80 protein-coding genes and 4 pseudogenes are annotated in these 114,246 nt (G+C 59.6%); 38 read left to right on the top strand and 46 right to left on the bottom strand.

Features of this window, described 5'->3' with window-relative positions:
- Both ACR0AO_RS18395 and ACR0AO_RS18390 read right to left on the bottom strand, forming a co-directional pair.
- On the bottom strand, positions 1-875 hold an 875-nt coding region (locus tag ACR0AO_RS18395; protein WP_480606705.1), incomplete at its 3' end, for a right-handed parallel beta-helix repeat-containing protein.
- On the bottom strand, positions 872-2,245 hold the full coding sequence (locus ACR0AO_RS18390; RefSeq protein WP_480606703.1) for a hypothetical protein: 1,374 nt from the start codon (positions 2,243-2,245) through the stop codon (positions 872-874). The genes ACR0AO_RS18395 and ACR0AO_RS18390, both read right to left, overlap by 4 nt.
- A 398-nt stretch (positions 2,246-2,643) precedes the next feature.
- Here ACR0AO_RS18390 and ACR0AO_RS18385 point away from each other — a divergent pair, with 398 nt between their 5' ends.
- The 6 genes from ACR0AO_RS18385 to ACR0AO_RS18360 all read left to right on the top strand — a co-directional run bounded on the left by ACR0AO_RS18385 (position 2,644) and on the right by ACR0AO_RS18360 (position 15,896).
- Complete coding sequence (locus tag ACR0AO_RS18385) at positions 2,644-3,771, top strand: Coenzyme F420 hydrogenase/dehydrogenase, beta subunit C-terminal domain (RefSeq protein ID WP_480606699.1); 1,128 nt, start codon at positions 2,644-2,646, stop codon at positions 3,769-3,771.
- A 256-nt stretch (positions 3,772-4,027) separates the two neighbouring features.
- Positions 4,028-10,060, top strand: coding sequence for an Ig-like domain-containing protein (locus ACR0AO_RS18380; protein WP_480606693.1), 6,033 nt, complete (start codon positions 4,028-4,030; stop codon positions 10,058-10,060).
- A gap of 105 nt (positions 10,061-10,165) precedes the next feature.
- Positions 10,166-11,128 carry a sulfotransferase gene (locus ACR0AO_RS18375; protein WP_480606686.1) on the top strand — a complete coding sequence of 321 codons (963 nt, stop codon included), beginning with the start codon at positions 10,166-10,168 and terminating at the stop codon, positions 11,126-11,128.
- The gene (locus tag ACR0AO_RS18370; RefSeq protein WP_480606681.1) at positions 11,121-13,061 is read left to right on the top strand and encodes an FG-GAP repeat domain-containing protein; all 1,941 of its coding nucleotides are present in this window, start codon (positions 11,121-11,123) and stop codon (positions 13,059-13,061) included. The genes ACR0AO_RS18375 and ACR0AO_RS18370 overlap by 8 nt, the downstream gene beginning before the upstream one ends.
- Before the next feature lie 33 nt (positions 13,062-13,094).
- The gene (locus ACR0AO_RS18365) at positions 13,095-14,537 is read left to right on the top strand and encodes a lipopolysaccharide biosynthesis protein (RefSeq protein ID WP_480606678.1); all 1,443 of its coding nucleotides are present in this window, start codon (positions 13,095-13,097) and stop codon (positions 14,535-14,537) included.
- A 165-nt stretch (positions 14,538-14,702) separates the two neighbouring features.
- Positions 14,703-15,896, top strand: a complete 1,194-nt coding sequence (locus ACR0AO_RS18360; RefSeq protein WP_480606675.1) for a polysaccharide pyruvyl transferase family protein — start codon at positions 14,703-14,705, stop codon at positions 15,894-15,896.
- A gap of 25 nt (positions 15,897-15,921) precedes the next feature.
- On the opposite strand, the gene ACR0AO_RS18355 is transcribed toward ACR0AO_RS18360, so the two are convergent.
- From ACR0AO_RS18355 to ACR0AO_RS18345, 3 genes are read right to left on the bottom strand one after another with little or no spacing between them, the layout of a single operon-like run.
- Entirely contained in the window at positions 15,922-16,731 is an 810-nt protein-coding gene (locus ACR0AO_RS18355) for a CpsD/CapB family tyrosine-protein kinase (protein ID WP_480606671.1), read from the bottom strand.
- A 36-nt stretch (positions 16,732-16,767) separates the two neighbouring features.
- Positions 16,768-18,300, bottom strand: coding sequence for a GumC family protein (locus ACR0AO_RS18350; RefSeq protein ID WP_480606668.1), 1,533 nt, complete (start codon positions 18,298-18,300; stop codon positions 16,768-16,770).
- Between the two features lie 40 nt (positions 18,301-18,340).
- A complete protein-coding gene (locus ACR0AO_RS18345) occupies positions 18,341-19,213 on the bottom strand; it encodes an ExeA family protein (protein ID WP_480606665.1) in 873 nt (290 codons plus the stop codon).
- Between the two features lie 618 nt (positions 19,214-19,831).
- Between ACR0AO_RS18345 and asnB the strand changes: the two genes are divergently transcribed.
- From asnB to ACR0AO_RS18330, 3 genes are all read left to right on the top strand, one after another.
- Positions 19,832-21,709: an asparagine synthase (glutamine-hydrolyzing) gene (gene asnB, locus ACR0AO_RS18340; RefSeq protein WP_480606662.1), complete on the top strand. Its 1,878-nt coding sequence runs from the start codon at positions 19,832-19,834 to the stop codon at positions 21,707-21,709.
- Positions 21,710-21,718: 9 nt separating this feature from the next.
- The gene (locus ACR0AO_RS18335) at positions 21,719-22,615 is read left to right on the top strand and encodes a glycosyltransferase family 2 protein (protein ID WP_480606659.1); all 897 of its coding nucleotides are present in this window, start codon (positions 21,719-21,721) and stop codon (positions 22,613-22,615) included.
- A gap of 311 nt (positions 22,616-22,926) precedes the next feature.
- Complete coding sequence (locus tag ACR0AO_RS18330; protein WP_480606656.1) at positions 22,927-23,979, top strand: glycosyltransferase; 1,053 nt, start codon at positions 22,927-22,929, stop codon at positions 23,977-23,979.
- Here the strand turns inward: ACR0AO_RS18330 and ACR0AO_RS18325 are convergent.
- Positions 23,909-24,730 (bottom strand): ABC transporter permease, encoded by an 822-nt coding sequence (locus tag ACR0AO_RS18325; protein WP_480606653.1) that lies wholly within the window; start codon positions 24,728-24,730, stop codon positions 23,909-23,911. The genes ACR0AO_RS18330 and ACR0AO_RS18325 overlap by 71 nt on opposite strands.
- Positions 24,731-24,821: 91 nt before the next feature.
- On the opposite strand from ACR0AO_RS18325, the gene ACR0AO_RS18320 reads away from it, so the two are divergent.
- The 3 genes from ACR0AO_RS18320 to ACR0AO_RS18310 are packed head-to-tail and all read left to right on the top strand — an operon-like array spanning position 24,822 to position 28,510.
- Positions 24,822-26,276 carry a sugar transporter gene (locus ACR0AO_RS18320; RefSeq protein WP_480606650.1) on the top strand — a complete coding sequence of 485 codons (1,455 nt, stop codon included), beginning with the start codon at positions 24,822-24,824 and terminating at the stop codon, positions 26,274-26,276.
- A 12-nt stretch (positions 26,277-26,288) separates the two neighbouring features.
- A complete protein-coding gene (locus ACR0AO_RS18315; protein WP_480606647.1) occupies positions 26,289-26,942 on the top strand; it encodes an ABC transporter ATP-binding protein in 654 nt (217 codons plus the stop codon).
- A 38-nt stretch (positions 26,943-26,980) separates the two neighbouring features.
- Positions 26,981-28,510: a glycosyltransferase gene (locus ACR0AO_RS18310; RefSeq protein ID WP_480606644.1), complete on the top strand. Its 1,530-nt coding sequence runs from the start codon at positions 26,981-26,983 to the stop codon at positions 28,508-28,510.
- Here ACR0AO_RS18310 and ACR0AO_RS18305 read toward each other — a convergent pair.
- The 10 genes from ACR0AO_RS18305 to glf all read right to left on the bottom strand — a co-directional run bounded on the left by ACR0AO_RS18305 (position 28,423) and on the right by glf (position 42,232).
- Positions 28,423-30,690, bottom strand: a complete 2,268-nt coding sequence (locus ACR0AO_RS18305; RefSeq protein WP_480606641.1) for a glycosyltransferase family 2 protein — start codon at positions 30,688-30,690, stop codon at positions 28,423-28,425. The genes ACR0AO_RS18310 and ACR0AO_RS18305 overlap by 88 nt on opposite strands.
- Positions 30,627-32,528, bottom strand: coding sequence for a glycosyltransferase family 2 protein (locus tag ACR0AO_RS18300; RefSeq protein ID WP_480606638.1), 1,902 nt, complete (start codon positions 32,526-32,528; stop codon positions 30,627-30,629). Before ACR0AO_RS18300 ends, ACR0AO_RS18305 begins: the two co-directional genes overlap by 64 nt.
- A 36-nt stretch (positions 32,529-32,564) precedes the next feature.
- A complete protein-coding gene (locus ACR0AO_RS18295) occupies positions 32,565-34,013 on the bottom strand; it encodes a mannose-1-phosphate guanylyltransferase/mannose-6-phosphate isomerase (RefSeq protein ID WP_480606635.1) in 1,449 nt (482 codons plus the stop codon).
- A gap of 48 nt (positions 34,014-34,061) precedes the next feature.
- Positions 34,062-35,030, bottom strand: a complete 969-nt coding sequence (fcl, locus tag ACR0AO_RS18290; protein ID WP_480606632.1) for a GDP-L-fucose synthase — start codon at positions 35,028-35,030, stop codon at positions 34,062-34,064.
- A 3-nt stretch (positions 35,031-35,033) separates the two neighbouring features.
- Positions 35,034-36,155 carry a GDP-mannose 4,6-dehydratase gene (gmd, locus tag ACR0AO_RS18285; protein WP_480606630.1) on the bottom strand — a complete coding sequence of 374 codons (1,122 nt, stop codon included), beginning with the start codon at positions 36,153-36,155 and terminating at the stop codon, positions 35,034-35,036.
- A gap of 123 nt (positions 36,156-36,278) precedes the next feature.
- Positions 36,279-36,956 (bottom strand): sulfotransferase, encoded by a 678-nt coding sequence (locus ACR0AO_RS18280; protein WP_480606627.1) that lies wholly within the window; start codon positions 36,954-36,956, stop codon positions 36,279-36,281.
- A gap of 92 nt (positions 36,957-37,048) precedes the next feature.
- Positions 37,049-37,873, bottom strand: coding sequence for an O-methyltransferase (locus ACR0AO_RS18275; RefSeq protein ID WP_480606624.1), 825 nt, complete (start codon positions 37,871-37,873; stop codon positions 37,049-37,051).
- 129 nt (positions 37,874-38,002) lie between these two features.
- Positions 38,003-39,073, bottom strand: coding sequence for a glycosyltransferase family 2 protein (locus tag ACR0AO_RS18270; RefSeq protein ID WP_480606621.1), 1,071 nt, complete (start codon positions 39,071-39,073; stop codon positions 38,003-38,005).
- 7 nt (positions 39,074-39,080) lie between these two features.
- Positions 39,081-41,051 (bottom strand): glycosyltransferase family 2 protein, encoded by a 1,971-nt coding sequence (locus tag ACR0AO_RS18265; RefSeq protein ID WP_480606619.1) that lies wholly within the window; start codon positions 41,049-41,051, stop codon positions 39,081-39,083.
- Between the two features lie 35 nt (positions 41,052-41,086).
- Positions 41,087-42,232 (bottom strand): UDP-galactopyranose mutase, encoded by a 1,146-nt coding sequence (gene glf / locus ACR0AO_RS18260; protein WP_480606616.1) that lies wholly within the window; start codon positions 42,230-42,232, stop codon positions 41,087-41,089.
- A 226-nt stretch (positions 42,233-42,458) separates the two neighbouring features.
- On the opposite strand from glf, the gene ACR0AO_RS18255 reads away from it, so the two are divergent.
- The 3 genes from ACR0AO_RS18255 (at position 42,459) to ACR0AO_RS18245 (ending at position 46,075) form a co-directional block, all read left to right on the top strand.
- The gene (locus ACR0AO_RS18255) at positions 42,459-44,183 is read left to right on the top strand and encodes a glycosyltransferase (RefSeq protein ID WP_480606613.1); all 1,725 of its coding nucleotides are present in this window, start codon (positions 42,459-42,461) and stop codon (positions 44,181-44,183) included.
- An 85-nt stretch (positions 44,184-44,268) separates the two neighbouring features.
- Entirely contained in the window at positions 44,269-45,042 is a 774-nt protein-coding gene (locus tag ACR0AO_RS18250; RefSeq protein ID WP_480606608.1) for a sulfotransferase domain-containing protein, read from the top strand.
- Between the two features lie 85 nt (positions 45,043-45,127).
- Positions 45,128-46,075, top strand: a complete 948-nt coding sequence (locus ACR0AO_RS18245) for a hypothetical protein (RefSeq protein WP_480606604.1) — start codon at positions 45,128-45,130, stop codon at positions 46,073-46,075.
- On the opposite strand, the gene ACR0AO_RS18240 is transcribed toward ACR0AO_RS18245, so the two are convergent.
- On the bottom strand, positions 46,072-47,382 hold the full coding sequence (locus tag ACR0AO_RS18240) for a DUF2793 domain-containing protein (RefSeq protein WP_480606600.1): 1,311 nt from the start codon (positions 47,380-47,382) through the stop codon (positions 46,072-46,074). The genes ACR0AO_RS18245 and ACR0AO_RS18240 overlap by 4 nt on opposite strands.
- Positions 47,383-47,640: 258 nt before the next feature.
- On the opposite strand from ACR0AO_RS18240, the gene ACR0AO_RS18235 reads away from it, so the two are divergent.
- The gene (locus ACR0AO_RS18235) at positions 47,641-50,259 is read left to right on the top strand and encodes a calcium-binding protein (RefSeq protein ID WP_480606595.1); all 2,619 of its coding nucleotides are present in this window, start codon (positions 47,641-47,643) and stop codon (positions 50,257-50,259) included.
- 57 nt (positions 50,260-50,316) lie between these two features.
- Here ACR0AO_RS18235 and ACR0AO_RS18230 read toward each other — a convergent pair whose 3' ends face one another.
- The 5 genes from ACR0AO_RS18230 to ACR0AO_RS18210 all read right to left on the bottom strand — a co-directional run bounded on the left by ACR0AO_RS18230 (position 50,317) and on the right by ACR0AO_RS18210 (position 60,076).
- A complete protein-coding gene (locus tag ACR0AO_RS18230) occupies positions 50,317-53,814 on the bottom strand; it encodes a hypothetical protein (RefSeq protein ID WP_480606589.1) in 3,498 nt (1,165 codons plus the stop codon).
- Between the two features lie 261 nt (positions 53,815-54,075).
- Positions 54,076-55,875, bottom strand: coding sequence for a calcium-binding protein (locus ACR0AO_RS18225; protein WP_480606585.1), 1,800 nt, complete (start codon positions 55,873-55,875; stop codon positions 54,076-54,078).
- A gap of 171 nt (positions 55,876-56,046) precedes the next feature.
- Positions 56,047-57,282, bottom strand: a complete 1,236-nt coding sequence (locus ACR0AO_RS18220) for a CAP domain-containing protein (protein ID WP_480606582.1) — start codon at positions 57,280-57,282, stop codon at positions 56,047-56,049.
- Positions 57,283-57,481: 199 nt separating this feature from the next.
- Positions 57,482-58,648: a nucleotide sugar dehydrogenase gene (locus tag ACR0AO_RS18215; RefSeq protein WP_480606712.1), complete on the bottom strand. Its 1,167-nt coding sequence runs from the start codon at positions 58,646-58,648 to the stop codon at positions 57,482-57,484.
- 144 nt (positions 58,649-58,792) lie between these two features.
- On the bottom strand, positions 58,793-60,076 hold the full coding sequence (locus ACR0AO_RS18210; protein ID WP_480606577.1) for a capsule assembly Wzi family protein: 1,284 nt from the start codon (positions 60,074-60,076) through the stop codon (positions 58,793-58,795).
- Positions 60,077-60,483: 407 nt separating this feature from the next.
- On the opposite strand from ACR0AO_RS18210, the gene ACR0AO_RS18205 reads away from it, so the two are divergent.
- The gene (locus ACR0AO_RS18205) at positions 60,484-61,479 is read left to right on the top strand and encodes a helix-turn-helix transcriptional regulator (protein ID WP_480606575.1); all 996 of its coding nucleotides are present in this window, start codon (positions 60,484-60,486) and stop codon (positions 61,477-61,479) included.
- Here the strand turns inward: ACR0AO_RS18205 and ACR0AO_RS18200 are convergent.
- Together ACR0AO_RS18200 and ACR0AO_RS18195 are read right to left on the bottom strand one after the other, a co-directional pair.
- Positions 61,468-64,137 carry a Mur ligase family protein gene (locus ACR0AO_RS18200; RefSeq protein WP_480606573.1) on the bottom strand — a complete coding sequence of 890 codons (2,670 nt, stop codon included), beginning with the start codon at positions 64,135-64,137 and terminating at the stop codon, positions 61,468-61,470. The genes ACR0AO_RS18205 and ACR0AO_RS18200 overlap by 12 nt on opposite strands.
- A gap of 180 nt (positions 64,138-64,317) precedes the next feature.
- Positions 64,318-66,411 carry a calcium-binding protein gene (locus ACR0AO_RS18195; protein WP_480606571.1) on the bottom strand — a complete coding sequence of 698 codons (2,094 nt, stop codon included), beginning with the start codon at positions 66,409-66,411 and terminating at the stop codon, positions 64,318-64,320.
- Positions 66,412-66,581: 170 nt separating this feature from the next.
- Here ACR0AO_RS18195 and ACR0AO_RS18190 point away from each other — a divergent pair.
- Positions 66,582-66,761 (top strand): annotated as a pseudogene (locus ACR0AO_RS18190) (transposase); the annotation flags it as partial.
- 38 nt (positions 66,762-66,799) lie between these two features.
- On the opposite strand, the gene ACR0AO_RS18185 reads toward ACR0AO_RS18190, so the two are convergent.
- The 7 genes from ACR0AO_RS18185 to ACR0AO_RS18155 form a co-directional block, all read right to left on the bottom strand.
- Positions 66,800-67,366 (bottom strand): hypothetical protein, encoded by a 567-nt coding sequence (locus ACR0AO_RS18185; RefSeq protein ID WP_480606715.1) that lies wholly within the window; start codon positions 67,364-67,366, stop codon positions 66,800-66,802.
- Positions 67,367-67,715: 349 nt separating this feature from the next.
- Entirely contained in the window at positions 67,716-69,026 is a 1,311-nt protein-coding gene (locus tag ACR0AO_RS18180; protein ID WP_480606568.1) for an HlyD family type I secretion periplasmic adaptor subunit, read from the bottom strand.
- Complete coding sequence (locus ACR0AO_RS18175) at positions 69,023-70,762, bottom strand: type I secretion system permease/ATPase (RefSeq protein WP_480606565.1); 1,740 nt, start codon at positions 70,760-70,762, stop codon at positions 69,023-69,025. The genes ACR0AO_RS18180 and ACR0AO_RS18175 overlap by 4 nt, the downstream gene beginning before the upstream one ends.
- Before the next feature lie 316 nt (positions 70,763-71,078).
- Positions 71,079-72,953: a polysaccharide biosynthesis protein gene (locus ACR0AO_RS18170; RefSeq protein ID WP_480606562.1), complete on the bottom strand. Its 1,875-nt coding sequence runs from the start codon at positions 72,951-72,953 to the stop codon at positions 71,079-71,081.
- 224 nt (positions 72,954-73,177) lie between these two features.
- Positions 73,178-74,071, bottom strand: coding sequence for a UTP--glucose-1-phosphate uridylyltransferase GalU (galU, locus tag ACR0AO_RS18165; RefSeq protein ID WP_480606559.1), 894 nt, complete (start codon positions 74,069-74,071; stop codon positions 73,178-73,180).
- A gap of 140 nt (positions 74,072-74,211) precedes the next feature.
- Positions 74,212-74,820, bottom strand: a complete 609-nt coding sequence (locus ACR0AO_RS18160) for a sugar transferase (protein ID WP_480606556.1) — start codon at positions 74,818-74,820, stop codon at positions 74,212-74,214.
- Entirely contained in the window at positions 74,817-75,662 is an 846-nt protein-coding gene (locus ACR0AO_RS18155; protein ID WP_480606554.1) for an NAD-dependent epimerase/dehydratase family protein, read from the bottom strand. Before ACR0AO_RS18155 ends, ACR0AO_RS18160 begins: the two co-directional genes overlap by 4 nt.
- A gap of 86 nt (positions 75,663-75,748) precedes the next feature.
- On the opposite strand from ACR0AO_RS18155, the gene ACR0AO_RS18150 reads away from it, so the two are divergent.
- Positions 75,749-76,876, top strand: coding sequence for a polysaccharide biosynthesis/export family protein (locus tag ACR0AO_RS18150; RefSeq protein WP_480606551.1), 1,128 nt, complete (start codon positions 75,749-75,751; stop codon positions 76,874-76,876).
- A gap of 23 nt (positions 76,877-76,899) precedes the next feature.
- Here the strand turns inward: ACR0AO_RS18150 and ACR0AO_RS18145 are convergent, their stop codons facing one another.
- The 4 genes from ACR0AO_RS18145 to ACR0AO_RS18130 form a co-directional block, all read right to left on the bottom strand.
- The gene (locus ACR0AO_RS18145) at positions 76,900-78,153 is read right to left on the bottom strand and encodes a glycosyltransferase family 4 protein (protein WP_480606549.1); all 1,254 of its coding nucleotides are present in this window, start codon (positions 78,151-78,153) and stop codon (positions 76,900-76,902) included.
- Entirely contained in the window at positions 78,150-79,022 is an 873-nt protein-coding gene (gene rfbA / locus ACR0AO_RS18140; RefSeq protein ID WP_480606547.1) for a glucose-1-phosphate thymidylyltransferase RfbA, read from the bottom strand. Before rfbA ends, ACR0AO_RS18145 begins: the two co-directional genes overlap by 4 nt.
- 345 nt (positions 79,023-79,367) lie before the next feature.
- Positions 79,368-80,381: a ParB/RepB/Spo0J family partition protein gene (locus ACR0AO_RS18135; protein ID WP_480606544.1), complete on the bottom strand. Its 1,014-nt coding sequence runs from the start codon at positions 80,379-80,381 to the stop codon at positions 79,368-79,370.
- Positions 80,382-80,409: 28 nt separating this feature from the next.
- On the bottom strand, positions 80,410-81,798 hold the full coding sequence (locus ACR0AO_RS18130; protein WP_480606541.1) for an AAA family ATPase: 1,389 nt from the start codon (positions 81,796-81,798) through the stop codon (positions 80,410-80,412).
- Between the two features lie 439 nt (positions 81,799-82,237).
- Here ACR0AO_RS18130 and ACR0AO_RS18125 point away from each other — a divergent pair, with 439 nt between their 5' ends.
- Positions 82,238-83,257: a replication initiator protein A gene (locus tag ACR0AO_RS18125; protein ID WP_480606539.1), complete on the top strand. Its 1,020-nt coding sequence runs from the start codon at positions 82,238-82,240 to the stop codon at positions 83,255-83,257.
- Between the two features lie 348 nt (positions 83,258-83,605).
- Complete coding sequence (locus ACR0AO_RS18120; protein WP_480606536.1) at positions 83,606-84,265, top strand: VPLPA-CTERM sorting domain-containing protein; 660 nt, start codon at positions 83,606-83,608, stop codon at positions 84,263-84,265.
- 350 nt (positions 84,266-84,615) lie between these two features.
- On the opposite strand, the pseudogene ACR0AO_RS18115 reads toward ACR0AO_RS18120, so the two are convergent.
- Positions 84,616-85,482: pseudogene (locus tag ACR0AO_RS18115) on the bottom strand (IS110 family RNA-guided transposase); the annotation flags it as partial.
- A 315-nt stretch (positions 85,483-85,797) separates the two neighbouring features.
- Here ACR0AO_RS18115 and ACR0AO_RS18110 point away from each other — a divergent pair.
- Together ACR0AO_RS18110 and ACR0AO_RS18105 are read left to right on the top strand one after the other, a co-directional pair.
- Positions 85,798-86,064 (top strand): hypothetical protein, encoded by a 267-nt coding sequence (locus tag ACR0AO_RS18110; protein ID WP_480606533.1) that lies wholly within the window; start codon positions 85,798-85,800, stop codon positions 86,062-86,064.
- Positions 86,065-86,140: 76 nt separating this feature from the next.
- Positions 86,141-86,383, top strand: a pseudogene (locus ACR0AO_RS18105) (IS21 family transposase); the annotation flags it as partial.
- Between the two features lie 617 nt (positions 86,384-87,000).
- On the opposite strand, the gene ACR0AO_RS18100 reads toward ACR0AO_RS18105, so the two are convergent.
- Genes ACR0AO_RS18100 through ACR0AO_RS18085 form a run of 4 tightly spaced genes read right to left on the bottom strand, consistent with a single transcriptional unit; the run spans position 87,001 to position 90,057 of the window.
- A complete protein-coding gene (locus tag ACR0AO_RS18100; protein ID WP_480606530.1) occupies positions 87,001-88,338 on the bottom strand; it encodes a nucleotide sugar dehydrogenase in 1,338 nt (445 codons plus the stop codon).
- A gap of 32 nt (positions 88,339-88,370) precedes the next feature.
- Entirely contained in the window at positions 88,371-88,925 is a 555-nt protein-coding gene (locus ACR0AO_RS18095) for a glycosyltransferase (protein ID WP_480606709.1), read from the bottom strand.
- Entirely contained in the window at positions 88,871-89,356 is a 486-nt protein-coding gene (locus tag ACR0AO_RS18090; protein WP_480606528.1) for a glycosyltransferase family protein, read from the bottom strand. Before ACR0AO_RS18090 ends, ACR0AO_RS18095 begins: the two co-directional genes overlap by 55 nt.
- Positions 89,353-90,057 carry a polysaccharide deacetylase family protein gene (locus ACR0AO_RS18085; protein ID WP_480606525.1) on the bottom strand — a complete coding sequence of 235 codons (705 nt, stop codon included), beginning with the start codon at positions 90,055-90,057 and terminating at the stop codon, positions 89,353-89,355. Before ACR0AO_RS18085 ends, ACR0AO_RS18090 begins: the two co-directional genes overlap by 4 nt.
- Positions 90,058-90,413: 356 nt before the next feature.
- Here ACR0AO_RS18085 and ACR0AO_RS18080 point away from each other — a divergent pair, with 356 nt between their 5' ends.
- The 8 genes from ACR0AO_RS18080 to ACR0AO_RS18045 all read left to right on the top strand — a co-directional run bounded on the left by ACR0AO_RS18080 (position 90,414) and on the right by ACR0AO_RS18045 (position 99,693).
- Positions 90,414-91,814: an arylsulfotransferase family protein gene (locus ACR0AO_RS18080; protein WP_480606522.1), complete on the top strand. Its 1,401-nt coding sequence runs from the start codon at positions 90,414-90,416 to the stop codon at positions 91,812-91,814.
- Positions 91,802-92,029, top strand: a complete 228-nt coding sequence (locus ACR0AO_RS18075) for a hypothetical protein (RefSeq protein WP_480606519.1) — start codon at positions 91,802-91,804, stop codon at positions 92,027-92,029. Before ACR0AO_RS18080 ends, ACR0AO_RS18075 begins: the two co-directional genes overlap by 13 nt.
- A 14-nt stretch (positions 92,030-92,043) precedes the next feature.
- Positions 92,044-92,400 (top strand): hypothetical protein, encoded by a 357-nt coding sequence (locus ACR0AO_RS18070; protein ID WP_480606516.1) that lies wholly within the window; start codon positions 92,044-92,046, stop codon positions 92,398-92,400.
- Positions 92,397-93,419: a sulfotransferase gene (locus ACR0AO_RS18065; RefSeq protein ID WP_480606512.1), complete on the top strand. Its 1,023-nt coding sequence runs from the start codon at positions 92,397-92,399 to the stop codon at positions 93,417-93,419. Before ACR0AO_RS18070 ends, ACR0AO_RS18065 begins: the two co-directional genes overlap by 4 nt.
- A gap of 237 nt (positions 93,420-93,656) precedes the next feature.
- On the top strand, positions 93,657-95,537 hold the full coding sequence (locus tag ACR0AO_RS18060; RefSeq protein WP_480606509.1) for an acyltransferase family protein: 1,881 nt from the start codon (positions 93,657-93,659) through the stop codon (positions 95,535-95,537).
- 346 nt (positions 95,538-95,883) lie between these two features.
- The gene (locus tag ACR0AO_RS18055; protein ID WP_480606506.1) at positions 95,884-96,486 is read left to right on the top strand and encodes a sugar transferase; all 603 of its coding nucleotides are present in this window, start codon (positions 95,884-95,886) and stop codon (positions 96,484-96,486) included.
- A gap of 69 nt (positions 96,487-96,555) precedes the next feature.
- Complete coding sequence (locus ACR0AO_RS18050) at positions 96,556-98,991, top strand: tetratricopeptide repeat protein (RefSeq protein ID WP_480606503.1); 2,436 nt, start codon at positions 96,556-96,558, stop codon at positions 98,989-98,991.
- 117 nt (positions 98,992-99,108) lie between these two features.
- Positions 99,109-99,693, top strand: a complete 585-nt coding sequence (locus tag ACR0AO_RS18045; RefSeq protein ID WP_480606500.1) for a polysaccharide biosynthesis/export family protein — start codon at positions 99,109-99,111, stop codon at positions 99,691-99,693.
- A 65-nt stretch (positions 99,694-99,758) separates the two neighbouring features.
- Here the strand turns inward: ACR0AO_RS18045 and rfbD are convergent, their stop codons facing one another.
- The 4 genes from rfbD to rfbC all read right to left on the bottom strand — a co-directional run bounded on the left by rfbD (position 99,759) and on the right by rfbC (position 103,130).
- A complete protein-coding gene (gene rfbD, locus ACR0AO_RS18040) occupies positions 99,759-100,607 on the bottom strand; it encodes a dTDP-4-dehydrorhamnose reductase (RefSeq protein ID WP_480606497.1) in 849 nt (282 codons plus the stop codon).
- Positions 100,604-101,470, bottom strand: a complete 867-nt coding sequence (locus ACR0AO_RS18035; protein ID WP_480606494.1) for a class I SAM-dependent methyltransferase — start codon at positions 101,468-101,470, stop codon at positions 100,604-100,606. The genes rfbD and ACR0AO_RS18035 overlap by 4 nt, the downstream gene beginning before the upstream one ends.
- Before the next feature lie 62 nt (positions 101,471-101,532).
- On the bottom strand, positions 101,533-102,573 hold the full coding sequence (gene rfbB / locus ACR0AO_RS18030; protein WP_480606491.1) for a dTDP-glucose 4,6-dehydratase: 1,041 nt from the start codon (positions 102,571-102,573) through the stop codon (positions 101,533-101,535).
- Positions 102,570-103,130, bottom strand: coding sequence for a dTDP-4-dehydrorhamnose 3,5-epimerase (rfbC, locus tag ACR0AO_RS18025; protein ID WP_480606487.1), 561 nt, complete (start codon positions 103,128-103,130; stop codon positions 102,570-102,572). The genes rfbB and rfbC overlap by 4 nt, the downstream gene beginning before the upstream one ends.
- Before the next feature lie 420 nt (positions 103,131-103,550).
- Here rfbC and ACR0AO_RS18020 point away from each other — a divergent pair.
- Positions 103,551-104,504: pseudogene (locus tag ACR0AO_RS18020) on the top strand (IS481 family transposase); the annotation flags it as partial.
- 204 nt (positions 104,505-104,708) lie between these two features.
- The gene (locus ACR0AO_RS18015) at positions 104,709-105,767 is read left to right on the top strand and encodes a glycosyltransferase (RefSeq protein ID WP_480606485.1); all 1,059 of its coding nucleotides are present in this window, start codon (positions 104,709-104,711) and stop codon (positions 105,765-105,767) included.
- A 12-nt stretch (positions 105,768-105,779) separates the two neighbouring features.
- Here ACR0AO_RS18015 and ACR0AO_RS18010 read toward each other — a convergent pair whose 3' ends face one another.
- Positions 105,780-106,685, bottom strand: a complete 906-nt coding sequence (locus ACR0AO_RS18010; protein WP_480606482.1) for a glycosyltransferase family 2 protein — start codon at positions 106,683-106,685, stop codon at positions 105,780-105,782.
- Positions 106,686-106,951: 266 nt separating this feature from the next.
- On the opposite strand from ACR0AO_RS18010, the gene ACR0AO_RS18005 reads away from it, so the two are divergent.
- The 5 genes from ACR0AO_RS18005 (at position 106,952) to ACR0AO_RS17985 (ending at position 112,271) form a co-directional block, all read left to right on the top strand.
- Positions 106,952-108,352, top strand: coding sequence for a hypothetical protein (locus tag ACR0AO_RS18005; RefSeq protein ID WP_480606480.1), 1,401 nt, complete (start codon positions 106,952-106,954; stop codon positions 108,350-108,352).
- Positions 108,353-108,465: 113 nt separating this feature from the next.
- Positions 108,466-110,064, top strand: a complete 1,599-nt coding sequence (gene xrtD, locus ACR0AO_RS18000; RefSeq protein ID WP_480606479.1) for a VPLPA-CTERM-specific exosortase XrtD — start codon at positions 108,466-108,468, stop codon at positions 110,062-110,064.
- Between the two features lie 86 nt (positions 110,065-110,150).
- Positions 110,151-110,825 (top strand): metallophosphoesterase, encoded by a 675-nt coding sequence (locus ACR0AO_RS17995; RefSeq protein WP_480606477.1) that lies wholly within the window; start codon positions 110,151-110,153, stop codon positions 110,823-110,825.
- A gap of 353 nt (positions 110,826-111,178) precedes the next feature.
- Entirely contained in the window at positions 111,179-111,883 is a 705-nt protein-coding gene (locus ACR0AO_RS17990; protein WP_480606474.1) for a VPLPA-CTERM sorting domain-containing protein, read from the top strand.
- A gap of 196 nt (positions 111,884-112,079) precedes the next feature.
- A complete protein-coding gene (locus tag ACR0AO_RS17985) occupies positions 112,080-112,271 on the top strand; it encodes a hypothetical protein (protein ID WP_480606471.1) in 192 nt (63 codons plus the stop codon).
- A 122-nt stretch (positions 112,272-112,393) separates the two neighbouring features.
- Here ACR0AO_RS17985 and ACR0AO_RS17980 read toward each other — a convergent pair.
- Positions 112,394-114,246 (bottom strand): cadherin-like domain-containing protein (locus ACR0AO_RS17980; protein ID WP_480606469.1); only part of this gene is annotated, 1,853 nt, incomplete at its 5' end.

The following is a 114,246-nucleotide window of genomic DNA, read 5'->3' as shown; positions in this document are numbered from 1 at the left end:
TTGCTGCCGGTGCCATCAAGGTGGATTAGGGTGTTGTCGCGCACGGTGATACCGGACGTGGTGGTGCCGTAGATAGCAACACCGTTGACCATACCGGTCGCGATGATGTTCTGTTCGATCAGGATGTTGTGGAACTCGGTGTCGTCGAGAAAAATCCCCTGCACATTTGCCTGGGTCACCGCGAGATAGACATTGCCGCGGATGACGCCGTCGCCGGACGGGGCACCGGTGAATTGCATGAAGTCAAGATGTGCGCCGTCTTCGGGATAGACATGACCGCCATGAGTGTTGTTCTCGATCAGGAAGTTGGTCAGGCCGCCAAACTTGAAGGCGTCATTGCCGATATAGTCGACATGGTTCTCGCTGAGTTCGATCCCACTGCTCTGGGTGACGATGAAGCCGTTTTTGACGTCATGCACGTTGTTGCCGCTGATCATCACGTTGGAGCTGTCGGTGACGTAGATCCCGTAATGTCCATCGTAGATGTTGTCGACCGGGCCGTGCACTTCGGAGTTCACGAATTCGACGTGATCGCTGTTGGTGATCCCGACGATCTTGGATGCGTATCCGCCGTTGCTGCCATTGGCGACCTTGACGCCGTCCACGCGCAGATGGCTGATATTGTCGAGCGATACTTCCGTGAAAACCGCCGGATTGTTCGGATCCGCGGACTGGATCGTGACCATGCTGGAATAGCTTATATTCCGGAGATCCAGCGACCCGTAATTCCCCGGCGCAAGCTCAATTGTATCGCCGCCATTTGCCCGCGCCATTGTTTTGTCAAGCTGACCGGTCCCGGCGTGAGCGGGGAGCGACAGGGTCAGAAGCGCGAACATGCCCGCAATGAAAGGCTTTCCGGGAACGAAGAAGGTCATGTGCCGTTTCCACGTATGTGAGTTGCGGCAAAGCGAGTATAGTGCGAGGCTCGGCCGGTGCGTTGAGATCCGTCGCGGGGGGGATTGGGCGGTCCCGTCTCGTCCCGGCCATCATCGTCGAGAATCCAGGCCCCGGATCCGAGCAGGAAAATGAAAAGGACATAGATGATCCACCAATAGTGGACAGTCCACCCCGTCAGATAAAACCCCATCATGCAAACCAGATACCCAGTGCGGTAATGGGCGGAGTGATCGCTCAGGCCAGATTTGAACGCGGTCGAGATGAACAGCGAAAAGAAGGCCAGTTGCAGCAGCAAGGCGGCCGGCAGCCCGTTAACGACAGCGGGGACCAGCCAGAACATATCTATGCTGCTGCTCATCCATTCAGGCCGCGCCCAATCGTTCAGCCCGACCCCGAAAAGGGGGTGTTCGGCCACGGAGGCGGTTCCGAAGCGCCAAATCCGGATCCTGTTATACGCGGTCTCCGCGTTGAAGGCGAAATATGATATGAAAACTTCAGGTGCGGATCTGTTTGCGGCAATCTCGAGCGCGACATACAGCGACAGAACACCACCGCTCAGGATGGCCCAACGATGTTTGATCTTGTGGAGCACGCGATCCCAGGAAATCAGGCCCAGCTGCGCGGCAATAGCGGTGAGCGGGCCGGACGACAGCGACAAAAATGCCGTTCCGGTCACCAGCAGGGTTTGCAGGCGGCGCTTCCAGGGTGGGGCCTGATATCCCAGCACGTAATATGTGAGGGCAACCCCCCCGCCGCAGAATACCCCGAACATGATCGGATGCGGCAGGACACCCTGAACCCGGTCCAGGCCCCAACGCGCTTCTTTTACCTGTTCCCGGCCGGAATAGGTGATCTGGTTTGCAAGCTCCAGCAGAATATTATGCGCGGTCAGTGTTTCGTAGATTGCGAAAGGAAGCATCAGCATGATGGTCCAGAACAGCATTCGGACAATCGCGTAAAAATCATCTGCGTTCCGGATATAGCATCGCGCCATGAGATATGCCCCCATGGTTTCGATGAAATAGATACCGGATGGTTCCACCGCGGCAACCGGGCCATGCAACACGAGATAGCTGGCCGAGACGCACAAGCACATCCCGAACAACGCCAGATCGGCAACGCGGACGGGACCCGCCCGGCCCTGCAGCCACATGATCAGACCCGGCACGACCCAAAGGGCGAGCAGGAGGCGGTTGGCCGTCATTTGCATGGGGCCGATGGTGAAAAAGAACGGCAGAACGAGGGATATGATGAACAGGCGGGGCGGCAAGGACAAACGGTGCGAGCGGTCACCGCCGGCAGCGGGTGCTGTTGTGCCAAGAGAGCGGCTCGCCGTCACTGTTCGCATATGCTGGGTCATTGTTCTGAATACTATATTGATCCGGTGAGGTATGCATCGTTTGACCGGTACATGATTGTTGAAGGATATTTGTGGCAATCTTGAGGGGTTGGTCAAAATTCCTAGAATAGAGACTTTATCATACCCGGTGAAGATGCCAATCTGATGGCGTTTTCTAAAGACTCCAAGGGTTTTAACAAGTGAGGCCGGTTTGTTGGTGATCGAGAGGCAGAAAAAGTTTGATTTGGCAACGGGGCGGGAGCGCAAGGGTGCCGGGCCCGGTTATCGCCCCTAGCGGAACGATGTCCGCCATGTTTCCATCATCTCCAACCTTGCAGAAGGTTGCGCGCGGGCGTTTGTGCACCGGCTGCGGTGGCTGTGCCGCAGTGTCCCGGGGGGGCATCGGAATGGAGTACTCGCGGAGCGGTTTCCTGCGGCCGGTGCAAAAGGCCGCAATATCGAAAGATGTCGAAGCCAAGATTTTCGCAATATGTCCGGGAACCGGGTTGGTACAGGAACCCGCAAAGCGCCGGGATCATCCGCTTTGGGGGCCTATGGTCAATCTATACACGGGATATGCGACAGATCCGCCGCTGCGCCATAACGGATCTTCGGGGGGCGCGCTGTCGGCTATTCTTGTGCATCTTCTGGAAAGCGGAACGGTCGACCGGGTGCTTCAGACCGCAACGGCGCCCGATCTGCCTTTGGGCAACGCCACGGTGACAAGCATCAACGCGGAACAGGTTTTTGCCGCGGCCGGGTCGCGCTATGCCCCTTCGGCACCGCTGGAGGCGCTGGAGGATTGGCTGGCGGAAGATCAGCGCACTGCTTTTGTTGGCAAGCCCTGCGACGTCGCGGCGATGCGATCGCTCGCCCGGATCGACCCGCGTGTTTCCCCGCGGTTTCCGGTAATGCTGTCCTTTTTCTGCGCGGGAGTGCCAAGCTTGGGTGGCGCCAGGCGGATTGTCGAAGAAATGGGAGCAGATCCCGACAAGGTCGTGGCCTTCCGGTATCGCGGGGATGGCTGGCCGGGATTTGCCCAGGCGACGATGGCAAACGGGGCGGTCCACAAGATGAGCTATGCGGATAGCTGGGGCGGCATCTTGTCGAAACATGTTCAATTCCGCTGCCGTATCTGTCCTGATGGCACTGGCGGATTTGCCGATATTGTTTGCGCCGATGCCTGGGAAACCGATGACAAGGGCTATCCCCTGTTCGCGGAGCGAGAAGGGGTCTCCCTGATCCTCAGCCGCACGGCAGAGGGAGAGCGGATCGTGCAGGACGCCATGGCAAAAGGCGCGATTGCCGCAAGTCCATTCGACGTGAGGGGTATTCTACCGATGCAGCCGGGGCAAAAGGAAAAGCGCCGCTTTACCTTGCCCAGACTTCTTGCATTGCAGCTGGCCGGGAAGCCGGTGCCCAGATACAGTGGGTTTCATCTTCTGAAAAACGCCCGCGATGCGGGGCCTTGGCTGTTTGTCCGGAATTTTCTGGGCACATTGCGGCGGGCGATATTGCGGCGGGTCACCGATTGATGCGCGGGGTTCGTGCCTGACGCCGGCGGCCGAAAACCGTGACCGGGGCATTCGAACGCAGGCAGTTTTCTTGCGTGTCAAACCCCACAATGATAGTTTTCGCAATAAGGATTTTTTGAACCTAATCGCCTTGCGTCCAGCTCTTAGGGTCCATTCAGTTTTAGAAGACCCATAGATATTCTGATCGGCTGCTGAGCTGCCAGGCACAAGTTCGAATTGTCAGGTTATTTGGTGTGATGTTGTGGGGTACTTAAACATGTCGTTGCCTATCGTAGATGGCCTAGTTCTTCATCTTGAAGTAAATTCTGGAATCGAAACGAAAGATGGTGTCATCACCAGCTGGAAGGATGCATCCTCATCCGGGATTGATCTGACGGCAAATGGTGATCCAACCTTCGGCGGCATGGTCACGCCTTCGGGGCTGCCGTCCATCACGTTCGATGGCACGGATGACAACCTCGAATCGGTATTAGGCCTGACCCCTCTGCCGGATGGGAATGAAGACCGAACGATCTTCTTTGTGGTTCGATATGGCGACAATCAGGGAATTTCAGCCGGATTGTCCTATGGCGACAACGCCTCGAATGAAGCCTTCGGGCTAGTTTCCGAGTGGGACAGCGACGAGCTTGGCATTCAGGGCTATGGTGGTGGCAATGACTTCGGCTCGGGCGTGGATGCTGAATCTCAAGGCTGGATCGTGCAATCTGTCACGTTGTCGGCCGGACAGTACGAACATTTCCTGAACGGATCTCTAATTGACAGCGGCAGCCACAATTTCAACACCGACCTGACCAGGCTTGTCCTCGGCTCAGAGCTGGGGGACCTGGGGGATGCCCAGTTGGACGTGGCTGCGGTACTGATCTATGACCGCGCGCTCGACACGACCGACCGCTTGGCGGTCGAAAACTATTTACAGCAGGAATACTTGACCAACGATGGGCTAAACAACGCGCCGATCGCCGTGGGGGATCTGCTGGATGCCGAAATCGGAGGGGCCACGGAACTTGATATTCTGGACAACGATTTCGATGACGGCGCCCTGAATGGCAGCAGTATCAACATCCTGTCCGGCCCGAGCCACGGCACGATAACCAATATCGATCCGACGACCGGCATCGTGACCTATGTGCATGACGGTTCTCCGGGTGACAGCGACAGCTTCACCTATGAGTTGGTCGATGCCGAAGGCGTACAGTCCGCGCCCGCGACAGTGACCCTGGATGTCGGATACCAGCCGCTGTCCCTGGAGGGGTTTGAAAACGAAACCGTCATCACCCGTGCCGACATGACGGGTGGCAGCCCGTTCTTCCTGCCGATTTCGATGACCTTCCTGCCGGACAACCGGATGCTTCTGCTGTCCAAGGATGGCGAAATCCGCATCGTCGATCCGGAAACCGGATCGAACGAAATCTACATGACCCTGAACAATATCGATTCCGGGCAGGAACGCGGACTTCTGGATATTACGCTGGATCCGGATTTTGCCAATAACGGCTATTTCTATCTGTATTATACACCCAACAACCCGGAAAATGCCCGTATCGCCCGCTTCCAGCATGAGGAAAACGCCGGCGGTTTGACCTCGACCGGGGATTTGACCAGCGAATTTGTGGTCTGGGAAGACACCGACGGCTATCTGGCCTGCTGCCACTATGGCGGCGGATTGGACTTCGGGCCCGATGACAAGCTCTGGCTGACGACTTCGGACAAATTCCAGGCCACCACGCCGGGCGAGGGGGCCGACGGTGGCGAAGACATCATGCTCGACCCGGAATCCTCGTCGGGCAAGATCATCCGAGTGAATTCCGACGGTACGGTGCCCGACGGTACCGACGGGCAACTAGCCAACCCCTGGGCCGATCCCAATGACGGCTATAACGACTATGTCTGGGCCTATGGCCTGCGCAATCCGTTCCGGGCTCGCTGGGACATGGAATATGGGCAGATGTATATCGGCGAGGTCGGCGGCAACCGTCAGAACCTGGCGCATGACGACATTCATACCACCTCTCTGGATCAGGCCGGGGCCTTCTATGGCTGGCCATTCTACGAAGGTACGCCCAACGTCTATACGAATGCCGGGGAAAGCCCGGAAGACCCCAATGACTATCCACTGCCGGACAGCGACATTGCCGATGCAGCCAGCGGAGATTTCTATTCGGCCCCCATCTTCTCGATTGCCCATGAAGGGCAGAGTACGTCCATTACCGGTGGCGAGGTCTATCGCGGCGACATGTTCCCCGAGGAATGGGACGGGGTCTATTTCTATGGCGATTACACCAATGACTTCATTCGTTATCTGCGACTGGACAGCACTGGCACGCAAGTTCTGGGCGATTTCGCCTTCAGACCCTCGGCCGAGATCCCGGGCACAACCAACGAGATCGTGGCGCTCACGGTCGGAGCGGACGGCGCGCTGTATTACGCGATGATCGCGTCCGGCGAGGTGCATCGCATCACCTTTGACGACAATTTTGCCCCCTCGATCGACAGTGCCACTCTGAGCCCGCAGTCGGGCGATCTGCCGCTGACGGTGACTTTCGACGCCACGGTCAGCGATGCCGAGGGCGATCCGCTGACATATGTGCTGAACTTTGGCGATGGTACAGTGGTCAATGACGTCGTCGGGCCGGGCGGCATCATCTCGGTGCAACATCAATATACGGTGGATGGGACTTACAGCGTATCGCTGTCCCTCTCCGATCCGACACATACCGTCCTGTCCAACGCTTTCCAGGTTCTGGCCGGTGATGTAAATTTCGCTCCGGAGATCAGCGACGAGGAATCGGATATCGCGGTTGGTGGCGCTGGTACGACCGAGATTACCTTCACTGCCAATGCCACGGATGCTGATGGCGATACGATGACCTATACTTGGCATTTCGGTGATGGCAACAGCGCCGCTGGTCAGGTTGATCCTTCGGGCGTGGTTACTGCTTCTCACACATATGCGACCGAAGGCAGCTACGATGCATTCCTGGAGGTTTCGGATGGAGAGGAAACCACCTTTTCGTCCAATATACCGATTCAGATCGGAACGGCGACGCAAGTGCCGGTAACGTCCGGGCTGGTCCTGCTGTTGCAATCCGACATTAAGATCGGACTTGGTGAAGGCAACACCGTAACAGCCTGGCTGGATGGTTCAGGCAACGGCAACAACCTGTTTGCACAGGGCGACCCGCAGCTGGTCGCCAACATGACTCCGACCGGGCAGGCAGCAATCGTCTTTGACGGCACCGGAGACTTGCTGGAACGGGTCAATGCCGATGATACGATTTTTGCACTTCCGACAGGCAGCGCGGACCGGACGATCTTTTTCGTGGTGGATTATATCGACATGAATGGCCGGTCTTCCGGGGTGACGTATGGTACGGCATCCGCCAATCAGACCTTCGGCGTGGTGGCCGAGGGCAGTTCGGGGGATTACGGGGTTCAGGGCTGGGTCGGGAAGAACGACTACGGCACTGGCGTGGATGGTGTCACGCCGGGTTGGGCGGTTCAGTCCGTGGTTCTAAGCAATGATGTTCTGTCGCAATATATCGACGGTGGGCTGATTGACACGGACACGCATACGTTCAACACAACACTAACCAAGCTAGTGCTGGGTGCTCATATCGGAGATGCCGCCGAAGGCGAGATGAATATCGCGGCGGTGCTGATCTACAATCGCGCGCTCAGCGAGAATGAACGTCAGCAGGTCGAGGATTTCCTGCAGACGAAATACATCACCGACCCCAACAACACCGCGCCTGTTGCCCAGGACGACAATGTTGCCTTCACCGAGGACACGCCGGTGTCCGGCGATGTTCTGGCCGACAATGGCAATGGCATTGACGACGATGTGGACGGTGACGGGCTGAGCGTGTCGCTGGTCGCCGATGTGTCGAACGGTACGCTTGTGCTGAATGCGAACGGCACGTTCGACTATACGCCGAATGCGGATTTCGATGGCGTGGACAGCTTCGTCTATGAACTGAGCGACGGGCGCGGCGGAACGGATCAGGCGACCATGACTTTGACCGGAACGCCGGTGGACGATCCGGCCCAGGCGGTGAATGACAGCTACGGCACGGATGTAGACACGGCGCTGGTGGCGGATGTGGCCACGGGTGTGCTGGCCAATGACAGCGATCCCGAAGGCGACCCGTTCACGGCATCCGTCCTGAGCGACGTGTCGAACGGCGTGCTGGCGCTGGCGGCGGATGGCAGCTTTACCTACACGCCGGATACCGGGTTCGAGGGCGAAGACAGCTTCACCTATCAGGTGACCGGCGGCGACAGCGCCACGGTGACGATCCAGGTTGGTGGCCCGCAGAACGTGCCGGTGACCGACGGGCTGGTGGCGGCCTACGAGTCGGGTGAGAATGTCAGCCTTGGCGCGGGCAATACTGTGACCGGCTGGCTGGACGGCTCGGGGCGTGGCAACGATCTGCTGGCACAGGGCGACCCGCAGCTGGTGGCCAATGCAACCCCGACCGGTGAGGCGGCGATCGCCTTTGACGGCACCGGTGATCTGCTGGAGCGAATCAATGCCACCGACACGCTGAACGGGCTGTCGGCAGGCAGCGCGGACCGGACGATCTTTTTCGTGGTGGATTATATCGACATGAATGGCCGGTCTTCCGGGGTGACGTATGGTACGGCATCCGCCAATCAGACCTTCGGCGTGGTGGCCGAGGGCAGCTCGGGGGATTACGGGGTTCAGGGCTGGGTCGGGAAGAACGACTACGGCACTGGCGTGGATGGTGTCACGCCGGGTTGGGCGGTTCAGTCCGTGGTTCTAAGCAATGATGTTCTGTCGCAATATATCGACGGTGGGCTGATTGACACGGACACGCATACGTTCAACACAACACTAACCAAGCTAGTGCTGGGTGCTCATATCGGAGATGCCGCCGAAGGCGAGATGAATATCGCGGCGGTGCTGATCTACAATCGCGCGCTCAGCGAGAATGAACGTCAGCAGGTCGAGGATTTCCTGCAGACGAAATACATCACCGACCCCAACAACACCGCGCCTGTTGCCCAGGACGACAATGTTGCCTTCACCGAGGACACGCCGGTGTCCGGCGATGTTCTGGCCGACAATGGCAATGGCATTGACGACGATGTGGACGGTGACGGGCTGAGCGTGTCGCTGGTCGCCGATGTGTCGAACGGTACGCTTGTGCTGAATGCGAACGGCACGTTCGACTATACGCCGAATGCGGATTTCGATGGCGTGGACAGCTTCGTCTATGAACTGAGCGACGGGCGCGGCGGAACGGATCAGGCGACCATGACTTTGACCGGAACGCCGGTGGACGATCCGGCCCAGGCGGTGAATGACAGCTACGGCACGGATGTAGACACGGCGCTGGTGGCGGATGTGGCCACGGGTGTGCTGGCCAATGACAGCGATCCCGAAGGCGACCCGTTCACGGCATCCGTCCTGAGCGACGTGTCGAACGGCGTGCTGGCGCTGGCGGCGGATGGCAGCTTTACCTACACGCCGGATACCGGGTTCGAGGGCGAAGACAGCTTCACCTATCAGGTGACCGGCGGCGACAGCGCCACGGTGACGATCCAGGTTGGTGGCCCGCAGAACGTGCCGGTGACCGACGGGCTGGTGGCGGCCTACGAGTCGGGTGAGAATGTCAGCCTTGGCGCGGGCAATACTGTGACCGGCTGGCTGGACGGCTCGGGGCGTGGCAACGATCTGCTGGCACAGGGCGACCCGCAGCTGGTGGCCAATGCAACCCCGACCGGTGAGGCGGCGATCGCCTTTGACGGCACCGGTGATCTGCTGGAGCGAATCAATGCCACCGACACGCTGAACGGGCTGTCGGCAGGCAGCGCGGACCGGACGATCTTTTTCGTGGTGGATTATATCGATAACGAAGGCGTTTCAGCGGGGGTCGCCTATGGTGACGGTGCACGGAACCAGACCTTTGGCCTCGTCTCCAGCTGGAATGACCAGGATCTGTCGGTGCAGGGCTATGCCGGTGCCAATGACTATGATTCCGATGTCGATGCGGTCACGCCCGGCTGGCTGGTGCAGTCGGTGACGCTCGAGAATGATCTGTTCAACCACTATCTGAACGGATCCCTGATCGACAGCGACACCCATACCTTCAACACCGATCTCGAGCGTCTGGTTCTGGGAGCGGAGATCAATGACAAGGGAGAAAGCCAACTCGAGATTGCGGCGGTGCTGATCTATGACCGGGCGCTTGACGAAAGCGAGCGCCAGCAGGTCGAGGAGTATCTTCAACTAACCTATGTCGATGATACTTTCGTATTCGTGTAAGTGGCGGGGTTCACCCGGACTTGTGGCCGGGCCGGATTGCGCGTTTCATCCTGGAATCGGGCAAATCCGGCTGTCCCTAATGTCAGACCCGCTGAGTTCTCCCTGATGCGGCACGTGAAGGCAAGCCTGAAAAGCCTGGTTGGCACCCGTGCGGCCCAGCAGGCCAGGACCGAAACCCGGCGCTTGTCGGGAATGCCGCTTCATGGTCTTGAGGCGCTTATCGACCGGGCCCCTCCGGTGCAGGCGGGTGTCAGCCCGATCTTCATATTTTCCGCTGGATGGCGGTCGGGTTCGACATTGTTGCAGCGCCTTATCTGTTCGGATCAGACGACCCTGATCTGGGGAGAGCCCTATGATCAATGCGGCATTGTTCAGTCTCTGGCGCGCCTGTCCCGGCCGGTAACACATAGCTGGCCACCTGAGAATTATTTTGTTGCCGGGCATGAGACGGACAATCTCACGACAAGCTGGATTGCCAACCTGTACCCCTCTCCAGAGGATCTCAGGGATGCGTTCAGGGCCATGCTCAGCCGGTTGTTTTCAGCCCCGGCAGACGCATTGGGTGCGACCCGCTGGGGGTTGAAGGAAGTGCGTTTCGGTCTTGAAGAAGCCGTCTTTCTGCACTGGCTGTTTCCGAATGCGAAATTTCTGCTGATCTACCGCGATGTCGAGGACGCGTTCCGATCCTATCAGCATTTTTCCCCGGCAATGCGATGGTATGCTTCCTGGCCGGACCGGTCGGCCTTCACCCCGTTTGCCTTCGCACGCCACCGGCAGCGTCTTTTGATCCAGTATCCAGAGATTGCCAAACGAACCGGAGGTATGATCATCTCCTACGAGGAACTGACGCAGGGGGGCACAGATCTAAACAAAATTGCGGAATATTGCGACGTGCGCATTGATCCGGACATATTGAACATCCGGGTGCAGGGGCAACACGAATCAAAAGCGATTTCGGGAGAACGCCTTGCCTGGCTGGACAGGGCTTTGTTGCGGGCCGGTACCGCCTATGAAAAGCGCGCGGGCATGCAGCCCGAAGCCAGCAAATTGTTCACCGCAGATGCGTAAGACGTTCGTATTCCTGCTTCTGTCCGTACCTTTGATCGCCCTCCTGGCGATTTTTCTAATCGACCCACGGCGAAATCTCCCGGATTCGAATGTATTTGAGATTATCGAGGATTTCCCCATCTACAATGTTTTCGATGCCGGCCTTGCCGACCTGAACGGAGACGGTCTTCCTGATCGTTGGACCGTGAACCACAGCGCCGCACAGTGGATCCGGTTTGGCGTCGATGGCCCGGCAGAGGCCGCCCATTCAACCGGCCTTGGCCGCTCCGGGCTGTTTCAGGATGCCGCCTTGCCCGGCTTCGAGGGCGGCCTGGGTCCGGCCCCCGCACTGCGACCGATCCGGATCTACATGCAAGAGGCCCATTTCATCGTTGACTCCAATGGGCTGATGCCAGAGGAACGCGTCAGGGGATATTTCGAAATTCCGTGGGACACCGAATATGCGGCTTTTGGCGGCGCGGCAGTCATGGCCGAGCACTGCGACACGCGGCCCAACTGCCATCGCATACGCTTTGAGATTCCTGACGGTGGGCGGATCGAACTTTTGCCGGTTCCGGCCCCCAGCGATGGGTTCCCGATCTCGGTGACTTTGGATCCCGGAACCGATCTGACCAAGGTGCAGCTGGGCGCGATGGCAATCGAGCCCAAAGCACATACATTTACATTTTCCTCGCGTGATAGGCACGGTCTGGCTATGGCCGATTTGCCGGGCAAGGCGGGGCCGGTGATTTTTGTCAGCCGCGGAGGCGCCCGTGGATGGATGCAAAAAGTTCATCCCGAAGCGCGCGATGAACTTTTTGAGTGGACGGGCGATGGCTTCAGGGATGTCATTTCGGATAGCGGAATAGAAAAAGACGGTTGTCCGGGGCGGCAAGCCGGGTGGCTGGACATCAACGGTGACGGGTATCTCGACCTATACCAGGTCTGTGGCCGCAGCGGGTTTGGCGCTGAAAGCGGCGCGGCAAAAAACCGGCTCTATCTTCAGGATTCCGATGGCGGCTTTGCCGAGAGCGCCGCGTCTTTTGGGCTGGACCTGCCTTATTCAGGGGTATTCAGGTTCCTGCCACATGCGGCAGGAAACGCGGTCCTGGCCATGCTATGGATCACCGAGGGCGAAATCGCACTGTTCAAGCGGGGGGCAGAGGGTGTTTTTGATCGGCAATGGCAACTGGAGGCCCCGGTTTCCGGAACCGAAAAGGTTATCCTGAACGATCTGGATGACGACGGAACCTGGGATGCGGTCATCTTCTCTCCCAAGGGAAATCTGGTTTTTCCGCTGTCGGATAAACGGCCCGTGCCGCGGGATCTGAACAGCCTTGGGCTCCCGGCGACCAGCAGCGATGGGGCGATTGCGGATTTCAATGGCGATGGCTTTCGCGACATTCTGACATTGCCTCAGGGGATTCATCTGCGTGAGGGCAACCGTTTTGTAGCGACCGACCTGATCGACTTGTCATGGACAAATGGCTTGCAGGCACGAGTCGTACCCTTTGACAGCGACCATGACAGAGATCTCGATATCTGGGTTCTAGGGCAGAGCGGAGCCGAGGTCTCGCGGGTCGTTCGGGCCATATACAACCGAAGCCCGCGGGTTCTACAAAACTGGATCGAGAAGATTTACGGGCGCGACCGGCTGGTCCCACGATACTGGCGTTCGGTACTTTACGAAAACGGGACCGATACCGGGCAAGCGATCGTTCTGCGTTCGGCGGATGTGTCCGGCAATGCCAATGTTTTCGGAGAAGCATATCTGGCAAAGATCCGGATGCTGGCACAGGATGATGAGCTGCAGACACGGTCGGTCTTCACCGGCATGGATGATCCCTCGCGCTATTCGCACAGCTTTCCCGATATCGTTCTGATTTTGCCCGACGGGGCCGAGCTTGTTTCCGTTGAGGCGTTTCCGGATGCCGCCGGCGCTGCGGAAGACTGAATTGAATCCGGGACTGACACATAAGGACGCGCGATGACGCAGCAATTGCCACGAGGCAAACGTCTGATGCGGGCAGGTCTCTGGGCTTCTTTGCAGAATGTCGCGCGCGAGGGGATCGCCTTTGTGGTGTTCTTGATTCTGGCGCGGTTTTTTCTCGATGACAGGGATTTCGGTGTTGTCGCGCTGGCAAACTCTTTTGTCATGCTGGCACAAACCGTCGGGCAGTTCGGTTTGGGGACCGCATTGATCCGCGAGCGCAATATTACCGACCGGCACAAGACAGCCTGCTTCTGGGCAATGCAGGGATTTGCGCTGATACTTGCGGCAGGGTTGATGATCCTAGCGGGAACCTTTGCGGACCGGGCAGGGGATCCGAGCATTGCCCCGGTTTTGCGGTTCCTGTCGCTCGGCATGATCCTGACCTTTGCCGGCTCGGTGCATCAGGCCCTGCTGCAGCGCAGTTTTGGGTTCCGGGCTCTGGCGATGAGGGCACTCATTGCTGGCTCATGCGGAGGGATCGCCGCAATTTCGGCAGCGGCCTACGGGGCAGGGGTCTGGAGTCTGGTCGCCCTGAATCTGGTGACGGCAGGTGTTTCCACCCTTCTTTTGTGGATTGCCTTGCCCTGGCGGCCGGAATTCAACTTCCCCGTTCAAGAATTGAGGGAGTTGCTGCCGACGGGGCTCCGGGTGACCGGGATCAGCGTTGTTCGCTACATCGGTGATACGGCTGACCGGTTCATCGTGGGCTTTTTCATCAGCGTGGCCGATCTGGGGCTTCTATACGTTTGCCAGCGTATTGTCCGGGCGCTTCAGACTGTTCTGACACAGAGTATCAACGCTGTGGCCTTGCCCGCGTTTTCCGAAATTCAAGAGGATTTGTCCCGGGTCCGAAACGCCTATCTTTCCGCGCTGCGGATCTGCCTCATCATAACGACTCCGCTCTTTGTGGGGCTCGCGCTGGTATCCGAACAGGCGATTGCCGTATTCCTGGGGTCACATTGGCAAAACTTGCCAGGCCTTCTATCCATCTTGGCGGTCGCGGCCGCCGTGAGCGCGCCCCTTCATTTCAATCAGCCCCTGCTCATTGCGATTGGGCGCTCACAGAAGGCTCTGCGAATTGCAACACTTGGCTCTACCGTGCAAATCCTGTGCGTTTCGTTTGGGGCATCTTTCGGACTCATCGGTGTTGGGTTGGGGCTTTTGGCGCGGCAACTGATCATGAACGGCGTCTGGATCTGGGTATTGAGGCACGAAATCGCGATTGAGCCGCAGGAGATTCTGACTGCTTGCAAAGAAACACTGTTTTCAACGGCATTCATGTCCACGATCCTGCTTTTCGCGCCTGAATTTTCAAACTGGCCAAACGGGGTTTACCTTCTGTTTCAGGTCACCTTGGGGGCCCTGACATATCTAACCGCGCTTTGGCTGCTTGACCGCAGCGCAGTGCTACAGATTTTGCATCTCATAAGGCGGTGACGACATCGGCGAAAAGAGATTTTCGGATCATGCAACAAAATGCGGCGGGAAGCGTTTACATCACACCAGCCTGCTGAACAGATTGCATAACGCAAATACTTGAGGACGAGATCAGGATTTCAACCGATCCTGCACATGGCACAATAACGAGAAGCTTTGACCAGTATGACGCATTCTTCCCCAACCGCCCGTATCGGCCTTGTCTGGCACTCGATGAACTCGGACAATCTCGGGGTCGGCGCCCTGACATTGGCCAACATCGTAATCGTTGAAAATGCGGCGCGGCGCGCGGGCGTCATTCCGAAGTTTCTGGTGCTCGGCTGGACCGATCCCAAGCCTCATTACATGATCCGCGACGACGTGGAAGTCATCGGGCTGCGCCTGAAGGATTTCGTCAAACCGTCGGGTGGGCTCTTCAGCCAGCTTCGCCGATGCGATCTGGTGCTGGATATCGGCGCCGGCGACAGTTTCACCGACATATACGGCTCCAAGCGCTATGGGACCGTTTTGGGCTCAAAGCTTCTGACTTTCATGGCCAGGCGACCGCTGATCCTGAGCCCGCAAACGATCGGACCATTCAATGGCACCCTGACCCGGCGGCTGGCCCTTGCCGTCATGCAGCGCGCCTATGCGGTCACCTCCCGGGATGATCTTTCAACAGCCTTCCTGACAGAGATCGGGTACAAAAAACCGATCATCCAGGCCAGCGACGTAGCACTGCGTCTCCCATATGATCCGCCCGCCATTCGGAACGACGGGATCACACGGATCGGGATCAATGTCTCGGGCCTGTTGTACCATGGTGGATATACCAAGAAGAACATGTTCGGTCTCAAGACCTCCTACGCAGATGCCATCCGCGAACTGGTCGGGCGCTACAGCACAAGGCCGGATTGCGAGCTTCACCTCGTGTCCCACGTCATATCGGACTTTTTGGAAGTCGAAGACGACTACCGTGCCAGTCAGCTCATAGCCACAGAGTTTCCGAACGTTATTCTTGCCCCCAAATTCATGACGCCGGTCGAAGCAAAATCCTATATTTCCGGTCTGGATTTCTTTGCCGGCGCCCGCATGCATGCCTGCATTGCTGCATTTTCAAGCGGCGTTCCGGTTCTGCCCATGTCCTATAGCCGGAAATTCGCCGGAATGTTCGGATCTTTGGGGTATGACGCGCTTGTTGACTGTCAGACCAGCTCTCAGGAGGAAATCCTGCAAGCCTTTGACGCGGCCTTCGAAAACCGCAAGGCCTTGCAAGCGCAGACAAAGGTTTCCCTTGCGCAGGGACTGGAACGGCTGAGCACCTATGAAGATACGATCGTGAACGCTTTGGAAGCCAGGAAAGGCCTGGTCCAACCGTAGGATATGTCAAATGATCCGCGCGGGCCTATTCATAGCCGTAGCCATACCCGGTATCCACGGCCGAGGCCTTGTTCAGAACCACTCCCATGACGTTTGTCAGTTCGTTGACCTGGCGCTCGGTCACATCGACCTGTTCGATCGTGGTTTGGCCGACCTCGGCGAGGATGAGCGCACAATCGACATTTTTTAGGAAACCGACACTGTCATCCGTCGCCAGAAGCGGTGGCATATCAAACAGCATGATATCCGGCTGATAGGCATTCTCGATCTTGTCTAGGATCTCATGCGCCTTGTGACTTTGCAGGATTTCTGACGGATTCTTTGCCGGCTTGCTGTTGAGTCCTAGGATCACATTGTCACCAAGCCGCATCCCGTGCTCGGAAAACGGTATCCGCCCGGACAGAACGTCCGCCATGTCGGATTTGGGCTTCAACCCCAACACGCTTGCCAGCCCGATCCGGCGCAGATCAAGATCCAGCACCATGGTCATGCGGTCCGTCTGCCGGCCAAAACTGAAAGCGAGATTTGCGGCAGTGGTTGTTTTCCCGCTGCCCTGATGGGCGGATACAAGCGCCACACGGCGCCAGCCCTTGCTCAGAGCGATCTGCAGGATTCGGGTGCGTAGCATGTCATGTGGTCCGGCTTCGTGACCGCCAATGTAGGACACCAGCCGGTTGTGCCGGACACGCCTGGGGTCGATCTCGGCCCAATCGAGCTGATCCAGAAGCCCGGCTTCAGGCTGCACTTCAATGGTTGCGGCCGGTTGCACGGGCACCGCATTGCGCCTGTTGCGCTGCTGACGGGCCTTGTCGATGGCGACCTGCAGTCTTTCCATATCAGGGTTCTCCTTCCCGACAGAACAGGATCAAACTCACCAGCGCACCCCCATCTTGTCCATGACCCGATCAGCAATCAGATCGAGCGGTTGGTAATAGATGTGAACGGTATAGACCAACGCCGGAACCCCGATGAGAATGATCAGTACCGCGATCAATTTCGCGCTGCGGCGGCGCCACGTTTCGCCTGGGGTCTGCACATAGGGCAGAACCGCCAGAGGCGTGATGCCCAGCCTGTTTTCCAGATCCTTCTGCCGCCGGATGGATCTGTCCATGAGTTCCAGAAGACCGATCAGCCCAAGCCCCGCCACGATACCCAATACCGCACCACCCAATGCAATCGCTTTGCGGTTTGGCTTCGTTGGTTTGTCGGGAACCGATGGGGGTTCGATGACGGAAATCCGCTGCCCGCGCGCCATGACCTCGATCCGTTCACCGGTACTGGCCTGCGACAGGCGTTGGACCGCCGTATTGTATTGCTGTTCGATGTTCTGATGTTCGAGCTTCAACTCATCCAGCCGGATTGCATTGCTGGGCGTGCGGGTGATGGAATCTACCAGCTTCTCCAGTTGTTGCTGGGTCGCTTCCTGCTGACGTTGCAAGGAGGTGATCCGCGAGTCCATTTCCGAAAGCTGGACATCCAGAATCGTGTTGCCCGAACTCACCCCAGTCTCTTCTTCGGGCTCCGGTTGCGGCTGGGCCGCTATCCGTTTGCTCAGCCTGTCGATCCGGGATTGCAACTGAACGATGCGCGGGTGGGTTTCGGAATAGACACTCAATGCCGTATCCAACTGGCTGCGCAGCTGTTCCAGCTCCTGCTGATCAGGAGAAAGCGGCTGGTTCCCGGTTCCTGTAACGGCTCCGGTGGTTTGAAAAATCTGCAACAGCCGGTCACGCTGATCTTTCAGGCTGGTCTGCTCCCGCTCTTGCAACGCCAGACGTTCCTGCAAAAGGGTTTGCTGGCTCAGCCGGTATTCCAGGCTTTCGGGCAGGGCATCCGAATTCTGGGTCTTGAACTCCAGAATCTTCGCGCTGCTGATTGCCAGGCGCTCGTTGAGACGCGCAACTTCCTGTTCGAAGAAATCCTGCGTCTGAGACGCGCGCACGGTTCGCGATTCCACGTCCTCCTGCTGGATCAGGGTCAGATATTCTCCCAGTACCGCCGCCGCTTTGGCCCCGGTGGGCGCTTCGAAAGAGATCGTCATCAAGGGCGTTCCGCGGTCTATGCCGATCTTGGTCCGGGCCTGCATGGATTGAACAACCCGGTCCGGACTCATCTCATCTTGCCCTTTGAGCACATTGATCTTTGCGGCAATCTCAAGCATATTCGCCCGGGTCAGCAATCGCTGCTCAATGATATGGAGCTGCTCATACGCTGGAATACGCCCGGTCGACGGGGCAAGATCATCGGGGATCTGCGGCGCCTCCACCAGCAGTTTCATTTGCGAGACATAGGCGGGCGGCAAGGTCCGGGCAGCCGTTACCGCCACTGCGCTCGCGATCATGACCACAATCAGGAAATACGGCAGCCGCCGACGAAAAACGAGCCAGTAATAGTTCCGGATCATACCGTTCTAACCTGTATCTGATGTCTTGATTGTTTCGGGGTCACTCGGTGTCTTCCTCTGATTCGACGCGCCCGAAGAAAACGTCGTCATCCAGGACATGCTGCACGGTCGCACCCGTTATGACGGCGTCCTCGACGCTCCAGGCGTAAAGCAATGCCAGTTCGCACAGCTGATTGACCAAGCGCGGCGTGCCGCCGGTCGCTCCGTGCACCAGGGTGCAGGCCTCGGGTGTGAACTCCTCTCCGGTTCCGCCGGCGACCTGCATGCGATGTGCGATATAGGCAGCGACCGTCGGCGCATCCATCGCCTTCAGGAAAAAGCTTGCCGTCACCCGCTGCGCCAACTGGCGCATCTGCGGGCTACGCACGATATCCTTCAGTTCAGGCTGACCGACGAGGATCAGTTGCAACAATTCGTCCTTGTTGGAGTTTATGTTGGTCAGCATACGCAGTTCTTCAAGACTTTCCGCCGTCAGATTCTGCGCCTCATCCACGATCAGCACCACCCGGCGGCCGGCGGCGTATTCAGCGATAATGAAGTTCTGCAATTTCTGAAACAGGGCCACATAGCTTTCCGACGGCCCCGTCTCGACCGACAGCGCGTTCAGAACCCAGTGCAACAGCTCTCCGCGCCCGCCCTGAGAATTGGAAATCAGCCCGATGGTCAGGCTTTCATCCACCTGGCTCAGCAATTTCTGCAACAGGGTTGTCTTACCCGATCCGATCTGACCCGTGATTAGGGTAATGGGCGCCCGCGAAATGATGCCGAATTCCAATACCGCATAAGCCCGCTTGTGCTGACCGGTCCAGAACAGAAAGCCCGGGTCCGGCACCAGCGTGAAGGGTCGCTCGGTCAGGTTGAAATGCCCGGTATACAATTCGTCCGGCGTCATCATGCCCGCATCGTGTTTCAATACCCGTACCCTCCAGATGCCACACAACCGGCACCCAAACCAACAAAATCCCTGACGGCCCGCCGTCTATCACAACCTTTGCGGAACGAATCGCTCCTCAAACCGCATCAGGAACCAAGCCAGATGGCAATTGCTTGGCACATTACCCCTAGGGGTTCATGGTTGCACAGTCCCTCCGTGTTCGCAACGCGGCGAAAGATGCCCAATCACGGCCATCCCGGCGCAACCCAGGCTGCCGCATGGCGAATTCCGCCACCTTGCCCCTGATGCGCGCGTTTTGCTCGGCGGCCCCGCAACCCGCTGCAAGTCCGGTACTTTTCCTGCCCACGTGAACCCATATCACCGCGATTGCATGTTGTGCCGGCTATACCCAGCGGCACTCGGGCACGAAAAAAGAGAGTATATCCGCCTTCGGGGACTCTAGTCGGGAATGGTGAATCGGTAGCGGTATTGCTGTTTTCTGACAACAATCTCCAGAATTTCCCGCTACTGTTCAGCGCCTGATTGCTGCTGCAACTCAAAAGCGATCCCTCTATTCTGTGGGCCTCTCTTTTTGTATCAAGCCAAATCACTTACACATAGCATTGTAAGGGTTTTAGGTTTGGTCTTCATAAGGGGATGGGTATGTGTGGTATTGCTGGTTGGATAAGCGCCCCCGCCGACGAGGACATTCTACAACAGATGACAGATGCGATCGCGCATCGCGGCCCGGACGAAGAAGGGGTGGTATTTCTGCCCCTGGATAACGGGACTGTTGCGGCTTTTGGCCATCGCCGGCTGTCGATCATCGATTTGTCGGGCGGCGACCAACCCATGCGCAGCCATGACGGGCGGTTCACCATCATCTTCAATGGAGAAATTTACAACTATCTGGAATTGCAGGCGGAACTTCGGGAAAAGGGGGCGGTGTTCCAGACCAGCTCTGATACCGAGGTCATCCTCGAAGCCTGGAGGCATTGGGGCGCGGAAAGCCTACCGCGGTTCCGGGGTATGTTCGCCTTTGCGCTTTATGATCAGGCGGATCGTTCGGTGGTTCTGGCGCGGGACCCTTTTGGGAAAAAGCCACTGTTTCTCTATCGGTTTCCGAGTCCGAACGGTGAAGGCCTGCTGTTCGCATCGGAGATATCGAGCCTCAGGCGCCATCCCCGGTTCGAAACAGTGCTGGATGTCGACTCGGTCTATGACTACCTGTGCCAGCGCTACGTTCCAGCCCCCAATACGTTCTTTCACGGGGTCAAAAAACTCCGCCCGGGCAGCATGCTGTTGTGGAAAGACGGTAAAATGCAGGAAAGCCGGTACTGGCTGCCCCCAGAAGAGCGCGGCGAGGCTGCCTTTCCCCGCCCGCAGAACCCGGTCGAGGATTTCCTGACCGTTTTCGACGAGGCCGTCCGGCTGCGGTTGCGTTCTGACGTGCCGGTCGGGGCCTTTCTGTCCAGCGGGCTGGATTCCTCGTCTATCGTGGCGACACTGGCTCATCTGGGCGTGTCCGAGATCAGAACCTTTTCCATCGGCTTCGAAGGGGACGAGAATACCGAACTGACCGCGGCCGCAGAAACCGCACGGCTTATCGGGACGATCCACACGCCAATTGAACTGAAGACCGAACAGATCATGGCAAAACTGACCGAGCTGAGCCTGCACCGCGGCGCGCCGATGGCCGAAACCGCCGATTTCCCGCTGCACATGATGTCACTGGAGGCAGCCAGACACGTCAAGGTGGTGCTGTCCGGCGAAGGTTCGGACGAACTGTTCGGCGGATATCCCAAGCATTTCGCCGAAGCGCATCTGAGCCGCGTCTTGCCCGCCTCTCTCTGGCCGCTTGCCTCGCGGTCTCTTCTGGCGGCCACGGCCGTGGCCCCCGTCCGGACCAAACGGCTGCGCATCGCCGCCCATGCCCTGAAGGAAGCCGATTTCGAAGACAGGATGATACGCTGGTTCGGGAACATGTCCGCCGAAGAGCGCGACAGTCTGTGGCGCGGCCCCGCAAGCACCCGGACAAAAGACCCAATACCGTTCTGCACCGCGCCGGGGGCTTCCGCCCTTCGTCGCATGCTGCAGTTCGATCAGACCTCCTGGTTGCCCGACAATCTGTTGGAGCGGATGGATTCCATGACCATGTCCGCCTCGATCGAGGGCCGGGCGCCGTTCATGGATGTCCGGCTGGCCGAATTCGCCACCTCTCTGCCGGACAACTGGCGCATTCAGGGGCGGGCGACGAAGCGCATTCTGCGCACCGCCATGCGGTCCCGGGTTCCCGAGGCCGTGCTCAACCGCCGCAAGATCGGCTTCCGGATGCCCGTGGACGCCTGGTTCCGCGGGGATCTGCACGACCAGTTAGCGGATCTCATGACCTCGCCACGTTGTGTCGCTTCGGATTATCTGGACACGTCGCAAATCCTGACCCTCGCCCGGGAGCACCGGACAGGGCAGTCGGATCATTCCAAAACGCTCTGGGCCGTCTATGCACTGGAAACCTTCCTGCAGGAATTCTTTTAGGAGGCGCCAATGCTGATTTCCGTCATCATTCCGCATTTCAATCAACCGGATTATCTGCGTATCTGCCTGGACACGCTGCACCGGCAGGCTAATGTCGGTTCAGAGTTGGAAATCATCGTGGTCGACAACGGATCCGAGGTATTTCCGCAGGAGATCTGCGGCGCATATCCCGGCGTGCAGCTTCACTTGCAGGAGATATCAGGTCCTGGTCCCGCCCGGAATCTTGGGGTTTCGAATGCCCGTGGCGATATTCTGGCCTTCATCGATTCGGATTGCCACGCGCATGAAGGCTGGATTTCGGCGATCGAGGCGGCCTTTCAGAACCCGGGCACCCAAGTCATCGGCGGGGACGTGCGGGTAAAATACGCCACACCAGGTCACCCTACTTTCCTGGAACCCTATGAGAGCATCTTTTCCTACCGCAACAACGAACACATCGCCGAAGGCTTCTCCGGCACCGGCAATCTGGCCATGCGGGCAGAGGTCTTTGGAAAGGTCGGGCCCTTCGCTGGATTGGGCGTTGCAGAAGACCGGGAATGGGGGCTGCGCGCAGGGGTGCTCGGCTATACCACGATCTATGCGGAGGATATGATCGTCTATCATCCGGCCCGTAAATCTTTTGCCGAGCTGACCCGTAAATGGGACAGGCACATCGTTCACGATTACACGGATTATGCCAGGAAACCCTTTGGCAGAATCCGCTGGCTGCTCAGGGCGGTCGCCGTCGGGGGATCGCCAGCCGGCGAATTGGGTACGGTGTTGTTCACCGGGAAAGTACAGGGCATCAGGGAAAGAGGGCTGGCTTTCCTGTGTCTGAGCCGGATTCGCCTTTATCGCGCGCGCAAAATGTTGCAGGTCGCGCTGACGCCAGCAGCCATGCAGACAGAAGGCGACTGGACCAGATAGGGAAAGACAACGGCGGCGCGAACCGATGATCACCACCGTTTCTCCCGACAAGGTTAGCGGCAGATTGACCCCGGCGCGGGACGAAAGCCGGGCTGCTGCACCCGAAATTTCCGAACCAAGGCTGAATTCCGGTTCCCTGTCTTTGTGAAACCATCCAAGATCGCGCAACATGCTGAACCCGGCAGCCGCGGGATGTCACACCCTCCGCAGGTGTACTACGCCCGCCAACAGTTGTATCTGGTCGACCAGACCGCGCGGCAATGGCGGTGGGAAACTACGGTGACGACCGGGTGATATCGAAAGGGGATAGCGTGACCGCAGACATGCAATCCGGTACCGGACGCCTGGTGGCGGTGGTTGTGACACACAACCGGCTGGAAAAGCTCCGGCCGACACTGGAGCGCCTGCTGGAGAGTGACCCGGAGGACTTGCAAGGCGTTGTCGTGATGAATAACGCCTCAACCGACGGTACGGGGGACTGGCTAGCAGCACAGAACGATCCGCGGATTGTCATGATCGACAGCGCCGACAATCTGGGCGGGGCCGGTGGGTTCGAGCGCGGCATGCGCCGGGCCATGGAACGGTTCGATCCGGACTGGCTGGTGGTGATGGACGATGATGCCCGCCCCGCCGCGGGGGCGCTGGCCGAATTTCACGCCCGCCCCCGTCCGGATGACACGGCCTGGGCCGCAGCCGTGTATTTCCCCGACGGGCGCATCTGCGAAATGAACCGGCCATCGGTCAATCCGTTCTGGCATCCCGGGCATTTCCTGCGCGCCCTGGTTCGGGGGCGGGATGGATATCACATTCCCCGCAGCGCCTATGAGGCCACGGCGCCCCATCCGATCGACCTGACCTCTTTTGTCGGGCTGTTCCTGTCCCGCCGGATCATCCGCGAGACGGGATATCCCGATCCGGGGCTGTTTCTTTATGGCGACGATGTGATCTATACGCTGACCCTGCGCCGTCGGGGGCTGAAGATTCTCTTCGATCCGGAGTTGCGCTTCGAACATGACTTCAGCAGCTTCGGCGGTGGCGATCATGGTGGCATGCGCCCCCTGTGGAAGGTCTATTATTTTTGCCGCAACCGGCTGCTTATGTATCGTGCGGCAGCCGGGGGGTTGTTCTGGCTTCTGTTGCCGTTGATGGTGGTCAAATGGGATCTTGCGGCGCGCCATTACGGAAGCGATCGCGCAGCTTATCTGCGTCTGAAGCGGCGCGCCGTGCGCGATGCCCTGCGCCGGAAAACCAGCCTTGGCCACACCGAGGTGCTGGGGCTGGCGGACTGCGCGGTCAGTCGTTCAGAATGTCCCGGTGATAGCGGCCCAGCAGGATCAGGCCCATCAGCAGGCTCGCCAGGCTGATCGCCAGAACGTAGATGTCGCTGATATAGAGCGGTTTGTAGCTGGGATAGATCCCGACCCGCATCAATCCGGTGATGTGAATCAGCGGATTGTACCACAGGATGTCCTGGATGTTCCGGGGCATGTCCTCGTAAATGTAGAAGATGCCCGAGATCAAAAACAGTGGCCGCGTGGCGATGGACCAGATGAGATCATAAGCCGGGTAAAGCCCGCCCAGGGCGCAGTTCAGCGTGCCGATTCCCAGCCCCAGCAGAGATGCCAGTGCCAATGCCCGCGTAATCGGCGCCATTTCCAGCACCGTCCGGCTGTCAATGGTGGCCAGAGCGGCGGCCAGCAACAGATAGGTGACCAGCAGCCCGGTCAGAGTATTGAGGATGAAGCGGGCGGCAATTGCGTCCAGCCAGGTGACCACGGGGTACATCAGCAATGGCCGCGAAAACGCAATCGCCCTGGAAACCGTCAGGGACAGAGACTGGTACAGGTTGAACGCCATGTAGCCCGAGGCGTAGAACAATATGAAACTGTTGCCCAGCGACGGGGCCCGCACCAGCAGGGAAAACCCGAAACTGAGAATCAGGATGGCGCCGAGCGGCTCAAGGATCGCCCAGACATAACCGCCGGGTGAACGGCCATAGCGGGTCGACATTTCCCGCAGGATCAAAGCCAGAACAGTGCGGGGCGTCGCCCAGCGGCGCGCGGTTCCCTCCCCGGGTTTCAGTGCGGCCGGGGGAAATCCTGAAGAAGTTGACATGTGCGGGCGGTCTCGTACTGGCCTCTGGCGCATAATTATGTAAGAAACCCGAATAGAATTCAAACACGTTCAGGGCGAGGCTGGTCCCTACATGACGCAAGATTCCGAGACGGGAAATCCCACTGCCAAGGCCGCTGGTGGCCCCGCTCAGACCCTCCCCGCGTCCGATGCACCCGTTTCGGAAAACAGACCGGGAAAACAGGCCGGTGGCCAAAAGCGCGGGAACCGGGCAGGTCAGCCACGGCTGGCCGCGGTTGCGGCGCCCGGGCAGGCCGGGCCGCAGGGCAAGGGCGAACGGGCGGGCCAGGGCGGAAAACCTGCGGGCGCAGGCAATCCCGGACAAGCGCCGAAACCGGCAGGCCCGCTGGCCCCGCAGAAGAATCTGCCGCCTCAGGGGCCGGTTCAGGTTTTGCCGCTGGCGCAACGGGCCAGCATGCGGCGGAGGCACTGGGGCCTGATGCTCAGCTTCGTGCTGATGGTGCTGCTGCCGCTGATCGCGCTGACACTCTATTTGTGGACCCGGGCCGAGGATCAATACGCCTCGACCGCCGCCTTCACCGTGCGTTCGGAAGAGGGCGGATCGGCGGCGGAACTGCTGGGTGGGCTGGCGCAGTTCGCCGGCACCGGCACCGGGTCGGACAGTGATATCCTTTATGAATTCATCCAGAGCCAGGAAATGGTCGAAGTGATCGACGCCCGGCTCGATCTTCGGGCTCATTACGCGGATCACTGGCCCGGTGACTGGATGTTCTCGATCTGGCCCGACGCCACTCTGGAAGACCTGCTTTGGTATTGGGACCGCATCGTGCGGATTTCCTATGATCAGTCCACGGGGCTGATCGAAGTGCGGGTGCTGGCCTTTGACCCGGAAACGGCGCAACAGGTCGCACAGGAGGTCGTGCGCGAAAGTCAGATCCGTATCAATGCGCTCAGCGATCAGGCCCGTGAGGATGCGATCCGTTATGCGCGGGAGAATCTGGATGAGACCGTCATCCAGCTCAAGGCCGCACGCGAAGCACTGACCCAGTTCCGCACCCGCACCCAGATCGTTGACCCCGAGGCCGATATCCAGAGCCGGTTGGGGGTGATGAGCAACCTGCAACAGGCGCTGGCCGAGGCGCTGATCGAGTTCGATCTGTTGGGCGACACGGTCTCAAGCGGTGACCCGCGCCTGTCCAGCGTGCAGCGTCGCATCACGGTGATCCGCGAACGGATCGCGGCGGAACGGCGCGATTTCGCCTCGGACAGCACCGAACTGGGGGCGGTGGGCGAGGACTATCCCACGCTGATCGCCGAATATGAAAGCCTGAGCGTCGACCGCGAATTTGCGGAAGAGTCCTATCGCCTGGCGCTGACGGCGCTGGAACTGGCCCGCGACAATGCCAACCGGCAGAGCCGCTATCTGGCCACCTATATCAGGCCGACCCTCGCGCAAAGTTCGGAATACCCCCGCCGCTTTACCCTGATGGGGCTGGCGGGGCTGTTCCTGCTGATGATCTGGTCGATCCTGGCGCTGGTCTATTACAGCATCCGGGACCGGGGATAGGGCGAAGCCGTCATGATCCGCTTCGAAAACCTGACCAAAAGCTTCCGGGTGCAGGGCGAACGCCGGGTGGTCATCGACAATCTGAACATGACCCTGCCCACCGGCAAGTCGCTGGCGCTGCTGGGGCGCAACGGCGCCGGCAAGAGTACCCTGCTCAAGATTCTCGCCGGCACCATGCGCCCGGATTCGGGGCAGATCGTGACCGATGGCCGAATCTCATGGCCGGTCGGCTATCGGGGGTCGTTTCATGGCGATCTGACCGGCGCACAGAACATCCGCTTCATCGCGCGGATCTATGGCGTGGATACCGACAGCCTGATGGCGTTCGTCGAGGATTTTGCCGAACTGGGCAAGTATTTCCATGAACCCGTGCGCAGCTATTCTTCGGGCATGCGGTCGCGGCTGACCTTCGGGGCATCGATGGGAATCCATTTCGACACCTATCTGGTGGACGAGGTGACGGCGGTGGGCGACGCATCCTTTCGCCGCAAGAGCCGGACGGTATTTGCCGAGCGCATGCGCACGTCCAGTGCAATTCTTGTCAGTCACGAGATGGGGCAGTTGCGGGAATTCTGTGATGCCGGGATCGTGCTGGCGCAGGGGCGGATGTCCTATTTCGACAATCTGGAAGACGCCATCGCGCTGCATCTGGAGCTGATGCAGTGACCTGCGGGCCGCTTTCCTGCACCGGATACGGGTAGGGCATGAGGATTCTGTTCTACAACTGGGTCGACTATCTGGATGATCGCGCCCGCGGGGGCGGGGTCACGGCCTATCTGCGCAATCTGATGGCCAAGCTGGAGCAGGACCGGGATATCGAGCCGGTCTTTCTGTCTGCGGGGATATCTCATGATCTGCGCCGGCGGGCGCCCCGCTGGGAACGGCTGCGACGCGGTGCGGGCACGGCCCGGACCGACCGCTACGAGATCGTCAATTCCGGGATACTGTCCCCCTCGCATCATTCCTTCGGTGATCCGGCGCAGCTGTCACACCCGGCGACCCGGGATGCGTTCTTCGATTTTATCGAACGGACCGGTCCCTATGACGTGATCCATTTCCACAATCTCGAAGGGTTGCCCGCCGATGTGCTGGAACTCAGGGCGCGCTGGCCGGGCACAAAAATCATCCTGACGCTGCACAACTACTATCCGTTCTGCCCCCAAGTGAACCTGTGGCGTCAGGAGAGTTCGGCCTGCCGCGATTTCCGGAACGGCGCTCGCTGTGACTCTTGTCTGACCCGGCGCTGGAATCCACGGCTGGTTCGCCTCGCTTATGCGGTCGAGCACTGGCTGGCGCGCGCGGGGTTGCCTGTTGCGAGGCAGGGCGGGCAGCAGCATATACGCTGGTTCGCCCAGGCCGGGCGTGGAGTCCTGCGCGCGCTGCGTAGGACTAACACGGATGACCCTGCAACTCGGGCCCAGTCCCGGGCCAAAGGCTTTGCCGCACGCCGGGCCGGGTTCGTCGATCAGATCAACCTTGGCTGCGATCTGGTCCTGTGCGTCTCGGACAGGGTACGCCAGATTGCGCAACACCATGGGATCGCGCCCGGTCTTCTGCGCACCAGCTATATCGGCAGCCGTGAAGCCGAAAAATTCGCGCAGACCCGGCCCGCGACGGCATCATTTGCGGAAAAAGAGACCCTGACATTAGGATTTCTGGGTTATATGCGCCCCGACAAGGGGGGGCATTTCCTGCTTGACGCCCTCGAGATGCTGCCTCCCGAGCTGGCGGCGCGGGTCCGTTTGCTGGTTGCCGCGCGAATCCGGGAACCAGCAGAACAGGAACGCCTGGACAGGTTGCGCCCCCGGCTGGCGGGATTGGTGCATCACGATGGTTATAGCCGGGACGGGCTGGACGACCTGCTGCGCGATGTGGATGTGGGTGTGGTTCCAGTCCTGTGGGAAGACAACCTGCCCCAGGTCGCCATCGAAATGCATGCCCGCCATATTCCGCTGCTGACAAGCGACCGGGGCGGCGCGCGGGAACTGGCCGGTTGTCCGGACATGGTTTTTGCCGCAGGCGATGCCGCCGCATTCGCCGAGCGGCTCGGGACGCTGCTGGCGGGCGGGATCGATCTGGAACGCTATTGGCGCGGGGCGCGGACGCCGCAGACCATGGCGACACATGTAGCGGAGCTGAAAAGGCTCTATTGTGGGGAAACCGGAACGGATTCCGTTAACCGCGCCGCGACAAACGGGCTGTCGCTCCAGGTCACCGAGACGTCGGGCGCATAGATCCGGTCGCGCCCCTTCGCGATCAGCGCCAGATATTTCCGATATTCTTCCGCCTGATTGAAATGCTGACCCCGGGCCGCTTCGGCCACAGCCTTGTCGTGAAACCGGGCATGATACTTGAAATGCCCGAAGAACAGCTCCCGCCCGGCGAGGCGCACGCCGCAGGCATAGTGCAGCCCCGCGGAAAGCCGCATGAACGGGGAATATTTCAGCAGGGCGATCTTTTGCGCCACGAACAGATCGGGGCGTGAGCCGGGAAACAGGCGGTGGCGCACTGCCGAGGTCCAGGTCGGGGCGTTCGAATAGGGTCCGCGGCCCAGCGAATTGCATAGAAACGGATCGCGGTCGGTGAAGCTGGCCTCGGCAAAGGGGTCGCCGGTGGTAAAATCGGCCTCTGCCAGAGGTCCGCAAGGATACATGTCCAGCATGAAGATACGGGCGGCATCCGCCGCCCCGAAATCCGGGGTCTGCAACAGGTCGGGCAGGGTGTTCTGCTGCGGCGTCTCCCAGGTCAGCAACTCGTCGGCATCGGCCACAAGCGACCATTTCCTAGTGCGGAAACGCGCCATCAGTTCTCGCTGCCAGAGCACCCCGTATTGCGACTGCCCGTAATCGGTGTCGGCGGCAAACAACGCCACATCGGGTTGCGCGACCAGATATTCGCGGGTGTCATCCTCTGATCCGTTGTCGGCAATCAGAAAACTTTCGACCCCCATGCGCCGGTAATGCGCCAGGAAATGCGGTAACATGAACATCTCGTTACGCATGCAGGCCACCACCGCCACGGGCGCTTCGCAGGCCAGATCCAGCCGGTCAGGGGCCGTCAGCATCCGCAGGGTGCCGTTCGATTGCCGATCGCTCCGGAACCGGATGACCTCCGAACAGCCCGCCCGGTCGAACCGGGCCAGCGCAGCCGGATCGGGTGGGCTGTCGCTGCGCAGGTGTTCGAATGCGCAGCGCGCCGTGACAAGACGGGTGGGCAGAGCGGTTTCCGCCGCAGCGATCCGTTCCCAGAAGTCCGGCATCAGGCCATAGGCCCGAAGGATCGTCACCTCGGTTTCGCTGCGCAGCCTGCGATCCAGCCGCGGCCCGGCGGCAATGAGTGTCACCGCCGTGTCAATCAGCGACAGGCAAGGGGTACGCTGCCAATAGTCCGGGGCGCGCCGGTCGAGAAAGGCGAGATAGGATCGGATGATGTCGTCGCGCGCTGCACCGGGCAGGGTGGTATCGTCCAGCGCGGTCCGGGCGGCCCAGGCCAGCGGTGCGGTCATCAGCCAGCGTTCGGCCTCGTTGGCCAAAAGACGCAGCTGCGCGCGCAGGAGGTCAATCTGCCCGGCACGCAGCAGGAAAGGCAGCAGGCCGGAATTGAACCAGACATCCCGGGTCGGGGTCAGCCAGTCCATTCGGGTACGGCTCCGGGCATGGTCACAAAGCTGTTCGAAAGCGTTGCGCTGGCAAAAGGGTTCGGCCAGCGTGACATAGAACAGGGGCAGCATCCGGGGCGGCGGCAGGGCAAGATTGTCCAGCAGGTCATCGGGTACATCCGGCCTGTCGTGCAATGCGCACGCCGCTTCGGACAAGGCGGTTTGCAATGCTGTTTCGGCCCCGGGGCGGCGCCAGATCTGCTTCAGGTACCTGGCAGGAACCGTCAGATGCCGGCGCAATGCGGCGCGTGAGGCGGCGGAAAGAGCATGCTTTCCCGGCTGCCTCATGTCGACCGATCCGGCAACGACACCTCCTCTGAAATCGGCATAGGCGATGGTTGCGAGATCGGGGAACCGGAGTGACTCCAGCACGGTTGCGCCATCCAGCAGAACCTGTACCCGGTTCGAATCAAATCGGATCTCGACCTGAGCTTCCGGCTGGGGCAAGACGACCGGCTGGCGGATCACGTTCGAACAGCCTCCGGCCCCGGCCCCGCGCTGCGCGCAAAAAGCGATGCCTTCGGCGCGCAAAGACAGATGAAACAGGAGGCGGCGGCATTCCGCATCAAAAAACGAGACATTGGCGAAAGAGTGCCGCTGGAACTCAACCCGACAGAGAAACCGGGCAGATGACCCGATGGAAAAGGCAAGCATGTCATGTCCGTTTCGATTTCCCCGGGCCAGATCGGGGATCAGTTCCGGTGTTGTGCCCGTCTGACCGGTGCGATGCAACCGCGGGCCCCGGCCATGATCCATCGGACTGTCAGGGACAGGAACGGATCCAGAGGGGTGCCACTCTGGTGCCAGCCGCGCTTGCGCACGGTTCGAGCGGCATGGCTAAGGAACCGGATACGGGCGCCGGGAAACCGGAGAAACGGAGTTCGAAACTCCCAAACAGCCCTTGCATAGAGCCTGATCAGGATGTCCTTGGGTAATTCCTGGGGCAGGGTGTCGGACCAAACGGCGACAAGGGCTTTCAGCGCAGGCAGCACTGCTGGTTCAGTGAGGATTGAGGCGCGAAAACGGCGCAGGCACAGAATTTCAACGCCGGGCCAGGCGCAATAGACCGCCTTGCGCGCGGCCAGGGCGGCCCCGATCCCGATTTGCCAGTCCGCCAGTGGGCCGGTCCCAAAGCGCAATCCCCGGGCCAACAGGAAGGACCGGCGATAGATCTTGGCGCCAGGCTGACATTGCAGGGCCAGAGCCCGGTCCACGTCGAACTGCAGCGGGCCGGTCTCGGTTGGAACCGGCGAATGGCCATGAAACCCCTGCCGCACCCGTCCGATCCGGTTCAGCCCGACGCGGAATTGCGAAAGGCCGAAATCCGCATCCTCGCGCAGCATCATGTCGACCCACCGGGTCAGGGCGGCAGGCCGCAGCCAGTCGCCGGGATCGGAGAACACCACCAACTCCCCCCGCGCCGCCGCAAGGCCGGCATCTCGCTTTGACCCGGCACCGGAATCCTTCGCGGTCAATCCGCGGGCACCCGGCAGGCCCATCCGATGCGCCAGATCCGCGCCATGCCGCGCGGTGCCGGCATCTCCGGCAACGATCAGGGTCTCGAATCCCCCCAAGGTCTGCCGCGTCAGCGATTTCAGCGTCGCCCGCAGCATGAACTCCCGCCCGTCCCATGGCACGATGACGCTGAGCGGGCAGCTTCCGGCCAGTTCCCGCGCCCAGCCCCGCGGCAGATCGGGTCCGGGCACAGCGGGCAGGCCGCGCCGGGCCAGCCAGTCGCGCGCGGTGGCAAGGAACCGTGCCCGGCGTTCGGGATCGCGCAGCGCGGTGCTGCGCTCGTGGACAAGCCGGTGCGCCAGACATTCCAGCGCGGCTGGTCCACCCGGCTTTTCCGGACCCGCCAGCAGATCCGCCAGCGTGTCGAGCACGGCGAATTGCTCGAACACCTGATCACCGTCGGTTGCAGTGATCTGTCCCGCGCGGCCCCGGGTTTGCAGATAAAGAGGTTCCGGCAGGTGCAACAATGCGTCGCTGCGTGCGGCAGCCCGCAAAAAAAAGGCATGATCCTCGAACCAGGTGCCCTCGTCAAAGCGAAGCCCCTCGATCAGGCGGCGGCGATAAAGCTTGTTCCAGGCCGAGGGAAAATGCGCGATTGCTTCGCCCCAGGTGGAAAGCGGCCAGAGCCGGGGCGCGCGGTTCGCCGGCAGTTCGGGAGCGTCGTGAATGGCGGAATGGGTATCGCTGCGGCGCAGGCCGGGGTGAACGTTGCGCAACCCGCAGGCGACCCAATCGGCGTCACTGTCACACAGTGCCCGGTACAGGCGTTCCAGAAATTCGGGTGCATAGCGGTCGTCACCGTCGAGAAACGCGATGAATGCACCTTTTGCCTTGTTTAGACCCACATTCCGGGCGGCTGACAGCCCCCGGTTTTCCTGTCGGATCACCTCGAAACGATGATCGTCCCCGATGGCGGCGCGCAGGCGATCCGGGCTGGCATCGGTCGAGCCGTCATCGATCACGATCGCTTCGAAATCGCAAAAACGCTGTTTGCGCAGGCTGGCGATGCAGGCGCCGATATGCGCCTGAACGTTGTGAACCGGTACGATGACCGAGATCTGCGGATCGGCCGGAATCATCGGTGGCGCTCCGTCACAAGCCAGATACCCGAAGCACTATCCTTTTGCCCCTTGTCCACGCGCATAGATATCCTCGTGGCGGATGATGTCGTCCTCGCCCAGATAGGACCCGGTCTGCACCTCGATCAGCACCATCGGCACCTTGCCCGGATTTTCCATCCGGTGCACCGCACCCAGAGGGATATAGACGGACTGGTTCTCGCTCACCAGTTTCACATCGTCATCCACGGTGACCTTTGCGGTGCCCTTGACGACAATCCAGTGTTCCGACCGGTGGTGGTGGCTTTGCAAACTCAATGCGGCGCCGGGGTGTACATGGATGCGTTTGACCTGAAAACGGTCATCCACCACCAGGCTTTCGAACCAGCCCCAGGGCCGGTAGTCGCGCGGCAGGGTCTCGGCCTGTGCCGCCCCCTTGGCTTTCAGCGCCGCCACCGCCTGCTTGACCTCCTGCGCGCGGTCCTTGTGGGCCACCAGCACCGCGTCGGGCATGGCTACGGCAATCACGTCCCGTACCCCGATGCCAACCAGCTGCTGCGCTTCGGATTCGGCTCTAAGCAGGGTGTTTTCGCAATCCAGCGCCGTGGCGGGGCCGGTGGTCACGACGCCATCCGCATCCGGTCCGCTTTCGCGCCAGACCGCGTCCCAGCCGCCCAGGTCGGACCAGCCGCCGCCGTAAGGCACCGCCGTCAGGTTGTCGGCCTTTTCCATTACCGCATAGTCGATCGAGATATCGTCCAGATTGCTCCACGGGCCGGGGTTCAGTCGGGTGAAACCCAGATCGGGCTCGGCCCCGTCCACGGCGGCACGGGTGCCCGCCAGCATTTCGGGCGCGTGGGTTTCGAAAGCGGCGATCAGGGTGGCGGTGGAGAACAGGAAGATGCCCGCGTTCCACAGATAGCTGCCGTCATCGAGCATCTTTTGCGCGGTGGCCGCGTCGGGTTTTTCGACAAAGCGTTTCAGCACCTGCGGGACGGGCGAAAATTCCGCATCCGGGGCGGTGGTCAGCTCCAACCAGCCATATCCGGTTTCGGCCCGGTCCGGGCGGATGCCGAAGGTGACGATCTGCCCGGCCTCGGCCGCGGGGGTGGCGGCCTGTACCGTGGCGCGGAAACGGTCGTCATCGGGGATCACGTGATCGGATGGTGCCACCAGCATCAGCGCACCGGGGCTTTGCGCCTCAAGCGCAAGTGCTGCGGCCAGGATCGCGGGGGCGGTGTTGCGGCCCTCGGGTTCGATCAGGGTCGCGGCGGGGGCGATTTCGATCGCGGCGAGCTGTTCCAGCACGATAAAGCGGAAATCCGACCCGGTGATCACCATCGGCGCGGCAAAACCATCGCCCGACAGCCGGCGGGCCGAGGCTTGAAACAGGCTCTCTTCCCCGGTCAGGCGGGCAAACTGCTTGGGATAACTCTTGCGCGACAGCGGCCAGAGGCGGGTGCCGGAGCCGCCGCAAAGCAGCAGAGGGTGAATGCTCGGGGCCATGTGCTCGAAATCCATAGTCTGTAACTCGAAAACCTTGTTCCAACCGGATTATCGCCGGAATACATCCTGATTGTCGAGGAACCACTGATAGGTTTCCGTAATCCCTTCGCTCAGCAGGACCCGCGCACGCCAACCCATACCGACCAGGCGGCTGACATCCATCAGCTTGCGCGGGGTGCCATCCGGTTTCGACGGATCGGTGGCAATGCGGCCCGCAAATCCGGTCGCTTCGGCCACCATCCGCGCCAGTTCCAGAATGCTGACTTCTGTCCCGCAGCCGACGTTGATATGGCTCAGCATAGGCTCTGTATTGGCTTCATAGGCAGGTTTTGGCAGATCCAGCACGAAAAGCGAGGCCTCGGCCATGTCGTCCACGTGCAGGAATTCGCGCCGGGGCGTGCCGGTGCCCCAGATCACCACCTCGCCGGCCCCGCTTTGCGCCGCCTCGTGAAAGCGCCGGATCAGGGCGGGCAGCACGTGGGAGTTCTCGGGGTGGAAATTGTCGCCCGGCCCATACAGGTTGGTGGGCATGACCGAACGGTAGTCGACCCCGTGCTGGCGGTTGTAGCTTTCACACAGCTTGATGCCGGCGATCTTGGCGATGGCGTAAGGTTCGTTGGTGGGCTCCAGCACGCCGGTCAGCAGCGCATCCTCGCGCATCGGCTGATCCGCCAGCTTGGGATAGATGCAGCTTGAGCCCAGTTGCAATAGCCGGGGGACCCCGGCGGCAAAGGCCTGATGGATCACATTGCATTCGATCATCAGGTTTTCATAGATGAACTCGGCAGGATAGCTGTTATTGGCCAGAATGCCGCCCACCTTGGCGGCGGCCAATATCACCGCATCCGGCTTTTCAGCCTGCATGAAGGCGCGCACGGCGTCCTGGTCGGTCAGGTCCAACTCGCCATGGGTGCGGGTGATCAGGGTCAGATCCTCGCCAGCCGCCTGACGCGCCTGCAACCGGCGCAGGATCGCGCCGCCCACCATGCCGCGATGGCCCGCCACATAGAGTTTCATCGCCTAACCCTCGACCGAGACCGGCACGTCCATGCCGTGTTCTTTCAGAAGCGCATGGCGGCGGGCGGTTTTCAGATCCTCGGCCACCATCTCGGCGCACATGTCCTGCACGGTGATCTCGGGTTCCCAACCCAGTTCGGCCTTGGCCTTGGCCGGATCGCCCAGCAGGGTCTCCACCTCGGCGGGGCGGAAATAGCGCGGATCGATGCGCAGGATCACGTCACCCACGTTCAGGGCCGGGGCCTTGTCGCCCTCGATCGCGGTCACGGTGGCGGTCTCGTTTATCCCTTCGCCGGAAAACTCCAGCGTCAGACCCAGTTCTGCCGCCGACCAGCGGATGAACTCGCGCACCGCATATTGCTTGCCGGTAGCGATGACGAAGTCCTGAGGGTTCTCCTGCTGCAGCATCAGCCACTGCATGCGCACGTAATCCTTGGCATGGCCCCAGTCGCGCAAAGCGTCGATATTGCCCATGTAGAGACAGTTTTCGAGCCCCTGCGCGATATTGGCGAGCCCGCGGGTGATCTTGCGGGTCACGAAGGTCTCACCCCGGCGCGGGCTTTCGTGGTTGAACAGGATGCCGTTGCAGGCATAGAGCCCATAGGCCTCGCGGTAGTTGACCGTGATCCAGTAGCTGTACAGCTTGGCCACCGCGTAAGGCGAGCGCGGATAGAATGGCGTGGTCTCGCGCTGCGGGGTTTCCTGCACGAGGCCATAAAGTTCCGAGGTCGAGGCCTGGTAGAAGCGGGTCTTCTTTTCCAGCCCCAGAAACCGGATCGCCTCGAGCAGACGCAGGGTGCCCATCGCATCCACATCCGCAGTATATTCGGGGGCCTCGAAACTGACCGCCACATGGGATTGCGCGCCCAGGTTATAGACCTCGTCGGGCTCCACCTCGCGCATGATGCGGGTCAGGTTCGAAGTGTCGGTCAGATCGCCATAGTGAAGATGGAAATTGGCGCCCTTGGTGTGGGGATCCTGATAGATGTGATCGACCCGGTCGGTATTGAACAGCGAAGCACGGCGCTTGATCCCGTGCACCTCATAGCCCTTTTCCAGCAGAAACTCCGCCAGATAGGACCCGTCCTGCCCGGTCACGCCGGTGATCAATGCCTTTTTGGTCATTCACGTCATCCTTTCCCGAGCCAAACCACGGTAATTCGGGCCGTGTCCGCACCTGCCCCGACATGACCTATCCGCCCGGCCCTGGCTATGCAACCGGCAGTGTCCGGCCGACATCTTCCGGCTTCATTTCGCGTGCTTCAGGGGTTTGGCGAACACCGCCTCGACCTTGTCGGCATCGTAATCGTGACCGAGAAAGGAGAAAAGCTGTGCAATACCAGAGCGATCCACCACGTAATCGTCATACCGCATCAGGATCGTCTGGTCGGATCTGGCGTCGAAACGAGCGAAACGTTCGTCGCATCGGGCCACCCAGGTCTTGATCCTGTCCGGGTCGGTGCGGGCATGCCAGGCGGACCGGGCCACGTCCTCGGCGTTGCGGGTGTTGAAGACGATTTTCGCATCGGGAAAAGTGTTCAGCAGAAAACGCATGTATCCGGAAAACTGTTCGTCGTTCATGAAGAACGGCGCATGTCGGATTTCCTTGAAACCCAGCACCGACTTCCCCTCATGCGGGCGCAGGACGTTGCTGACGAAAGCATTGAGCAAAGCATTGCGAAACACTACCGGCCGAAGCTCGCCAGCCCCGTACCAGGGTTCGTCCGGCTGAGATTCACGGCCATCCGCGCCGAATTTCCGGGCTTCCCGAATTCCCGCGAACGACCGATAGAGATGATAAAGCGCATTGTTGTTTTCACCCCGGATCTGGACCCCGTCCAGGGTGTTCAGCAGACTCTGCAACAGGGTCGATCCGGACCGGGCATAGGTCACGACGAAGATGTATGAATAGTCCTGGAATATCATGCGTGCTCACATAATTTGAAAGGGATGATGCGCCACTTGCAGGTTCCGCCTGGACTCTTCTGCATTGGCGCGGTCCGGATGGCGCCTCCCGATCAGCCTGAGGTTTTTTTCAAGGGATGGTTTTCCTCGATCCACGGTCGGGGATTTTTCGAACGGTCCGGTGTGAGATGTTGCGCAACCCTGGCATGTTCCTCGTGATAGCTCAGGTCAGGTTCCGACGGAGTTTCCACGACCTTTCTCATGATCGTCAATCCCGGAGGGCGTATGGTTTTGCGGGGCGAATTCAGATTCAGCGTTTCGAAACGTTGGGTTTCCATGACCTGTTTGACGCACATGCCAATGGCATCAAAAAGTACGGAATCGTGAAAACACAAGATCCCTCCGGTTCTCAGCATCGGCTCGAAACGGATCACTTCCTGCATGATCGTCCCATAGGTGTGGTCGCTGTCGAGCAGTATCATATCGAATGGGCCGTCGACGGCAACTTCGAGACTGGAGCCGTGACAAAATCTGACAAATTGCTCCAACTCCGTGTCACGATATATGAAGGTGTTGGCATTGACATCGATGGAAACGACCTCCTGCCCGGCATTGTCCTGTACCGCCAATGCCAGCATGGACGTTGAATACCCCTGGTTCGAGCCGGTTTCCAAAATACGCTTTGCGCCGGTGAGACGCGCAATCCAGTAAAGGCAGTTTGCAACTTCCACTTCCACCGAAGCGCCAAAAACGTGTTGCGGATCTTGTTTTAATACATCACGTGCCGCAGCAATCTGTTCGAGAGTCTTATTGAACACGTTTTGCGGATAGTAGAATCGTTCAGGAATGGTCCACATTCCTGTTTCTTCGACATAAAGCTCTTCAAATTTCGAAATCTTTTCCGGTTTTTTGCCGTTCCTGACCAGCTTTGATGTCATGAGGCGCTCCGTATTCTTTTCCATATGGGTCAAAATCCAAAATGCATTCCTTCTTCCCTCAAAACCAAAGTTCCGACGCAAGTTCCGGACGCAAACGTTTGTCTGACGACGGGGCAGAGACTGACATCTTCATCTCCTCAACAGCCGCCGCAGGATGCGGCGATGCAGTCGGGGGCGGGTCGTCGGGGGCGGTACCGGCGCTCTGAGGCCAGCAGCCGCGCGCGCATGTTCCAGGCTTGGCGCAACCCAGGGCGCGAATCCGGCGGCCTGCCGGCGGGTGGTGCGATCCAATTCGTCCAGCCAGCGCGAATCCAGGCCCGCTGCCAGATGGCGCAACGCCTGGCCAAAGCCATATTTACGGTCGTGGCTGACGCTTTCCCCACACCAGTTCAACAGCTTGAACGTGGACGCCAGTATCAATGTCCGCAGCAGCTTGTCCTCGAACCGGGGCGAATGTTCGAACAGGTGCAGCGTGCCGATCGCGGTCGAGATCGCGTCAAAGCGCCGGGTGCCGTGATCGCCTGTGATCTGCGGCCGGGCATAGCGGCGGAAATAGGTGAAGGTGGGCAACTCGGTGGTGGCATAGCTGCCAAGGCTGGCCAGCAGACCGATATGAAAGAACATGTCCTCGAAAAACAGCCCCGGCGGAAAGCGCAGCCGGTGCCGCTCCAGGAAATCGCGGCGCACCATCTTGTTGGCCGATTGCGGCTCGAGGCAGGCCAGGTGCGTCAAAGCGCGGCGCAGGGCTGACGGGTCTTCCGACACGCGGGTCAACCCCTCGGCCCGCAGGGCCTGGAAATGGCGCTGATCGTAAAAGGCCTGGGTTTCGTGACGCAATTCACTCAGCAGGCCCGGCGAGAAGACGCAATCGGGATCATCCTTTGCGGCCTCAGCCATGGCCGCAAAGGCCCAGGCCGGGCGGGAATCGTCGGCATCCAGGAAACAGACATAGTCACCGCGCGCTGCGGCCAGCCCGCGATTGCGCGCGGCGCTGAGACCGTCATTGGCCTGTCGGATATGCCGGATGCGCGGATCATCAATGCTGTGCAGCACGGCGCGGGTGCGATCGTCGGCACCATCGTCGACCACCAGGATTTCGAAATCGCCAAAGCTCTGGGCCAGCAGCGAACGGATCGAGACCGCAGCCAGATCACCCTCGTTGAATGCGGTGACGATGCAGGAGATGCGGGGAGAGGTCATCGGATCATCACGCCTTTTTCATGGCCTCTCGCATGCCGAGTGCGATCGGGTGATGAAGCTCGCCGCGAATCCGGCTCCAGAAGGCGTCGTCGGGAAGAGCGTCTGCGATTGATTGTTCCTTCTGGAAATGCGGAATGAAATCGGGGTGTTCGACCCGTGACACCAGATTTTGGATCACGCCGGGGCCATATGTCTTGGACATCGCCACGCAGAACCGGGCGCCGGCACGCAGGAAATTCTGGGTCAGATCGGGCCGCAGCAATCCCGCCGACCACGAGATACAGTCGATCACGGATTCCGCATAAGGCCGAAAATCCGGCCAGGCCTCATTGACCGAGCGTTCGAGCAGCATGTGGAACATGTAAATCATGTAGAAGTGGCGCTCGTCCCCCTGCTTGATGTCCTGCGCCGGATGCTGGCGGTAATGGTATTTGTGCTCGGGCAGCATCAGGATGTCCCGCGCCGCCGTCAGCGAAAACATCTGGAAGATATAGTCGTCAAAGGCACGGACATTTTCCGGAAAATAGATGTTGCGGGCATCCAGAAAGGCGCGACGATAAACCCTGCGCCAGATCGAGGGCTGGCTTTTGATGATATCCCGCGCCTGCAGCCGGATGACCGGGTGATCCCCGAACCGCTCGCGCGAAATGGTCCGGAACAGATCTTCCTCGTAACTGGGATAGTAGGGTGCGTCGCGGCTTTCATCATAGAAATCGAAACCGGACTGCACCATCTCACAGCCGGAATAGAGCGCCAGATCATAGAGATCGGCAAACATGTTCCGCGTCACGAAATCGTCGGCATCGACAAAAGCGATATGGGTGGCGTCCGAGACCAGCCGGCCATAGTTGCGGGCCGAGGCGCAGCCGCCATTGGGTTTGCGTTCCACCCGTACCCGGGGTTCAGCCGCGAAATGCGCGGCCGCCGTCTCGCCCGAGCCATCAGTGGAGCCGTCATCGACGATGATCACCCGCACGTCGTCGCGCCCGTCACAGAGCAGGCTTTCGGCACAGTCGATCATATAGTCCCCGGCATTATAGGCCGCAATCGCGATATCGAGCCCGGGGCGCCGCCCGGGCAGAGCCACGTCGGAGCTTCGGTTCAGCGTCCATCCGGAAGGTATCCGGACCCGGGCACTGGCGCAGGGCAGGATACGGTTGCCGGGGATGATCCCGTCCGCGGCAGTCCAGAGCGACAACTGCGCCCGGCGCCCGGCCGGCAGGGCATCGATCTCGGCACCCAGCAGATCAAAGGCCCGCTCCCCCTGCAGCAACACCGGGCCGCCGGGTCCGGCCAGTTCGGCGGCAAGCCCGGCATGGGGCAGAATGTCGAACCCGGGCAAACCGTTGTGCCCGATCAGCGCGGCCAGGAATGCGTCCGCCTCGGCGCCACGCGTCAGGCGGCATATCCGGATCCCCGGCAGCAGTACCGCAGCAGTGAGCGCGAAAAGCGGCGAGGGATCGATATCCAGCACCGTCAGGGTCTCGCCGGATCGCATTGGGGCAAGTGTCGCAAGAAAGTGCAGATACGTCCCGTCATCGGCCTGAACAGCCTCCAGCAGCGCGTCCCGCTCAGCCTGCGGGGCGCCAGCGGGCACCTGCAGCATCCGGCCACCAATCCGGACCTCCTGTCCGGTCTCATTGCCGGTCTGAACACGCCACTGCACGTTGTGGCCCGTCGCCGAGAGGGTCAGGCCGGGCTGTGCGTTTTCCATCCTGTGATCCAGAATCCGGCCGCCGACCCGAACCCGCACCACGGCACCCAAGACGTCGACGACCAGATCGCCAGGGATGGTCTGGTACTCGGACAAATCCAGCGGACGCTCACACCCTTTCGTGCCGGCCACCAGGCTGACCGCCCCCGTAGCGCGCCGCAGGACGACGCGGAACGGATGGTCATGGTTGTCGGCGCGCAGTTCGAAATACGCTTCGGCCCAGTCGTCTTGGTCAGGGGTCAGGATGTATCTGGTGGCAATCATGATCTTCGGGCAGAATGATTAAAGGAGAGGTGGCCTCAGAGCGGAGACCGGACAAATGCAGGCATCGGCGTTCCTGCGGTCTCATGGGTCTGGAAGGCCCGCGCGGTGTCCAGTGCCTCGCGAATGGTGACATCCATGTCGAGATAGCGATAAGTCCCCAGCCGTCCCACAAAGGTCACGCCCGAGGTCGCTTCCGCCAGCGCCACATAATCGGTCAGCAGCGATTTTTCCTCGACCAGCCGGATCGGATAATAGGGGATGTCATCCGCTCCGCAGGCGCGCGAATATTCCCGGTAGCACACGGTGCCCTCGTGGCTTTCCCACGGGCTGAAATGTTTGTGCTCGGTAATCCGCGTCCAGGGCACGTCCCGGTCGCCGTAGTTCATCACCGCGCAGCCCTGATAGTCGCCGGTATCGCTGAACCGCTCGAAATCCAGCGTGCGATAGCCCAGCCGACCCAGCCGATAGCCAAAATAGCCATCCAGCGGCCCGGAATAGAACACGTGATCGTGACCGGCGGCGCTGCCAGGGTCGAAGACGGTCTCGAGATGCACGGTGATGTTGCCGTGATCCAGAATGGCCTCGATCATCGCGGTATAGCCATGTTCGGGCATGCCCTGAAAGCGGTGGAAGAAATAGTTGTCGTCATAGTTGAACCGCACCGGAAGGCGCTTGAGGATGCTCGCCGGCAACTCGGACGGGTGGCAGCCCCACTGCTTTTCGGTATAGCCCTTGAAGAAGGCACCATAGAGATCGGGGCCGACAAACCGCAGCGCCTGTTCCTCGAAACTCTGAGGATCGTCGATCGAGGTGTCGGCCTGCTCCTCGATGAAGGTGCGCGCCTCGTCCGGGCGCAGGGTCTTGCCATAGAACTGGTTGATCGTGTGCAGATTGACCGGCAGCGAATAGACGGCGCCCTGCGAAGTGGTCTTGACCCGGTTCCTGTAGGGCAGGAACCGGGCAAAGGAATTGACGTAGTTCCAGACCTCTTCGTCATCGGTATGAAAGATATGCGGGCCATAGACATGCACCAACACACCGGTTTCCGCGTCCCGTTCCGTATGGCAGTTGCCACCGACATGAGACCGCCCGTCAACAATAGTGATCTCGTGCCCCTGCTCGGCCAGATGTCGCCCGATGACCGCACCGGAAAGCCCGGCGCCGACAAGAAGTATTTTCATGAATTTACACAGCCTGATGGTTGCGTCGAATGGATTTGTCCGATTTCTCGCAGACCGGCGGACGGAATACAATGCGATATTCCGGGCCGGTGAAATGGCCTGCCACAGGGGTTTTCCGCGGGTGATCGCTTTTCCGGGTGCATGTCCCGGGCCAATACGGTTAGGGTGTCCCTGAAAAGCACGGGCAAAAAACTGACAGGACCTTGATTTGTTGCAGGAAACCGTTGTGAACGACCCCTCCCCGCTCTGGGATTCCACTCTCGAACGTTATGTGCTGCAGGAGGTGATCTTCAACTCCCGTGCGGTGGCTTTGGCGCCCAAGCTGTATATGAGTGAGTTGCTCGGCCCCATCCATCGACAGGCGGGCAGGCTGGCGCTTCCCGCCGGGGCGAAGGTCGGTTTCAACACCTATGCCAACAGCTTCTTTGCCAGCTACTGGGAAAAATACACCGATCTGCGCGTCATCAGCCTGAGCGGGAAATTGCAGGGCCGGGGGCTGTTGCATCTGTTCCATTCGACACCGACAGGGCAGACGATCAAGGTCGGGGAATACCCGGTCGAGGATCTGTTCCACATCCATTTCGACCTGTTCAGCTACCTGCCGGATGACGGCGCTTCGGGGCGGTTCTTCTTCGATCTCGAAGCGGTGACGGACGTCGCAGTCGAGCGGATCGCCTTTTCGACATTTCCGCCGCCACACCGGGCGGTGTCGTTTTCGCTGGGGGTCTGCACCTACCGCAAGGAACAGCATGTCACCAACCTGGTGCTGGGTCTTGAGGACTATGTCAAACGGGGCGGCACCGCCCTGTCCGAAGTGATTGTCGTCAACAATTCCGGAGACAATGCCGATCTGCCGGTGCTACAGATCCTCGCTGAACGCATGCCGGGTTTCACCCTGATCGCGCAGGACAATATCGGCGGTGCCGGCGGTTTTGCCCGCACGCTGCACGAGAGCCTGAAATCCGAGACATCGACCCATCACATCTTCATGGATGACGACGTCTTTCTCGACACACACATGCTCGACCGGCTGCGGGCCTTTGTCTCCTATTGCCTGGGGCCGCATGTAGTGGGCGGGCAGATGATGAACATGTCAGCGCCCTGCATGCTCTATGAAGGTGGAGCCCGGCTCGACTATTGGGGGTTTCTGGAGCAGGTCGGCTCGGAGATCGACGGGACCCGTGGCGACGAGGTGTCGTTTTTCGATCAGGTGCGCGAGGTCGACTATAATGCCTGGTGGTTCGCCTGCGTACCCAAGGCCGAGGCGGCACGGGCGGGTCTGCCTCTCAACATCTTCATCCGGGGCGACGATTTTGAATACGGGTTGCGGCTGGGAAAGGCCGGAATATCGACGGTGTCGCTGCCGGGGCTGTTCATCTGGCACGAGGCTTTCGACAACAAATCCTCGGCCTGGCTGGAATATTACAACTGGCGCAACCGGCTGATCGTTGCGGCGATCCACAACGACCCCGAGCGGATGGACATCCCTCCGGCGGACGTATTGCGGGACGCTTTCGCAGAAGCGCTAAAAAATGAACGCGCCCAGTATGTCCTCGCGCGCGCGCTGGCGGTGTTCAGCTTCCTTCGGGGTCCCGAGGCCGTTCTGAGCACCCATGCAGGAGAATTTCACACCGAATTGCAGCAATCGATCGCGGGTGTGGGTGAAGATCCCGATGCAGTGGCTACGCGGATATCCGAGGAACTGACCGCCATGGGCAAACCATTGGAAGGGCACCCGTTTCTACGGCTGCGCCACTCAGCGCGGCTGGGCCGTTTCCGGCGCGATGCCCAGACAGCGCCGTGGATCGACCGGTCGATCGCCGATATTCTGGAAGCCGTCCTTGCCTGCTATGCCACCGATGCTCCGGCGGCGGTGGCGAGTTGGAAGAACAAGGCGCACGAGCTTGCATTGCAGCAGAACTGGACCACGATCTATGGCTGGGAGGCTTAAAATTTCCGAAGCATATTCAAAGATACAAAAAAAGTGGGCGAAAGCCTTGAATGGAAAGCCGGATTTTTAAACAAGCCAAACAATCATGTCGGTTTACATCTACACTCTGCCCAAGGCCGGAACCTATTTTCTGGCGGCGCTTTTATCCAATCTCGGGCTGCATGACACCGGGTATCATATGAATGTTCACAACTATCTCGATACCCGGAAACATTCCCTGCAGCAGAATGCCGAGACACCCGGCGTCGCACATGTCAAGAAATTCTTCGTCCCGATCCTTCGCCAGATGGGGACGAATGATGTGGCCTTCGGGCATGCGCCGCTGCCCTTCAACCGCAGCGTCCTGCCGCCTCATATGCAGATCATCTGCGCCTATCGTCATCCCAGAAAGACCCTGGTGTCGGAATTCATCGATTTCCGGTTTCGCCGGCGGGACATCGCCTGGCTGTCAAGGGAACGGGTCCCGGACGACCGGGATGCCTTTGCCCAGTATCTCGAACGCCACGGCTTCGGGCCGCATCTGGACATCTTCCGGGAGATCACCCGGTATCATGCCCTGATCCATCACCCGCTGACCCGGGCCTCGGAAAAAGACAATGTGCTCTTCGTCAATTTCGAATCCGTCCTGTCCCAGCCCGGAATGACCCACCGCATCGCCGAATTCCTGAAGCTTCCGCTGCAGGTCGCCGAGACCCAGGCCGCGCACCGCAAAACCCTGTCCGACGAGACGAAAACCAAAGCGGTCGATATCCAGATAGACCGGGGAGCCTTGTGGAGCGATCTTGCCGAGGAACTCTACGCCGCATCGGGATTTCCGGACGCCGTTGCAATTGCGCAGAAACAGGGGCTTCAGCTTTGAACAAGTGCAGAGATGGAGCCGAAGAAAGAGCGGAAAACGCCTTTTGCGCGAGAGCAGGTCAACTAAAATTGAGAAAGAACTGCAAATGAAGAGAATCGTTTTTCATATAGGCACGCACAAAACAGCGACGACAACGATTCAGAACACGCTTGCAGCCAACCGAAATTTTCTGAAGACACAGGGGGTGTGGTATGCGACGACAGATCGCTCACCACACCCTCATCAAACAAAACATCTGGGGCTTCTTCGCGCGCTGCAATCCGGGGCGGAGGCAGTTATGGCTGAGCGGGACGCGCTTTGGGAAGAGTTCGAAGGCTCGGGGTGCGACACGCTATTGTTGAGCGAGGAGCACCTTTCATCCCTGCGCTGCCATAGGCTGTCTTGGATGGAATGTTTTGCGGAATTGGGGCGGGTTGAAGCCGTGTGTCTACTCCGGCGTCAGGACATCATGCTCGAATCCATGTGGGGTCAAGTGATCAAGAGCGGCAATAATGTTGGCGCCATCGACCAGTATTATCAGAAGCCACATGTCGCCCAGCAGCTCCGCTACAATCTGATGCTGCAGGAATGGGAAAAATTTTCTGATGTTTCGGTCCTGTCTTTCGACGAAGCGAAAGAGCTTGGGGTGATGAGGGCATTTTGTCAGGCAGCCAGTATACCAATCGTAGACGCGGAAAGATCACGGAATGTGTCCCCTTCGGTGAATTGCACACTCATGATGCTGGAAATCGTTCGGGCAGGCGTTCCGCTAAACAAGCACCGTATCATCAGGGCTTTCCAAGATGACAAAGCCCGGCATGTCTTGGGGCGGCGCCTGCGCCGGGAGGTGCTGAAGAGCATGGCTGAATGCAATCAATGGCTCGAGCACAAATATAACATCCGCTTCAGCGATAAAATTCCCGATGAGCCAGAAGAGCCGATAACCTACCCGGATCCAGAAGCGGTTGCCCGCGCTATGGCCAGGCTCTCGCTGAAACAGGGGGCGGCAAAGACACGAAAGCGTGCCGGGGCCGAAACCTCCGTCAAACCCTAGAACCAGCGCCCCGTAGCAGTGGCGTGCACTGGGGCCGGTACGGCCGCTCCCGTCGCACCCCAGACGTTCAGCGTGACACCGGTTGCGGTCAGATCATCGCCCTCGGTGACGATGCGCGGCTCGGTGCCATGCCGGGCCAGCGCCTGCAAGCTGAGACTATCGGTGAAAGCAAAGGCGGCAGGAAAGGCCCAGGCGTGGGTTTCGGCGGCGGTTTCGAAGCGCCGGGTACAAACCTGAGTTCCGTCGGCAAACCGAACGTAATCCCCGTCAGGTGTCGATCCCCGCTCGAAGATCGCCCCGGTGGGCTGACCGGCGCTTTGCGACACAGTACCGAGGATTGTCGACTGATCGTAGATCAACCGCCAAGCTTCCCACGTGTCGGAAAAATAGACCCGGGTCCAGATGCCATTGCTGAAATTGTTACGCCAGGCGGTCTGTCTGAGCAGCGACCCGTTATAGCGCTCGATCCGGATGAGACCGCTGCTGCTCTGCAATCCGGGCGGGAAACCATCCATACCGGGCGTGCCAGATGTATAGCGGTAGATGCCCGACGGCGTGTCCGGAGCATTGATATCCGCAATCAAAGTACCGGCGCCGGTTGCGCCCAGCCCGAAGGCACCGGTCACCATCAGCCGCCCCGCAGTGGCGTCCGCTTCATCCGCCTGGACTGCGCTGCCCGAAACATGGCCTGTCGCACCGTCCAGCCGCAACGCCTCAGTCCAGGCACCGCCATCACCGGAAACCTTGATCGAAAACGCGTTCTGTCCGGCCAACCCCATTTCCGCATACCCGGTCCAGCCGGATTGAAACAACAAACTCGCTGTATCCTCCTCGGAGGCCTTGTTCACCTTCAGCTGATGGCCCTGCCCCTCATGACTCAGCAACGTGGCCGGTGCGCGCACTGCCAGCCGATTGGTCGCATCCGCACTGGTGCCGATCCCGATACCATCGAGATGGTTCAGCTCGCGGCGCGGGGCGGTCCAGGCGTTTCCATCCCACACCACCATCTGGTCGGTCGCCACATCCCAGCCTCGCCACCCGGTCTGCGGCTCCACGAAATGCCAGGCCGCGTCGAGCCAGGCGGCCAGCATGCCATCCTGTCCGGCCCACGCCCCCGTCGCCCCGGCGCCAAGACCATGGATATCCCCCTCTTCGGCCACTGCCGGCGGAACAGTTGCGCCGGTTTGCTGCAGGCGGAGTTGCACCACAATATCGAGCCGTCGCAACGCCTCGTTATGGGTGACATGCTTCTGAGCCTGAGACGGCTGCAGGAAAGGAAGATTCAGGTTCGGTGAACTTTGGGACATGTGGGACTCCTCGGGTCTGAGCGGACCCGCGCACCCTGTCGCATCCCCGGTAAATCCCCTTCTACCCGGTCGAACGGGCCGGTCATGCCCGGTTTACCATTGCCCGGCAGCGGCAGGACGCCCCGGCGAAATCATGCTGAACCGACGTATTTGAGACGCATTCTAGGCAATCTCCCCAGTTCAGACAGAATTATGGCGCGGGCGAGCCCGATCACTGTGCCACCCCGAAAGCGGGTGAGATGAATTGGAGTGGGGCACGTGGGTCTTCAATTCGAGGGTCGATTAAGCACTGGTCAGGATGCATTGGACCGTGACCTGCAAGATTTGCATTTGGTTTCGAACCCCGAAGGGGTTTTTCTCTATGCGGGAACCGGCCGCAACGGCGGTTTGAGCGTCTATACCTTCGATTCAGGTGCTTCGGCCCAACTATTGGACACAACCTATTTTTCGGCTCTGCCCGCCGGGATCGAAGACATGCAAATCGGCATGCTGAGCATCAGCGGAGCCGAAGTGCTGATCGCTGGAACCAGCAGCAGCGGCAATCTGCTGTACTATGCGATCGAGCCGGACGGAGCACTGGGAAAAGCCAAATCTCTGGCCCTTCCCGGGACCGGGGACGCCATCTGGACCGGGAGCGAAGAAGAGCCGGATGAAATTTTTGTAATTGATCAGGGCACCGGCATCATCAGCGCCTACGATCTGGCCGGAACCGAGATAACGCCGGTCGCCTCAGGATCGGGATCAGCGGATTTGTCTCTGAACGGAGCGCTGATGACCTCGGTGTCAACGGAGATCGGGACAGTTCTGATTACCATGGATGGCGGCAGTGTCCCGGAATTGGTCAGCTATCACGTGCAAGTTTCCAACGGCGCACTGATACAGGCAGGCCAGGCCGGTGCCGCCGAAGGGCTGGGATTGTCCGCACCCACTGCGCTGGAAAGCGTTACGGCGTATGGTGCGTCCTGGAGCATCGTCGCGGCCGCCGGCAGCAGCACGTTCAGCGTTCTGCGGGTCGGGGCTGATGGCACATTGACGCCGACCGATCACGTTCTGGACACGCTGGACACACGGTTCGGCGGAGTGCAGGCGCTTTCCGTGGTCGAGGCCGAGGGCCATGTCTTCATCTTTGTCGGCGGGGCGGATGACGGGCTGGCGGTTTTCACCCTGCTGCCGAACGGCCGTCTGGTGCATCTGCAGAGTATCACCGAGATGCAGGGGCTGGGCCTGAGCGACGTCACCGTAATCGAAGCCGCACGCTTCGGTGACGAAATTCACGTCTTCGTGGCCTCCGAGGGTCTGCCGGGTTTGTCGCAGTTTTCGTGGAGCATAGCGGCGCTTGGCGAGGTGCGCACCGGGGGCGGGACGCCCCTGCTGGGCACCGCCGCAGACGATGTGCTTGTGGCCGAAGGAGCTGAAACGGTGACGATCCGCGGCGGGGCGGGGGATGACATTCTGGTCTCCGGAGACGGGGCCGGCTTGCTTTGGGGTGAGGCCGGGGCTGACATCTTTGTCGTTCCGTCAGTCGACAGCACCGTGCGGATTGCCGATTTCGAACCTGGCCAGGACAAGCTGGACCTGTCGCTGCTGCCGATGCTGCGCACACCTGACCAGCTGACCGTGACTGGCCGGCCCGGCGGGGTGCAGCTTGATTTCGGATCGACCCGGATCGTCATCGACAGCATATCCGGCGCCCCGCTGCAGATTCAGAATATATGGGACACCGGCCGGTTCAGTGTACCGGACCGGTTTCTGGTCGAATGGGCCACGCCGCCGCGGCTCTTGCACGGAAGCGATGCCGCGGAAACCCTGCTTGGCGACAAAGGGCAGGACACGGTTTATGCCGTTGGTGGCGACGATCTGGTCAATGGATATGGCGGCAGCGACGAACTCTGGGGTGGGGCGGGGCAAGACACCCTGCAAGGAGGATCCGGCAACGATACACTGCTGGGCGCGGGCGGGGCCGACGCGCTTTGGGGTGGCGACGACAACGATCACATCGAGGGCGGGAACGGCACAGATTCCATCGGAGGTGGCGCAGGCCAGGACCGGCTTCTTGGCGGGCTTGGCAGCGATACGCTTTGGGGCGGCGCTGCGGCCGACACACTGATGGGCGAGCAGGGTGACGACCGGCTGCTCGGTGAGGACGGTACCGACGAGCTCTGGGGAGGTGACGGTCACGACCATATCGCAGGCGGGGACGGGGCCGATTCCATGGGAGGCGGCAATGGCACGGACAGCCTTTTCGGCAGCTTTGGCAACGATACGATTTGGGGTGGCAACGGCTGGGATGAATTATGGGGCGGGGACGGGGCAGACCAACTGTACGGAAGCGAAGGGCAAGACACGATCCGGGCCGGGGAAGGCGCAGATTTGGTCGACGCGGGAAAGCATGACGATCTCGTCTGGGCAAATGCGGGCAATGACACAGTGTATGGCGGAGGTGGGCACGACAGGATCGACAGTGGCAAGGGAAACGATCTGATCTATGGTGGCAACGGACAGGACGCTGCGAACGGTCAGGCGGGCCGGGATACCATCTGGGGCGGGGACGGAGCGGATACCCTGTCAGGGGGGGCAGGCAAGGATATCCTGGGCGGTGGTGGCGGCGACGACACGCTGGATGGAGGTGCCGGAGACGACCTTCTGCACGGTATGTCGGGCGCGGACATCTTTGTCTTTGGAACAAGCCATGGCAATGACAGGATCTTGGATTTCATGCCGGGCGAGGATCTCATCCGGATAGAGGGCCTCAGTTTCGCTGATCTGACCTTTACTCAGCATGCCGACGGTGCTGAAATCACGAGTTTACTGGGAACCCTTCTCCTTGAAGGGCTGACCCCGGATCAATTGACTGCCGGAGATTTCCTGTTTGTTTGAAACAGACTACCCAGGCACATGACCAGGGTAGCCTTGTACCTGGCGGTCCCTCTTGCGTCAGAACAAAAAGTCGCCAGCATCCAGAGTAGCGGAATCCACCCCGATCAACGTCAACGTATTGCCAACACCATCATTGATCACCGCGTTCACACTGCCGGACAGGTGGCTGGCCTGCAGGTCGGCGAAATCGGTGATCCCGGCCACACCTCTCAGGTCCACCACGTCACCAGCACCGAAATCGGTCACCTGGTCGGCTCCGGGTGAGAATACAAAAATATCCGATCCCGCGCCGCCACGCAAAGTGTCGTTGCCAGCGCCGCCATCAAGCGTATCGGCCCCGTCGCCGCCCCACAGGTCGTCCTGTCCGGATCGTCCAAGCAAGAAATCGCTGTCTCCGCCTCCATAGGCGGTGTCATTGCCATTGCCACCCCATAGCTCGTCCTGCCCATCAAGCCCGATCAGAACATCGTTACCGTCACCAGCATAGACTGAGTCGGCACCAGCTCCGGCATTGATCATATCCACGCCATCTCCACCGCTCAGTTCGTCGTGGCCGTCACCGCCAAAGATAGTATCATCGCCCGCATTGCCGAAGACGGAGTCGTTGCCCGATCCGGCACCGATCACGTCGCTGCCTTCGCCGCCCGAAATAGTATCCTTTCCGATATCGCTCCATAGCGCATCATTGCCACCACCGCCATCGATCAGATCGGCACCCGCAGCTCCCCAGATCGTGTCGGCTCCAGCGCCGCCGAACAATTCGTCATTGTCCGCTCCACCACCGATCTGGTCGGCACCGTTGCCCCCCCAGATCGTATCGTTGCCGCCACCGCCCCACAGCCTGTCATCATTGTCTCCGCCACCGATCTGGTCGGAGCCCGCACCGCCCCATATCGTGTCGTTACCGCCTTCTCCCCATAACCGGTCATCACCATCGGAACCACCGATCAGATCGGCACCTGTGCCACCCCAAACCGTGTCGTTGCCAGCGTCCCCCCAAAGGGCATCTTTGCCACTGTCGCCGTACAGCACGTCTCTGCCAATCCTGCCATGGAGGATGTCCTGACCCTCATCCCCGCGCAGCGTGTCGTCACCACCGCCGCCGATCAGACTGTCATTGCCACCACGTCCATCAATAAATTCGCCAACGGCATTGCTGCCGACGATGGTGTCATTGCCCTCGTTCGAGCCGCGCACCTCCTCGAAATTGCTGATCGAATGGTTGAATGCCTCACCACGCCAGGTGCCGGTCGCAACCCCGGTCTGCAGGTTCACGCTCACCGCCTCGACCCCGGTCCGGTCATAGCGCAGCAGGTCGAACCCACCACCACCATCAGCAGTGTCATTGCCCGCCATCAGGATGATCTGATCGCGCCCGCCGCTACCCATGACATTGTCATCCATCATGGTCGTGCGCAGGCTGTCCAAATTGGCCACGCCATTGACCGTGTCCTCACCCCCAAAACCGTCTTCGCCGACAATCCCGGTGGCCAGATTGATCGTGGCGCCGCTGGAAATTTCCGAAGAGTGGTAGTCCAGCCTCACATGGCCGTCGCCGGCGTTGATGTTGAGCGTGTCATCACCACCGCGCCCCCTGACCGCGACAAAGCCGTCCTGCACCGGGGTGACATTGAACGTGTCATCGTGATCGCTGCCCTCCAAAGTCAGGCCATTCGCCTGCATCGCCTTCTGGACATTGAAGATCGTGGTCGTCCCATTGGCCCCCTTGTTGACCGAGCCGCTGTTGGTGGCCCCGTTCACAAAGGCCGTGATACCCGCATCAAGATCCCAGTGCTCCAGCCCGAACGAACCATTCGTCGCAGCCGAGAAATTCACTGTGTCCTGGCCGGCGCCCGCAGCGATGCCGTCATAGTCGAAATCATTGTCGCCGGGATTGATGAAATCGTCCCCGGCCCTGCCCCGCAACCTGTCGGAACCGGCACCCCCAAGCAGGGTGTCATTGCCTACACCACCGTCAAGACTGTCGTCACCGCCGCCGCCGATCAAACTGTCATTACCACCACGTCCATCAATAAATTCGCCAACGGCATTGCTGCCGACGATGGTGTCATTGCCCTCGTTCGAGCCGCGCACCTCCTCGAAATTGCTGATCGAATGGTTGAATGCCTCGCCACGCCAGGTGCCGGTCGCAACCCCGGTCTGCAGGTTCACGCTCACCGCCTCGACCCCGGTCCGGTCATAGCGCAGCAGGTCGAACCCACCACCACCATCAGCAGTGTCATTGCCCGCCATCAGGATGATCTGATCGCGTCCGCCGCTACCCATGACATTGTCATCCATCATGGTCGTGCGCAGGCTGCCCAAATTGGCCACGCCATTGACCGTGTCCTCGCCCCCAAAACCGTCTTCGCCGACAATCCCGGTGGCCAGATTGACCGTGGCGCCGCTGGAGATTTCCGACGAGTGGTAATCCAGCCGCACATGGCCGTCGCCGGCGTTGATGTTGAACGTGTCATCACCACCGCGCCCCTTGATCGCGACAAAGCCGTCCTGCACCGGGGTGACATTGAACGTGTCATCGTGATCGCTGCCCTCCAAAGTCAGGCCATTTGCCAGCATCGCCTTCTGGACATTGAAGATCGTGGTCGTTCCATTGGCCCCCTTGTTGATCGAGCCGCTGTTGGTGGCCCCGTTCACGAAGGTCGTGATACCCGCATCAAGATCCCAGTGCTCCAGCCCGAACGAACCATTCGTCGCAGCCGAGAAATTCACCGTGTCCTGACCGGCGCCCGCAGCGATGCCGTCATAGTCGAAATCATTGTCGCCGGGATTGATGAAATCGTCCCCGGCCCTGCCCCGCAACCTGTCGGAACCGGCACCCCCAAGCAGGGTGTCATTGCCTACACCACCGTCAAGACTGTCGTCACCGCCGCCGCCATCAAGTGAGTCATTGCCCTCATCGCCACGCAGCGTGTCGTCACCGCCAAAGCCCTGAATCGTGTCATTGCCCGCGCCACCGTCAAACTCATTGTCTCCCGCGTCGCCGACAATCAGCTCGCTTTCGCTGCTGGAGCCGGACAGCGACGCCAGGGCAATGTCCTTGTCCGGCCCAAAGGGACTGGCACCCGGGGGCACATCCAGCCCGGTAATCGAGTTGTTAAGGAAATTCGTCCATTGCGCCAGCGTATTGAACGTGGGCAGGGTATCACCGGACAGCAGAAAAATGTGCGAGATATCGACCAGACCATGCGGCGGCACGTTGGCGTCGGGCTCCTCCACGATCAGCACCACCGAACTGCGGGCCACACTCCCCGCATCAACCCAGTCAACCTGAAAGATCGAGGTATCGGGACCGGAATTCGACCCCTGAAAGAGGGTTCCGTCGAGGCGGACATTATACTCGTTCAGGTCGATATCGACATAGAGATCATCGGGTGCCGAATCCCCCGGAGCCAGCGGCAGAACGCTGTAACTGAACGTGGTCGTGCTGTCGGGAACAACAAACTGCAGTGTCGTGCTGGATTTCACGCCCACCTCAGTATCCGTTGCATTGCTGTAGTAGCTGGAAAAACCGTTCAATGTATACGTCGTCATTCTATTCTCCCTTGTTCAACAGCGTTTCGACCTGGCCTGAAGAGGCGTGCCGACTAAAACCATTTGGGCTTGAAAAATAACGCGCACGAAAATATTTGCGCCGTAGCCCCCCGTAGAAATTAGACCATCCATCCTTCGGTGAGGCAACAAAAAGGCTCAATTGGCTACCCCACCGCAAGATACGGCAGGGCCTATTCTGTTTGGAAGGAGCACCCCGACACACACACGTCCCGGGGTTTTTAGTTGCTTACCTGTTTTACTTTAGAACAGGAAATCGCCGGCATCCAAAGTGGCGGCATCCACCCCGATCAGCGTCAGCGTGTTGCCGGCACCGTCATCGATCACGGCATTCACACTGCCGGACAGATGGCTGACCTGCAGGTCGGCGAAATCGGTGATCCCGGCCACGCCCCTCAGATCGACCACATCACCGGCGCCGAAATCGATCACCTCGTCGGTGCCGGACGAGAATACGAAGACATCCGCATCCGTGCCGCCACGCAGGGTATCGTTGCCTGCACCACCATCCAGCGTATCGGCTCCGGCACCACCCCACAGGTCGTCCTGGCCATCCAGCCCCAGCACGATATCATTGCCGGTGCCGCCATAGGCGGTATCGTTGCCGCCGCCGCCCCACAGTTCGTCCTGACCGTCGAGCCCGATCAGCACGTCGTTGTCGTCACCGGCATAAACCGTATCGTCGCCGATCCCGGCATTGATCAGATCCATGCCGCTCCCGCCGACCAGTTCGTCATTGCCGGCATTACCATAGATCGTGTCGTCGCCCGCATCAGCTGAAACGGTATCGTTGCCGGTGCCGGCACCGATCACATCATTGCCGGCACCCCCCGAAACGGTGTCGTTGCCGATGTCGCTCCACAACGCGTCATTGCCACTGCCGCCACCGATCTGATCATCACCCGCAGCCCCCCAGATCGTGTCGGCTCCATCTCCGCCCCAAAGCGCGTCATTGTCAGCGCCGCCTCCGATTATGTCGATGTCAGCGCCACCCCAGATGGTATCGTTGCCCGCACCTCCCCAAAGCGTGTCATCACCAGCACCACCGCCCATCTCGTCCGCTCCCGCAGCACCGCTCAACAGGTCGTCGCCAGCACCGGTGTAGAGCGAGTCGTTCCCTGTGCCGCCATAGGCCATGTCGCGCCCCTCGTAGGCCACAAGATAGTCACTGCCATCACCGCCGAATATCAGGTTGTCTCCACCACCGGCATAGATGCTGTCATTGCCGCCCCGGCCAGCCAGCGTGTCGTTGCCGGCATACCCGTCAAAGAGGTCGTCGTAATCGGTACCTGCAAGATTGTCTGCCTGAGCGGTCCCCTCAAACCACCGCTCGGATATCAGGCCAACGGAGTCAAAGGTTCCATTGGCAAACTGGATGTTCTCGATCTCCATCAGGGTATCTGTACCCTGAGACGACCGGACCATCATCATGCCATTATACAGCGAAACCACCGCATCGGTGCTGAAAAGCGTCCCATAGTAGGCGACATCCAAGCCTGCCCCGCCCCGGAGGTCGTCATTGCCAGCCCCCCCGGCCAGCGTATCGTTGCCGTCGCCGCCCAAAAGGGTGTCGTCACCCCAATTCCCGATAATGTTATCGTTGCCGCCAAAACCGCTGACGAAATCATCCCCGGAGGACATATCCAGGATGTCATCTCCGGACAATGCGTCGATCAGAACTGCCGTGTCATCCGTGAGCGAACTGGTCAGGGCGGCATTATACAGCGCCCTGGCATCAATACTGATCCCTTCAAGCACCCAATCGTCATAGCCGTTGCCACCGCTCAGATACCCGTCGGCAATCAAGTTCACCTCGCCGCCGGTGACTGCGTTGGTGAATGAGTTGACCGAAATATTCGATCCGGCCACCACGGTGACCCTGGTATCGTTGAAATACAGATAGGCCAGCACATCCTCGTAGACGGTATTGCCCAAAAGCAAAAAGACATTATCCCCGAATCTAACGTCGGACTGATTCTGGATCACGGTGTTGAAATTGACATTGCCAAGGTCGAATGTCGTATAGGCTGTCAACTGAGCCATATGGATAATCTCCTGCCCCATATAGATTTTTAGTCAAAACAACGCTCGGCGGAATTCCCGCCGAGCGTTGGTCTAAACTAGGACAGAATGTGTGGCGCCAACATGCGACAGACAGCCCGGGCTGCACAATCCTGGCGAGTTGTGTCCAGAACAACTCGCTTTTTGCTTGCTTCAGAACAGGAAGTCGCCGGCATCCAAAGTGGCGGCATCCACCCCGATCAGCGTCAGCGTGTTGCCCACGCCATCGTTGATCACGGCGTTCACACTGCCGGACAGATGGCTGGCCTGCAGGTCGACGAAATCGGTGATCCCGGCCGCCCCCCTCAGGTCGATCACGTCACCGATACCGAAATCGATCACCCGGTCGGACCCGGACGAGAACACAAAAACATCGGAATCCGCGCCGCCCTGCATCGTATCGTTGCCGGCCCCACCGTTCAGCAGATCCTGGCCACTTCCCCCAATCAGCCGGTCATTCCCTTCATTGCCAAAGAGGGTATCGTTGTCAGCGCCGCCATTGAGCGTATCACTACCATTGTTGCCGTGGAGCATATCGCGCCCCTTGTGACCCCGGATCAGATCCCTGTCGTCGCCGCCCCAGATGGTATCGTCGCCGCCTCCACCCAGAAGCGTGTCGTTGCCAAAGCTGCCGCCGATCTGATCCGCGCCGCCACCGCCGGCGACATTGTCATCGCCACCCTGACCCCAGAGCTTGTCATTGCCACCCTTGCCGGTGATCGCATCGGCTTCGGTTCCACCCTGGATCAGATCCAGGCCGCTGCCGCCATCCAGCGTGTCGCGACCGCTGCCACCGGTCAGCGTGTCGTTGCCCGCATATCCGGCCAGAAAATCATCGCCGGCCTCCCCGGCCAGAGCGTCGTGGCCTGCAGTACCGTATAGCTGCAGATCCTGCGGGGGTGGAGGCGTACCGCCGCTGTCCAATTGCAGCGGCGCACTGGTGCGGGCGAAGTTCTGAGTGACGATCACCGCGTCAAAAACATTACCCTTACTGGTGGTGAAATCACCGGTCTCGATGCCGATACCCATAACTTCGAAATTCGGGTTGAGGATGTTGGCGCGGTGGCCGGAACTGTTCATCAACTGCTGATGCAGGGCCGCCACGTCATCCTCCAGCCCGGGCGCGCCCCCCACGCCCCGCAAGGCGAGGTTCTCGCCCCAGGTCCAGTTGCCAGAAAAAACGAAACCCGCATCCTCCATCCGGTCGTCCGGCTGCGAACCGTCCAGCCCGGTATGGGAAAAGAAATCCTGCTCCAGCATGTCCTGGCTGTAATCTTCCGTCGCATCGTTGAGACGCAGTTCCAGTTGAAGGGGTTGCAGACCGCGCGAGGTGCGTTCCTGATTGATGAGGTCCAGCATCAACCATTCAAGAGAGTTTGCCTGTGACATTCCAATGCTCCTGTGCCTACCGAGGGGATGGCATGGGCCGCCCGGTCGATGCAATCGGACAGGCATTGGCGGGAAGTATCCCGCTCATACTCGGCGTAAGCTTGGCGAAAATTTGCCGCAAATGCGGCCGGTCTTCGCTTCCCAAAGGCCCCATGATCAGCGAAATATCAAAGCAATATAAAGAGTTGTCGGTTCCCTGTCAGTTGTCGCCAAACAGATCGCGGGTAAAGACCTTGTGCACGACATTGGCTAGTTCCGGCGCGTGGCGGTTTGCGACAATCACGTCCGCTTCGGCCTTGAAGTGATTCAGGTCCCGGATCACTGTCGAGCCAAAGAAATCTCGCTCCTTGAGAGCCGGCTCATAGACGATCACCTCGATCCCCTTGGCCTTGATCCGTTTCATGATCCCCTGCACCGAACTTTGCCGGAAATTGTCGGAGCCCGACTTCATCACCAGGCGATAGATTCCCACCTTGCGCGGCGCGCGGGCGATGATCCGGTCGGCGATGAAATCCTTGCGAGTGCGGTTGGCCGCGACGATGGCCTGCATCAGGTTCTGCGGCACATTGGCGTAATTGGCCAGCAACTGCTTGCTGTCCTTGGGCAGGCAATACCCACCATAGCCGAAGGAGGGGTTGTTGTAATGAGCGCCGATGCGCGGATCGAGCCCGACCCCCTCGATGATCTGGCGGGAATCTAGATCATGGGCCAGCGCATAGCTGTCAAGCTCGTTGAAATAGGCGACCCGCATGGCGAGATAGGTATTGGCGAAAAGTTTGACTGCCTCGGCCTCGGAGGGTCCGGTCAGCAGGATGGGCACGTCCGCATCCAGGGCGCAATCCTGCAGCAGGTCGGCAAAGCGCTGACCGCGCTCCGAAGGTTCGCCAACCACGATACGCGAGGGGTGCAGGTTGTCGTAAAGCGCGCGGCCTTCACGCAGGAACTCGGGGCTGAACAGGATCCGGTCCGTACCCAGGCGCTCGGACAACGCGCGGGTGAAGCCCACCGGAATTGTGGACTTGATCACGATCGCCGCGTCCGAATTCAGCGCAAGCGCCTGTTCGATCACCGTCTCGACCGTTGATGTATCGAAGAAATTGGTTTGCGGGTCATAGTTGGTGGGCGTTGCGACAATGATGTAGTCGGCGCCATCGAAGGCTTCGCCCGGATCGGTGGTCGCCACCAGATCAAGGGCTTCCTCCGACAGGTAATGCTCCAGCTCAGGGTCGATGATCGGATTCTGGCGCGCATTAACCAGCGCCACCCGACCGGCGTCCACATCCAACGCGACCACCGTGTGTTTTCGCGCCAGCAGCACAGCGTTCGACAGGCCGACATACCCGATTCCGGCCACCGCGATTTTCAGCTTACCCATACCTATCTTTCACCATTTATGACCGTCCGGCCCCGGCAGTCAAAGCACAGAGAACGCCAGTGAACAAGAACTCTGCGCCGTTTCGGTTCGCCTGGGCGGATATTTCTGGCCGGCTGCCACGCGGTGGCCCATTCCTCAGAACACCACGCTAAGCCCGACGCCCGCGCGCAGGCCCTCTTTCATGTCGGCCGTGTTCAGATCGAACCCCTGATAGGCGATGATGCCGTCCACACGCACCCGGTCGAACTGTTTGCCGATCCCGATCGCCGCCAGCGGGCCGCTGACCCGGGTCGAACTGAGCCGGTGGTTCGGATCCGAGGTGTCGTTGACCAGATAGTGCCCCACGCTCCAGTCCAGCGTGAACTCGGCGAATTCGTGGCTGACATAGAGGTTCGTGGACTGCCCCTGCGTATCGACGGCAGCGCCCAGCACCACCCCTTTGTTGGCATAGGAATAGATGGGGTTGTTGTAGGCCTGGTTCGGACCGCAAAACCCGTTTTCCGAAGTATTCGTCCGGGTGTCCACGGTTTCCAGCGCCATATTGGTGGGGGTGCCGAACAGGCGGGTCTCAAATTCGACGCCGGCCATGTAGAACCGGCAGGATGGCCGCCCGCCCGCCTCGTCCTCGCCCGCGATCTGGCCATAGACGCGCAGCATGTTGTCGCCGATTGGCAAACCATAGGACAGGCTCATCCCCGCCAGCTGGTTGGCGTTGCTTGCCGATCCCTCGTTGGTGTTGCCGATCAGCACGTCCCAGAAAGTGCCAAGACTGTTCGAAAACCCCTGCCCGCCCCATTGCGCGGTGCGCAGAAACTCGATCTCAAGGCCCCGGACCGGCTCAAAGGCAAAGCGCATGCCCATGAACAGCGCATCCTCGGGCTGGCCCGCATCATCGGTGGTGCCGACGAAGAACTCGCCGTCCCAGGGGCCCAGCCATTCCAGCACCGGCACGTCAAAGGCCGTGGCCTCGGTCTTGGCGATATAGGCCGAATGCATGGCGGGCGCGTTGCGCGACAAGAACAGCGAGGTGTGGCGCGATGGCCCCCAGTTGCGCAACTTTTTGGCCACCCCAAGCTGCCAGGTGTCCTCGGCAAAGCTGTAGGACAGCTCATAGCGCGGGATGGTGCTGTCGCGTCCGTGCTGCAGCTCGGCAGCGGTGACATCAAAGGTGAACCGGCCAAAGTCCTGATGATAACGGGCCGCCACCGAATTGAACGCGAGATTGCCGTAACGCTCACTCAGCCCCAGGAACGGATCGCTGATCGCCCCGAGATAGAGTTCCACGTCCCCATCCTCGGCCTGTGCAGAGCCAGCCGGAGCCAGCGCCACCACCAGCGCCGCAAGGGATGGCCCCAACCAAAGGCGCGGGTTCCGGACAAGGGCAAGCGGGCCATTCCGGCGCAAAGGTCGGGTCAGCATGAAGAAACGGTTGGCATGGAAAGGGAACTGCCTTCTGTTCGTTGGCACAAAATCCGGGACATTAGATCACAGGCGCAAACAGGGAATCAATAGCGCCCCTGTTCCGGTGGGCATAATCAATTCCTGCAGGAAAATCCCCCCTTGGTTGCGGTTGCACGAAGAACAATCAACTTGCAAGGGTGCCCGGCAAGATAAACCGCACCGCAGCCCGCTGATAGCGGCCTTAACGGGTGTCCTCTGCCCTGCTTTCCTTGTCCGCGTTTCAGCATTTTGGTAACCTGACTCCCAGAATTTTAAGCGATTTTTCGCGACCACAAGACTTTTGTACGTAGTAATTGGTTTGAGAGGGCACGGGGGCAATGTGTGCGCTTCAAGTGGATTCCGGCGGGTGCGACAGCCGCCAGAAAATGGCTGAACAACTGGCTTTGGCCGCCGGATTTGGCGCAGCCTGTATCGGGATACTGAGCTGCTCCAAGCGGGACTTGGTGGATATCTGGGTCGGGCATGACAAAATCGACACCGACCTGACCCGGGCCAGGGTGATCGACATCGTCTCGCGCGCACTGGCGACATCGCTGGCGCTTGCTCAGCCCGATCCCGCAGTGAAACCCAAGCCGGAGGCGGACGATGCCGAAACCTGGCTTTGGTCCAGCAGCTATCTGATCGGCATCGGCGAGCGGATCGGCGATCTCGCGCCTGTCACCGCGCTGGTGAGCGACAAGCCCCGGCAGAGGATTTCAGTCGAACAGCAGAGCCTTGCGAATATCGGGCTGACCTATGCCGAACAACTGCTGCAGGAACGCCTCGGGATCACCGGCCGGGATGGAGGGAACCGAATACCGGAGATCATCCTGCGCAATCTTTCTTTCGGTTTTGCGGTAACCGATGCGGATGGAACCCTGAACTATATGACCAGCCTGGCAGAGGACTGGCTGGAGAACAGCAAAGAGCTGAATATCATCAACGGCCGGCTGACAGCGGTGACGCCGCAAAATAAACAGTTGCTGCTGGATGCGCTGGCCTCTGCCACGGGGAGGCGTGAAAGGGCCTCGGTTGTGCATCTCGGCGGACCCGAAGACCAGCCCCGAACCATCGTGGTTCTGCCGATCAGCCGCTCGCCCACCCTGGCGCTGGTGATCTTCGGTCAGGCGCAGGGCAACGCGGTTTTGTGCGAACGCCTCCTCAAGGCGTTGGGTCTGACCGTAGCCGAGCGGCGGCTGGCCCAGCAACTGCTCGACGGAAAATCCCTGGCGGATGCCGCCGCAGAGAACAATCTGACCATCGCCACCGCGCGCAGCTATCTCAAGCGGGTCTTCGCCAAAACCGGCGTTCACCGGCAAAGCCAGCTGATCTCGCTCTACCATACGCTGATCCCCCCGCTACTGACTGATTCAGAGCGGTGAGGGCGATCCTGCCCGGTCGGGATCCGGGGCGCGGCGGGCGGCACGGAACCTGTCGAGATGGGCGAAGGCGACAGTCGGCGTGGCCAGCAAGACCACTACATCGCGGGCTGTGGCGGAATTCAGCAACTCGTCGACCAGTGCGTCCCTATCAGGGCCGGTCAGAATCTGACCGTCTGCGGCCCCTTGTTCTGCCATAACGGTCCGGGCCAATTGGCGCATCTCCTCTTCCGGGTCGGCGCCGGTGAAATAGCGGTATTTCCGGATCGCTGCCGGGTTGTGCAGCACCGCGATCCGGTCAAAGGTCGACAGCATATGCGGTGCGGAGGCGATCAGTTTCTCCGGGCCGCTATTGCCCAGAACCTGCAGGGCCAGATACCGCCGCCCGGTCTCCGGCAGCGCCCGGACCACCCGGCACAATTCGGCGACGGCCTCGGGGGAATGAGCGTAGTCGACAATGGCCCGAAACGGGAACCCTTCGACCATGTTGTAGCGGCCGGGATTCATCTCGCGGCTGTTCTCGAACCCGGCCAGTGCCCGGCGAATAACATCGCCGGGCAGGTTCTGTGCATCCGCCAGCGCAATGGCGAACATGGCGTTCATGATATTGAACCGCAGCAACCCCTCCAGAGTGGCCGGAATCCGAGCCACGGCCATAACGGGAACGCGCCGTGCGCCGCGCGCCATCACGATCCAGTCCTCTCCCTCCTGCCGGGTGGTGAAGATCCCATCGCCCCCGGCCTCAAGATGCGCCATCAGAGCGGGATTGTCCGCCGACATTGCCACCAGGATGCGGCGCGGCGTTTCGATCCCGGCGGCCGCCTGCATGCACAAGGCATCGTCGGCATTGACCACGATCGCATTGCGGGCATGATGCAAAACCCCGACCTTGAGTTGCGCCATATCCTCAAGCGTTTTGATACCGTTCTGCCCCAGATGATCCTTCTGGACATTCAGAAACGCCGCCACGTCATAGCGGTCGCAGGCCTGGCCAAAACGGATCAGTCCCAGGCGCGGCATTTCCAGCACCGCCGCCTCGACCGCCGGATCGGCCAGCAGCAGTTCCGCCCCGGGGCGGCCGCTGAGGTTCTTCGGATCGACCCTGTCCGGGCCGATCCATGTCCCGGCCGTGGTGCAGACCCCGGCGGTTTTCCCGGCGGTCTGCCAGATGTGGTGCAGCATCATCGCGGTGGTGCTCTTGCCGTTGGTTCCGGTGATCGCGGCGGTCGGGATGCGGGCAGGACGGCCCGCGAACAGAACATCCAGAACCTCGCCATTGATGTCGCGGCCGGGATCGCTCAACCAATGCGGACGGAAACCCGGCTGGGCATTCACCTCGCAGATCGCGCCGCCGACATCGCGATAGGAAACCGAGATATCGGGACAGATGAAATCCACCCCGGCAATATCCAGACCGACGATCCGTGCGGCGCGGATCGCAGCCACGCGATTGTCAGGATGCACCCGGTCGGTGACATCGACCGCGGTGCCGCCGGTGCTGATATTGGCGGTCCGGCGCAGCGGCACGAAACGGCCTGCCTCAGGGATGCTATCCAGGGTCAGGCCGGCCTCCTCAAGGCAGGACTGCGCCTCGTCGTCACGCGGTATCCGGATCAGCAGGCTGCGGGGATCGTCACCGCGCCTGGGATCGGCATTGAGCCGGTCCAGCAACGCGCTCACCGTCCGCTGCCCGTCTCCGGTCACGCCACCCTGCACGCGCCACGCCGCCATCATCAACCGGCCGTTCACCACCAACAGCCGATGATCGTGCCCGGGCACAAACCGTTCGATCACGATCCCCTGGTCCTGCAGGCCAGAGGCCGCCTCATAGGCCCGGTCAAGCGCATCCTGAGAGGCAATCCCAACATGCACGCCGCGCCCCTGGTCCAGCCCGACCGGCTTCAGCACCACCGGCCAGCCAAAGGCCTCGGCCGCAAGGCGCGCCTGTTCCAGCGTGCGGACATACCGCTGCTCGGGCACCGGCAGGCGCGCGACTTTCAGTCTCTGGATACAGTAGACCTTGTCGCGGGCCAGCTTTTCCGCCAGCGAGCCGGTTCGGTCGGTGAAACTGCTGCGGAACAGGCGGGCATGTGCGCCCCAGCCGATCTGCAAGACCTGCTGGTTCAGCAGCGCTACCGGCATGTCCCGTGTACGGGCAGCCCGAGCGAACCGCATCGAATTGGGGGCCAGCCCGCCGTGCCGTTCACGGTCGAGAAAGGCGGCGATACGTGTGGTGATCTCATCGGACCCGGCGCCAGCCGCCGACACATAGGCAACCGCCAGATCGGTCGCCGCCCGGAACAGGCTCTGGCGGAACCAGGGCAGCGCAAGATCGATCCGGTGCGCATCTGCCGCGACCACTTGCGCCTGAAAGGCCGGCACCCGTGCTCCGATCTGCAGCACCGCAATCAGCGCCGCCAGCAGATCGGCCAGCCGGGACGCGCTGCGCCCGCCGATCAGAAGCGGCGCCACCCAATCGCCGCCGACAAGATCCGGCAAGGCCTCGGCGATGGGCAAACCGTCCCCCCTCTCCAATCGGTTCAGAACCGTATCCGGAACGGGTCCGGTCACCTCCAGGCGCAACAGGGCCGTGCGGTCCGCGATACCTTCCCGGCAGCCCTGTGAAAACCGCAGCGCCCGGACGTGCAGGAGCTCAATCATGGAAGGCCTCATCGATGGCTGCGTTTCGTTCAGAATAATGCAGAATACCGGCGGCAGAAGAGAGAAAAAGCACCGCCGGACACATGAACACCGCCCCTGAAACTCAGGGGCGGTGCCGGGGTACGAGTACCAAATCTGTCTAGAATGGACCGGGCACTCGGTCCCTTCTCCCGGTCCGAATTATTCGGCCAGAAGATCCCAGTACAGAGTATCGCCGGAGTTCCAGACGTTCTGGTCGTCGTCGAGATAGTTTTCGACGAATTCCGGAACAGTGGTGTTCGGCAGAGTGTCACCGGCAAAGCCATCCAGAGGCTTGGTGCCCGCCGGATATTTCGGCCGGGTGACATCCCAATCGATGACCGGTTCCATCGGATCGCATTCCACCACGTCGACGCATTTGTCCTCGAAGTAGATGACGCCCTTGCCCTCGCCGAAATCGGTCTTTTCGAGATAGGCCAGCAGGTCGGCGTTGAACTGGTTGATATCGTCAGGCAGATCCTCGGACGGGATCAGATCCAGACCCAGTTCCGAGAACAGATCCTCGACCAGAACCGTATCGCCGGTCAGGTTCGACATGATCTCGATATCATCGCCATTGACCACGCGGGCTTCCAGTTGGCCCTCATGTTCGGTGTTGAATACCAGCCGGTCGTTGTTGATGTAGCTGAAATCCGTCACCACGTTGCCGACGCCGAAGCTGGCATAGGTCACGATCGTTTCACCGCGTTCGCAGACCTCATAGCCGAAGACGAAATCGTCACCGTCATCGCCACCGGTCAGGGTGTCTGCGCCCTGGTCGGCGATCAGGCAGTCTTCACCCTTGTTGCCATAAAGCGAGTCGTCGCCGTCGCCGCCCAGCAGGACGTCGTCGTGCAAACCGCCATCAAGCGTGTCGTTGCCGCCACCGCCAAACAGCGTGTCCTCGCCGCTGCCGCCATACAGCCTGTCGTCGTATCCGACCTGCTGGCCAACGTTGAAGAACACGTTGTCATCATCGCCGAACAGCACATCGTGACCGGACTGACCTTCAAGCAGGTCTTCGTCCTCGCCACCGCATAGCGTGTCGTTACCGGTGCCGCCACGCATGTGATCCTGGCCGGAGCCGCCATCGGCCACGTCATGACCGGAGCCGCCGTGGATGTAGTCATTCCCGCCATCGCCGTGGATATGGTCGTTATCCTCGCCGCCATAGATCGAGTCGTTGCCCTCGCCACCGCGCAGCTTGTCATCGCCGCTCTGGCCAAAGATGACGTCATCGTCATAGCCGCCATCGACATGGTCGCCGTCATTGCCGGCCCAGATCGTGTCGTTGCCGAAGCCACCAAGAATCTGATCCGAAGCCAGGCTTACAGCGCCTTTTCCGCTGGCATTGTCACCCCAGATCTTGTCATCGCCGCTGCCGCCGTCGATGCAATCCTGGTTGTCGTTACCCTGGATATTGTCGTCGCCGGCTCCGCCGGTCAGGGTGTCGTCGCCGCTGTTGCCGCGGATGGCATCATTGCCGCTGCGCCCATGAATCTCGTCATGACCACGCTGACCAGCCAGGAAGTCGTCATCTTCGCCGCCATCCATCCAGTCGGCGCCGTCACCACCGCGGAGCGCATCCTTGCCGGAACCGCCCCACATGACGTCTGCGCCGCCGCCGCCGTTCATGGCGTCCATGCCCGCGTTACCGGCCATCACGTCTCCACCGGCCTCGCCATACATTTCGTCGTCGCCGGAGCCGCCCGACATATAATCTCTGTCGTTTCCGCCGAGCATGCGGTCATCACCGCTCTGGCCCAACATCAGGTCCGCGCCGTCACCACCAAGCATCCGGTCATCGTCAGCGCCACCAATCAGGCAATCGTTACCGGTACCGCCCTTGATGGTGTCGTTACCCGCGTTGCCCATCAGCAGATCGTTGCCTTCACCACCTTCAAGCGTATCGTTGCCGCCGTTGCCGGCGCCCACGTCATTGCCAGAACCACCAACGAGGCAGTCGTCACCGGCAATGGCGTCCGGAACATTGCCGTCGCCCAGCATCACGTCATCGCCCGAGCCGCCACCTATGGTGTCGTCACCGAGTTCACCGCGCAGATAATCGTTGCCGCCATTGCCCAGCAGCACGTTATCGTTGTGGTTGCCCAGGATGTAATCGTCGTCACCCAGGCCCTTGGCCTTGTTCAGGCCCGCATTGTCAGGGTGCTTTAGGTTGATGTTGTCCGATTGCGGCGTCCCGATGTAGGCCGCTCCGGGAATTGAATTCCACGCTTCTATTAGCTTGTTAGCCATATCATTTGCCCCCGTATAAAAAAGCACATATTACAAATGCACGCAGACCGGGCTAAATCGGCCCGAATGCAAATAGAGATCACGGCAGGTCGCTGCCGGACACCTTTCCACTGAGCCATTGAAGCGGGAATCTGCGCTACCCCCATATGGGGGTAATCCGTGTGTAAAATATGGAAACAGTTGCGGTTTATTGTTTCCGCGCAACTACCGATGATCCGGCGCGCTTCCGGTCTTCAAGGAGGATCCGCCTCTGGATCGGCCTGACGCTTTCTCGCAATCAGTCGGGTGAGCGCGACGTGTCTAGCGGTATCACCAAGGCCGACAACGTCAACCTACGGCGGGCGTTCGCCAAAATCGAAACTGCGACCGAGTTGCGGAAAACGGTCGTTTACCAAGGCCCTGTAGGATGCTGTTCCTTGGGAATCCAAGGCTCTCCCCAACGTGAAAGGTGTGGATGCTCGACGGATTTTTCGGGGCAATGTTCGGTGGATATTGCAGCTTTCGTATTTGTTAGGCAGTTACATATCACACAAATCTTTGCATTTTCTCCAACGACAATCTTTGCCCCGCGATAGATTAGAGAATTCGGCGCCGCAGCTTGATATTCACAAGAATTACAGGCCTCTAATCGACGTGCAATCACCCAAGGTTTCGCTGGTTTGAGACCTTCCATTCCCCATTTCAACAGACTGCCAACAGCATCTTTCATCATATGTGTTGTTGAGTTTTTAGGAGCAGACATCTTCACCGATGAAGGTTGGGCCAAGAGACGGTCACGCAGCCCAGGAACATTTCGGGAAAGCACCAGAGCACGGGCGTACAATGGGTCGCTTAGTGCACGTTCTGCGACCTCTTTGGGTGCGGGATTTTCTAGTCCAATTTCCTTTCCTAGTAGTTCTGCAACCTCTTCCAGCGTGTTCGCATTCTGTATCTCATCCAACACCTTTAAGTCCATTTCGAGTATAGGTCTCCGTGCGATCAAACTCACGCATGAATCATGATAGTGCGACACGAGACCTATTTTGTACGCGATTAGTAGCGAACCTATTTGAGGATACCAGCATTACAGGTTGCAAGTGTCGAGTATTATTATTGAATACCAACTATCCTGAAAATGCCACAACTAGTAAACGCACAATATGCCTTGAAGATGTGACTTGAAAGACCACTTTGATCTCCCTCTATCGCCATTTGACGGCTTTTATCTGATGACGGTTTCGTCCCAAACTTCGCACATCACCATCAAACCTTATGTGTCTCAGTCTTGCTATAGATGCCCCGTCACCGATCCCAGTCAGGCAAAATCACCCGTCCCGGAACGCCTTGCTGAAATAGCTGGAGAGCGGGGCCATGAGATAGGCCAGAGGGGTCTGATCCTCGGTGCGGATAAAGGCATCGACGGGCATACCTGGGATCAGGGTCTGATTTTCGCCCAGTTTGATCACTTCTTCCTCCGGCAACTGGATTTCGACCCGATACCAGGTTGCGCCCGTCTCGGGATCTGAAAATGCGTCAGGGGATACCTGGGTGACCGAACCGAACAGGTCGGGGGTGCTGCGCATGTCGAAGGCCGAGACCCGCACCACCACGCTCTGGCCGCGATAGACCTGATCCACATGGATCGGATCAAGCCGTGCCTCGATGATCAGTGGCCGGTCCTGCGGCACCAGGAACAGAACCGGATCCGCGGGCCGGACCACCGATTTGCGGCCAAAGACACGCAGATCATAGACCACGCCGGCGACCGGAGCACGGATATCCAGGCGTTCGAGCCGCCTCAAAAGCGACCGTCGCTGCTCGGCCAGTTCCATTTCGTTGAACTGCAGATCGCGCAGGCGCGAGATGGCGCCCTCGCGACGGGCAGTGTGAATCTGGAGCTCTTCGATTTCCAGTTCGGCGATGCGCTCCATGGTCTGGGCGCGCTGCGCCACGAGATTGCCCAGCGTTCCGGCCAGCCGCGCCTCTTCGCGCTGCAGGCCGAGAACCCGTGAGGCCTGGGCCAGCCCCTTTTCCAGCAGTGCCGACTGCCCTTCCAGCTCGCTTGCGATCAATGCCTGCTGCCGGGTGAGCGCGTCCATCTGCGCGTCGATACCCTCGACCTGGTTGTTCATCTGAACCCTTTGGGCGCGCAGCTGTTCGATTTCCTTGGCCTCGGCCTCGTTGCGCGCCTCGAACAGGCGCACCTGCCCAGCCGCGACGACGGCAATCTCGGGGTGTTGCTTGACATGATCCATCAGCATCGCGTCGAACCGGATCTCTTTCAGCCCGTCACTTTCGGCCTCAAGCCGCCCGCGGCGGGCGATGAGTTCGAAAAGCTGCCCCTCAATGATCGTCAGTTCCGATTGCAGCAGCGTCGGATCCAGCCGGATCAGCACGTCATCCTCGGCAATCACGTCGCCCTCCTGGACAAGCACCTGCTCGACCACGCCCCCGTCCGGGTGCTGAACGACCTGGCGGTTCTTGTCGACGACGACCCGGCCCGAGGCCACGACCGCCCCGGCGATCTCGGCCATCACGCCCCAGACGGCAAAGCCACCGATCAATATCACCATCATCACCCCACCCACAATCAGCGGGAAGGTCGGTGAAAAAGAGGGTTTCCGTCCGTTGCTCATGTCACACCAACCGGCTTGTTGGCCGCCTTTCGAAGTTCGGCATGGTTCTTGACCACCTCGGCCAGAACGCTGTCGCGCGGACCCCAGGCCTTGCGCATGCCGTCCTCAAGCATCAGCAGCATGTCGCATTCCTTGATGGCCGCCGGGCGGTGGGCCATGATCAACACTGCATTGCCGGCTTTTTTCATCTCCCGGATCGCCTCGTTGAGGGCATTCGAGCCTTCGTTGTCGAGATTGGAGTTGGGCTCGTCCAGCACCAGCAGTACCGGCTCGCCATAGATTGCCCGGGCCAGGCCGATGCGCTGGATCTGGCCGCCGCTGAGCTGGCTGCCCATCATGCTGACCTGGGTGTCATACCCTTCGGGAAGCCGCAGGATCATCTCGTGCGCCGCCGCCTTTCTGGCTGCCTCGACCACCCGGGCGTGATCCGGCGCGGTACTGAGCCGGGCGATGTTTTCGGCGATGGTGCCCTCAAAAAGCTGCACCCGTTGCGGCAGGTAACCGATATATTGCGCCAGTTTTTCCCGGTCGTAATGGTCGAGCGGGGCGCTATCCAGGCGGATCTTGCCACCGGCCGGACTCCAAGTCCCGGTCAGGGCCCGCGCCAGGGTCGACTTGCCCGAGCCGCTGGGTCCAATCACGCCAACCGCCTGTCCGGGCTGCACATCGAAATTGATCAGCCGCAGCGCCGCCTGCCGCGCATTGGGCGGCACCACGGTCAGCTGCTCCACCGACAGGCGTGCCCTGGGCTTGGGCAATTCGACGCGCAGCACATCGGGCTGCACTTCCGAAAGCAGTTCGACCAGATTGTCCCAACCGCGCCGCGCCCGCTGCACGATGGTCCACTGGCCAACCACCAGATCTATCGGAGCCAGCGCCCGGCCAAGCAGGATCGAACTGGCGATCATCGCCCCAGGCGTCATCTGCCCCTGCAGCACCAGGTAGGCGCCAAGCCCGAGCATCGCCGATTGCAGGAACAACCGGAACGTCTTGGTCGTCACCGAGAAGGTGCCGCCGACATCGCTGACATGCACACCCTGTTCCAGCGCTTTTCCCCGCGCCTTGTGCCAGCGCTCGAACGAGTTGCGCTGCATGCCGAGGCTGCGGATATGTTCGGCCTCGCTGTACAGGTGCTCGGCCATCCGGTCCGAACGATAGGTCGCCATGGTGGATTGCACCACCGCTCCCCTGGTGGCGAACTGGTTCAGGACGGTGGTCAGGATGATCAGGGTACCGCCGGTCACCGCCAATGCGCCGAGCCAGGGATGGAAGATGGTGATCCCCAGCAGAAAGACCGGCGTCCAGGGAATGTCGAACAGAGCGGCAAAGACCGGCGAGGCGTAGAATTTTTGCACCGCCTCAAGATCCTTGAGCTGGTTGTCGGACGGCTGCGCGTCCTGTTCCAGCGCTGCTTTCTGCAGCATCGCATCGAACACACGCCGGTCGAGCCCGGCCTGGAACCGCGCGCCCATCCGGGCCAGAACCCGCCCCCGGGCCCAGTCCAGAACCCCCATGGCGAGAAACAGGAACGCCATCAGTACGAACAACGCCACCAGTGTTTCCTCGGACCGGCTGCCCAGAACCCGGTCATAGATCTGCAACATGAACAGCGGGCCGGTCAGCATCAGCAGGTTCACGAATATGCTGAATATTCCCGCCGCCCAGAGCAGGCTGCGATTTTCGCGGCGCATATCGCGCAATTCCGTTTGCCCGGCTACAAGATCGGATTTCCGCATTTGCCCCCCATTTAACTATCCCGATGGAGCACGGCCCGCAGGCCCAGAAAAATCATGCTTCACGATGGGTCAATCAATAAACTTTCCCCGAAGATTAGCCGGAGACGGGCTGCACGTCACGCCCGGAGTGCCAAGAGCGTGCGGCTTTGGCGACCGGCGTCAACATGGAGTATGATCGCAATCGCCCCCCCCCGCATTTAGATCAACCCATGGCCATTCGGGCAAAAGATGCTGCAGCAATATTCGACCTATTGTTCCCCATGCCGAAACAAAGGAATGAATTCACAGACATTGCGGCATGATCAGTCGGCGCTGTTCAGGAAGTTTTCAACCCTGCCACATCTGCTGTCCCGCCTTCGACCCAACGCTGAATCAGAGCCCGGGCGCCGGTCGTGTCTCCGGCGGAGAGCACCTCGTGCAAGTTGCGGAGCATGCTGGCGACTTCGATTTCGGACAGGCTGTCCTCGCGGGCGCAAAAGATCTTTCGGTGGCGGGTACCGGTCAATTCTCCCGACAGGGTCAGCTCTTCCTCGATCTTTTCGCCGGGGCGCAGGCCGATCATCTTAATCTCGATATCGCCATCGGGCGTGTCGGCGTCGCGAACGCTGTAGCCCGCGCTTTCGATCACCTGGCGCGCCAGTTGCAGGATCGGAACCGGTGTGCCCATGTCGAGCACGAAGACCTCGCCACCCTGCGCGGTGCTGCCGGCCTCAAGCACCAATTGCACCGCCTCGTGGATGGTCATGAAATACCGCTTCACGTTCGGATCGGTCACCGTCACCGGTCCGCCCCGGCTGATCTGATCCTGAAACAGCGGAATGACGGAACCGCTCGATCCCAGCACATTGCCGAAACGCACCATGGCAAAGACCGTGCCATGAGAACGCGAGGCGAGATCCTGCACCACCAGCTCGGCCAGACGTTTCGAGGCGCCCATCACATTGGTCGGGCGCACCGCCTTGTCCGAAGAGATCAGGATGAACCGCTCCACCCCGGTATCGGCGGCTTCGCGCGCCAGCACCTGGGTGCCGAAGACGTTGTTGGCCAGCCCCGCCAGCGGATTGGCCTCGACCAGCGGTACATGTTTGTAGGCTGCGGCATGCAGCACCACCTGAACGCCGTGATCGGTCAGGACCTTTCGCACCTGGCGTGGATCGGTGACCGAGCCCAGAACGGGCACCACTTCGACACCGGTGCCTTCGACGCGCTGCTGGATTTCCTGATGCACGGTGTAAAGCGCCAGTTCGCTCAGTTCATAAAGCACCAGCCTGGCCGGACGGCAGGCCAGAACCTGGCGGCACAGTTCAGACCCGATCGATCCTCCCGCGCCCGAAACCAGCACAACCCGGCCGGCATAGCTGCCATGACTGCCGTCCAGCCTGACATCGCGGGCCTCGCGCCCCAGAAAGCTCTGCGGCGCGACCGGGGTCAGCTTGTCGACCAGCGCTTCTTCGCCGATGAGCTGCGCGAACGAGGGCAGCGCCTGAACCTCCAGCCCCATCTTCTGCAGCCGGGCGGTGATCTGCGCCTGCCTCGGCTGGCTTTGCGATGGCATCGCCAGCAGGACCCGGCTGATATCGTGTTCCCTGGCAATCTCGGCGATGCGGGCCGGCGGATAGACCGGCAGCCCCATCAGCTTGATCTTCTGCAACGAAGTGTTGTCGTCGACAAAAGCCACCGGGTCGATGGTTTCATGCGCCTTGAGCGCCTGGGCCAGCTGGGTGCCGGTGGTGCCGGCGCCATATATAAGCACCCGGCGGTTCGGCTGGGCCCGGCGATAGATCTCTACCACGATCTGATAAAGTGTGACCCGGGCCGCCACCATGAAGAGGAAATAGGTGATGCCGAACACCACATGGGTGCCCAGCGGCAAATCCACACCTCCAATCATGGCCGCAGCCGCAGAGGTTGCGGCCACTACAAACGCCAGCGCCGCGGTCAGCCCCACCGCATGGCGTTCATAGGCCTTGAGCTGGACCTGCGGCAGGCCCAGACGCAGCGATGTGCCCGCCGCGACCGCCAGCAGATAAGGCAAGACCGGAAGCACCAGCGCCAGCGTTTCCAACGGCGTGGTCGGCAGCGACTGAACGGTAAAGGTGAACAGCAGGGCAACAGGGAGCAGGAACAAATCCGCGGCCAGGAAGATGCACGCTTTCTGCTTGCGGCTCAAAGCCCGGATGAACTTGAACATCCCGTTTCTGTCCCGTTTTGGATGCCTGTCGTCCGGCAGATGAAACATCTTGGAACTTATTGACGAATAACCGAATCTGTCCGCCGACCCCGAAAGGCATCGCTGTATTGTTTCTCTACCTCTACCGCATATTTCAGCCGCGTCAAAACTCCGGTGGCAATATGCCGCCGCCGGTCAGGGCTGACGCATTACCGACCGGGGTTCGGCCCGACCGGGCGAAAGGGTCATTCCGCCGCCTTGGTCACCTGGGAGATGCCGTCGAGATAACGGGTCAGATCATCACGCAGGTCGTCGCGGGCCAGGGCAAAGGCCACGGTGGCCTGCAGGAAGCCCGCCTTGGAGCCGCAATCGAACCGCTGGCCGCGGAAGCGATAACCATAGACGGAACCGCCGCTGTCGATGTCCTCGGCAATGGCATCGGTCAGCTGGATCTCGCCGCCCGCGCCCTGTTTCATCTTGTTGAGATTCCTCAGCACTGATGGCGACAGGATATAACGCCCGATCACCGCAAGATTCGACGGGGCTTCGCTGGCCTCGGGCTTTTCCACCATGCCCTTGACCGAAACGACCGACCCCATGTCCTCGGCCACGTCCAGCACACCGTACGAGCTGGTTTTCTCGGGGGGCACTTCCATCGCGGCAACCATGTTGCCGCCGGTTTCGGCATAGGCCTCGACCATCTGCTGCAGGCAGGGTTTTTCGGCGGCGATCACGTCATCGGGCAGCATCACCGCGAAAGGCTCGTCCCCGATCAGCCGCCGTGCACACCAGACCGCATGCCCCAGGCCAAGCGCCCGGTGCTGGCGGATATAGGCGATGGCACCGCTTTCCATATTGGTGGCCTTGAGCGTTTCCAGCAGGTCCTTCTTGCCTTTCTTGCGCAATTCCTGCTCAAGCGTCGGGTTGTGATCAAAATAATCCTCAAGCGCGGATTTACCGCGCGAAGTGACAAAGATGAATTCCTTGATGCCGGCGGCGCGCGCCTCGTCGATGGCGTATTGCACCAGCGGGCGGTCTACCAGGGTCATGATCTCCTTGGGTACCGATTTCGTGGCAGGCAAAAAACGCGTCCCCAGACCCGCGACGGGAAAAATGGCTTTTGTCACCTTACGTGTCATGATCAATCCTCAAACAATCGAAAAACAGGACCGGAACCTGGTCATACACTACAAGGCCCTTTTAAATCCCGAAACATCGCCGGGTTCAATATCGCTCCGGGAAGGGACGGTAAAATCAGCAATATTGCGCATTATTGATGCTATTTGCGAAACAAATTGCCGATGGTCTGGAACACCAGATCAAAATCATAACACATGTTCTGGTTCCGCTGATAGATCAGGTCCAGCCGCGCCTTGGCCGGAACGCAGACCCGGGCATAGACCGCATCGGTTTCCTCCGGCGTATGGCAGCGCGACAAAAGGCCCGCCTCATGGCGGTGATAGACGATCGAGGCCAATCCGGTAACACCGGGGCGCGATTTCAGCACCTCTTTGTAGATGTCGGGATAACGTTCCACATATTCCCTGAGCGGCGGGCGCGGGCCAACGAAACTCAGATCCCCCTTCAGGATGTTCCACAGCTGCGGAAACTCGTCGAGCCGCTTCGAACGCAGCCAGGCGCCGGTGGGGGTAATGCGCGCCTGCTTGTCACCGCCCGACACGCCGGCATCGGCCTCGACCACGGTCATGGTGCGCAGCTTCCAGAGATTGAAGGGCTGATCCACCCCTTTCATCCGCTCGGCCACATAAAAGACAGGGCGCCCCTCGCGGATCAGCAGCCAGAGCAGTAGACCCAGCAGGATGGGGCCCAATACCACCACCAGCAGCAGGGCAAAGAACAGATCAAACAGACGCTTGTGCCAAGTCACACGAAAACCTCCCGCCATTGCCGTACCAGGGTTTGCGGCAAACTATCCGCCGCGCTGAACGAGGTGAAGGCCGCAAGCCGGGCCGTCGACAGATGCACCTCGGGAATGGCGCCTTCCTGCGCCGAGCGCGGGGTCCAGGCAAGGCCCGCAGCATCCAGCAGCGTGCCCATTTCGACCACACCCGGCGCGGCCACGTTCAGCACCGGCGGCAGGCTGGGTGCCTGCACCAGGTCCAGCAGCACCCGGGCCAATGTGGCCGGGCCGATATAGCTGCGCCGGGGTGTGGTTCCGTCCGCGAACCGGTCCAGTTCGAACCCCGGATGCCAGCCGCCGAGAACGGCATCGAGTCCGGAAATATTGCCGATTCTCAGCGATGTAACCGCTACATCCAGTTCGGCGGCCAGCTCGGCCCCGCGCGTCTCCATCGCCACCTTGGCCGCCCCATAGGGCGATTGCGGAGCAGGCCACGTGACTTCATCCAAACAACCGGGCTGATTGCCATAAACCGCTGCCGAGGATGTCAGCAATACCCGCGCGCCCACAGTCGCGCCGGCGCGAATCGCCGCTTCGGCCAGCCGGGCATTGTCATCCATATCCGCTCCGCGCCCTGCCCGCGCATTGGTGACCCCTGCCAGACACAGGATCACTGCACACCCCCGCGCGGCCCTGGCCCCCGCGGTCATATCGCACAGCGGGTCGAAGACCGCCCAGTCACCTGCGGCCCCGGCCGGGCGGTTGCGGCCCTGCCACAGGATTTCCCCTCCCTGCCCGGCCCAGCAACGCCGCAACATCTGGCCGATCCGGCCTGTCGCTCCGGTTACAAGTATTTTCGGAAATTGCATGAGACCGTTGCTTCAGGTTGACGCTTGATATGATACCGGTATCTTTCGGGCAGAAAAAAACAATACCCTTTCACCGGGCAGTTCAAATGCGGTTCCTGTTGCATATTCTCGTCTTGGCCGGCCTGGCCTTGTTGCCGGCGTCCTGCAGCCGCGGCCGCTTGCCCGGCGGCGCCCCCGCCAGCGAGGAAATCCTGAACCAGGCCAGCGAGGAGGCTCCGGGGTTCGCGCTGTATCCGATCAACCGCAGCTTTTTGCCGACAGTGGCAAACTGGCCGCCCACCGGAAAACAGGAAAATTTGAGATGGCTTGGCAAAAATGCCGGCGCCAAGACCCAAATCATCCAGCCCGGGGACAGGCTGACGCTGCAGATCTGGGATAGCGGCGAGAATTCGCTGCTGACTTCGATCGAGCAGAAAGCCGTGCAACTGCAGGATGTCACCGTCGCCGCCAATGGCGCGGTTTTCATGCCCTATGTGGGCAATATCAGCGTGATCGGCCTGACCCCGGACCTGGCCCGGGAAAAGCTGCAATCGGAACTTGAGGCGATCGTGCCCTCGGCGCAGTTGCAGATGGAAATGACCGAAGGGCGCAACAATTCGGTCGATCTGGTCAGCGGCGTGGCCCAGCCGGGAATCTATCCGATGCCCGATCGCAACTTTACCATTCTGGGCCTGATCTCGGCTGGCGGCGGCATCAGCGCCACGCTCAACAATCCGCAGATCCGGCTGATCCGCGGCGACTCGATCTATGGCACATCGGTCGACCGGCTGCTCAACGAACCGCGCCTCGATACGCTGCTGCGCGGTGGCGACCGTGTGTTCGTCGAAGAGGACGAACGTTATTTCCTGTCCTTTGGCGCGACGGGCCAGGAGGCGTTGCACCTGTTCACCAAGGACAGGGTTTCGGCCATGGACGCGGTCGCGATCATGGGCGGGCTACAGGACAACAGGGCCGACCCCAAAGGGTTGCTGATCCTGCGTGAATATTCCGAAACCGCGATACGCAGCGATGCCGCCGGACCAGAACAGGCCCGGGTGGTGTTTTCGGTCGATCTGACCAGCGCCGATGGGCTCTTTTCCGCGCGCCGGTTCCAGATCAATCCTGACGACCTGCTGATTGCCACGGAATCGCCGATCAACGATGTACTGACCGTCTCGAACATCATCGGCAACTTCGTCGGCGTATTCAACGCAACTCAGAATTTGGCGAACTGACACCCGCCCCCGGCCGACCTCCCTTAGCCCGGCGGCACAATCCGCCGGGCTAAGGGCACCAGATTGTTCATCTGCCGGATATGCTCGGGCAGGCAACGGGTCATGAAATCGTACCGCTCGACCACCGATCGCCGCGCGGCGGGACCCAGATGGGCGTAGGCGCGCGGATTGGCCAGCACGTCGATCACCTGATCGGCCAGTTGACCCGCATCGAAGAAATCGACCAGCATCCCGGTTTCGCCATGGCTGACCGCCTCACGCACCGGTGCCACGTCCGAACTGACCACTGTGGCCTGCATTGCCATCGCCTCCAGCAACGACCAACTGAGCACGAAAGGCATGGTCAGGTAGATGTGACAGCGCGACAGCTGCATGATCTCGCAAAACCTGGAATAAGGCACACGGCCCAGGAAATGGGTGCGGCTCCAGTCGATCTGATCGCCAACCTCCGCTTCCATCTCGGCGCGCAGGCCGCCGGGATTGGTGCTCTTGCGCCCATAAGAGACTTCGTTGCCCCCCAGAATCAGCACCCGTGCCTTCGGGCGTTCGCTTAAAATCCTGGGCAGGGCGCGCATGAAGATGTGAAAACCGCGCGCATGTTCCAGATTGCGGGCCATATAGGTGAAAATCTCGTCGTCCCGCGTCAGCAGACGGTCGAGTCGGCCCAGACCGAGACTGACATCGGGGTCGGGCCGCAGCAGGTCGGTGCGGATGCCGTCATGGCAGGTATAGAACTTGTCGTGAAAACTTTCGGGAAAGCGGTTCTTCTGCCATTCGGTCGGCACATGGCCCAGATCCACCGCATCGATGCTGGCATAGGGCACCGCGTTGCGGGCTCGCTGCAGGAAGGGGCTGTGCTCTGAGGGCGGCTCGGCGGGATCGAACCCCACCAGCCCGCCCGTGTTACGATAGAAATATTCGAAGAAGCCGATGACGGGCACATCCGGCCAGAGATCCTTGATGAACAAAAGCTCACCCCAGCCGACATGACCCACCACGATATCCGGCCTGAACCCCTGTTCCCGTTCCAGCCGCTGCGCGGCCATGGCGGCGCCAAAGCCCATGCCCGCGGCCTCTTCCCAGACCTTGCTGAGGCCATAGGCATCCTGGGCAGGCGTGTGATGTGGCCGGTAGATCACCGATGCTACACCCGATATTCGCGGTGCCGGATTGCGCTGGGTTAGAAACACCATCTGATGCCCACCCCGGGTCGCCAGCCACTGAATCAATTCCCGGTACTGGCCTGGCATGTTCTGGTGCACGAACAGGATCTTCACGTCAGCAGCCGTTCCAAGTAGGCGCCGTAGTCATTCTTTGCAAACAGACGCGCCCGCTGCAGCAGTTGATCGGCGTCGATCCAGCTGGCCTCAAAGGCGATTTCTTCTGGACAACCGGCCTGCAACCCTTGCCGTTTTTCAAGCGTGCGCACGAAATTACCCGCATCCAGCAACGAGGCGTGGGTGCCGGTGTCAAGCCAGGCATAGCCCCGCCCCATGGTTTCGACCCGCAGAATGTCTTCGTCGAGATATGTCTGCAAAAGATCTGTGATTTCCAGTTCTCCCCGCGCCGATGGTCTGATCCTGCGCGCGCGTTCGGGTGCGCTACCGTCGAGAAAATAGAGACCGGTGACGGCATAACTGGAGGGTGGTTCGTCGGGTTTCTCGATAATCGCGCGAGCCTTGCCCTGACCGTCGAAATCCACCACCCCATAGCGTCCGGGATCGGCCACGTGATAGCCAAAGACGGTGCCGCCCTTAACCCGCTCATCCGCCCCAGCCATCAGTTTCGGAAGCCCGTGGCCAAAGAAGATGTTATCACCAAGCACCAGCGCGCTGGCACCACCGTCCAGGAAATCTTCTGCCAGAAGATAGGCCTGCGCCAGGCCATCGGGGCTGGGCTGCACCACATAGGTGAGGTGAATCCCCCATTGGGTGCCATCGCCCAGGGTGCGGATGAACTGATCCTGATCCTGTGGCGTGGTGATGATACAGATATCGCGAATGCCCGCCAACATCAGCACACTGAGCGGATAATAGATCATCGGCTTGTCATAAAGCGGGAGCAATTGTTTCGAGACGGCCATGGTAATCGGGTAAAGCCGTGTACCGCTGCCACCGGCCAAAATGATGCCCTTGCGCCCGCTCATGCGAAGACCCCCGGGTTAATCAGTGTTCCACGCAATTCCTGCCGCAAATCGATGCAGGTAATGTTTGAAAAGTTCCGTTGCAAAGTCCCAATCCAATCCCTTCGCCCAAGAGCGCCACTTCCGCCAACCAGCTTTCCCATGCTGCCAGTCGAACAGCTTTTCTGAAAGATAAGAGTAAGATAAGAGTTTCAAAATAAAAAGCACCTGTGGATTGCCTGTACCACCGTGCCCATTGGGCAGGCTACGCGATTTCGCCACTTGACGGCAACAGCAAGGCCTGACATCGGGCATCCATATCGAAACGAAATGGCAAATGTTTCGCGCGCGAAACATTCTGGCACCCGCTCAAAGCCCTCGCAACCAGTCTTGTAGCGCCTCGGCCAGATGATCGGAGACCGCGGCGCCAACCAGTTCTATACGGCCCTGATCCGGGGTGAACCGCATCTCGATGCCTGCTGCCACACGGGTGACGATCCTCTCGCCGGGCGCCGCGACCTGGTCGGGGGCAGGCTGAGCGGCTCGTTCATTCAGGGCTGATGACAGGATCTGCATCTCGGCTTCGGCATTGTCGCGGGGGCTGTTTTTCAGCTTTTCTTTCAGCGCGTCCGCAAAGCTCGGATCGCGACCCATCTCGCGGGCCAGCGCCAAACCCAGCTTTTCGCTGATGGCAGAAGGAAAGTAGAGCACCGCATCAAAGGCCTCAACCAGCAGGATGAAAGTGCCGATCTTGGACCGCTTCGACCGTGTGGCATTACTGAACAGTCCCTGCAGCGCCGCCTTTTGGGTGGGATAAACCCCTTCCTTCATCGCCCGCACCGCGATGCGTGCGCGTTCGTAGTGTGACAGATTCACCCGGATCTCGTTTTCCTCGACCATCGCCACATAGGCATCCTGCGCGGTGTCAGGGGTGATCACCATCGCCCGTACGCTGGCGAATTTCGGGTCCAAGGTTTCCTTGTAGAGACGCCGCAGCGCCGTCAACCGCCGCCAGCCCGAGATCAATCCATGGCTGCGGCCACCCGCGGGGGAGGGTAGGACGACCACCTCGATGGGCATCTGTTGACCACGGGCGCGCAGACTGTCGACCAGTGAGGCCATCTCTTCTTCGTTTTGTTCCAGACGGTCGCGGACCAGGTGACGTTCGTCGATCGCCTCCAGCGGCAACAATTCGATCATCCGGCCCTCGGCGCGGGCGCTTTGCAGGGCCTGGGTGACCTCCTGCAGGGCTGCCGTAGCCGAGGCTTCGCCCGCCACCTGTGCGATCGGAGCCGCGTTCAGCCCCATCGGCATCGATTTGGTCTCGGGCGCAGCTCCCAGATAGGCCGGCTGCGCCGGGGTCAATCGCTTGCGTTTCGCCATCTCTGCTCTCCTCGTTGCCCCTGAGGGGTTATTCCGCCGCCTGCTGTGCTGCCAGTTCGTCGCGCCGCCACACACCCAGCAACAGCCGTTTGAACGCCGCATAGGTGGCGTCAAAGGTCTCGCGACCGCGCGCATAGGTCTCGCGGTTGAAATCGCGGTAATCGGCCTCGTAGATGCCACTCACCTGTTCACCCGCCTGCCCGATCAGCGCGGTAAAATCCTGCCGGTGGGGTGACAGCGTCTTGCCAAGATAGGCCTGCATCAGAGCCGAAAGCTCGCCCTGCTGCGCCCCGTCATAGCGAGTGATAACCGCGCGCACGGCATCCCATTCAAAGGCCATTTCGGGGCGTCCCAACGCGCGGGCGGCGGTATTCTCGCCCTCTTCGATACTGGCAAAGGTGGAATGCAGCATGTCGAAAAAACGCCCGGTGGAATCGAATTCCAGAAACGAGGCCCCCAGCGGCACCAAAAGGATATCCGCCGCCGCCAGACCGTTGATGGTGAGATAGCCGAGGGCGGGGGGCGTGTCGATGAACACAAGATCGTATTGATCCAGCACCCCATCCGCCTCCAGCCGGTCGGTCAGCGCATCCCACAGCTTCCAGCCGCGCGCCTGCATCCGCCAAACCGGGATCTGAAACTCGGCCCAGTAGAGGTTCAGCTGCGCGCCGATGAGATCGATATTGGGCCAGTGCGTGGTCTGGATCACATCGCCCGCCGTCATCCCCAGCGCCGCGCTCAGCGCCTCGTCCAGCGGTTGGGGCGGATCGCCCCGGTCCAGACGGCGCTGGTTCTCAATCCGCAGATATTCGCCATAGTGGCGTGCCAACAGGGGAAAAGCAGTCTGCCACTCATCCTCGACCGTTCCGCCAAAGATCGAGGTCATCGAGCCCTGGCTGTCGAGGTCGATCACCAGAACCTTGTAGCCGTCCAGCGCCGCCGACATCGCCAGATGCGCCGCCGTGCTGGTCTTGCCGACCCCGCCCTTGAAATTGGCCACCGCAACCATCTTGGCGGGTTGACCGGCGGGGCGGTAGGGCAGGTAGTTCTTGGCCTTCGATCCCTGCGCCCCGAAGAAGGCGCGCAGCCTCAGCACTTCATCGAGGGTGAACCACTTGGCGCCACCTTCGGTTTCGGAACGGCCCTGCGGCAGATCGGGATTCTGTTTCAGAACGCGGCGGAAATGGGCCTGGGCCACCGGGATCAGATAGCGGGTGATTTCCCAGGTCGAAAACAGCCGCAGGCTTTTGCGTCCCGTCTCGTCCATGCCCCGGCTGGCCAGATCGGCCCGGCCCTGGGCACAGGCCTGAGCAATGGCGGCAAAACCGTCAGAGCCTGTGGGTAAGTCGAGATCGGCGAGCGCCGCATCCACGTCGATATTGAAATAGGGAGGGAGGGGAGTGCCGTCCTTTGCCATGATGAAAACCGCTCGATGTGTTGTGTTTTCTCCATGATACGCAAAATCGCATCACATGGAAGGAAAAGCATCACAACACGTGATTTTCTTTGCAAAAATAAGGGGGTCGTGGTGCGAATTTAGCGCAAGATTCAGGGGAGCGCGATTTTTTTTATAGTGTTAGTTTTGTGTTATTTATTAGTTACAGGCTTAAGGATGTTCGCATTCTTGCTAATAAAATAAGGAATATAGGGTGTTTTTTTTGACCTTGCCCGACTCTGAAACCCCGATGAAACGACTCTGAACCCCCGATCATGTGACTCCGAACCCCCGATGGAAATCCGTTGTGCGGGCTTGTGGATAACTCTAGGGTGGGTGTCACTAAAACCACGAAAGAAAACGAGTCGGATACCGACCGCGAGCAGAGCCCCGGACAAGAGGGCAAACGAGGCAGAGGGCCATGGGCAGGGCAGTCACAGGCACGGCCGGAGCATTGCTTCCGGACCGCAGGCAGCAGGGCGATTTCTTCGTCTGCGATATTTTCGATGCGATCCCCAAGGACGATCTGGCGAGCATGGAGCATCCGCTTTTCTCGCTGGCAACCCGTCCGGACCGGCGCATTCTGGACTATGAACATAACGGGGTGCAGATCACGGTGACACCGTCGGTCAAGGGGCTGGCGACGATCCATGACAAGGACATCCTGATCTTTTGTATCAGCCAACTGATGGCGGCGATCAATGCCGGCCGGGCGGTCAGCCGCACATTGCAGCTCAAGGCGCATGATCTGCTGGTGGCGACCAATCGCGAAACTTCCGGCGACGCCTATCGCCGCCTGCGCGAATCCTTCGAGCGGCTGGCGGGCACCCGGATCACCACCAACATCGTCACCGGCGAGGAAGAGATCACCACCGGGTTCGGCTTGATCGAGCGCTGGGAGATTGTCCGGAAAACCCGGGGCGGGCGCATGGTCAGCGTGGCGGTGACGCTGTCGGACTGGCTTTACCGCGCGGTGCTGTCGAAATCGGTGCTGACGCTTTCGCGCGACTACTTCCGGCTGCGCAAGCCGCTGGAGCGGCGGATCTATGAACTGGCGCGCAAACATTGCGGGCGGCAGCCGGGCTGGACCGTGTCGGTGGAAACGCTGCTCAAGAAATCCGGCTCCGCCTCACCGCGGCGGGTGTTCCGAAAGATGCTGCGCGACATGATCGAGGCCGACCACTTGCCCGACTATGAGTTGCGCGAAGAACCGGGCGACCTGATCCGGTTCACGCCTCGCTCGGGCCTGATCGAACCGGACGCACCGCCGCCTAGCCTCAGCCCGGACGCGCTGGAGCAGGCGCGCCGGCTGATGCCGGGGGTGGATGTCTATGGGCTTGAGGCGGAATGGCGCGGCGTCTGGGTACGCTCGGGCGCGCCGAGGCTCAGGAAGCCCGACGCAGCCTTTCTGGGGTGGGTGCGAAAGCGGGCAGGGGAATAAGGCGCAGCAGGGGGGCCAAATTCCTGTGCCCGCAGCACAATTCGGCATGTGCTTGCGGGTGACGTCACGAACTGTGGCAGCCGCCATGCCGGACCGATTCGTGTATGTTGAGATATTTCCTGGAATCCCGGAGCGTTTGTTTTCAGTTTGGAAACATCCCCCGGACCTTGTCCAGAATATCAACCTTGAGGAGATTCACTCTCAGAAACCCCCGCATCCATTCAACTTATAAGGGTGCCGGCCGCATTGCCGCGGTCGACTAGGTCTTTCAGTGACGGCGAAAATATGACATTATTGTGGCAGATGTGCCTGTTTATTGCGGGACGTGTGTGTTTGGGTGGGTTCACTATGATCAGAAATATTAGAATATTAGCGATTGCAGCCGCCGCAGCGGTGTTGTCATTTTCTTTAACGACCGCGGCCGGTGCCGTGACCTATGGCTTTTCCACGATTACCAGTAACAATGCGCTGGATGTGGCCATTGGCGAGGCGCAGATTTCCATGGATGTGACAGATGCCGGTGCAGGACAGGTTTCGTTCAAGTTCACCAATACCGGACCCGAAGCGTCGTCCATTGCCGATATCTACTGGGAAGCCGGGAATCCGGCGATTCTGGATGGCATCGCCAGCGTGATTGACGGTGCGGGTGTAGATTTCGAAGAAAGCTCCCCGGGTAATTTGCCCGGCGGCAACACTGTCGCCTTTGTGGAAGCGTTCGAAGCGGATGCCGAAAATCCGAAACCCTCCTGGGGAATTAACCCCGGTGAGATGCTGACTGTGATCTTTGATCTGGTAGCCGGGTTCTCGTTTGCTGACCTGATCGCACAGCTCAACAATGGTGATCTTCGTGTCGGAATGCATGTCATCGCATTCGACAGCGGCGGTTCGGAATCCTTCGTGAACGTTTCCAAAGTTCCAATTCCGGCAAGCTTTACCCTGCTTCTCGCGGGTATCGGTGCCTTTGGTGCTTTCCGTCTGAAAGCCCGCAACAGCAAGGCGGCGGCGTAAGTCTTTTCAGCCTTTGTGCGAAACAAATTTCAGCCGGGATTCTCCCAAGAGCCCGGCTGTTGCGTTTTATAGCTCTCTCGTACCGAGCGCGTAATCATCAAAACAGATGAGGGACGCTGTCTTCATCACAAGGCAGTAAAAAGGACAGGCTGGAGTCGTATCATGGCGTGTTCCGGAGGGTTCTGAAGGTGTTATCTTCTCTATTCGGCATGTTGACGTCAAGCTCATTCTGACTGTCGGCTCCCCTGCTGATTAATGCCCTTCGCAGTATCGCGCTTCTCTCCGGGATCGGCACTGTGGCCCTCCCATGATGGGACCAGAAGGATGGGGCGGAACAATCTAATCGGCGAGCTGCGGGTCAGGATAACGGTGGCAGCCTCATAGAGAAGTCCTCGCAAATGACGGTCGCCGCGTCGGGATATGTGACCCTCATAATCGACTTCTCCGGATTGATAGCGTCAAGGTGTTAACCCAAGCCACGCGCCAACCGAGCGTGACTTTCGAAAGTTACTCGGCTCCTCAATTGTGGTGACGAAGGAGGTCGCCGTGATGGTGCCGACGCCAGGGATAGACATGAAAATTCGACAGGCCTGGCTTTGGCGCGCCATAGCAGCCAGTCGCCGGGTGAGTTCCGCGACACGGATGCGCACGCTGCTCCAGGTCTCCAGCATTGGAACAACAACGGTGGCGAGTTCGTCCTGATCTGAAAGAAGCTCCCTGACACTGTTTTCGAAACGGCTTCCCTTTCCCGCGCGAACAATCAACCCAAATGTCTTCATGATGCCCCGGATCTGGTTCGAAAGCTCAACAGAAATCCTGACCAACCGGGTGCGCACTGCTACAAGTGTGCGGGTCAGCATGCTGTCGAACCCTTTTACGCGCACCTCGCGAAAGAACCCGACTTCCGCAAGATGTGCCAAACTGTCAGCGTCATTCGCGTCAGTCTTGCTGGCTGCCATGTCGAGCGCCGCCTTGGCACGGCGGGCATCAATGCAGACCGCAGGAAGCCCCATGGTTGTCAGTGCATGGAAGAACCAAACCGACAGGGGACCTGTTTCGAAAACGACGCGTTCGGCAGCAGGTGCACGTTTTCGGATAAGATCGGCAATGGTCTTTGGATCAGAGGCGCATTTCCCGCGCCAGACACGTTTACCGTCGTGTCGGATTGAAACTGCCGTCTCTTTCAGCGACACATCGAGACCGATATACTCTGTCATAGCTGTTCTCCTATGATGCTTGGGCCCAGCGTGCAGTCGTGAGCCCGCACTTTCATCCTATCGGGGAACAGCCACTCTCCAATGCTAAGGCTGAACTTCGGGGCGACTCGCTCCCGCGATTACCCCATGTAGACGCCCCCGCTGGCCTCGATGTGCCAAACAGGGATGTGTTGCAAGTGCCTACCCGCATTACGCACATAACCTGGCCTTTTTGCTCGTTACCTTTAGAGCGCTTTCATTCTTCTATCATACTTGATAAGTACCGCTTATCAGGATTAATTGATCTTGCCGGGAATTCGACGCAGATTGTGTCTCATGAAGCCGCCTGCACCTTATCTCCCCGCTTCCACCCCTGCCCTTTCCGCAGCGGATCAGGAGGCGCTGACCGATCTCTATGTGCGCGGCACACCCGCCAACACGCTGCGCGCCTATGAGCGGGATCTGATCTATGTGACCGCGTGGAAGGCCGCGCGGTTTGGCACGGCGCTGGACTGGCCGGAAGCCGAGGCAACGGCATTGTCGTTTATTCTCGATCACGTGAGAACGGCGGTGAGAAAGTCGACCACGGTAGCGGCGGGATGAGCCTGCTGTGGGCGGCGTAAAAGCCGTCCATCTTTGCCCTTCCTTTTGACGGAGGGAGGGTGGGAGGATTTTCACCGTGGAATTATATCGCAAGGTTCGTCTGGCATGCTTTGAGGGCATGAACCAGCGAGAGGCGTCCCGGCATTTCGGGATATCTCGTGACAGCGTTCGCAAGATTTTGGCGTTTTCGGTCCCACCCGGCTATCGGCGGTCAGCACCGATCCGGCGGCCCAAGTTGGATAGGTTCGCCGGGATCATTGATCAATGGTTGTCGGAGGATCGGGAGCGACCACGCAAGCAACGGCATACAGCCAACCGACCTGCCCCAATGCGACAGCTCTCAGCCCTGTCACACCCGCCAAACAGTCGGCGGCAAATCGAGCGCGCTGAGGCGCGCGAAAAATGCCATAGTGACCTTGAACGTGCCGGAATGTGACGGGCGCCGTTCGGGCAACCCATGCGAAACATGATTGCCCTGCGCCGGTCCACCGGCACCCACGCCTGCTGGCTGGAAAAGGAGCGTGACCCTTTTACCGGCGTGGAGTTTGCCTCCAAGAGCAAAACTGTTCCGAGCGCAATTTGAGAAAATACGGATTTCTGAATTCACCCCCGGTTTCCTCTTGGAGCGTATGACAGGATAAGGTAGTTGTGTTACAAGCTCATAATGCAACCTGAGGTATGCATTGGGCAAGCCCGCTGACACCACCGTCTTTTCCGTGCGTTTGCCTTTGGATGCACTGGAGCGTTTGGAGACAGCCGTGACCGGGCTCAGGGCCAAGTTCGAGCAATGGTACCCAGGCATGAAATCAGGCGGGAACGGAAAAATGGCCGCCTGAGTGCCCCGCACTTTGCGGTACTCCCCACCTGTGCCGGAAGTTTCCGTCTTTGAAGCAGTGCCCGGGCAACCTAAGGAAGGTCGCGCCGGGCGGAATGCGGTCAGGCCTTTGTCACCAAGTCCATTGGCAGCCCGCGCGATGCGATAGCGTTTCGGGTATCGACGATGGGTAGTCCCAGACGGATCAGCCCTTCATAATCGATTGCATCATGGTCGGTTGAAATCAGGACGGCATCATAGTCGTCTGCCCTGATATCCGCGAGATGGACCCCTTTGCGATCCAGCAGATGCGGGAACTCGCGCATGCGGGGGATGCTGTCGATATGGGGATCGAGAAAATCCACCCGAGCTCCGGTCTTTTGCATCATGTCCATAAGCACCACCGACGGGCTTTCGCGCATATCCGGGACGTTTTTCTTATAACTGATACCGACTAGCAAAACGCGCGATTTCGACAGGCCTTTCCCGAGTTCACGGTCCAGAACCTCGCGCAATCTGGCGACGACGTAGTGCGGCATATTCACGTTGATCTCGCCTGCCAGTTCGATAAAGCGGGTGGCATGGCCGTATTCCCGGGCCTTCCAGGTCAGGTAAAACGGGTCGATCGGGATGCAGTGGCCACCAAGGCCGGGTCCGGGATAGAAGGGCATGAAGCCAAAGGGTTTGGTGGCCGCGCCATCGATTACCTCCCAGACATCGATCCCCATCGCGTCATAGATCACCTTCAGCTCGTTGACGAGCGCGATGTTGACCGCGCGAAAGATGTTTTCCGTGATCTTGACGGCCTCGGCCGTGCGCGAGGAGGAGACGGGCACCACCTGGTCGACGACCTTGCCATAGAAGGCGGTCGCCAACCGTCGGGCGGTATCGGAATCGCCGCCCACGATCTTGGGGATCGAATGGGTGCGGTAGGTCTTGTTGCCGGGATCTTCGCGTTCCGGGCTGAAAGCGACCCAGAAATCCGTACCCGCGCGCAGCCCGCATGTCTCAAGGATCGGGGTCAGAATGTCGTCCGTCGTACCCGGGAATGTCGTGGATTCAAGCACAACCAGTGTTCCGGCCCGCATGTGTCGGGCAATCACGCGCGCCGTCTCCTCGACAAAAGACAGATCCGGCTCGCGGTGGTAGGTCAGCGGGGTCGGGACGCAGATGACGATGACATCGCATTTCGAGATTTTCGAGAAATCCGCCGTCCACGAGGTCCGGCCCGCACGGCCCGCGTCGCGCAACATCTCGTCGGTTACGGCGTCGATGTAGCTCTTGCCAAGATCCAGGTGGCTGATTTTGTTTGTGTCGATGTCAAAGCCGGTTACGGCAAAACCGCGCAGCGCGGTCGTCACAGCCAGGGGCAGGCCAACATACCCCAGGCCGACAATGCCGACCCTGGCCGTTTGATTGTCCAAGGTTGCCAAAAGCCCGGCATCAATCGGATTATCCATGTCCATTTCAGATATTGTCCCAGAAAATGACCTCAGCGCTTTCGGCTGGGCGTGTGAATTACATTCTTAACGGCTTCGATCAATTGTGCATCGGCAAAGGCGGAAATCTCCTTCCCAACCGGGTTCTCTCCAGCGCAAACCCGGTTCAGTACTTCGACCAGTTCAGCCTCGTCCTGCGCTGCAAATACGCCCGGGCGTTTTCCGAACCGCTGGATTGTCGCGAATTGATGGTCATTGCGGGTTTCCTGTAAATGCCCGCGCCGGGGCAAGACGACAATTGGTTTCTTCATACTCAGGGCCATAATGATAGACCCCATCCCGGCATGGGACACAACAAATTCGGCCGTTCTGAAGCGTTCGGCATAATCGTCTGGATTCAGAGTGGGAACGGTTTCGAAGTTTCTCGGCCTATATCGCGCATTTTTCGTAATCTGTCCGAAAACGCGGTCTCCAGTTCCGCGGCCTTCACACCAATCGTCCATGCATTGCACCAGCCGATCAAAAGGTTCATGCGTTCCGACTGTCAGGAAGATCAAATCACCGCCCCTTTGTGCTGAGGTCCATCCGGGGTTGCCAGATGCTCCCACTGGGTCAGCCACAGATCGCAGTGTCTTCCGGCTTTCCGGCCAGCAAGAGAGAGTTCTTCGGCATTGGCAATGCTGTCGATCCATATCGTGCGGGCACCCATCATCGATGCAAGCCGAAGCGCAAAATAGCCAGGTGCCGCGCCTGTCGTGACGACGACGCCGGGCCGGACGCTCAGAAGAATGGCGGCGATCTGAACAAGCGACCGGATCAGTTTCAGCTTTTGCCACCGGTTGGCCTCGGCAACGACCCGGTAGTCGGGTTTCGGCTGGCCCCGCTCGGCGGCCAGGGCTTCCACCTTGGGTCTGAACCCGGGATCTGTTGTCACGTAAGTCACGTCACAACCGTCCCAGGCAGGGATCAGTCTGCAAAGCTGTATCCAATGGCCGCCGCCCGATGCGACGGCCAGAACCCGGGGAGGGGTCTCCGTCATGAGCGACCTCCGCGCAAGACATCACCTAGCCGCATCAAAGCATAGCCGTTTGTCTCGGCATATTCGATAACCCGCTTTGTCAGGGTCAGGACGTATTCGTCATGTGCCAATCCCTCAACGGGTCTGGTTGGCTTGTCAAAATCATGGGCCAGGACAACGCCGCCGCCCGATGCTTCAATCCGCCCGATGACGGTCTCGACCGGGCACCGGGTGAGATCGGGTCGGGCGTCTCGGGTATCTATGGTCCACCAGCCCATTCTCTGGCGGCGCAACAGGCAGTCGACGAGGGTTGCAAATGTCTGTTTGCCGAAGGGGGGGCGAAACAACCGCGCGTCTCCGCCAAGCGCACGCACGGCGTGTATACCGGCGGCGATGTCCCGGGACGCACGAACGGGCCAGACTTTCCAGGCATTGAGGTGGTCAAAACTGTGGCTGCCTATTTCATGACCGCTCTCGATGGCGCGGGTCACAATCTCCGGCTGGGCAGTGGTGTTGTTTCCGATCACGAAAAATGTCGCCTGAACTTCGCGCGTGGCCAGAAGATCAAGCAAATTTGGCGTCAGGACCGGGCTGGGGCCGTCATCATAGCTCAGAACAATTGCTCTGCGCTTCCTGCACTGGCGGTCCAACTGCTTTTCGCCGAGCTTGCGGATGAAAAATGGAAACAGAAACCAAAAAACTAAAAAAATGAAAATTGCCATTATGATCTGCACTATTGAAACCTTGTTCCCGCCGTATCTCGAATTGTGACCCCGGTTGCCCGGACTCTAGGAAGAATGACATTGTTGATCCACTTATTATTACATAGTGTACACCCTTGCGGGTAACGCAATCATCCGGTTGGACCGATCCGGGGATCGGCAATTGCGCAGCACGGGTGCTGTGTCCCCGGGCGGTGTGGTGAAAACCATGTGGGTTGGGGCCAATTGGCCCCGTGCTCGGAGGAAAGGTTTAATCAATATTGGGACATTGTCCAACCACCGCTGGCATGGGATGTTGTAAAAAGGCGGTAACGGCAGTAGTTTCCCGGCATAGGGTATGAGTTTTTTGTGTAGCTATGGAAAAGTTCCTTTTCTCTAAAATTGAAGCCTGGGTTGTTATCGTTCTGGCGGTATTCGGCCTTTTGGGGATGATCGTCTTCGGGGGCATCGTGCGCCACGTGGCAGTCGGGGGTGAGAAGCTTGGTGCCCTTGGCGATGGTATCTACCAGATCGCAAGCGGGCCGGATGTCATCGTGGATTTGCTCCGGGGAGACGCAGGCCAGCAGGATTTCGAAAGTGAGAGCAGCGCCCGAGCTTTTCCCGATACCGACTATGAGACGGTGTCCTTGTTCGGGGATCCCGCTCTCGATCATCGGCCGCTGATCTGGCGTGCGGAAAACCTGAACACGGCGCCGGCTGCAGTCATGGTCCGGCTCAACAAGCAGCAGCGGGATGAGCATCTGCTTATCCTCGATGGTGTGCGCAATGTGGTCCGGCACTTTCCGGTGACCGCCCCAAGCCTGAGCGGCCAGTTCAGCAGCCGCACCGGGAACGCCGCGCCGGTCATGCTGGATGACGGCAGCCTGATCGTTTTTGCAGGCGGGGCGGACGGGCTTTATCGCAAAACGCTTTGCGGGGACATCGTCTGGTCGTTGCCGGGGCTTTATCACCATTCCATTTCGGTGGCGGACGGGACCCTAGGCATTCTCGGTTTGCCCAAAGCGGAACTCACAGCTGAAGATCAGGGCGACCGCCGCTGGAATCATTCTGAAATCATCAATCTGATCGACGTCGAAAGTGGTGAAATCAAACGCTCCATCCGCTTTGACGAGATCGTGAAGGCGAATATCGACCGCTTCGATCCATTTTTATACAACCATTGGTACAAAAAGGTGACGGAGGACGGGGTTCTGCTTGAGGACCGCATACATCCCAACAAAGTGGAGCTTTTGCCGCAAGCCCTGGCTGATCAGTATCCCGATTTTCCGGCCGGCGCAATCATACTGTCGTCCAGAGCCATCAATCTTCTGGTGATCCTGGATCCGGAAACGCTTGAGATCCTGTGGTATTCGCAAGGACACACCCAGGGACAGCACGATCCTGAATTCATCGGCGACAACAAGATCATTGTTTTTGACAACGCCATCAGCGGGAACCTTGAGGATCCTGAGGCCCCGGCGAATTTCACGTCGATCAAACAATATGATTTCACGACCGGCGAGTGGAGCGTCATCTGGAATGGCGCCGACGTGGATGGTTATACTGAACACAGCGGGGAAGTCGATTTCCTAGATGACGGCAGTCTTCTGATCAATCTGACGGTTCAGGGCCGCTATCATGAGATCGGGCCTGAGGGGGACGTCGTGATGGAAATGGTCAATGCCGGCGAGAATGGTAATGTCTACTGGACCAAGCACGCCCAGTATCTGACACCCGGCCAGTTTGAGATAGCTAGGAGTATATCATGCAAAAACTAGCAACCTTCGTTGCCACGATGGTGGGCGCGACCGTCATGGCCTCTGCGGCACATGCCTATATCGGCCCCGGCATTGGTGCCGGTGTCATCGGGACTGTCCTGGGGGTGGTCGGCGCCATTTTTTTGGCGTTGTTTGCAATCGTCTATTACCCGGTCAAGCGGGCCCTCAAGAAACGCCGCGCCCCGACCCAGCCACAAGATCCCCAGATTGACTAGTAGTGGATTGGCTATTGCTCATACTTGGGACCTGTGCGGCGGCTGAGACCTTTGTGCATTTGCCGTTTCTGGCGCGGGTCCGTGAGCTTGGGACGCTGTTTCCGAAAACCCTGCGCACCCTGCGCTCTTCGAGAATTTCGGATCACTGGAAAGAGATGGTGCTGGTCGCCTATTCCGGGCAGTTGATCAAGCTGTCGCTTGGGATTCTGGTCCTGATCCTGCTCATCCTGCTGCCGGTTGTCGCCGTCTGTTTTCTGGGTGTGGTGGCCGGTGTGCCGGTGCTGGAACGTTTTGCCAGCGTTTATGGCACCGTTCTTTCCATTGGTGTCGCCTTTGCCTATTTCGCGTTGAGAAAGCGGTTGAGTACATGAGCGACTACGGCACCGCCTCGCGGTTTTTGCACCGTCTTGCGCTTGGCAACCGGGCGGTGGCTCAGATGAGCTTCGATATCGAACAGGCGGTTTATGGCCGCAGAGCTCCGACCGATGCCCAGGCAAGGCATGTCTTTGTGACCGGGTTGGCCCGGTCCGGGACGACCATCTTGATGCGCTCGCTGTTTGAAACGGGAACATTCTGTTCGCTCACCTATCGTGATATGCCGTTTGTTCTGGCTCCGGGAATGTGGGCCGCACTGAGTGGAAACAGCCAGCGCAACAAGGCCGCCGGCCAGCGGGCTCACGGCGATGGCATCCTGGTCGATTTCGACAGCCCCGAAGCTCTGGACGAGGTTTTCTGGCGGATCATGGCAGGGGGGAGCTATATTCATTCTGGCCATCTGAGCGCCATGGCGGCCGACCCTGAGCTTATCGAAAATTTCCGGGCCTATGTCGCACTTGTTCTGAGGCGGTATGGCCCCAGCCGGTATCTGTCGAAGAACAACAACAACATCCTTCGGATCGGCACCCTGGCCGAAGCCTTTCCGAACGCGGCCATCCTGGTGCCTTATCGCGACCCGGCGCAGCAGGCGCTGTCGTTGCTGCGCCAGCACGAGCGTTTCACTGAGCAGCAAAGATCCGATCCGTTTACGCGGAATTACATGACCTGGCTGGCGCATCATGAATTCGGGTCCGACCATCGTCCGTTCGAATGGGGGGCGGACGCACCCGTGTCGGCCGATACGCTGGATTACTGGGTGCTGCAATGGACCGGCGCCTATCGGCATCTGCTGTCCCAGGCGAAACTATTCGAAACCAATCTGGTCTTTGTCGGATACGAGCGGCTTTGCGATGGCCCCGCGCTCTATGATCGGATTCTGGAACGTCTCGACCTGCTTCCGGCAACGCCGCCCGATTTCCGGCGCAGCCATTCGAAAATCGACCGCCCCCTGGAGCCGGAGCATCTTGATGCGGCGATGGCGGTCTATGACGAGCTTGAGGCCACTTGTCTTTAGCGTGCCGGGTAAAGCGGTACGCCCGATGGCGGGCGGCCGGGGTTTTAGACAGTCCGAAGCAGTCGCTCCAAGCGGCGTACCCGTCTGCATCGGACTTCGATTGACAGGGGCGGTCTTGTTGCTGAAGCTGCCCTAGATGCCGGATTTGGACCGGGATGCGTTTGTTGGAGGGCATGAGCCAAAAGCAGATATGAGCGATGTTTTCAGCCATATTGTCTCTGATTGTGGATACGTGATTTGAAGTATCGTGCCGAAATAGATGGCCTGCGCGCCCTGGCCGTCCTGCCCGTCATCCTGTTCCATGCCGGGTTTGAGCTGTTCGGTGGTGGGTTTGTCGGGGTCGATGTCTTCTTTGTCATCAGCGGCTATCTGATAACGTCAATCTTGATCGAAGACATCGAAAACGGGCGGTTCAGCATCATCAAATTCTACGAGCGGCGGGCAAGGCGCATCCTGCCGGCGCTCTTCTTCGTGATGTTGTGCTGCATTCCGTTTGCCTGGATGTGGATGGTTCCGAGCCAGTTGGAGGAGTTTTCGAAAAGCCTTGTCGCGGTCAGCCTGTTCGTGTCGAACGTTCTGTTCTGGCGGGAGAGCGGTTATTTCGCCGCTGCCGCGGAGGAGAAACCTTTGCTGCACACATGGAGCCTAGCCGTGGAAGAGCAGTATTACCTGCTGTTTCCGCTTTTTCTTTTCGCGGTGTGGTGGTTCGGCCGGAACCGGGTGTTCTGGATGATTGCGGGCCTGGCCGCCGTCAGCCTTGTATTGAGCGAATGGGGATGGCGGAACAATGCGTCGGCGAATTTCTACCTTGCGCCGACACGGGCCTGGGAATTGTTTGCCGGATCCCTTGCGGCCTTCGTCGTGCAAAGGCGCGGGGTCAGGAAAAGCGAGGTGCTTTCACTTGTGGGTTTGGCCGCGGTTCTGTTCGCGATCTTCGCCTATGATGAAACGGTCCCGTTCCCAAGCGTCTATGCTTTGGTTCCGGTTGCCGGTGTCGTTCTGCTGGTGCTTTTTGCGGAAAAGGACACGTTGACCGCCAGGCTTCTGAGTACAAGGGTTTTCGTCGGCACCGGTCTGATCAGCTACAGCGCCTATCTGTGGCACCAACCCCTGTTCGCCTTTGCGCGGATCCGTTCCTTCGAGCCTCCGGGCGACCTGACGATGCTGGTGCTGAGCGCGACCTCAATCGTGCTGGCGGTGTTCAGCTGGAAATATGTAGAGCAGCCGTTCCGGCAGGCTGGGGGGCTGATGACGCGCCGGGCGTCCGTGTTCCTGTCCTCTGCTCTGGGCATGGCCGCCTTCCTTTCCCTTGGTCTGCTGGGATACACAAAAGATGGGTTCACTTCCAGAATGGAGGCCGGATACCTAAAACGGGAGGCCCACATGCTGTCCGTTTCTGACGAGCGGCAGGCGCAGATCCGTGCCGGCATCTGTCATTTCAACGGAAGGGGGGAACACGGCGAGCTTGAAGATTTCCTGAAACACTGGGAGTGCCGGACTACCACGCCGCCAACTTCCGGCGCGGCAAGGTTTGCGGTGTATGGGGACAGCCACTCTGCCGACAAGGCGGTTGCGCTGCGTCTCAACGGGGCTAATGTCACGCAGCTTGGCGGTTCGGGCTGTCCGCTGATCCCGCAATCCTACGGGGTGCCGGGCTACTGCGATGCGCTGCTTGAGAAATTTGTCGAGGAGGTGGCTGTACAGAATTATGACTACATCCTTCTGGCGAACCGTTTCAACGACGACAAACGCAGCAAGGATTATCTCCAGAGGATCGTCGACTATTGGAGTCGGTTTGACACCAGGGTGGTTCTGTTCACGCCAATGCCGGAATTTCCGAAATTCGACCGGGTCTATGCCGTTGAGCCCTACAGCGCCGAGACGATGCAATACGACCAGCAGATGTTGCAGGGGTTCGACGAGAACCTGAAGCACGTGGTGCTGACGCAGAATATCCGCATCGTCGATACGGAAAGCCTTTTTTGCTCCATTGGGGATGAGAGCTGCTCTCCTTTGTATCAGGGAGATGTTCTGCTCGCGGATTATGGGCATCTGAGCCTGAATGGCGCCAGATTGTTCGGTAAAAAACTGATCGAGGAACTGGGGCGTATTGAATGAGGGCATTCGCTTGAAGGTGCAATTCTTTCGTGCGCCTTGTGCATAATGCACGCAATTTGCGAACATTGGTGCCGCTCAGGATATTGTACCGGGTTTCCCCTTTGAAATGTGGTGGGAATCAGGTAAAACTTTGACCGAGGGTAAACCGAAAGCCTTATAGTTGGGGCTGGTTATGTGTCGGGCCACGCGACGGAGAATCGCAAGGTCCAGGTAATGAGGATGGGCAGGCCACATTTTTCGTGGCGATGTTTGTGCCGGAGTATGATTGATTATGACGAGTTATGTTAAGGGTGTGGGGACAACTGGCGCGGCAACTTCGGTTCGATCTGAATGGAGACCCGTCTCTTTGTATTCCCGGGGGGGCAAGAGAGCATTCGATATTCTTTTCGTTCTGCTGACTGCTCCGATCTCGCTTCTTCTGGTCGCTGTTATGGCCGTTCTGGTCATGCGCGACGGTGGCAATCCGTTTTATACGCAGGAACGAGTGGGCCGGGGCGGTCGGGTGTTCCGCATGCTCAAGATGCGCACCATGGAGCCTGATGCCGAGGCGCGCCTGGCGGATTATCTGGCCAGAAATCCGGGCGCGCGCGCCGAATGGACTAGTGATCAGAAACTCAAGAACGATCCGCGGATCACGGTCGTGGGTAAGCTGCTGCGCCGCACGTCGCTGGATGAATTGCCTCAGCTGTGGAATGTGCTGCGGGGGGATATGTCCATTGTCGGACCTCGCCCGATGATGACCGAACAGCAGGGGATGTATCCGGGTTCGGCTTATTTTGCACTGCGCCCCGGCATTACCGGCCCTTGGCAGGTGTCTGACCGCAACATGACCAGCTTTGCCGCCCGTGCGGAATATGACTCGCATTATCTGGCTGAACTGTCGCCGGGAATGGATATGTCCATTCTGTTGCGCACCATCGGGGTTGTCCTGCGCTGCACCGGGTATTGATCATTTGTTTTCCTTGAATGATTTGTGATCGGACCGCATCTTGGCAGACAAGATGTTAGGATAGCAGAGATGATCAGCAATATTTCAAAAGGCCTTGCTCTGGGGGCGGCCCTCTTATTTCTGGCCGCTTGTGACTCTGCCGAGGAACGGGCAGAGAAACATTTCCAGACGGCCCTGCGGCATTTAGAAAATGGCGATCACGCCCGGGCCACCATTGAGTTCCGAAATGTGTTCGAACTGAATGCAAAGCATAAAGAAGCCCGGCTGGCTTACGCCAGGATGCGTATGGATGAAGGCAATACCGCCTTGGCCTATGGACAGTATCTGTACCTTGTTGAACAATATCCCAACAATCTCGAAGGCCGCCGCGCCCTAGCCCGGTTGGCCACGCTGGGCGGGAATTGGGAAGAAGCCGAGCGCCACGTCGGACCGGCTGCTGCTCTGGCACCGCAGGATCCGGTCGTGCGGGCGGTTCTGGCCAGCATCGCCTATCGCGATGCCATAGGTTCAGGGGATGAGGCCGCCATCGGCGAGGCTACCGGACGGGCGCGCATGCTGGTTGATGAAGCGCCCGAGATGGTGATCCCGCATTATATCGTCGCCAGCGAAGCGATCCGCAGACAGGATTGGCCCACCGCGCTGACAGCGCTCGACGCTGCGATTGCGGCGTCTCCGGATACACGCAGGTTTCATGATCTCAGGATCGGGGTGCTGAGCCAGATGGGGCAGGTCGATGAGATGGGCCCGGCGCTGGAAGAGATGGTGCGTCGTTTTCCCGAAGACGAAAATATCCAAAGCGGCCTGATCGCCTGGTATATGTCGCGAAACGATCTTAAGGCGGCCGAAGCCTTTCTGCGCCAACGCATCGATCCGGAGGAGGACGATCCTAAAACCCGGATTGACTTGCTACAGTTTCTCACGAATTCGAAAGGCGCCGAGGCGGCCATCGCCGAGATCGACGAGTTGCTGGCCGGAGAGGTGGCGCGCCGGGCGAAATATCAGACGTTGCGGGCGGGTCTGGTCTTTCAGTCGGGCGACGCCGATGCGGCAATTGCCGAGTTGCAGGCTGTCATCATGGATTCCGAACCTTCGACCGATCTGAACGATGCCAAGGTGGTGTTGTCTCAGATGCTGATTGAGACGGGAAAGGAGGCTGCGGCCCAGGCCCTTATCGATGCAGTGCTGGCCGAGGATGGTGGCCAGTTGGGTGCGGTCAAGATCAAGGCGGCCTGGTTGATCGAGGATGATCGCACCGGCGATGCCATTGTGTTGCTGCGCGAGACCTTGGGGGACAGCCCTCGCGATGCCGAATTGATGACTTTGCTGGCCCGCGCGCATGAGCGTGAAGGAAACCAGGATCTGATGGCGGACATGCTCGCCCGAGCGGTCGAAGCGTCGGGACAGGCGCCCGGCGAATCCCAGCGCTATGCTGCCTACCTGTCGGGCAGCGGCCGCAATAGCGCCGCGGCGGACGTTCTGATCGATGCTGTTGGCAACCATCCGGACAATGTTCAGTTGCTGGCCCGCCTGGGGCAGATCCATATTCGGGAGCGCAACTGGCGGAGCGCGCAGGAGGTCATCGCCAAGCTGAAGACGCTTGGCGGAGCCGCCGCCGCGGCGCAGTTTCAGATGCTGACAGCCAATTTGATCGCGGCACAGGGACAAAGCAGCGTTCTGCTGAAATATCTCGAAACCTTGCCCGAGGGGGAGAATGGTGCCGAATATATCGCCGAAATTGGTATCGTCCGCATCCATGTCCGCAATAACGATTTGCAGGCCGCGCTGGATTATCTTGACCGGTCGCTGGAGGAGGCTCCAGAAGATTTCGTGCTGAGATTCCTGCGCGCTTCGGTTCTTGCCGGCATGGGTGGACAGAATGAGGCCGCCGGGATCTATCGGGTGTTGCTGGAAGAGCGACCGGAGAACGAGCGGGTCTGGATGGCATATTACCTTCTGTTCAACACCACTGACCCGGAGCAGGCCGCCCCGATACTGGATCAGGCGCTTGCGGCCTTGCCGGAAAGCACCAATCTGAAATGGCTGCGGGCGGGGACTCTGGAGGCTGCCGGGGATGTCGAGGGGGCCATCGGGATCTATGAAGAGCTTTATGCCGCAAACAGCGATTCACCAGTTATCGCCAACAATCTTGCCAGTCTGCTGACCACGGCGCGCAATGATCCCGACAGCCTCGACCGGGCCTTCAGCATCGCCCGTCGCCTGCGCAACAATCCTGTGCCGCATTTCAGCGACACCTACGGCTGGATTGCTTATCGCCGGGGGGATTTCGAAGACGCGCGGACACATCTCGAGGTTGCGGCCCGCGGTTTGCCGAACGACCCGGTGGTGCTTTTTCATCTGGGTGCCACCTATGCCGCGCTCGAGCGCACCGAAGATGCACGCGCAACCCTGCTCAAGGCGGCTGAATTGGAAGCGCCGGAAGGTCTGGCGCAGAAAGTGCAGCAGGCGATCGAGGAATTGCCGGCCCCGGCTGAAAGCGGCAATTGAGTCCGGTGGCGGCGCAATTTCACCACAGCCGGGGGCGGATGCGCGGCAGAAGGCTTACATGGTGTTCGCTTCCGCGCTAATCTCTGCAGGACACTCAATTTTTCGAGGGCGCAAAAGATGTTGAGAACTTTGATAGGTCTGCTCGGCCTGATCCTTTCGGCGACCATTGCTCAGGCGCAGAGCGGGTATCGGGTCGCGCCGGGGGATACGCTCCAGATTGAGGTGCTGGAGGATGCCAGCCTCAATCGGTCGGTTCTGGTGCTGCCGGACGGATCTTTCAGCTTTCCTTTCGTTGGCCCAGTTCAGGCGGGTGGGCGTACAATCGGATCCATCCAGGACACGATCACATCGGGTCTTGCGCCGCAATTTGCGACCAGACCCAACGTCTTTGTCGCCGTCGCGGCAACCACGCCACCTGCGGCACAGATTTCCGAACCTGTCACTCGCAACATCTATGTCACCGGTGAGGTCAACAGCCCCGGCCTGCTTGGTGCGAAACCGGGGACAACACTGCTGCAGGCCATTGCTCAGGCGGGAGGGTTAACCAGATTTGCCGCAGGCAAGCGCATTCAGCTGCGCCGACAGGATCAGATATTCTATTATGATTACTTCCGCACCGGCAAAAAGCCGAGCATTGGCGGTCACACCGTTCTGTCGCCCGGTGATGTGATCGTGGTGCCGCAACGGCGCCTGTTCGAATAAACCCCGCACGCAGTTGCGGGAAACATACAGCGTCCGCGGTCAGCGCACCGGGTCGCTGCATGCGATCATCGGATTTCTCCGAGATCCCTCAATATATCACTGAGCCCGTGCCGCCAGTCCGGCCGGGAAATGCCGAAGGCAGTCTCTAACGTGGTGCAATCCAGCCGCGAATTCAGAGGCCGCCGGGCCGGGGTCGGATAATCCGAACTGGGGATATCGGCCACCGCGCAGGGGCTGCCCGTTTGCGCGAATATCTCACGCGCGAAACCGGCCCAGCTGACATCCGGAACCCCGGCAAAATGATAGAGGCCCGTCTTGCCCGGTACCGCCGTCAGTTGCATGGCTATCTCCAGACAGGCTGCTGCGATATCCGCAGCCGGGGTCGGCCCGCCAATCTGATCTGCGACAATGGTCAGCCGGTCGCGCTCGCGGCCCAGCCGCAGCATGGCTTTGACGAAATTGGCACCATGGGCCGAAACCACCCACGATGTGCGCAGGATGGCATAGGTGCCACCGGCCTGCGCCACGGCCTGTTCGCCCACCAGTTTCGAGCGACCATAGGCCCCAAGCGGCCCGGTGGCATCGGCAGGGTGCCACGGGCTGGATCCACTGCCGTCAAAGACATAGTCGGTTGAGATATGAACCAGCGGAATGTTCAGCCCCGCGCAGGCCTCTGCCATTGCGGCAGGCGTGGCACCGTTGATGATCGTGGCGAGGTCTTCTTCATCTTCCGCCTTGTCTACGGCGGTATAGGCGGCGGCGTTGATCACCGCTGCTGGCCGTGCCTTTCGGATCACCATTGCGCACGCCTCAGGATTCGAAAGGTCGGCCTGATCGCGTCCAAGGCAGGTTACATTTTTTTTTATGGCCAGTTCATGCGCGACCTGACCGGTTTTTCCAAAGGCCAGGATCATGTTGACGTTTGACGACGGCGCAACCAAATGCTGCCGGCTGTTCCGTCGCGTTGAAACGGGGCGAAGCCGCCAACTGCTTGGGCCACGTCCTGTTCCATCCGGGCCGTGACAAAGTAGGTAGGCAGAACGATTTCAAAATAGCCGGAGACAATCCAGCCAATCAGAGCGTTCTGTTCTGAATAGTTTCTCACGCGCCATGTGTCAGGATAATCGTCTGGCAGAAAAATATCATGCACATGAACCAGTACCCCCGGTGCCAACCTTGGGAACATGCGATTGAACTGAAGATCGACGTCCATCCCGGGCAACATGATGTGGCTTGAATCGATAAACAATATGTCGTCCGCTTCAAAATCGTCGACCAGTTCCACATCTTCCAACGAAAGCACGCGCTGATGAAGATCAACATCAAGCGCGGCGATGTCACGCCGGGGTGCCGGGTCAATACATGTGACGCGCCCGCTGCTGCCGGAATCCGCAACGGCGCGGGCAAGGGCAAGTGTCGAAGATCCGGACCCGATTTCCAGAACCCGTGATGGGGCCGCGGCGCGGACAACCGAATAGGCCGCCATTGTGTCGAAAGGCGAGAACATGCCACTTTGCCAGTCGAAGCTGCTCGACGCCAATGTCTCTTCGAAGATAGGAAGATGGCCCGCTATCTCCGCAAGATGAGATTTGAATTCAGGGCGGCTCTGGTCAAAAAGTGAGCTGATTTCAGGATAGGTGGGTACAGGCTGTACGCCCGTTTCTACGTAGTCGTACTGGATAAAAAAACCGGCCTCTCGCAACCGTGTCATTGTCAGCATTTGCGCTTTCAGAAGTGAAAGCTTTTCTCGTATCGCTTGCGTTTGAATGCTTGTCATCGTCCCCCGCTTTCGTGTCTCAAAATCAATTCGGGAAGGCCACATGCCGAAAAATCAAATTCTTAAGCCCCGACCCCTAACCGTTCTCCCACCCCGTCACGGTTCTGCAACACCCGCCACCAGTCCTCGTTGTCGAGATACCATTGCACCGTCTTCTCCAGTCCCTGCTCCAGCGTTACCGAGGGCCGCCAGCCCAGTTCCTCGCGGATACGGGTAGGGTCGATCGCATAGCGCAGATCATGGCCCGGGCGGTCCGAAACAAAGGTGATCTGTTCGGAATAGGGTCTGTTTCGGGGACGTTTCCTGTCAAGGATGGCGCAGATCATATGCACGAGGTCGATATTGCGGGCCTCATTTTCGCCGCCGATATTATAGGACCGTCCCACCCGGCCCTTTTGCAGCACGCACAGCAGCGCATCGGCGTGATCCTCGACATAAAGCCAGTCGCGTACGTTCAGGCCCTGCCCGTAGACCGGGATGTCCTTGCCCGCCAGCGCGTTCAGGATCACCACCGGGATCAGCTTTTCCGGGAAATGGTAGGGGCCGTAATTGTTGGAACAGTTGCTCAGCACCACCGGCAGGCCATAGGTCTCGTGCCAGGCCCGCACCAGATGGTCGCTGGCGGCCTTGGAGGCCGAATAGGGCGAGCGCGGATCGTAAGGCGTGTCCTCGGTGAACTGACCGGTCTCGCCCAGAGAGCCAAAGACCTCATCTGTCGAGATGTGGTGAAAGCGGAACGTCTCCGGCTTTCCCGACCGGATCCAATGGGCCCGCGCCGCCTCCAGCAGGGTGTAGGTGCCGGTGATGTTGGTGTTGATGAATGTGTCCGGCCCGTCGATCGAGCGGTCTACATGGGATTCGGCGGCCAGATGCATCACCGCGTCCGGCGCGTGTCCGGCAAACACCCGGTCGAGCGCCGCGCGGTCGCGAATATCAGCCTCTATAAAGGCATAATCAGGTGAACCCGCCACGCCCGCCACATTGTCGAGGCAGGCCGCATAGGTCAGCGCATCAAGATTGATCACCTGGTGTCCGTCCGCGATCGCATGGCGCACCACTGCCGAGCCGATGAAGCCCGCGCCGCCCGTGACAAGGATCTTCATGCCGGACCCTCCCAGACAAAGGGGCTGTCAAAATTGGCAAGGATCGGGGCGCTCGCATCCTTGTCCGACAACACAGGCTCGTCCGTCAATCCCCAGTCGATGCCACAGCTGTCCCAGCGCACCGCGCCGTCACAGTCGGGAGCGTAATAGTCAGTGCATTTGTAACAGACTTCGGTCTCGGGCGCACGTGTGACGAAACCATGCAGGAACCCTTTGGACACCAGAAGCTGACGGCCGTTCTCGGCGCTGAGCTCGGCCCCCACCCATTGCCCGTAGGTGGGCGAGCCCTTGCGGATGTCGACGGCCACATCGAAAAGCCGTCCGCGCCCGCAACGCACCAGCTTGTCCTGAGCATGCGGCGGGGACTGAAAATGCAGACCCCGGATCGTGCCTGTGGCCATGGAAAGCGAATGGTTGTCCTGTACGAAATCCATCTCGATGCCGTGTTCCACCAGCACCCGGCGGTTCCAGCTTTCGCTGAAAAATCCGCGCTGATCACCGAACCGGTTCGGCGTTAATATGCAGACGCCTGGTAAATGCGTATCTTCGATATGCATGAAACCCCTTACTTTTGCTCGTCTGCGACGTAACCGGAACGATCGGAAACCCGCTTTCCATGATTACATCGGTGGACGGTTTCTTCAAAATCGTTACTTTGCAAGCCTCGCTTCACTCACGGTCATTTAGCCTCAGCCGGGTCTGAGTTTTTTCGAAAGCCCCGGAGCTGAGGCCTTGGGAATACGAATGATGGCGCTCCAACATGTTTCGTCTATCCGGGGGGTCCTGTCTGATCTGGTTCTCTGAAATAAAGCAGTCAATGACCGCCTGTCAAAGGCATCCTGAACCGCAATTTGATTTAGAACAGGGCTATCAATACTTTGCTGAAAAGTCACTCTATTAATAGGACGGTTCCGGCCTAGGAGTTTGATCCCAGGTTTTGATGGTGCGATCCATTCGATGAAATGGAAGGAAGCACTATGGGACAAGTTCGTCATGGCAGCGCCACGACCACGCACGCCATCCGAGCAGCAATACAGCGATCGCAGGCTTCGATCGCGGAGCTGAGCAGGGAACTAGGGATCAATCCCAAGACGGTTGCGAAGGGGCGCAAGCGGCAGTCAGTTCAAGATCTGAAGACCGGCCCCAAGGAGCCACGCTCAACTGTTCTCAGTGAAGCAGAGGAAGCGATGGTCGTTGCGTTTCGTCGACATACACTGCCGCCGCTGAATGACTGTCTCTATGCCTTACAGCCGACGATCCCGCATCTGACCCGCTCATCTCTGCACCGCTGTCTGCAGCGCCACGGTATCTCGCGTCTTCCCGACATGGATGGTGGCAAACCCAAGCGCCAGAAGTTCAAGCGATACCCCATTGGCTATTTCCACATCGACATCGCCGAGGTTAGAACCGAGGAAGGCAAGCTCCATCTCTTTGTTGCCATTGACCGAACCAGCAAGTTCGCTGTGGCGCAACTGGTCGACAAAGCAAACCGCAAGACGGCATGGGAATTCCTTGAACTCCTTCTGGAGAGCGTGCCCTACCGCGTCCACACGGTTCTGACAGACAAAGGTATTCAGTTTGCCGAACAACCCCGGAACAGGAACACCATCTACTCTCGGCCAATGCGGTTCGACATGATCTGTGAAGCAAGCGGTATCGAGCATCGTCTGACAAAACCGAACCATTCCTGGACCAACGGCCAAGTCGAGCGCATGAACCGCACAATCAAGGATGCAACGGTGAAGCGCTATCACTACGACAGCCACGATCAGTTGCGCAGCCACCTCACCGACTTTCTGGATGCCTACAATTACGCCCGTCGTCTCAAAACACTCAGTGGCCTCACGCCATACGAATACATCTGCAAAATCTGGACATCAGACCCAGATCGATTCATCTTAAATCCGACCCACCAGATGCCGGGATTAAACACCTTGGGCGCGATTTACGGAAGTTTTCGCAAGGAGATACTGGAAAAAGGTGGGCAGGTGGGGTTGTTTTGGAATGCCGGGTCTTGCCCGGAATGTCGGGATTGTTTCGAAAAGGTTGGTTTGTGTGTCGCCGCGCTTGTTGAATAGGGTGCTGCTGAACGATCTGGGCCCGAAAAATGTTTTCATGGAGTACCGGTTGTGTGTTTGAGTTCCGAGAACAAAGAGGCGCTACGGGTTGGATCGTGGCCGGGTTATGGTGCCCGGCACAATCAGTTCATCGAATTGTTCCTGGATGGCTTGAGCGCGAATGGGTGCGCCACGATCAGTCTGGAAACGATTGACGATTTTGCCATCCGGGACCTGGATGTCCTGGTGCTGCACTGGGCCGAGCGAGTCTTTTTCGCAGCCAGAAACCGATGGGAGATCCTTGGCCGCATTGCCCGCATGATCGGGGCCTTGCGCGCGATGTCGCCGCGCACGAAAATCGTCTGGCTGGTGCACAATCTTGAGCCGCATGACCCAACGCGCATGCAACGGTTGATCTGGCGGCCATATACCCGTTTGCTGGCGCATTACACGGATGCGGTTCTGACGCTGTCGCCGGGCACGCAGGAGGGAGTCAGATCCGCAGTTCCCCGCTTTGACCGGTTGCCTATGGGGTGGGTTTGGCATCCCGCCTATCCGGATGCCGTTCTGCCTGATCTTCAGACGCAGATTGCCCGCCAAGAGCGTGGCTGGACGGAAGGTGAGATTGTCATCGGCTATTGCGGGCAAATCCGGGCCTATAAGGGCGTCGAGGAGCTGGTCGAGGCATTTAGCCAGACCAAAAACCCATCCTTGCGCCTGTTAGTTGCGGGTATGGTGCAGCCGGAAGGTCTGGCCGGTAATTTGCGAGACCTGTCTCAGAATGACGAGCGCATCCATTTCGAATTCGGAAACCTTCACCCGGGTGCTTTCAGAGAAGCGTTGAATTGCTGCGATATCATAGCGGCGCCTTTCCGGAAGTACCTGCATTCGGGCTCTCTTATCCACGCGCTGAGTGCGGGACGGCCGGTGCTGACGCCGTCCACCCCGTTCTCCTGTGCTTTGCGGGATAAGCTGGGCGCCGACTGGGTGCGGCTTTACGAGGGGGATGTGACGGCGGAAATCATCAATCGCATGGCCAGCGACCGCGCGCGCGCGGCAGGGCCGGACATGGCGGATTTCAGCGCCACCGCCACGGGGGCGAATTGCGCGGCCTTTCTGCGCGCCCTTTGCGACTGAAGGGCGGACAGGTTATTTCCGCAGAAGACGCCACAGCAGTTTCGGAGCTTTTTGCGTAATGGCCGCCGCTGTTTTCAGGGGGTGAACACGAAATGCTTCACCTACCAATTTTCGGGCAATCTGTTGGTGTCCTGTCTGTCTCAGCGCTTGAGCGAGAGAGAGCAGCATATGAGCCTGGATGTCAGGATAGGCATCCAGGATTTTTCGGTTCTTCTTGAGAATCCGGAGTATCCCGAGCGTTTTCTTGCGTGAATTGAGCGAGATGCTGTCCTTGGAAATGAAGCTGAGAACAACCGGTTCGAGATCTTCATAGACTTTTGTGTGCTGCACCAGCCGGACAGTGAATTCCCAGTCCGCATTCGCCTTTGCACAAGGATCGAACCATTTCACGTCGGGAAAGCAGCCGCGCCGGAAAACCGTGTTCTGCAGGCTGATCCGGTTGCTTAGAAAAAAGCCCTTAACCTGATCCTCTTCCAGCGTGATCTTTTGAGCCGGCGGCGGGGCAACGGCGACCTTGCCGGGGCCGTAATTGTGAAATTCGTCGCGCCCGTAAAGGATCTTGGATCCTGTCACGACGCCAATGTTTTCGGGCAGGGATTCAAGTATCTCGATCTGTCGGGCCAGCTTGCCCGGGAGCCACATATCATCGCTGTCCTGGAAGGCGATGAAGCGGCCACGAGCCATTTCCAGACCGGTATTGCGCGCCTTGGAGGCGCCGCCATTGACCTGATGCCTGACATAGCGTACCCGGTCATCGGCAAGCGCCTCGACAACCGGCCGCAGGTCGCCTTCCGATGCATCATCGACAACGATCAGCTCCAGATCCCGGTAACTTTGCGACAGCACGCTTTCGCAGGCCACTTTCAGGCTGTCAGGGCGTCCATATGACGGGAGGATGACGGAAACGGAAACACTCATGATCTTTACCTACAAAAGAACGGTGGCATTTTTGTGCTCGAAATATCCGGACTATCGGGCTCGAAGCGGCCAGCTACCTTTTACCCTTACACCTGTTGTGAAGGAACAGTAACCTTCGGGGGCTCTTGCGCAGTTGCCAATTGCTTCAGTCATTGTGGCTTTGGCGTTACGTCTGGAACGGCTGGTGCGGGCAGGCGCTCTTCTTGCATGATTTCCTTGCGCAACAGCGTTAGTGAATGGTCAGGCAGAGCAGGTGGATCATCAGGATGAAAATCAGCAACAGCAGGACAGTCGGCGCCTTCGTGGCGGTCTGTGCCAGTGTTGTGTCTGTCCGCCCCGCCGCCCCGCAGGAGGTCGAGGCCAGCGGGTTGACCCAGAGTTTCGGCATCTCCTCGTCCTTGCGGGTCAATGACAATTTCGGGCTGGATGACCCGTCGCCGGGCACCAGCACGCTCTGGGACAACACGCTGACCTATGATTTGCGGAAGGAAACCCCGCTGGACCGGCTGTCGCTTGGGCTGAGCGGTATCCTGCGGTTTTCGGACATCCCCCTCCGGTCCAGCGGGTTCGAATTCGATTCCCCATCGGCCATTGCCGGTTACGGCCGCACCGGTGCCAACAGCCTGCTGGATTTCCAGCTGCGTTACAGCCAAATCGATCTGAATTTCGAGGATCCGCTCCGCCGGATCGAAGAGGATCTGGACGATGTCGCCGATGACGAGCTAATCTTGGACGAAGGCACGCGGGCAACCACCAATGCAGGGCTTGGGTTCGAAACCGGGACCAGCGATCCCTTTGGGGCCGGTTTTTCGGCAAATTATTCCCGCGTCGAATATGACGACACCACGGATCCCGACCTCTTTGACCGCGAGACCACCTATAATGAGGTTTTTGGCCGCTTCAGCTTTTCTCCCGTTCTGGAGGGGCGGCTGAGCTATGCGCAGGAGGACTATAAGGCCGATGATGCGGAAGGCACGGATCGTGTCAGCCGCTTCACCGCCTTCTCGCTGACCTATGACGTTGATCCCGCAACCCTGCTGGAGGTGACGCTCGGGTATGCCGATATCGACGAAACCCAAGAGTTCGGGAGCGATACCAGAGAGCGCGGCGTGACCGGCAGCCTGGACCTGACCCGCGAACTACCCAATGGCACCGCCGGGCTTGAGCTGGACTCGGACCTGAGCGTCAACGGCCGCCGTGACACGATCCTGCTTAACCGCGCGCTCGAATTGCCGCTTGGCGAACTTGAGGCCGGCTTTGGCCTGACTCGCGGGCCATTGGGCGAAACCAACCCGATTGGCAACCTGCGCTACGTGCACGAAGGCCCGCGTACACGGCTGACAGCCGGGTTCGATCGCAGCTTCAGAACCAATGACCGCAGCGAGGAAACCCGCCGCACCCGGGCGGTGCTGGGGTATGAGGTGACGATCAACACGCTGTCATCGATGAATTTCACGCTTGATTATGCCAGCGTGTCGTCGATTGGCGACGGCAGCGCGCAGAACAACAAGATCGGAACCTTCCGGGCCGCCTATGTGCGTGAAATCACCAACGACTGGGACCTCTCGGTCGGGTATGAATACATCAACTATGAGACCGACACCGATCCACGCACGGATTCCAACGAGGTTTTCTTCACCCTGTCACGGCGGTTCACGACACGCTGATCCCTGCGGGGACTCGCTTTTGCCCGGCGCGCTGCTATGATACGATTTCCAAAAGCCGAAATACGTATGTTCCCAAGTTGTTTTTCTGTCAGTTCAAGAACGGCTAAATTTCGATGTCCGCCACACATGAAACACACGCACTTGCCCGCAGTTTGCCCACCATAAACCCGGCGGGGCTGGCATGGTTTTTGCTGCTTCTGGCCGGGTCGGTGCCGATCTTCTGGATCGGGCTGGTGTCGCTGGCCCAGGCCTGGACCACGCCGGAATACAGCCACGGCCCCCTGATCCCGGTGATCTCGCTTTATCTTTTCCTGCGCGAGTTGCGCCGGATGCCGCCGCCCGAAAACCATGTCACTGACCGCTGGCCGGGCATTATCGTCGTAACGCTGGCACTGGTGCTGGCCATCTTCGGCAACCTGACCCGTATTCCCGATATCGTCACCTATGCGATGATCATCTGGGTAGGGGGCGTGGTTCTGACCGTTTTCGGCTGGACGCGCGGGCGGCATCACCAGTTGCCCGTGATCCACCTGGTCTTCATGCTGCCGCTGCCGCAATTCATCTACTGGAAACTGACGATTTTCCTGCAATGGGTGTCGTCGGTGATCGGCGTCTGGTTCGTGAGCCAAGCGGGCGTTTCGGTCTATCTCGAAGGCAACGTGATCGATCTGGGGGTCTACAAGCTGCAGGTGGCCGAAGCCTGTTCCGGGCTGCGCTACCTGTTCCCGATCCTCAGCTTTTCCTATCTTTTCGCTCTGCTCTATCGCGGGCCGCTCTGGCACAAACTGGTGCTGCTCTTGTCCGCTGTACCGCTGACCATCCTGATGAACTCGATCCGGATCGGAATCATTGGTGTGCTGGTCGACAGCTACGGGATCGAAGCCGCCGAAGGCTTCCTGCATTTCTTCGAAGGCTGGGTGGTCTTTCTGATCTGCATCGCCATCCTTTTTGCCATGGCCGTAGTTCTGCAGCGACTGGGGCCGGACCCCAGGCCGCTCGCGGACGCGATCGATCTGGACACGCAGGGCTTCGGCCCGATCGCGGCGCGGATTTTCGCGATCCGCCCCTCACCCGCGCTGGCCATGGCGGCACTGCTGACGCTGGCCGTGTCGACGATCTGGGCGTTGCAGCCGGAGCCCGACGCGGAGCCGGTCGACCGTGACCCGTTTTCGTACTTTCCGCGTCAGTTCGGAGACTGGTCCGGTTCCGGCGCACGGCTGGATCCGGCTGTCGAACGGGTGCTGGGAGCCACCGACTATCTCAACACCACCTATGCCCGTCCCGGAGAGCCGGGATACATCAACATGTTCGCGGCCTTCTATGACAAGCAGACCGAAGGGTCGGGCATCCATTCCCCCGAGGTCTGTCTGCCCGTGGGCGGCTGGGAGATTTTCAGCCTTGAAGCCTTTGAGGTCTCGCCCGGCGTGGATACCTATGGCGCGTTCACGGTGAACCGCGCGGTGATCCAGAAAGGGCTAAGCAAACAGCTTGTCTACTACTGGTTCGAACAGCGCGGCAAGCGCCAGATCAACGATTTCAAGGCCAAGATCGGCGTGGTCATGGACAGTATCACCATGGGTCGCACCGATGGCGCGCTGATCCGCTATGCCACCCCGATCGCGGCGGGTGAGACCGAAGCCGATGCCGATGCCCGCCTGCTTGGTTTCATGGGGCTGAGCATGGAAAAACTGCCGCGTTTTATCCCGCTTTAGAGGGCAGCCGCCTTGTTGTTGTCAAAACGCGCGGCCGATCCGGAAACTGGCCGGAGGACGGAATTCTGAATACCTGGCTTTCTGGATTGTGGTGGCAGCCTGGGCCAATCGCCCCGCCGGCCCCGTTTTACGTCATCGGGGATATTCATGGTCGGCTGGACCTGCTAGAGCAGTTGCTGGAGCGGCTTCCCGACGGTGATCCGGTGATCTGTCTGGGCGACTACATCGATCGCGGTAAGGACAGCGCCGGAGTCGTGCGGTATTTGCGGGCGCGATCCGATATCCTGTGTGTAAAAGGCAATCACGAAGCCATGCTTCTGGCGTTTCTCGACGCCCCCGATCTGAATGAGGCGATATGGCTGCACAATGGCGGTCTGCAGACTTTGGAAAGTTTCGGGGCTTTCCCGGATGCGCCGCCCAGGCATCTGCGCGATGCGCTGGTCCGAGCCATGGGGCAGGAGCTGATCGCTTGGCTGCGCGCTGCATCTGTCGGGGAATGTTGCAGTGACCCATGCCGGAGCAAATCCGCGCCTTGCGATAGACAGGCAGAAGGAGCGGGACCTGCTGTGGGGGCATCCCGATTTTGGCCGCAAGCGCCGCAAGGACGGGATTTGGGTTGTGTACGGGCCTGGATTACCGCTGCACCCTTTGCTGTGCGGGGCGTTGTCGCGGTGGATACGGGCGCATTCAGGAGCGGCTGCCTGACCGCCGCACGGATCGAAAGGGGCGGAGTTTCCTTTTTCCAGGCTCGGGATATCTGACGCGGGCAGCCTTGGAGAAGCTATGTGGATTGGCAATGATTGTATCCATAACGGAAACACAGAGGATTGACTGATTCAACCTTTGAACTCAGGGCATGAGCGAATATTGGCGGCTTGCCCGATTCGGACGACATGGGCAGACGTCACCTTGACAGGGATAATCGCCCCGCATACGCGCAATTGTGTCCGAAAAGTGATGTATTTACTTACTTGCGACACAAATTTACCGATTCTCCCAAAAAACTTTCCTACCTAAGGCTGAACAAGGTATGATGGTTTTGTAAGGGGTACGAACAACTCATCCGGTCGTTTCCAAATCGGCAGCAATCGGTGTATGATTACGAGGCATTTCGATGATGAATTTCAAAAAACTCATAGCAATCGCAACTGTTGTCTCGGTGGTGGCAAGCGGGTCGGCAATGGCCCTGACCATGGACATGCACGGTTCGGCGGCAGGCGGCTATAAACGAGCCTACATAACCGCGCCTCAGGCCGGAATATACAACTCTCGTGTCAGGACCGGCGGATACGCCATGACAGATACGACACCGGCGCCCAATAACGTCTTTGGCGATTTTGTTGCGTTCTGTGTAGATCTGAGCGCCCGGATAAAGCGGAACACCGGGTATCAGTACAAAGTTTCCGATGGAGCTTTTTCGAACAGTCTGAACCTGGTTGCCAACGGGGCGGTCGAACGCATCCAGACGATTTTTGATGCTGCCTATGATCGGGCCGGCAAGAATCGCCGCAGCTCAGCAGCGTTCCAATTGGCGCTGTGGAATGCCGTTTACGACAATGATTGGAGCGTCAGCAGCGGCCCCGGATTTGCGGCTTCAGGCAACTGGCGCTTAATTCGGAAAGCTAACAAATATCTGGCCGCGGCGGAAAAGTATCAGGGCGAAAAGAAATGGGATCTGAGCTTTCTGGAAAGCGCCGACAGACCGCGCCACCAGAATCTGGTAACCGCGTCAGCAGTGCCGCTTCCGGCAGCAGGTCTGATGCTGTTGGGCGCCCTGGGAGGTCTGGGCATGTTGCGTAGACGTCGCAAAGTCGCCTGATATCAATATTTTCCGATATTTCTGAGGGGGTCCTTCGAAAGGAGGATCCCTTTTTCAATCTCTTGGCAATTCTCCGGAACAGGCTTTTGATCATTAATCCGCCCAATTTAGCACTGTAACGATTTTTTAATGGACCCTATTCAAGGGAACTCTACCCTAGGGTGAGCGGATTCGATTTGAGCCAAGGAGCATCGCGATGGGGATTTTGATGCTAGCCGTTCTGACGGGTAGTATGGGTGCACTTGCAACTCTTCTCGCCGGGTATGGGCTGGTGATGGCTTTGGCTGTCTATGTTCTGGCCGGGTTGGCCAGCGTGCCGGTTCTGGTCCTGCCCGTGCTGGGATTCTGCGCCCTGCGCAAACGTCTGGGTTTACACGGTTCAACCTGATCCCGAATCAACCCTGACGGCGTGGCTTTTCCAGTTGAATGAATTCTGACCGAAAAACGAACAAGCCGCCAAAGCATGCTCTGGCGGCCTATATCATTCATGACAGATAGGATCTTTTAGGGTCAGGCAATCAGATCCACAGTTTCAATCGACAGGGCCTGATCAAGGATCACCACATCCGAAATGGTTCCGTCAAAGGCGTGATTGACATGATCGTCTTTGTCGGGGCTTGACCATCCAAGTCCCCCGATCTGCATGTATTGTTTGTTCACGCTCAGATCGAAATCGAACTCCTGGACACCAATCAGTTGGCCGTCCACGGCTAGGCCGATTTCGCCGTCGCCAAACCAGGTTTGTATCTCATAGTCCCTGTTTGCATCGATGTTTTCGATGGTGAAATAGGCATCGCTGTCCGCATCCTGAAAGCGCAGGACCAGATCGTCCTTCTCCAGCATGATCGACAAATGATTGCCGTCGCCGCTGTAATAGCGAGCGTCCTTGGAGAACAAGCCCTGTCGGCCATTCAGATTGTCAGCATTGAACGTGAAGGCGATCGTGCCCTCCTGCAACTCCAAGGCGGCATCGTGTTCGAGATTGACGATGCTGCTGGTCCGGCCATCGAAGTTGACCGTTTCGATCTGCTCGAAAACGGTATTCGCATCGATGTCATCTGGCAGTGTGGGGACGGAGTTGACGGTAATGTTTACGGTCGCGGTGTTGAAATTTTCACCATCCGTTATCGTGTAGGTAAAGCTGTCGACACCCGTAAACCCGGCGTTCGGCGCATAGGTATAGGTGCCGTCACCATTGTCGGTCAGGGTACCATTTCCTGGTTGGGTCAGGCCCACCAGACTGATGGCATCGCCGTCGGGATCGTTGTCATTGGCCAGCAGATCCGAAGCCGCATCGACCGTCAGATCCAATCCGGCATCCGTGGTCAGTGTGTCGTCCACAGCGTCCGGGTTATCGTTGCTCGGCAATGGATCAGAACCATAGATCAGCTCCTGCATCTGCTCCGGGGTCCATTTGCCCTCGACGATCACGGCATCGGAAATCGTCCCGTTGAACACGTCCCCGAAGCCGGATTGACCGGATTTGCTTGACCATCCCCGGGCGCCGATTTGCAAATACTCGGCATTGGTTTCCCAGGTCATCGCGAAATTGGCGGAGTGCGCCTGTTCCCCGTCCAGCCAGACGCCGACCTGATTATCACCAAAGGTGATCTGCAGGTCGTAGTCCGTATTTGCCTGAATGCCGCTGATCCGGACAATCTCATCTCCGGAGCCATCCTGGAAACGCACGATCAGGGTGCCATTTTCGATATAGCTGACCAAATGGTTGCCGCCGCCGGTATAGTAGCTGGCATCCTTCGAAATCAGCCCCATCACCCCCGACACTGTATCAGCGTTGAAGCTGAGCGAGATGGTTCCGCTGCTTAAGGCCAGATCGCTGCGATGGGCCACTTCGATCACGTCCGTCGAACTGCTGATTTCCTGAGTGCCCAACATGGAGAACGCTGCCCCCTCGAGCGTGGGCGCAGTCGGGTTCTGGTCGGTGTCGCCGCCGCTATCCGCATCGTTTCCGTCGTCTGGAGTGGTATTTCCGCTATCGGATCCGCTATCGGGAAGGGGTGTCGGGGCGGGGTCTACCGGGTCGTAGGATGTCCCGTCAAGCAGTTCCATGAGCCGTTCGTTGGCGCCGTATTGCTCGGCCACGCTGCCCTCGACGGGACGCAGGTCCTCAAGTGTCATGCCATAGCCGATATCGCCCTGGAAATATTTGCTGTATTCGCCTGAATCGGCAAAGTAATTAGTGGTCGTCTTCTGCTCGTACGAGCCGATGAAGTTCCCCGAGTTGGAATTTGCGCCGATGACCAGGGTTGCCTTGCTGCCGGTGCCATCAAGGTGGATTAGGGTGTTGTCGCGCACGGTGATACCGGACGTGGTGGTGCCGTAGATAGCAACACCGTTGACCA

This window comes from Ruegeria sp. AF8, from assembly GCF_056541825.1.
This window is presented reverse-complemented; position numbering and strand designations above follow the sequence as displayed.

Coding starts and splice junctions, on each gene's coding strand:
- ACR0AO_RS18220 (WP_480606582.1), bottom strand. CDS start 57,282: ATGTCACAGGCAAACTCTCTTGAATGGTTGATGCTGGACCTCATCAAT.
- ACR0AO_RS18075 (WP_480606519.1), top strand. CDS start 91,802: ATGCAAAAACTAGCAACCTTCGTTGCCACGATGGTGGGCGCGACCGTC.
- ACR0AO_RS18150 (WP_480606551.1), top strand. CDS start 75,749: ATGCGGTTCCTGTTGCATATTCTCGTCTTGGCCGGCCTGGCCTTGTTG.
- ACR0AO_RS18300 (WP_480606638.1), bottom strand. CDS start 32,528: ATGATTCCGGCCGATCCGCAGATCTCGGTCATCGTACCGGTTCACAAC.
- ACR0AO_RS18180 (WP_480606568.1), bottom strand. CDS start 69,026: ATGAGCAACGGACGGAAACCCTCTTTTTCACCGACCTTCCCGCTGATT.
- ACR0AO_RS18135 (WP_480606544.1), bottom strand. CDS start 80,381: ATGGCGAAACGCAAGCGATTGACCCCGGCGCAGCCGGCCTATCTGGGA.
- glf (WP_480606616.1), bottom strand. CDS start 42,232: ATGAAAATACTTCTTGTCGGCGCCGGGCTTTCCGGTGCGGTCATCGGG.
- ACR0AO_RS18085 (WP_480606525.1), bottom strand. CDS start 90,057: ATGGCAATTTTCATTTTTTTAGTTTTTTGGTTTCTGTTTCCATTTTTC.
- asnB (WP_480606662.1), top strand. CDS start 19,832: ATGGGTATGTGTGGTATTGCTGGTTGGATAAGCGCCCCCGCCGACGAG.
- ACR0AO_RS17990 (WP_480606474.1), top strand. CDS start 111,179: ATGATGAATTTCAAAAAACTCATAGCAATCGCAACTGTTGTCTCGGTG.
- ACR0AO_RS18210 (WP_480606577.1), bottom strand. CDS start 60,076: ATGCTGACCCGACCTTTGCGCCGGAATGGCCCGCTTGCCCTTGTCCGG.
- ACR0AO_RS18110 (WP_480606533.1), top strand. CDS start 85,798: ATGAAGCCGCCTGCACCTTATCTCCCCGCTTCCACCCCTGCCCTTTCC.
- ACR0AO_RS18045 (WP_480606500.1), top strand. CDS start 99,109: ATGTTGAGAACTTTGATAGGTCTGCTCGGCCTGATCCTTTCGGCGACC.
- ACR0AO_RS18305 (WP_480606641.1), bottom strand. CDS start 30,690: ATGGATCATGGCCGGGGCCCGCGGTTGCATCGCACCGGTCAGACGGGC.
- ACR0AO_RS18195 (WP_480606571.1), bottom strand. CDS start 66,411: ATGGCTAACAAGCTAATAGAAGCGTGGAATTCAATTCCCGGAGCGGCC.
- ACR0AO_RS18320 (WP_480606650.1), top strand. CDS start 24,822: ATGACGCAAGATTCCGAGACGGGAAATCCCACTGCCAAGGCCGCTGGT.
- ACR0AO_RS18005 (WP_480606480.1), top strand. CDS start 106,952: ATGAAAATCAGCAACAGCAGGACAGTCGGCGCCTTCGTGGCGGTCTGT.
- ACR0AO_RS18275 (WP_480606624.1), bottom strand. CDS start 37,873: ATGACATCAAAGCTGGTCAGGAACGGCAAAAAACCGGAAAAGATTTCG.
- ACR0AO_RS18010 (WP_480606482.1), bottom strand. CDS start 106,685: ATGAGTGTTTCCGTTTCCGTCATCCTCCCGTCATATGGACGCCCTGAC.
- ACR0AO_RS18385 (WP_480606699.1), top strand. CDS start 2,644: ATGGAGTACTCGCGGAGCGGTTTCCTGCGGCCGGTGCAAAAGGCCGCA.
- ACR0AO_RS18230 (WP_480606589.1), bottom strand. CDS start 53,814: ATGACGACGTATACATTGAACGGTTTTTCCAGCTACTACAGCAATGCA.
- ACR0AO_RS18090 (WP_480606528.1), bottom strand. CDS start 89,356: ATGACGGAGACCCCTCCCCGGGTTCTGGCCGTCGCATCGGGCGGCGGC.
- ACR0AO_RS18335 (WP_480606659.1), top strand. CDS start 21,719: ATGCTGATTTCCGTCATCATTCCGCATTTCAATCAACCGGATTATCTG.
- ACR0AO_RS18280 (WP_480606627.1), bottom strand. CDS start 36,956: ATGATATTCCAGGACTATTCATACATCTTCGTCGTGACCTATGCCCGG.
- ACR0AO_RS18380 (WP_480606693.1), top strand. CDS start 4,028: ATGTCGTTGCCTATCGTAGATGGCCTAGTTCTTCATCTTGAAGTAAAT.
- ACR0AO_RS18035 (WP_480606494.1), bottom strand. CDS start 101,470: ATGACAAGCATTCAAACGCAAGCGATACGAGAAAAGCTTTCACTTCTG.
- gmd (WP_480606630.1), bottom strand. CDS start 36,155: ATGACCAAAAAGGCATTGATCACCGGCGTGACCGGGCAGGACGGGTCC.
- ACR0AO_RS18175 (WP_480606565.1), bottom strand. CDS start 70,762: ATGCGGAAATCCGATCTTGTAGCCGGGCAAACGGAATTGCGCGATATG.
- ACR0AO_RS18270 (WP_480606621.1), bottom strand. CDS start 39,073: ATGACCTCTCCCCGCATCTCCTGCATCGTCACCGCATTCAACGAGGGT.
- ACR0AO_RS18050 (WP_480606503.1), top strand. CDS start 96,556: ATGATCAGCAATATTTCAAAAGGCCTTGCTCTGGGGGCGGCCCTCTTA.
- ACR0AO_RS18240 (WP_480606600.1), bottom strand. CDS start 47,382: ATGTCCCAAAGTTCACCGAACCTGAATCTTCCTTTCCTGCAGCCGTCT.
- ACR0AO_RS18355 (WP_480606671.1), bottom strand. CDS start 16,731: ATGGAAAGACTGCAGGTCGCCATCGACAAGGCCCGTCAGCAGCGCAAC.
- ACR0AO_RS18315 (WP_480606647.1), top strand. CDS start 26,289: ATGATCCGCTTCGAAAACCTGACCAAAAGCTTCCGGGTGCAGGGCGAA.
- rfbA (WP_480606547.1), bottom strand. CDS start 79,022: ATGAGCGGGCGCAAGGGCATCATTTTGGCCGGTGGCAGCGGTACACGG.
- ACR0AO_RS18245 (WP_480606604.1), top strand. CDS start 45,128: ATGAAGAGAATCGTTTTTCATATAGGCACGCACAAAACAGCGACGACA.
- rfbC (WP_480606487.1), bottom strand. CDS start 103,130: ATGCATATCGAAGATACGCATTTACCAGGCGTCTGCATATTAACGCCG.
- rfbD (WP_480606497.1), bottom strand. CDS start 100,607: ATGATCCTGGCCTTTGGAAAAACCGGTCAGGTCGCGCATGAACTGGCC.
- ACR0AO_RS18155 (WP_480606554.1), bottom strand. CDS start 75,662: ATGCAATTTCCGAAAATACTTGTAACCGGAGCGACAGGCCGGATCGGC.
- ACR0AO_RS18065 (WP_480606512.1), top strand. CDS start 92,397: ATGAGCGACTACGGCACCGCCTCGCGGTTTTTGCACCGTCTTGCGCTT.
- ACR0AO_RS18170 (WP_480606562.1), bottom strand. CDS start 72,953: ATGTTCAAGTTCATCCGGGCTTTGAGCCGCAAGCAGAAAGCGTGCATC.
- ACR0AO_RS18365 (WP_480606678.1), top strand. CDS start 13,095: ATGACGCAGCAATTGCCACGAGGCAAACGTCTGATGCGGGCAGGTCTC.
- ACR0AO_RS17985 (WP_480606471.1), top strand. CDS start 112,080: ATGGGGATTTTGATGCTAGCCGTTCTGACGGGTAGTATGGGTGCACTT.
- ACR0AO_RS18325 (WP_480606653.1), bottom strand. CDS start 24,730: ATGTCAACTTCTTCAGGATTTCCCCCGGCCGCACTGAAACCCGGGGAG.
- rfbB (WP_480606491.1), bottom strand. CDS start 102,573: ATGAAGATCCTTGTCACGGGCGGCGCGGGCTTCATCGGCTCGGCAGTG.
- ACR0AO_RS18225 (WP_480606585.1), bottom strand. CDS start 55,875: ATGGCTCAGTTGACAGCCTATACGACATTCGACCTTGGCAATGTCAAT.
- ACR0AO_RS18370 (WP_480606681.1), top strand. CDS start 11,121: ATGCGTAAGACGTTCGTATTCCTGCTTCTGTCCGTACCTTTGATCGCC.
- fcl (WP_480606632.1), bottom strand. CDS start 35,030: ATGAAACTCTATGTGGCGGGCCATCGCGGCATGGTGGGCGGCGCGATC.
- ACR0AO_RS18200 (WP_480606573.1), bottom strand. CDS start 64,137: ATGATTGAGCTCCTGCACGTCCGGGCGCTGCGGTTTTCACAGGGCTGC.
- ACR0AO_RS18185 (WP_480606715.1), bottom strand. CDS start 67,366: ATGGACTTAAAGGTGTTGGATGAGATACAGAATGCGAACACGCTGGAA.
- ACR0AO_RS18310 (WP_480606644.1), top strand. CDS start 26,981: ATGAGGATTCTGTTCTACAACTGGGTCGACTATCTGGATGATCGCGCC.
- xrtD (WP_480606479.1), top strand. CDS start 108,466: ATGTCCGCCACACATGAAACACACGCACTTGCCCGCAGTTTGCCCACC.
- ACR0AO_RS18125 (WP_480606539.1), top strand. CDS start 82,238: ATGGGCAGGGCAGTCACAGGCACGGCCGGAGCATTGCTTCCGGACCGC.
- ACR0AO_RS18205 (WP_480606575.1), top strand. CDS start 60,484: ATGGCTGAACAACTGGCTTTGGCCGCCGGATTTGGCGCAGCCTGTATC.
- ACR0AO_RS18250 (WP_480606608.1), top strand. CDS start 44,269: ATGTCGGTTTACATCTACACTCTGCCCAAGGCCGGAACCTATTTTCTG.
- ACR0AO_RS18265 (WP_480606619.1), bottom strand. CDS start 41,051: ATGATTGCCACCAGATACATCCTGACCCCTGACCAAGACGACTGGGCC.
- ACR0AO_RS18130 (WP_480606541.1), bottom strand. CDS start 81,798: ATGGCAAAGGACGGCACTCCCCTCCCTCCCTATTTCAATATCGACGTG.
- ACR0AO_RS18350 (WP_480606668.1), bottom strand. CDS start 18,300: ATGATCCGGAACTATTACTGGCTCGTTTTTCGTCGGCGGCTGCCGTAT.
- ACR0AO_RS18120 (WP_480606536.1), top strand. CDS start 83,606: ATGATCAGAAATATTAGAATATTAGCGATTGCAGCCGCCGCAGCGGTG.
- ACR0AO_RS18080 (WP_480606522.1), top strand. CDS start 90,414: ATGGAAAAGTTCCTTTTCTCTAAAATTGAAGCCTGGGTTGTTATCGTT.
- ACR0AO_RS18295 (WP_480606635.1), bottom strand. CDS start 34,013: ATGGCCCCGAGCATTCACCCTCTGCTGCTTTGCGGCGGCTCCGGCACC.
- ACR0AO_RS18390 (WP_480606703.1), bottom strand. CDS start 2,245: ATGCGAACAGTGACGGCGAGCCGCTCTCTTGGCACAACAGCACCCGCT.
- galU (WP_480606559.1), bottom strand. CDS start 74,071: ATGACACGTAAGGTGACAAAAGCCATTTTTCCCGTCGCGGGTCTGGGG.
- ACR0AO_RS18100 (WP_480606530.1), bottom strand. CDS start 88,338: ATGGATAATCCGATTGATGCCGGGCTTTTGGCAACCTTGGACAATCAA.
- ACR0AO_RS18375 (WP_480606686.1), top strand. CDS start 10,166: ATGCGGCACGTGAAGGCAAGCCTGAAAAGCCTGGTTGGCACCCGTGCG.
- ACR0AO_RS18360 (WP_480606675.1), top strand. CDS start 14,703: ATGACGCATTCTTCCCCAACCGCCCGTATCGGCCTTGTCTGGCACTCG.